Annotated in this window: 112 protein-coding genes and 3 pseudogenes (2 of these 115 running past the window's edge); 58 read left to right on the plus strand and 57 right to left on the minus strand. The window is 65.4% G+C overall.

The genetic code is table 11. The features are described 5' to 3' along the window. Positions 1-19 carry the beginning of a DJ-1/PfpI family protein gene (locus ACFYOW_RS13490; protein ID WP_387287627.1) on the minus strand. 737 nt of this gene lie to the left of the window's left edge, so the window shows 19 of its 756 coding nt (coding positions 1-19); its start codon is at positions 17-19; its stop codon lies beyond the left edge, outside the window. Positions 20-142: 123 nt separating this feature from the next. Between ACFYOW_RS13490 and ACFYOW_RS13495 the strand changes: the two genes are divergently transcribed. Further along, positions 143-1225 (plus strand): PQQ-dependent sugar dehydrogenase, encoded by a 1083-nt coding sequence (locus tag ACFYOW_RS13495; protein WP_387287629.1) that lies wholly within the window; start codon positions 143-145, stop codon positions 1223-1225. A 6-nt stretch (positions 1226-1231) separates the two neighbouring features. Here ACFYOW_RS13495 and ACFYOW_RS13500 read toward each other — a convergent pair whose 3' ends face one another. After that, entirely contained in the window at positions 1232-1921 is a 690-nt protein-coding gene (locus ACFYOW_RS13500; protein WP_387287631.1) for a hemerythrin domain-containing protein, read from the minus strand. A 146-nt stretch (positions 1922-2067) separates the two neighbouring features. On the opposite strand from ACFYOW_RS13500, the gene ACFYOW_RS13505 reads away from it, so the two are divergent. Further along, entirely contained in the window at positions 2068-2718 is a 651-nt protein-coding gene (locus ACFYOW_RS13505) for a TetR/AcrR family transcriptional regulator (protein WP_387287632.1), read from the plus strand. An 11-nt stretch (positions 2719-2729) separates the two neighbouring features. Here ACFYOW_RS13505 and hutI read toward each other — a convergent pair whose 3' ends face one another. The 5 genes from hutI to hutH all read right to left on the minus strand — a co-directional run bounded on the left by hutI (position 2730) and on the right by hutH (position 9867). Next, positions 2730-3899, minus strand: coding sequence for an imidazolonepropionase (gene hutI / locus ACFYOW_RS13510; RefSeq protein WP_387287634.1), 1170 nt, complete (start codon positions 3897-3899; stop codon positions 2730-2732). A 29-nt stretch (positions 3900-3928) separates the two neighbouring features. After that, positions 3929-5248 carry a formimidoylglutamate deiminase gene (locus ACFYOW_RS13515; RefSeq protein ID WP_387287636.1) on the minus strand — a complete coding sequence of 440 codons (1320 nt, stop codon included), beginning with the start codon at positions 5246-5248 and terminating at the stop codon, positions 3929-3931. A 73-nt stretch (positions 5249-5321) separates the two neighbouring features. Continuing rightward, a complete protein-coding gene (locus ACFYOW_RS13520) occupies positions 5322-6521 on the minus strand; it encodes an allantoate amidohydrolase (RefSeq protein WP_387287638.1) in 1200 nt (399 codons plus the stop codon). After that, complete coding sequence (gene hutU, locus ACFYOW_RS13525) at positions 6518-8170, minus strand: urocanate hydratase (protein ID WP_387287640.1); 1653 nt, start codon at positions 8168-8170, stop codon at positions 6518-6520. The genes ACFYOW_RS13520 and hutU overlap by 4 nt, the downstream gene beginning before the upstream one ends. A gap of 140 nt (positions 8171-8310) precedes the next feature. Then, positions 8311-9867 carry a histidine ammonia-lyase gene (gene hutH / locus ACFYOW_RS13530; RefSeq protein ID WP_387287642.1) on the minus strand — a complete coding sequence of 519 codons (1557 nt, stop codon included), beginning with the start codon at positions 9865-9867 and terminating at the stop codon, positions 8311-8313. A gap of 101 nt (positions 9868-9968) precedes the next feature. Between hutH and ACFYOW_RS13535 the strand changes: the two genes are divergently transcribed. Next, positions 9969-10751 (plus strand): IclR family transcriptional regulator, encoded by a 783-nt coding sequence (locus tag ACFYOW_RS13535; RefSeq protein ID WP_387287644.1) that lies wholly within the window; start codon positions 9969-9971, stop codon positions 10749-10751. Between the two features lie 176 nt (positions 10752-10927). Beyond that, the gene (locus ACFYOW_RS13540; protein WP_387287646.1) at positions 10928-12250 is read left to right on the plus strand and encodes a family 1 glycosylhydrolase; all 1323 of its coding nucleotides are present in this window, start codon (positions 10928-10930) and stop codon (positions 12248-12250) included. Between the two features lie 343 nt (positions 12251-12593). On the opposite strand, the gene dmpI is transcribed toward ACFYOW_RS13540, so the two are convergent. The 4 genes from dmpI to ACFYOW_RS13560 all read right to left on the minus strand — a co-directional run bounded on the left by dmpI (position 12594) and on the right by ACFYOW_RS13560 (position 16522). Further along, a complete protein-coding gene (dmpI, locus tag ACFYOW_RS13545) occupies positions 12594-12779 on the minus strand; it encodes a 4-oxalocrotonate tautomerase DmpI (RefSeq protein WP_040689632.1) in 186 nt (61 codons plus the stop codon). A gap of 149 nt (positions 12780-12928) precedes the next feature. Then, on the minus strand, positions 12929-13810 hold the full coding sequence (locus ACFYOW_RS13550; protein WP_387287648.1) for a LysR substrate-binding domain-containing protein: 882 nt from the start codon (positions 13808-13810) through the stop codon (positions 12929-12931). Positions 13811-13927: 117 nt separating this feature from the next. Beyond that, positions 13928-14632: a hypothetical protein gene (locus ACFYOW_RS13555; protein WP_387287650.1), complete on the minus strand. Its 705-nt coding sequence runs from the start codon at positions 14630-14632 to the stop codon at positions 13928-13930. Between the two features lie 360 nt (positions 14633-14992). Beyond that, positions 14993-16522: a phytoene desaturase family protein gene (locus tag ACFYOW_RS13560; protein ID WP_387287652.1), complete on the minus strand. Its 1530-nt coding sequence runs from the start codon at positions 16520-16522 to the stop codon at positions 14993-14995. A 172-nt stretch (positions 16523-16694) separates the two neighbouring features. On the opposite strand from ACFYOW_RS13560, the gene ACFYOW_RS13565 reads away from it, so the two are divergent. Then, on the plus strand, positions 16695-18245 hold the full coding sequence (locus ACFYOW_RS13565) for an amino acid permease (RefSeq protein WP_387287654.1): 1551 nt from the start codon (positions 16695-16697) through the stop codon (positions 18243-18245). 43 nt (positions 18246-18288) lie between these two features. Beyond that, the gene (locus ACFYOW_RS13570; protein ID WP_387287656.1) at positions 18289-20673 is read left to right on the plus strand and encodes a response regulator; all 2385 of its coding nucleotides are present in this window, start codon (positions 18289-18291) and stop codon (positions 20671-20673) included. Positions 20674-20683: 10 nt separating this feature from the next. On the opposite strand, the gene ACFYOW_RS13575 is transcribed toward ACFYOW_RS13570, so the two are convergent. Both ACFYOW_RS13575 and ACFYOW_RS13580 read right to left on the minus strand, forming a co-directional pair. Further along, the gene (locus ACFYOW_RS13575; protein WP_387287658.1) at positions 20684-21298 is read right to left on the minus strand and encodes a dihydrofolate reductase family protein; all 615 of its coding nucleotides are present in this window, start codon (positions 21296-21298) and stop codon (positions 20684-20686) included. An 83-nt stretch (positions 21299-21381) separates the two neighbouring features. Continuing rightward, a pseudogene (locus ACFYOW_RS13580) lies at positions 21382-22578 on the minus strand (PucR family transcriptional regulator); the annotation flags it as partial. Between the two features lie 143 nt (positions 22579-22721). Between ACFYOW_RS13580 and pruA the strand changes: the two are divergent. The 10 genes from pruA to ACFYOW_RS13630 all read left to right on the plus strand — a co-directional run bounded on the left by pruA (position 22722) and on the right by ACFYOW_RS13630 (position 35121). Further along, complete coding sequence (gene pruA, locus ACFYOW_RS13585) at positions 22722-24368, plus strand: L-glutamate gamma-semialdehyde dehydrogenase (protein ID WP_387287660.1); 1647 nt, start codon at positions 22722-22724, stop codon at positions 24366-24368. Beyond that, positions 24368-25327: a proline dehydrogenase family protein gene (locus tag ACFYOW_RS13590; RefSeq protein WP_387287661.1), complete on the plus strand. Its 960-nt coding sequence runs from the start codon at positions 24368-24370 to the stop codon at positions 25325-25327. The genes pruA and ACFYOW_RS13590 overlap by 1 nt, the downstream gene beginning before the upstream one ends. A gap of 165 nt (positions 25328-25492) precedes the next feature. Then, the gene (locus tag ACFYOW_RS13595; RefSeq protein ID WP_387287663.1) at positions 25493-26926 is read left to right on the plus strand and encodes an amino acid permease; all 1434 of its coding nucleotides are present in this window, start codon (positions 25493-25495) and stop codon (positions 26924-26926) included. A 197-nt stretch (positions 26927-27123) separates the two neighbouring features. Continuing rightward, on the plus strand, positions 27124-27924 hold the full coding sequence (locus ACFYOW_RS13600; protein ID WP_387287665.1) for an NAD-dependent epimerase/dehydratase family protein: 801 nt from the start codon (positions 27124-27126) through the stop codon (positions 27922-27924). A 131-nt stretch (positions 27925-28055) separates the two neighbouring features. Then, positions 28056-29432, plus strand: coding sequence for a sugar porter family MFS transporter (locus ACFYOW_RS13605; RefSeq protein ID WP_387287667.1), 1377 nt, complete (start codon positions 28056-28058; stop codon positions 29430-29432). Next, complete coding sequence (locus tag ACFYOW_RS13610; protein ID WP_387287669.1) at positions 29429-30433, plus strand: lactonase family protein; 1005 nt, start codon at positions 29429-29431, stop codon at positions 30431-30433. Before ACFYOW_RS13605 ends, ACFYOW_RS13610 begins: the two co-directional genes overlap by 4 nt. Positions 30434-30557: 124 nt before the next feature. Continuing rightward, positions 30558-31448, plus strand: coding sequence for a LysR family transcriptional regulator (locus ACFYOW_RS13615; RefSeq protein ID WP_387287671.1), 891 nt, complete (start codon positions 30558-30560; stop codon positions 31446-31448). A 10-nt stretch (positions 31449-31458) separates the two neighbouring features. Beyond that, a complete protein-coding gene (kdgD, locus tag ACFYOW_RS13620; protein ID WP_387287673.1) occupies positions 31459-32373 on the plus strand; it encodes a 5-dehydro-4-deoxyglucarate dehydratase in 915 nt (304 codons plus the stop codon). Positions 32374-32399: 26 nt separating this feature from the next. Next, entirely contained in the window at positions 32400-33842 is a 1443-nt protein-coding gene (locus ACFYOW_RS13625) for an aldehyde dehydrogenase (NADP(+)) (RefSeq protein ID WP_387287675.1), read from the plus strand. Position 33843: 1 nt separating this feature from the next. After that, positions 33844-35121, plus strand: a complete 1278-nt coding sequence (locus ACFYOW_RS13630) for a glucarate dehydratase family protein (protein WP_387287677.1) — start codon at positions 33844-33846, stop codon at positions 35119-35121. Here ACFYOW_RS13630 and ACFYOW_RS13635 read toward each other — a convergent pair. Both ACFYOW_RS13635 and ACFYOW_RS13640 read right to left on the minus strand, forming a co-directional pair. Further along, the gene (locus tag ACFYOW_RS13635; protein ID WP_387287679.1) at positions 35107-35775 is read right to left on the minus strand and encodes a cyclase family protein; all 669 of its coding nucleotides are present in this window, start codon (positions 35773-35775) and stop codon (positions 35107-35109) included. The genes ACFYOW_RS13630 and ACFYOW_RS13635 overlap by 15 nt on opposite strands. A 21-nt stretch (positions 35776-35796) precedes the next feature. Continuing rightward, positions 35797-36354: a TetR/AcrR family transcriptional regulator gene (locus tag ACFYOW_RS13640; protein WP_387287681.1), complete on the minus strand. Its 558-nt coding sequence runs from the start codon at positions 36352-36354 to the stop codon at positions 35797-35799. Between the two features lie 91 nt (positions 36355-36445). Between ACFYOW_RS13640 and ACFYOW_RS13645 the strand changes: the two genes are divergently transcribed. The 5 genes and pseudogenes from ACFYOW_RS13645 (at position 36446) to ACFYOW_RS13665 (ending at position 39669) form a co-directional block, all read left to right on the plus strand. Next, a complete protein-coding gene (locus tag ACFYOW_RS13645) occupies positions 36446-38041 on the plus strand; it encodes a GMC oxidoreductase (protein ID WP_387287682.1) in 1596 nt (531 codons plus the stop codon). Between the two features lie 166 nt (positions 38042-38207). Continuing rightward, a pseudogene (locus ACFYOW_RS13650) lies at positions 38208-38357 on the plus strand (MFS transporter); the annotation flags it as partial. 220 nt (positions 38358-38577) lie between these two features. Then, positions 38578-38982, plus strand: a complete 405-nt coding sequence (locus ACFYOW_RS13655) for a spore-associated protein A (protein ID WP_387287684.1) — start codon at positions 38578-38580, stop codon at positions 38980-38982. 118 nt (positions 38983-39100) lie between these two features. Then, positions 39101-39331 (plus strand): annotated as a pseudogene (locus ACFYOW_RS13660) (type II toxin-antitoxin system RelE/ParE family toxin); the annotation flags it as partial. Next, positions 39328-39669: a helix-turn-helix domain-containing protein gene (locus ACFYOW_RS13665; RefSeq protein ID WP_387287686.1), complete on the plus strand. Its 342-nt coding sequence runs from the start codon at positions 39328-39330 to the stop codon at positions 39667-39669. The pseudogene ACFYOW_RS13660 and the gene ACFYOW_RS13665, both read left to right, overlap by 4 nt. Before the next feature lie 26 nt (positions 39670-39695). Here ACFYOW_RS13665 and ACFYOW_RS13670 read toward each other — a convergent pair whose 3' ends face one another. Continuing rightward, a complete protein-coding gene (locus tag ACFYOW_RS13670; RefSeq protein ID WP_387287687.1) occupies positions 39696-40700 on the minus strand; it encodes a LacI family DNA-binding transcriptional regulator in 1005 nt (334 codons plus the stop codon). Positions 40701-40865: 165 nt separating this feature from the next. Between ACFYOW_RS13670 and ACFYOW_RS13675 the strand changes: the two genes are divergently transcribed. From ACFYOW_RS13675 to ACFYOW_RS13710, 8 genes are all read left to right on the plus strand, one after another. Beyond that, the gene (locus ACFYOW_RS13675; RefSeq protein WP_387287689.1) at positions 40866-41861 is read left to right on the plus strand and encodes a substrate-binding domain-containing protein; all 996 of its coding nucleotides are present in this window, start codon (positions 40866-40868) and stop codon (positions 41859-41861) included. Further along, positions 41858-42826, plus strand: a complete 969-nt coding sequence (locus ACFYOW_RS13680) for an ABC transporter permease (RefSeq protein WP_387287691.1) — start codon at positions 41858-41860, stop codon at positions 42824-42826. The genes ACFYOW_RS13675 and ACFYOW_RS13680 overlap by 4 nt, the downstream gene beginning before the upstream one ends. Before the next feature lie 8 nt (positions 42827-42834). Next, the gene (locus ACFYOW_RS13685; protein ID WP_387287692.1) at positions 42835-43605 is read left to right on the plus strand and encodes an ATP-binding cassette domain-containing protein; all 771 of its coding nucleotides are present in this window, start codon (positions 42835-42837) and stop codon (positions 43603-43605) included. Next, entirely contained in the window at positions 43602-44546 is a 945-nt protein-coding gene (locus ACFYOW_RS13690; RefSeq protein WP_387287694.1) for a ribokinase, read from the plus strand. Before ACFYOW_RS13685 ends, ACFYOW_RS13690 begins: the two co-directional genes overlap by 4 nt. Before the next feature lie 25 nt (positions 44547-44571). Continuing rightward, positions 44572-44961, plus strand: coding sequence for a D-ribose pyranase (gene rbsD / locus ACFYOW_RS13695; protein ID WP_387287696.1), 390 nt, complete (start codon positions 44572-44574; stop codon positions 44959-44961). A 188-nt stretch (positions 44962-45149) separates the two neighbouring features. Then, a complete protein-coding gene (locus ACFYOW_RS13700) occupies positions 45150-46538 on the plus strand; it encodes an amidase (RefSeq protein WP_387287698.1) in 1389 nt (462 codons plus the stop codon). A 60-nt stretch (positions 46539-46598) separates the two neighbouring features. Further along, positions 46599-47168: a DJ-1/PfpI family protein gene (locus tag ACFYOW_RS13705; RefSeq protein WP_040689570.1), complete on the plus strand. Its 570-nt coding sequence runs from the start codon at positions 46599-46601 to the stop codon at positions 47166-47168. Between the two features lie 64 nt (positions 47169-47232). Further along, positions 47233-47685, plus strand: coding sequence for an SRPBCC family protein (locus tag ACFYOW_RS13710; protein WP_387287700.1), 453 nt, complete (start codon positions 47233-47235; stop codon positions 47683-47685). A 14-nt stretch (positions 47686-47699) separates the two neighbouring features. Here ACFYOW_RS13710 and ACFYOW_RS13715 read toward each other — a convergent pair whose 3' ends face one another. Continuing rightward, a complete protein-coding gene (locus ACFYOW_RS13715) occupies positions 47700-48620 on the minus strand; it encodes an EamA family transporter (protein ID WP_387287702.1) in 921 nt (306 codons plus the stop codon). A gap of 239 nt (positions 48621-48859) precedes the next feature. On the opposite strand from ACFYOW_RS13715, the gene ACFYOW_RS13720 reads away from it, so the two are divergent. After that, the gene (locus ACFYOW_RS13720; protein WP_387288805.1) at positions 48860-49363 is read left to right on the plus strand and encodes an Lrp/AsnC family transcriptional regulator; all 504 of its coding nucleotides are present in this window, start codon (positions 48860-48862) and stop codon (positions 49361-49363) included. Between the two features lie 27 nt (positions 49364-49390). Here ACFYOW_RS13720 and ald read toward each other — a convergent pair whose 3' ends face one another. Together ald and ACFYOW_RS13730 are read right to left on the minus strand one after the other, a co-directional pair. Next, on the minus strand, positions 49391-50497 hold the full coding sequence (ald, locus tag ACFYOW_RS13725; RefSeq protein ID WP_387287703.1) for an alanine dehydrogenase: 1107 nt from the start codon (positions 50495-50497) through the stop codon (positions 49391-49393). Between the two features lie 186 nt (positions 50498-50683). Beyond that, positions 50684-51202 (minus strand): PadR family transcriptional regulator, encoded by a 519-nt coding sequence (locus ACFYOW_RS13730; protein ID WP_387287705.1) that lies wholly within the window; start codon positions 51200-51202, stop codon positions 50684-50686. 90 nt (positions 51203-51292) lie between these two features. Here ACFYOW_RS13730 and ACFYOW_RS13735 point away from each other — a divergent pair, with 90 nt between their 5' ends. Further along, positions 51293-51853 (plus strand): hypothetical protein, encoded by a 561-nt coding sequence (locus tag ACFYOW_RS13735; RefSeq protein WP_387287707.1) that lies wholly within the window; start codon positions 51293-51295, stop codon positions 51851-51853. 16 nt (positions 51854-51869) lie between these two features. Continuing rightward, complete coding sequence (locus ACFYOW_RS13740) at positions 51870-53171, plus strand: carotenoid oxygenase family protein (RefSeq protein ID WP_387287709.1); 1302 nt, start codon at positions 51870-51872, stop codon at positions 53169-53171. Positions 53172-53173: 2 nt separating this feature from the next. On the opposite strand, the gene ACFYOW_RS13745 is transcribed toward ACFYOW_RS13740, so the two are convergent. Both ACFYOW_RS13745 and ACFYOW_RS13750 read right to left on the minus strand, forming a co-directional pair. Next, on the minus strand, positions 53174-54151 hold the full coding sequence (locus tag ACFYOW_RS13745) for a zinc-binding alcohol dehydrogenase family protein (protein WP_387287711.1): 978 nt from the start codon (positions 54149-54151) through the stop codon (positions 53174-53176). Positions 54152-54206: 55 nt separating this feature from the next. Next, positions 54207-54947, minus strand: coding sequence for a PP2C family protein-serine/threonine phosphatase (locus ACFYOW_RS13750; RefSeq protein ID WP_387287713.1), 741 nt, complete (start codon positions 54945-54947; stop codon positions 54207-54209). A gap of 168 nt (positions 54948-55115) precedes the next feature. Here ACFYOW_RS13750 and ACFYOW_RS13755 point away from each other — a divergent pair, with 168 nt between their 5' ends. Together ACFYOW_RS13755 and ACFYOW_RS13760 are read left to right on the plus strand one after the other, a co-directional pair. After that, positions 55116-55940 (plus strand): class I SAM-dependent methyltransferase, encoded by an 825-nt coding sequence (locus ACFYOW_RS13755; RefSeq protein ID WP_387287715.1) that lies wholly within the window; start codon positions 55116-55118, stop codon positions 55938-55940. An 81-nt stretch (positions 55941-56021) separates the two neighbouring features. Next, the gene (locus ACFYOW_RS13760; RefSeq protein WP_062987240.1) at positions 56022-56213 is read left to right on the plus strand and encodes a hypothetical protein; all 192 of its coding nucleotides are present in this window, start codon (positions 56022-56024) and stop codon (positions 56211-56213) included. Between the two features lie 24 nt (positions 56214-56237). On the opposite strand, the gene ACFYOW_RS13765 is transcribed toward ACFYOW_RS13760, so the two are convergent. After that, the gene (locus ACFYOW_RS13765) at positions 56238-56636 is read right to left on the minus strand and encodes a hypothetical protein (RefSeq protein WP_387287717.1); all 399 of its coding nucleotides are present in this window, start codon (positions 56634-56636) and stop codon (positions 56238-56240) included. Positions 56637-56812: 176 nt separating this feature from the next. Between ACFYOW_RS13765 and ACFYOW_RS13770 the strand changes: the two genes are divergently transcribed. Continuing rightward, positions 56813-57664, plus strand: coding sequence for an alpha/beta fold hydrolase (locus ACFYOW_RS13770; RefSeq protein ID WP_387287718.1), 852 nt, complete (start codon positions 56813-56815; stop codon positions 57662-57664). Between the two features lie 2 nt (positions 57665-57666). On the opposite strand, the gene ACFYOW_RS13775 is transcribed toward ACFYOW_RS13770, so the two are convergent. Next, complete coding sequence (locus tag ACFYOW_RS13775) at positions 57667-58887, minus strand: FAD-dependent monooxygenase (RefSeq protein WP_387287720.1); 1221 nt, start codon at positions 58885-58887, stop codon at positions 57667-57669. A gap of 95 nt (positions 58888-58982) precedes the next feature. On the opposite strand from ACFYOW_RS13775, the gene ACFYOW_RS13780 reads away from it, so the two are divergent. Further along, positions 58983-59750, plus strand: coding sequence for a TetR family transcriptional regulator (locus ACFYOW_RS13780; RefSeq protein WP_387287722.1), 768 nt, complete (start codon positions 58983-58985; stop codon positions 59748-59750). A 138-nt stretch (positions 59751-59888) separates the two neighbouring features. On the opposite strand, the gene ACFYOW_RS13785 is transcribed toward ACFYOW_RS13780, so the two are convergent. Further along, positions 59889-60704 (minus strand): class I SAM-dependent methyltransferase, encoded by an 816-nt coding sequence (locus ACFYOW_RS13785; protein ID WP_387287724.1) that lies wholly within the window; start codon positions 60702-60704, stop codon positions 59889-59891. Between the two features lie 121 nt (positions 60705-60825). Between ACFYOW_RS13785 and ACFYOW_RS13790 the strand changes: the two genes are divergently transcribed. Beyond that, positions 60826-61467, plus strand: coding sequence for a TetR/AcrR family transcriptional regulator (locus ACFYOW_RS13790; protein ID WP_387287726.1), 642 nt, complete (start codon positions 60826-60828; stop codon positions 61465-61467). Between the two features lie 11 nt (positions 61468-61478). Here the strand turns inward: ACFYOW_RS13790 and ACFYOW_RS13795 are convergent, their stop codons facing one another. Continuing rightward, positions 61479-61715, minus strand: a complete 237-nt coding sequence (locus ACFYOW_RS13795; protein ID WP_387287728.1) for a hypothetical protein — start codon at positions 61713-61715, stop codon at positions 61479-61481. Positions 61716-61876: 161 nt separating this feature from the next. Between ACFYOW_RS13795 and ACFYOW_RS13800 the strand changes: the two genes are divergently transcribed. Next, on the plus strand, positions 61877-62821 hold the full coding sequence (locus ACFYOW_RS13800; protein ID WP_387287729.1) for a hypothetical protein: 945 nt from the start codon (positions 61877-61879) through the stop codon (positions 62819-62821). A gap of 63 nt (positions 62822-62884) precedes the next feature. On the opposite strand, the gene ACFYOW_RS13805 is transcribed toward ACFYOW_RS13800, so the two are convergent. The 6 genes from ACFYOW_RS13805 to ACFYOW_RS13830 form a co-directional block, all read right to left on the minus strand. Then, positions 62885-64102 (minus strand): cytochrome P450, encoded by a 1218-nt coding sequence (locus ACFYOW_RS13805; RefSeq protein WP_387287731.1) that lies wholly within the window; start codon positions 64100-64102, stop codon positions 62885-62887. Between the two features lie 13 nt (positions 64103-64115). Further along, a complete protein-coding gene (locus ACFYOW_RS13810; RefSeq protein ID WP_387287733.1) occupies positions 64116-65174 on the minus strand; it encodes a cytochrome P450 in 1059 nt (352 codons plus the stop codon). Positions 65175-65367: 193 nt separating this feature from the next. Continuing rightward, a complete protein-coding gene (locus ACFYOW_RS13815) occupies positions 65368-65973 on the minus strand; it encodes an ATP/GTP-binding protein (RefSeq protein WP_040689533.1) in 606 nt (201 codons plus the stop codon). Continuing rightward, positions 65948-66298, minus strand: coding sequence for a DUF742 domain-containing protein (locus ACFYOW_RS13820; protein ID WP_063037917.1), 351 nt, complete (start codon positions 66296-66298; stop codon positions 65948-65950). Before ACFYOW_RS13820 ends, ACFYOW_RS13815 begins: the two co-directional genes overlap by 26 nt. After that, a complete protein-coding gene (locus ACFYOW_RS13825; RefSeq protein ID WP_062987265.1) occupies positions 66295-66723 on the minus strand; it encodes a roadblock/LC7 domain-containing protein in 429 nt (142 codons plus the stop codon). The genes ACFYOW_RS13820 and ACFYOW_RS13825 overlap by 4 nt, the downstream gene beginning before the upstream one ends. After that, a complete protein-coding gene (locus ACFYOW_RS13830; RefSeq protein WP_387287735.1) occupies positions 66723-68153 on the minus strand; it encodes an ATP-binding protein in 1431 nt (476 codons plus the stop codon). Before ACFYOW_RS13830 ends, ACFYOW_RS13825 begins: the two co-directional genes overlap by 1 nt. A 355-nt stretch (positions 68154-68508) precedes the next feature. Here ACFYOW_RS13830 and ACFYOW_RS13835 point away from each other — a divergent pair, with 355 nt between their 5' ends. Both ACFYOW_RS13835 and ACFYOW_RS13840 read left to right on the plus strand, forming a co-directional pair. Then, positions 68509-68940, plus strand: a complete 432-nt coding sequence (locus ACFYOW_RS13835) for an SRPBCC family protein (protein ID WP_040689525.1) — start codon at positions 68509-68511, stop codon at positions 68938-68940. A gap of 11 nt (positions 68941-68951) precedes the next feature. Then, the gene (locus ACFYOW_RS13840; protein WP_387287737.1) at positions 68952-69734 is read left to right on the plus strand and encodes an alpha/beta fold hydrolase; all 783 of its coding nucleotides are present in this window, start codon (positions 68952-68954) and stop codon (positions 69732-69734) included. 41 nt (positions 69735-69775) lie between these two features. Here the strand turns inward: ACFYOW_RS13840 and ACFYOW_RS13845 are convergent, their stop codons facing one another. Beyond that, a complete protein-coding gene (locus ACFYOW_RS13845) occupies positions 69776-71311 on the minus strand; it encodes a DHA2 family efflux MFS transporter permease subunit (protein WP_387287739.1) in 1536 nt (511 codons plus the stop codon). Between the two features lie 98 nt (positions 71312-71409). Here ACFYOW_RS13845 and ACFYOW_RS13850 point away from each other — a divergent pair, with 98 nt between their 5' ends. Next, complete coding sequence (locus ACFYOW_RS13850; protein WP_387287741.1) at positions 71410-72582, plus strand: cytochrome P450; 1173 nt, start codon at positions 71410-71412, stop codon at positions 72580-72582. Between the two features lie 120 nt (positions 72583-72702). On the opposite strand, the gene ACFYOW_RS13855 is transcribed toward ACFYOW_RS13850, so the two are convergent. The 18 genes from ACFYOW_RS13855 to uraD form a co-directional block, all read right to left on the minus strand. After that, positions 72703-73305, minus strand: coding sequence for a TIGR03086 family metal-binding protein (locus tag ACFYOW_RS13855; RefSeq protein WP_387287743.1), 603 nt, complete (start codon positions 73303-73305; stop codon positions 72703-72705). 67 nt (positions 73306-73372) lie between these two features. Next, positions 73373-74299 carry a DMT family transporter gene (locus ACFYOW_RS13860; protein ID WP_387287745.1) on the minus strand — a complete coding sequence of 309 codons (927 nt, stop codon included), beginning with the start codon at positions 74297-74299 and terminating at the stop codon, positions 73373-73375. A gap of 109 nt (positions 74300-74408) precedes the next feature. After that, positions 74409-75575, minus strand: coding sequence for an allantoicase (gene alc, locus ACFYOW_RS13865; RefSeq protein ID WP_387287747.1), 1167 nt, complete (start codon positions 75573-75575; stop codon positions 74409-74411). After that, on the minus strand, positions 75572-76951 hold the full coding sequence (allB, locus tag ACFYOW_RS13870) for an allantoinase AllB (RefSeq protein WP_387287749.1): 1380 nt from the start codon (positions 76949-76951) through the stop codon (positions 75572-75574). Before allB ends, alc begins: the two co-directional genes overlap by 4 nt. Positions 76952-76970: 19 nt before the next feature. Then, positions 76971-78449: a glycerate kinase gene (locus tag ACFYOW_RS13875; RefSeq protein ID WP_387287750.1), complete on the minus strand. Its 1479-nt coding sequence runs from the start codon at positions 78447-78449 to the stop codon at positions 76971-76973. A 6-nt stretch (positions 78450-78455) separates the two neighbouring features. After that, positions 78456-80231 carry a glyoxylate carboligase gene (gcl, locus tag ACFYOW_RS13880; RefSeq protein WP_387287752.1) on the minus strand — a complete coding sequence of 592 codons (1776 nt, stop codon included), beginning with the start codon at positions 80229-80231 and terminating at the stop codon, positions 78456-78458. 2 nt (positions 80232-80233) lie between these two features. Next, on the minus strand, positions 80234-81160 hold the full coding sequence (locus tag ACFYOW_RS13885) for an NAD(P)-dependent oxidoreductase (RefSeq protein ID WP_387287753.1): 927 nt from the start codon (positions 81158-81160) through the stop codon (positions 80234-80236). Next, entirely contained in the window at positions 81157-81960 is an 804-nt protein-coding gene (locus ACFYOW_RS13890) for a hydroxypyruvate isomerase family protein (protein WP_387287754.1), read from the minus strand. The genes ACFYOW_RS13885 and ACFYOW_RS13890 overlap by 4 nt, the downstream gene beginning before the upstream one ends. Then, entirely contained in the window at positions 81957-82337 is a 381-nt protein-coding gene (locus ACFYOW_RS13895; RefSeq protein ID WP_387287755.1) for a gamma-glutamylcyclotransferase, read from the minus strand. Before ACFYOW_RS13895 ends, ACFYOW_RS13890 begins: the two co-directional genes overlap by 4 nt. A 187-nt stretch (positions 82338-82524) precedes the next feature. Beyond that, positions 82525-83592, minus strand: coding sequence for an XdhC family protein (locus ACFYOW_RS13900; protein WP_387287757.1), 1068 nt, complete (start codon positions 83590-83592; stop codon positions 82525-82527). 4 nt (positions 83593-83596) lie between these two features. Next, positions 83597-85039, minus strand: coding sequence for an NCS2 family permease (locus ACFYOW_RS13905; RefSeq protein ID WP_387287758.1), 1443 nt, complete (start codon positions 85037-85039; stop codon positions 83597-83599). A gap of 131 nt (positions 85040-85170) precedes the next feature. Next, positions 85171-87507, minus strand: a complete 2337-nt coding sequence (locus ACFYOW_RS13910) for a xanthine dehydrogenase family protein molybdopterin-binding subunit (RefSeq protein ID WP_387287760.1) — start codon at positions 87505-87507, stop codon at positions 85171-85173. Continuing rightward, positions 87504-88856 carry an 8-oxoguanine deaminase gene (locus ACFYOW_RS13915; protein ID WP_387287762.1) on the minus strand — a complete coding sequence of 451 codons (1353 nt, stop codon included), beginning with the start codon at positions 88854-88856 and terminating at the stop codon, positions 87504-87506. The genes ACFYOW_RS13910 and ACFYOW_RS13915 overlap by 4 nt, the downstream gene beginning before the upstream one ends. Positions 88857-88951: 95 nt before the next feature. After that, positions 88952-89422 carry a (2Fe-2S)-binding protein gene (locus ACFYOW_RS13920; RefSeq protein WP_387287764.1) on the minus strand — a complete coding sequence of 157 codons (471 nt, stop codon included), beginning with the start codon at positions 89420-89422 and terminating at the stop codon, positions 88952-88954. Further along, the gene (locus tag ACFYOW_RS13925) at positions 89422-90297 is read right to left on the minus strand and encodes an FAD binding domain-containing protein (protein WP_387287766.1); all 876 of its coding nucleotides are present in this window, start codon (positions 90295-90297) and stop codon (positions 89422-89424) included. The genes ACFYOW_RS13920 and ACFYOW_RS13925 overlap by 1 nt, the downstream gene beginning before the upstream one ends. A gap of 2 nt (positions 90298-90299) precedes the next feature. Further along, complete coding sequence (gene pucL, locus ACFYOW_RS13930; RefSeq protein WP_387287767.1) at positions 90300-91175, minus strand: factor-independent urate hydroxylase; 876 nt, start codon at positions 91173-91175, stop codon at positions 90300-90302. 3 nt (positions 91176-91178) lie between these two features. Further along, entirely contained in the window at positions 91179-91478 is a 300-nt protein-coding gene (uraH, locus tag ACFYOW_RS13935; protein ID WP_387287769.1) for a hydroxyisourate hydrolase, read from the minus strand. Continuing rightward, positions 91475-91987 (minus strand): 2-oxo-4-hydroxy-4-carboxy-5-ureidoimidazoline decarboxylase, encoded by a 513-nt coding sequence (gene uraD / locus ACFYOW_RS13940; RefSeq protein WP_387287771.1) that lies wholly within the window; start codon positions 91985-91987, stop codon positions 91475-91477. The genes uraH and uraD overlap by 4 nt, the downstream gene beginning before the upstream one ends. A gap of 194 nt (positions 91988-92181) precedes the next feature. Between uraD and ACFYOW_RS13945 the strand changes: the two genes are divergently transcribed. The 8 genes from ACFYOW_RS13945 to ACFYOW_RS13980 all read left to right on the plus strand — a co-directional run bounded on the left by ACFYOW_RS13945 (position 92182) and on the right by ACFYOW_RS13980 (position 100700). Then, positions 92182-93651 carry a PucR family transcriptional regulator gene (locus tag ACFYOW_RS13945; RefSeq protein WP_387287773.1) on the plus strand — a complete coding sequence of 490 codons (1470 nt, stop codon included), beginning with the start codon at positions 92182-92184 and terminating at the stop codon, positions 93649-93651. Between the two features lie 8 nt (positions 93652-93659). Further along, positions 93660-94484, plus strand: a complete 825-nt coding sequence (locus ACFYOW_RS13950; RefSeq protein WP_387287775.1) for an alpha/beta fold hydrolase — start codon at positions 93660-93662, stop codon at positions 94482-94484. A 153-nt stretch (positions 94485-94637) separates the two neighbouring features. Further along, complete coding sequence (locus ACFYOW_RS13955) at positions 94638-95243, plus strand: hypothetical protein (protein WP_387287776.1); 606 nt, start codon at positions 94638-94640, stop codon at positions 95241-95243. Positions 95244-95392: 149 nt separating this feature from the next. Next, positions 95393-96091 carry a helix-turn-helix transcriptional regulator gene (locus tag ACFYOW_RS13960; RefSeq protein ID WP_387287778.1) on the plus strand — a complete coding sequence of 233 codons (699 nt, stop codon included), beginning with the start codon at positions 95393-95395 and terminating at the stop codon, positions 96089-96091. A 97-nt stretch (positions 96092-96188) separates the two neighbouring features. Beyond that, on the plus strand, positions 96189-96566 hold the full coding sequence (locus ACFYOW_RS13965; RefSeq protein ID WP_387287780.1) for a VOC family protein: 378 nt from the start codon (positions 96189-96191) through the stop codon (positions 96564-96566). 225 nt (positions 96567-96791) lie between these two features. Then, on the plus strand, positions 96792-98420 hold the full coding sequence (locus tag ACFYOW_RS13970; protein WP_387287782.1) for an NTF2-like N-terminal transpeptidase domain-containing protein: 1629 nt from the start codon (positions 96792-96794) through the stop codon (positions 98418-98420). A 70-nt stretch (positions 98421-98490) separates the two neighbouring features. Beyond that, on the plus strand, positions 98491-99207 hold the full coding sequence (locus tag ACFYOW_RS13975; RefSeq protein ID WP_063037967.1) for a response regulator transcription factor: 717 nt from the start codon (positions 98491-98493) through the stop codon (positions 99205-99207). Further along, on the plus strand, positions 99204-100700 hold the full coding sequence (locus ACFYOW_RS13980) for a sensor histidine kinase (RefSeq protein WP_387287784.1): 1497 nt from the start codon (positions 99204-99206) through the stop codon (positions 100698-100700). Before ACFYOW_RS13975 ends, ACFYOW_RS13980 begins: the two co-directional genes overlap by 4 nt. Before the next feature lies 1 nt (position 100701). Here the strand turns inward: ACFYOW_RS13980 and cqsA are convergent, their stop codons facing one another. Continuing rightward, positions 100702-101934 carry an alpha-hydroxyketone-type quorum-sensing autoinducer synthase gene (gene cqsA, locus ACFYOW_RS13985; protein ID WP_387287786.1) on the minus strand — a complete coding sequence of 411 codons (1233 nt, stop codon included), beginning with the start codon at positions 101932-101934 and terminating at the stop codon, positions 100702-100704. Positions 101935-102120: 186 nt separating this feature from the next. Here cqsA and ACFYOW_RS13990 point away from each other — a divergent pair, with 186 nt between their 5' ends. From ACFYOW_RS13990 to ACFYOW_RS14000, 3 genes are all read left to right on the plus strand, one after another. Next, entirely contained in the window at positions 102121-103302 is a 1182-nt protein-coding gene (locus ACFYOW_RS13990) for an RNA-guided endonuclease InsQ/TnpB family protein (RefSeq protein ID WP_387287787.1), read from the plus strand. A gap of 94 nt (positions 103303-103396) precedes the next feature. Further along, positions 103397-104053 carry a response regulator transcription factor gene (locus ACFYOW_RS13995; RefSeq protein ID WP_387287789.1) on the plus strand — a complete coding sequence of 219 codons (657 nt, stop codon included), beginning with the start codon at positions 103397-103399 and terminating at the stop codon, positions 104051-104053. Further along, a complete protein-coding gene (locus tag ACFYOW_RS14000; RefSeq protein ID WP_387287791.1) occupies positions 104050-105234 on the plus strand; it encodes a sensor histidine kinase in 1185 nt (394 codons plus the stop codon). The genes ACFYOW_RS13995 and ACFYOW_RS14000 overlap by 4 nt, the downstream gene beginning before the upstream one ends. A gap of 17 nt (positions 105235-105251) precedes the next feature. Here ACFYOW_RS14000 and ACFYOW_RS14005 read toward each other — a convergent pair whose 3' ends face one another. Both ACFYOW_RS14005 and ACFYOW_RS14010 read right to left on the minus strand, forming a co-directional pair. After that, positions 105252-105644: a hemophore-related protein gene (locus ACFYOW_RS14005; protein ID WP_051182880.1), complete on the minus strand. Its 393-nt coding sequence runs from the start codon at positions 105642-105644 to the stop codon at positions 105252-105254. A 90-nt stretch (positions 105645-105734) separates the two neighbouring features. Next, positions 105735-106370, minus strand: a complete 636-nt coding sequence (locus tag ACFYOW_RS14010; RefSeq protein ID WP_387287793.1) for a class I SAM-dependent methyltransferase — start codon at positions 106368-106370, stop codon at positions 105735-105737. A 60-nt stretch (positions 106371-106430) separates the two neighbouring features. On the opposite strand from ACFYOW_RS14010, the gene ACFYOW_RS14015 reads away from it, so the two are divergent. From ACFYOW_RS14015 to ACFYOW_RS14025, 3 genes are all read left to right on the plus strand, one after another. Continuing rightward, positions 106431-106931 (plus strand): GNAT family N-acetyltransferase, encoded by a 501-nt coding sequence (locus ACFYOW_RS14015; RefSeq protein ID WP_387287795.1) that lies wholly within the window; start codon positions 106431-106433, stop codon positions 106929-106931. A gap of 146 nt (positions 106932-107077) precedes the next feature. After that, on the plus strand, positions 107078-107665 hold the full coding sequence (locus ACFYOW_RS14020) for a GNAT family N-acetyltransferase (RefSeq protein WP_387287797.1): 588 nt from the start codon (positions 107078-107080) through the stop codon (positions 107663-107665). Between the two features lie 151 nt (positions 107666-107816). After that, a complete protein-coding gene (locus tag ACFYOW_RS14025) occupies positions 107817-108239 on the plus strand; it encodes an NUDIX domain-containing protein (protein ID WP_387287799.1) in 423 nt (140 codons plus the stop codon). A 13-nt stretch (positions 108240-108252) separates the two neighbouring features. Here the strand turns inward: ACFYOW_RS14025 and ACFYOW_RS14030 are convergent, their stop codons facing one another. Both ACFYOW_RS14030 and ACFYOW_RS14035 read right to left on the minus strand, forming a co-directional pair. Further along, positions 108253-108492: a hypothetical protein gene (locus tag ACFYOW_RS14030; protein WP_387287801.1), complete on the minus strand. Its 240-nt coding sequence runs from the start codon at positions 108490-108492 to the stop codon at positions 108253-108255. Positions 108493-108497: 5 nt separating this feature from the next. Further along, positions 108498-108809, minus strand: a complete 312-nt coding sequence (locus ACFYOW_RS14035) for a hypothetical protein (RefSeq protein ID WP_387287803.1) — start codon at positions 108807-108809, stop codon at positions 108498-108500. Between the two features lie 362 nt (positions 108810-109171). Here ACFYOW_RS14035 and ACFYOW_RS14040 point away from each other — a divergent pair, with 362 nt between their 5' ends. Both ACFYOW_RS14040 and ACFYOW_RS14045 read left to right on the plus strand, forming a co-directional pair. Then, positions 109172-110425, plus strand: coding sequence for a hypothetical protein (locus ACFYOW_RS14040; protein ID WP_387287805.1), 1254 nt, complete (start codon positions 109172-109174; stop codon positions 110423-110425). After that, positions 110422-111009, plus strand: a complete 588-nt coding sequence (locus ACFYOW_RS14045; protein ID WP_387287807.1) for a GNAT family N-acetyltransferase — start codon at positions 110422-110424, stop codon at positions 111007-111009. Before ACFYOW_RS14040 ends, ACFYOW_RS14045 begins: the two co-directional genes overlap by 4 nt. Positions 111010-111098: 89 nt before the next feature. On the opposite strand, the gene ACFYOW_RS14050 is transcribed toward ACFYOW_RS14045, so the two are convergent. Continuing rightward, positions 111099-112616: a serine hydrolase domain-containing protein gene (locus ACFYOW_RS14050; RefSeq protein WP_387287809.1), complete on the minus strand. Its 1518-nt coding sequence runs from the start codon at positions 112614-112616 to the stop codon at positions 111099-111101. A 74-nt stretch (positions 112617-112690) separates the two neighbouring features. Continuing rightward, entirely contained in the window at positions 112691-113488 is a 798-nt protein-coding gene (locus tag ACFYOW_RS14055) for a helix-turn-helix domain-containing protein (RefSeq protein WP_387287811.1), read from the minus strand. A gap of 194 nt (positions 113489-113682) precedes the next feature. Between ACFYOW_RS14055 and ACFYOW_RS14060 the strand changes: the two genes are divergently transcribed. Next, on the plus strand, positions 113683-113834 hold the 5' portion of the coding sequence (locus ACFYOW_RS14060; RefSeq protein ID WP_387287813.1) for a hypothetical protein. Its footprint extends 112 nt past the window's final position; 152 of the gene's 264 nt are visible here — the first part of the coding sequence; it begins with the start codon at positions 113683-113685; its stop codon lies off the right edge, out of view.

Genomic DNA, 113834 nt, shown 5'->3' on the forward strand with positions numbered 1-113834 from the left:
CGACGATGGCGATCTGCATTGATCTTCCCTCCCGTGGATCCCGCCCTCGACAGTAGCCGTGACGTCACGGCGTATGGCAGACCAGCATGTAAGCAGGCACGATCGAGACAGCACCGCCGAACGATCAGTCGGAGGGATACGCATGCGGAAATTCATCGGATTCGCGATCGCCGTGCTGATGATCGGCGCGGTGGCCGGATGCGGCAGCGATTCCGGCGCCGGGCCGGACATTGTCACGAGCACCGCGCCCAGCACGCCGTCGGGTGTGCCGGATCTGGCCGCGGGGGAGGAAATCGTGCACGGCATCAATGTGCCGTGGGGACTGGCCTTCCTGCCCGAAGGCGGGGCCCTGGTCGCGGAGCGGGATACCGGCCGAATCATGCGGGTGGTGTCTGGCCGCGAGCCCGAGCAGGTGTACCAGGTTCCGAATGTGGTCGCGCGCGGCGAGGGCGGTCTGCTCGGACTTGCCGTCGCTGCGGATTATGCCGAAACACGGTATGTCTATGCGTATTTCACCGCTGCCGAGGACAATCGGATCGTGCGATTCCGGCTCGATGGGCAGCCAGAGGTCATCTTCGCCGCTATTGCCAAGGCCGGGAACCACAATGGCGGCCGGATCGCGTTCGGGCCCGACGGCATGCTGTATGTCGGAACCGGAGATGCGGGGCAGGGCGCCAGCTCTCAGGATCCGGCGAGCCCCAATGGCAAGATCCTGCGGCTGACACCCGATGGCGCTGCGGCACCGGGCAATCCGACGTCCGGTTCGCCGGTTTACAGCCTGGGGCATCGCAATGTACAAGGTCTGGCTTGGGATCGGGCAGGCAGATTCTTCGCCGCGGAGTTCGGCCAGAACGCCTTCGACGAGATCAATCTGATCGAGCCGGGTCGCAACTACGGCTGGCCCATCGTCGAAGGCAAAGGCGGCACCGATCGGGGATTCACCGACCCCGAAGTCATTTGGAAACCTTCGGAGGCATCGCCGTCCGGCATTGCCATCTCCGGCGACACCCTCTATGTCGCGGCGCTGCGCGGCGAGCGATTGTGGACGGTTCCACTGCACGACGGCACACTGGGCACACCGCAGGCCCAAGTGCCCGACCTGGGCCGCCTGCGCACGGTGGCAATTGCCCCGGACGGTGCACTGTGGCTGACCACCTCCAACACGGACGGCCGCGGTGACGTCCGTGCCGGTGACGATCGGATCATCCGCTTCCCCGCGCGCTGAGTTCCCTTACTTGACAACCTTTCCGACTGAGCGCAGATCGCGGCGCAGCAGAGCGGTCTCCCTGGCGTAGCCACGGCGGCCGAATACTCGATACAGCAGCCGGACCGGAGCCGGGATATGTCCGGCGAATTCCGACCACTCGCGCTCATCGGCCTCCTCGGCGATATGACCGAGGAATGCCAGGGCCCGCCCCTTCGAAAACGACGCCATACCGCGCTTGCCGAGTTCGGCCCACTCCGACTCGGTCAAGGTCTCGGCCACCATCGGCAGTACCGAATCTTCCTCGAGGCGAAGATGTTCGGTGAGCGCCTCATGTAGTCTACGTAGCCCCTCGACCAGCAGATCCGCCGTTTCCGCACCGCCCTGATGTTCCCACTCGGACAATTCGGAATCGACGCGGCGCATGAGCGCATCGACCTCTTCGTGCTGGGTCCGCATAAGATCGATCAGCGTCGAATCCAACTCCGCCCAACGCAGTTTCGGCCAAACCAGCTCGTCCTCATTGCTGTGATGATGATGCAGGGCGGCGAGCATCTCGCGCGCATGTGCGCTCACCCGCGCTACCTGTTCGGCATCCATGGGCGAGGTCGCCTCGACAATGTCTGCCAGCAAACGGAATTCGCGTCGGAACACCCGGTGCACCAGCACCATGTCGTGGGTATCACAACCCGGCGGCTCGGTCGCCCGGCGGCTCATAACACCTGCTCCAGCGCAGACACAAGATCCCCGATAGTCATTTAGTTCCTCCCGATACTAAATGCACTCCTGTGCAATAAGTGCAACTTAGTATAGTTTTGGCCGAGGTAACACTGTCAAGATGTCACGCGGAGGACACGCAGCGAATGACCGAGCACCGCGCCCGGGTCAGCGAGACCACCCAGGTCGAGGAAACCGCCCAGCTCACTTCGGGCCGCGTCGCCCAGCGCCGACGCACCCGCAAAGCCATCGTCGACGCCTCCATGACACTGCTGAACCGCGGCATCGAACCCTCGGTCAACGACATCGCCGCCGCTGCGGACGTGTCCAGACGCACCGTCTACCTGCATTTCCCCACTCTCGACCAGTTGATGCTCGACGCCACCATCGGCCTGCTCAGCGCGAATACCGACGAGGCGCTGACGAATATCCATTCCGCGGACCCGCGCGTGCGTATCGCCGAACTGGTGCGAGCGATGGGCGCGGAGATCACCGAGCTGCTGCCGATGGGACGGCGGTTGGTGAAGCTCACCGTCGACCCGCCCACGGAGGACGCACCACGACGTGGGCATCGCCGGGTGCGTTGGATCGAATGGGCGCTCGAACCATTGCGTGACCGCATGTCCCAGCGGCAGTTCGACGATCTCGTGTCGAGTATCGCGCTCGTGGTGGGTTGGGAGGCCTTCATCGTACTGATCGATGTGCGCGGGCTCGAGCCCGATGCGGCCGTCGAGGTATGTGCCGGCACCGCAACGACTCTCGTGGATGCCGCGCTACGCTCGCTCGAAAACTCATAGGCCGCACCGGGTCATCCCGCGGCACCCGGCCATTCAGCCATTGGTATGCGTTGGCCCGAACGCCAGACGGCCAGCGTCAGAGGGACGCCCGGACGGTAGGCAATATGGGTGACCGAGGGAGCGTCGAGCACCTGAAGATCGGCTCGGGCGCCCACCTCGATGACTCCGACATCGTTGCGGCGCAATGCTTTCGCGCCCGCAGCGGTGGCCGCGTACACCGCTTCGGCGATCGAGAGGCCCATCTGGAGTACGGCCGTAGTGACGCAATAGGCCATCGATGTGGTGTAGGAACTGCCCGGATTGGCATTGGTGGCCAGGGCGACGGTCGCGCCCGCGTCGAGCAGTGCGCGGGCGGGAGCGAGGGGTTGACGGGTGGACAGGTCGCAGGCGGGCAGGACGGTGGCGACGGTGTCCGACGCGGCAAGGGCCTCGATATCGGCGTCGGTGAGGTAGGTGCAGTGATCCACGCTGGCCGCGCCGTGGCGGACGGCCAGTTGCACGCCGGGGCCGGTGCCCAATTGGTTGCCGTGCACGCGTAGACCGAGGCCGCGTGCGGCGGCGGCCCGCAGGACGCGATCGGACTGGTTCTCGTCGAAAGCGCCTGTCTCGCAGAAGACATCGGCCCAGCGCACATGCGGTGCGACCGCGTCGAGCATATCGCCACAGACCAGGTCCACGTAGGTTTCGGCATCGGCACCGGGCGGCACCAGGTGTGCGCCGAGGTAAGTCACCTCGTCGACGATGGCGGCGGCGATGCTGGCCGAGCGTGCCTCGTCGGGCACGCTCAGGCCGTATCCGGTCTTGGTCTCCAGGCACGTCGTCCCCTGGCGGTAGGCCTCGGTGACGTGGCGACGCAGGTTGGCCGAAAGCTGGTCGTCCGAGGCGCTTCTGGTGGCGGCGACAGTCGTTGCGATACCACCGGCACGGTAGGGCTGACCGGCCATTCTGGCCTCGAATTCGGCGGTGCGATCACCGGCGAAGACCAAGTGGGTGTGGCTGTCGACCCAGCCAGGTAGCGCGGCGCGGCCGCCGATATCGACCCGATCATCGGCGGCGGGTGCGGAGCTCGCCGGGCCGATCCAGGCGAAGCGTTCATCGTCGAGCACCACTGCGGCATCGTGCAACGGGCCGTCCGGTGCGTTGGTCGTCAGCTCACCGATTCCTGTGATCAGAGTCGACACGGTGCCCTTTCTGTGGGTGCGGATACTGGTCATTGCGGCGAGCGATCACGGTGGAACAAGGCCCGAATCTCGTCTCGCAGCACAATTTCGGGGTGTTGCACTAGTACATGGCGGCCCTCGGAGACCACCTGCCGCCCGCCGATCAGCACCTCGCGGATATCGGTTGCCGAAGCGGCGAACAGTGCGGCCGCGGGTTCGCTGCCCGCGGTCCGGATCGATTCGAGCTCGACGGTGACCAGATCGGCCGCCGCACCCGCTTCGATGCGACCTGCTTCCGGCCAGCCGATGGATGCGTGATCTGTTGCCGCACCGAACAACTCCGCAATCTCGAATCGTCCGCGCGTGTGAGAGGCGAGACGTTCGTTCAACTCCAGCGCACGCCACTCCTCGAAGCCGTCCACGACCGCGTGACTGTCGGTGCCGAGGCACAGCCGGACTCCGGCGTCGAGAAGTTCGCGGGCGGGACCGATGCCGTCGCCGAGGTCGCGTTCGGTGGTCGGGCAGAAGCATGCCCGCGACCTTGCCTCGGCCAGCATCTGAATATCGGCGGTGCTCATATGAGTGGCATGCACGGCCACCGTATCCGGCCCGAGCAACCCGCTATCCGCCAACAGCGCGGTCGGCGTAAGCCCGTGTGCAGCAAGGCAATCACGATTCTCGGCGGGTTGTTCGGACAGGTGGACGTGCACCGGCCGACCTTCGGCCTGTTGAGCGACCACGGCCAGTGCTTGCGGAGGCACCGCGCGCACCGAATGTGCGGCCACACCGGTGCGCACCAGTTCCGACTCCGGTTTGAACGCGGCCGCGCGCTCGGCCCAGGCAGCCGCATCACCGTCACTGAAGCGACGCTGGTGCTCGTCGGGAGGCTGACCGAATCCGCCACTGAGATAACAGGTATCGAGCAGGGTAAGCCGTATTCCAGCGTCCTGTGCCGCCGCGACCAGGGCCGCACTCATCGCATTCGGATCGGTATAGGCCACACCGCCGGGCGCGTGATGCAGATAGTGGAACTCACCGACGCTGGTGTATCCGGCGAGCACCATCTCCGCGTACACCCCCCGCGCGAGCCGGTAATAGGAGTCGGGATCCAGGCGATCTGCGACCGCGTACATCCGTTCGCGCCACGTCCAGAACGAGCCCCGGCCATGGTGGGTACGTCCACGCAAGGCGCGATGGAAAGCGTGTGAGTGCGCATTCGCGAAACCAGGAACGGTCAAGCCGTGCAACACATTTCCATTCGGCTCGGTTTCCCGTACCACCGAGCGGATTGTCGATCCGGCGACATCGATCGTCACCCGTTCGGCCAATCCGTCCGGTAGCCAGGCATATTCGGCCCAATAGACGCTCATTCGGCCGAACTCCCGCACATCGGAATCCGGTCACGCCGATCCGACACCTGCACCTGTGTCCAGTGGTCAGCGCTCATTTCGCCAAGTCCTCGAGCACACGAGCCAGGCTCGCGGCACCGAAGTCCACATCCGCGGGTTCAGAATATTCCTGCGGCGCATGGCTGATGCCGGTCGGGTTGCGGACATAGAGCATGCCGGAAGGCACGTGCGCCGCCAGAATGCCCGCATCGTGTCCGGCGCCGGTCGGTAGGGCGGGCACGCCGCCGAGTACCGCGTCCATTCGGCCCCGCAACGTCTCGTCGAAAACGACGTCGTCCGAATACGATTCCTCGGACACGGTGACCTCGCAGCCCTCGGCGGCCGCTGCCTCGCGTGCGAATCCGGCGATATCCTCGACCAATGCGGCGGTGCGTCCGTCTCCGGCGACGCGCGCATCCAGCCACAGATCCACCGTCGAGGCAATGACATTCGTGCCGCCCGGTGTGGGTATCAGCTTGCCGACGGTTGCTCTGGCATCGTCGGTGGCCGCGGCTACCCGGCGGGCAGCCGCGATCACGGCGGCCGCGGGCAGCATCGGATCGTGGCGGTCGGGCATGCGGGTCGCGCCCGCGTGGTTGCCCTGTCCGATGAAGGAGAACCGGTAGCGGCCGTGCGCGATGATGCTGCTACCGGTGGCGACCGCGCTGTCCAGGTCGATCAGCCCGCGTCCCTGTTCGACATGCAATTCGACGAAGCAGCCGATACTGGCGAGAGCTTCGGGATCAGCGCCGAAGCGCTCCAGGTCCTGCCCCGCTTTGGCCGCCGCCTCGGCGAAGGTGATCCCGGCGGCGTCCCGCAGTCCGCGAGCACGGTCGGCGTCGATGGCACCGGTGAGCAGTCTGGATCCCAGACACGGCACCCCGAAACGTCCGCCCTCCTCCTCCGCGAACACCAATAGCGCAAGCGGCTTCGCGGGAGTGAAACCCTCGGCGCGCAAGATATCCACCGCGGCGAGTGCGCTCGTCACTCCGAGCGGGCCGTCGAACGCACCGCCGCCGGGCACCGAGTCCAGATGACTCCCAGTGACCACCGCACCGGAACCGGGCCTCCCCCACCACGCCCAGATGTTCCCGTTGCGGTCGGTTGTCACATCCAGACCGCGCCGGGCCGCCTGCTCGATGAACCAGTCACGCAATTCCAGTTCGGCACGGTCGAAGGCGTGTCGGGAGTATCCGCCGTGCTGCGTATCCCGGCCCACATCGGCAATTTCGGCGAGCAGTCCGTTGGCTGTCACTTGTTCTCCTGCATCGGGATTCGCACGCCACGCTCCTCGGCGACCGCGCCGGCCCGCTCGTACCCGGCATCCACATGCCGAATCACGCCCATACCGGGGTCATTGGTGAGCACGCGCTCGATCTTCTGCCCGGCCAGCGCGGTTCCGTCGGCGACACAGACCTGTCCGGCGTGGATGGACCGGCCCATGCCGACGCCACCACCGTGGTGGATCGACACCCAACTGGCGCCCGAAGCGGTGTTGACCAGTGCGTTGAGCAGCGGCCAGTCGGCAATGGCATCGGACCCGTCGGCCATGGCCTCGGTTTCGCGATACGGCGAGGCGACGCTGCCGGAGTCGAGGTGGTCACGGCCGATCACCACCGGAGCCTGCAACTCGCCATTGGCGACCATCTCGTTGAAGCGGAGTCCGGCCAGGTGCCGTTCACCGTAGCCGAGCCAGCAGATGCGGGCCGGAAGTCCTTGGTAGGCGACGCGTTCCCCGGCCATCGTGATCCAGCGGCGCAGGGATTCGTTCTCCGGGAACAGTTCCAGCATGGCGCGATCGGTCGCGGCGATATCCGCCGGATCGCCGGACAGCGCGGCCCAGCGGAATGGCCCCTTGCCCTCGCAGAACAGCGGCCGGATGTAGGCGGGCACGAATCCCGGGAAGTCGAAGGCCCGCTCGCAACCACCGAGTTTCGCCTCGCCGCGCAGTGAATTGCCGTAGTCGAAGACCTCGGCACCGCGATCGAGGAAACCGAGCATCGCATCGACGTGTTCGGCCATGGATTCGCGCGAGCGGTCGGTGAATTCGTCAGGCTTCTTCGCGGCGTAATCGGCCCAGTCTTCGAGTGCGACACCACGCGGCAGGTATGCGAGGGGGTCGTGCGCCGAGGTCTGGTCGGTGACGATGTCGATCTCGACTCCTGCCGCCAACAGCCTCGGCAGCACCTCGCAGGCATTGCCGATCAGACCGACCGACAATGCCTTTCGCTCCTTGCGCGCCTTCGAGACCCGACGCACCGCATCATCGAAATCAGTGGCGATCTCGTCGAGATAGCGGTCGTGCACCCGGCGCTCGGCACGCGCAGGATCGCATTCGACGACCAGGGCGACACCGCCGTTCATGGTGACGGCCAGCGGCTGTGCACCACCCATGCCGCCCAAACCCGCTGTGAGCGTGAGAGTTCCGGCGAGCGTGCCGCCGAAACGCTTATCCGCCACCGCTGCGAAGGTCTCGTAGGTTCCCTGCAGAATGCCCTGGGTGCCGATGTAGATCCACGAACCCGCGGTCATCTGCCCGTACATGGTGAGGCCGAGCGATTCCAGTCTGCGGAACTCGGGCCAGGTCGCCCAGTCCCCCACCAGATTCGAATTGGCGATCAGTACCCGCGGCGCCCATTCATGCGTCCGGAATACGCCGACGGGCTTACCCGACTGGACCAGCAGGGTCTCATCGGCCTCGAGTGTGGTGAGCGTGCGGGTGATCGCATCGAAACTTGCCCAGTTCCGCGCCGCCTTACCGGTACCGCCGTACACGACCAGGTCCTGCGGGCGCTCCGCGACCTCGGGGTCGAGATTGTTCTGCAGCATCCGGAGTGCGCCCTCGGTCTGCCAGTTCTTGGCCGTCAGTTGCGTGCCACGTGCCGCGCGCACTGTCCGTGTCATCGGATTGCCTCCATATCAACGAATTTCCCGTCCGCCCCGCAGGTCGATGCCGCATGGCTACTGGTGATCTCGTATGACCATGTGCGCGAGCCTGATTCGCCGTGCGGGAATCGGATTTCTTCGGGTGTTGTCAAGGGAGCTCACTTTCCTGAGGTGCCGAGGTGGGGTGTGACCGCGCCCAGCAGTTCGCCGGAACGGACCAGTTCCGCCGCGGCGGCGATTTCCGGGGCGAGGTGTCGGTCCGGTCCCGGGCCGTCGACCTCGGTGCGAAGCAGGGCGAGGGCCGCCGCGGTTGCCGGGCCAGGACGCAGCGGGGCCCGTAAGTCCAATGCCCTTGCAGCCGTGAGATATTCGATGGCGAGCACGGTGGCCAGACCGTCGACGGCCCTGCGCAACTTGCGCGCGGCCGACCAGCCCATCGACACATGGTCTTCCTGCATCGCGCTGCTCGGAATCGAATCCACCGAGGCCGGCATCGCGAGGCGCTTGAGCTCGCTGACGATTCCCGCTTGGGTGTACTGCGCGATCATATGGCCGGAATCGACACCCGGATCGGCTGCGAGGAAGGCCGGAAGGCCGTGCGAGCGTGCGACATCCAGCATCCGGTCGGTGCGCCGCTCGGCCATGCTGGCGACATCAGCGACCGGAATGGCCAGGAAGTCCAGGACATACGCCACCGGAGCACCATGGAAGTTGCCGTTGGATTCCAGCCTGCCATCGGCGAGCACGACGGGATTGTCGATCGCCGAGGCCATTTCGCGCTCAGCGACCAGTTCGGCGTGCGCGAGGGTGTCGCGGGCGGCACCGTGCACCTGTGGTGCGCAACGCAACGAATACGCGTCCTGCACCCGGTTGCAGTCCGGACCCCGGTGGCTGGCAACGATTTCCGATCCCGCGAGCGCGGCCGCCATGCGCCGCGCCGAGAGGGCTTGGCCGGGATGCGGGCGCAGCGCCTGCAGATCATCGGCGAAGACCCGGTCGGTGCCGAGCAGTGCCTCGACACTCATGGCGGCGGTGATATCGGCGACGTCGAGCAGTTGGCGCAGGTCATTGATCGCGAGCGCCAGCATGCCGAGCATGCCGTCCGTGCCGTTGGTCAGCGCGAGGCCTTCCTTCTCGGCAAGGGTCACCGGCTTGATTCCCTTGGCGCGCAAGGCTTCCGCCGCTGTAACCACGTCTCCAGCGGGATCCGTGACCTCGCCCTCCCCCATCAGCGCCAACGCGACCGCGGCCAGTGGCGCGAGATCGCCGGAGCAGCCCAGCGATCCGAACTCGTGCACCACCGGCGTAATGCCCGCATTGATCAAGGCAGCCAAGGTGAGTGCCGTCTCCGGTCGCACACCGGTATGCCCAGTGGCCAGCGTGCGCAGCCGCAGCAGCATCATGGCGCGCACTACCTCTGTCTCGACCGCGGCACCTGCGCCTGCCGCGTGCGAGCGGATCAGCGACCGCTGTAGCGCGGCCCGGCTCTCCGGCGGAATGTGCCGGGTGGCCAGTGCACCGAAGCCGGTGGAGACGCCGTAGGTCGGGACCGTGCCCGCCGCCAGCGCGTCGACATGCCGGCGTGCGTCGGTCAGCCGCTTCTCAGCGGCCTCGCTGAATCGAACTTCCGCGCCGTCGCGGGCAACGGCGACGATGCGTTCGACGGTCAGCGGCCCGTCCAGCTCCACGGGCGGTAACTGCGTGGTATCCGGCATAGACCCATTCCACCGCCACCAGGGCGGGTGGAGAATGAGGCTGAACCAGGTTGTGTCTGGTATCCGAGACACTGTGCCCAATCGGCTCGGGAGGAAGTGGTATGGGAGCGAGCAGCGACATTCCGGCGCTGCGGCGCGGCCTGGCCGTGCTGCAGCTGATGGCGACCCGGGCCGGGCCGGTCTCCGCATCCACGATCGCGCGCGCGCTCGACATCCCCCGCTCGACCACCTATCACCTGCTCGCCGAGTTGGAGCAGGCCCGCTTCGTCACCCGGCTGCCCGCCGAACGGCGCTACGGCCTCGGTATCGCCGCCTTCGAACTCGGTTCGGCCTATCTGCGGCACGATCCGCTGGAGCGGGTGGCCGGACCGTTGCTGCGCGAGTTGGCCGGACGGGTCGGGCACAACGCGCACCTCGGGGTCCTGCACGGCAATGAACTGCTGTATCTGATCAAAGAACGCCCGGCACGCCCTGAAACGCTGGTGACCGATGTCGGCGTCCGCCTGCCCGCACAGTTGACCGCATCGGGCCGGGCGATCCTGGCGCATCTGCCCGCTGCCCATGTGCGTGCGCTGTTCCCGTCGTCGGCGGCCTTCGTACGCCGCACCGATCGCGGGCCGACCAGCCTCGCGGCGCTGCGCACCATCTTGGCCGCCGAGCGTCGGCGCGGCTGGGCGAGCGAGGACGGACATGTCACCGCCGGATTCGCCTCGGTCGCCTATCCGGCGTTCGATCACGACCATCGGCCGATCGCGGCGATCAGCGTGACGCTGCGGCACCATTGCGAGCAGATCCCGTGTGCCGCCGATTGGTCCGGTCTCGCCGCCCAGGTGCGGTCCACCGCTGACGATCTCACCCGCCGCATCGGCGGGCGGGTGAGCTGACAGCGCGAATAGATAGCAATCGAGACGAAATTCCAGGTCTTTCGACTGCAATCGCGACACACCGACCAACTGCCCAGGTTTCAGCAATCAGCCAGTTACGATGAAGGATCACCGACCGGGGCAATGCCCCACCGGGTGACGCACGACCAACAGTGCCGGATGGGGACAGGAGCACGATGCGAACACCGATGCGCCGCCGCGCCCTGGTCGGGCTCGCGATCATCGCGAGCGCGCTACTGCTGCAGAGCCTCGCCATGCCGACCGCACAGGCCACCATCGCACCGTTCGGCCGGGAATTCCTATGGGGCGTCGCATCATCGGGCTTCCAATCCGAAGGCCGTGCGCCGGAAAGCAATTGGACCCGCTACATCGAAACCGGCAAGGCCGGCGACGACTACGAGAATTCGGTCGACTTCTACAAACGCTACATCTCCGACATCAACCTCGCCGCGCATCTCGGGGTCCGGGTGTATCGGATCGGCATCGAATGGGCGCGGGTACAGCCACAACCCGATACCTGGGACGAGGCGGCATTCGGCTTCTACGACAATGTGATCGCGCGCATCCTCGCGGCCGGTATGCGGCCGATGCTCACCCTGGACCATTGGGTGTATCCCGACTGGGCCGCCGATCGCGGCGGCTGGCGCAATCCGGGCATGGTCGAGTATTGGCTGGCCAATACGCGAAAGGTGGTGAACCGCTATGCCTCTCGCAATCCGCTGTGGGTCACCTTCAACGAGCCCGCCGCCTACATCGGCACCGAACTGCGCATCGGTGCGATCACGCCGGACGAGGCGCCCGCGATGCTGGACCGAATCGCCCAGGCGCACAACGCGATCTATGACACCATCCATCAGAACCTGCCCGACGCACAGGTCACCAGTAATCTCGGCTATGTCGCAGGCGCCGAGACCGAGGTGAATCAGCCGCTTGTGGACCGGATCGCCGATAAGCTCGATTTCATCGGCGTCGACTACTATTTCGCGCCCCTGCCGGAAACGAACAAAGCGGTCCAGGGTGGTTCGAACGAGGGTCCGGCGATCTGGGAACTCCCGATTCACACCGAAGGCATCTACTACGCCCTGCGCCATTACGCGCAGTTGTTTCCCGACCGCCCACTGTATGTCGTGGAGAACGGCATGCCCACCGAGGACGGCAAACCGCGCGCCGACGGCTACACCCGCTCCGACCACCTCCGCGACACCGTCTACTGGATCCAGCGCGCCAAGGCCGACGGCATGAACGTCGTCGGCTACAACTACTGGAGCCTGACCGACAACTACGAATGGGGCAGCTACACACCACGTTTCGGCCTCTACACCGTCGACGTCCGCACCGATCCCACCCTGACCCGCAATCCCACCGACGCAGTCGACGCCTACCGCGGCATCATCCAATCCGGCGGCGTCCCCACCAGCTACCGACCGACCCGCCCACCGGTCGAATGCGGATTGGTCGACCCACCCGACAGCTGCGACGAAACCGTCGCCGTTCCCTAGCCGCTGGATCAGGGTTCGCCCGAGCCGTGGTCCACGATCCGCGATCAATAACGAGAACTGCGGCGGACTGGACGCCCATGGCCGGTGCCGCCACGGCCAGCAGGACGATACGGATGGCACCGAGCGCATCGGCGAAGACAGCAATAACGGAGACGACGACCACCAACGCCGCCTCGCTCGCAAGGCAGTGACGGATGCGTGCGGTGCGCTGTATCCCCGGTGGTATTACGCGACCGCTGATAGCAACACCAGGACCACCGGCCCGACCGGTAGCCAGCGCTTGTCATGCTTTGATCGGCATGATCGCGACGGTATCGGTCGGGCTTCGGCATCCCGCGGTCGGCTATTTCTTATCGGCGGTCAGCTGTCCGGCCGCGCCCCAACTGTCGGCGGGGGTCTCGTGGATCCACACCTGCACGGTTTCGGCCGGGATCTGGTAAGCGTCGACGAAGGCGTCGGTGATCCGGCGGACCAGGTCCCGCTTGAGTTCGACGGTGCGCGGACCCTGCTGGACGGTGACGATGGGCATGACTGATCTCCTGACTGAAAAGGGTTGGGACAGACCGCATCCGGTGGTTCTTGGCTACTCAGCGGCCTGTTATCAGTTCACCCGAACGAAGATCATCGACCAAGGGCCAGTTCGTTCGCACAGCGATAACGAATGCTTATTGTTCGCGGTCACCTCGCCAGAAGGTCGCGCAATAGCTTCGAGCTCGGCGAATCGGTCCCGGCTCGCAGGGCTACGGCAATCGGCAGGCTCAGGCCGCCGTCTGCGAACGGGCGGAAGGCCACTCGCGGATTGTGCACCTGGTCGGCATTGGCCGCGTAGATCACCGTCCACATCGCGGCAGCGGTGCCGATCGCGGCCAAATTGTCCTGCAGCGTCGTGGCGGTCGGGGCCGGAACCGGCTCGAAACCCGCACGCTGACAAGACATCAGCACCAGATCCACCAGCGCCGGATGATTGCGCCGCTCGGTCATCCGCAGTGGCACCGAGGCCAGATCGGCCAACCGCACCGTCTCGTGCGCGGCCAGCGGATGCCGGGCCGGAAGCACCGCGACGAGCGGGTCGTCCCAGGCGCGCACATACTCCAGCTCTGGAGTGTCGTCGGCTGCGGGCGCACGCACGAAGGCCGCATCCAATCGTCCGTCGGCCACCTGCGCCAACCGCTCGCGCACCGGCAGCGTGACCAACTCGATCCGCATCTGCGGAAGACGCTCGGCAAAGGCATCCAGGATGGCGTCCAGCCGCGCGCCGAGTCCGGTGACCGTGCCGAGCCGGAAGACCTCGGCCCGCGCACCCGCCAGATCGGCCACCGATGCCCGCGCCTGATCGGCCGCGATCAGCACACCGCGCGCCGCGGGCAGAAACCGCTGCCCGGCCTCGGTCAGCCGCACCCGACGCGGCGACCGATCCAGCAACTGCACCTTCAATTCCCGCTCGAGCCGCTGCACCTGCTGACTCACCGCTGGTTGCGCGATATGCAGTCGCTCAGCTGCGCGCCCGAAGTGCAGTTCCTCGGCCACGGTGACGAAATAGCGCAATTGGCGCAGCTCCATGGCGCGGGCTCCTCGAGGTAGCGGTCGTTGTCGATCCATGAAACCAGCAACTTCGGGATCGACAGAAAAAGATCGGCGGGCGCTCGGTGCGAGCGCCCGCCGATCGGTGTGCCGGGTTTACTTCGGTGCCGTGAAGGGCTGGTTGATCGTGGTGAAGTACTGGATCGCGGCGGCGATGGCGACCGGAGCCGTGACGAAGATCTGTCCGGCCAGGGTGCCGAGCGCGCCGACGGCGATGATGCCGCCGATGCAGCCGACCGCGGCGGCGGGGATGAAGGGACCGAACAGGCCGACAATGGTGGCCGCGGCGACGGTCGCGCCCGCGATGCCGCCCAGGACGCAGCCGATGGCGCCGCCGCCGAGGCCGCCGACCAGGGTGCCAATGGTGGCGCCCATGCTGATGGTACTGGTCAGGCGGTTCCAGGCGGCCTGCTCACGGTCGTAGTCGGACTTCCATGGGGCCTTGTCCTCAAACGGCAGCGCCACCGGCTTGTACACGGCGTGGGCCATATCGAACTGCGGAGTCAGCGTCGCGGTGTGATCCTGGATATCCGCCGCGATCGGGAAGACGAAATCGTCCACCCGGAAGGACAATTCGGTGCCCGCGAGGGTCGTACCGTCGACGGCCTTGATCTTGAAGACACCGCCTTCGTCGACAAGCGAACCGGCATCGGTCTTGATGATGGTCGAGGACGGAGTCGCGGTGGCCGTGTAGTTCACGGCGCCGTTGTCGGTTTCGGGCGCGGCATTCACGGTCCCGGCCGTGGCACCGAGCGCCGCGATCACCAGCGCCGAGGTCGCGGCGAATTTCCTCATCAACATGCTTTGGTTCCTAACGGGGTGGACTGCGGAAGCAGACCTATTAAAACCGCTGCACGCAAGCGGTTCGTGACCAAATCGTTAATGTTTGCTCATTGATTGCCATCAATGTCATGCCCGAGTTGATCATGATGTGATTTGCATCACACTGGCCAGATTCATATATCTCGCCGCCATCCAGTAGAAACCTGCGCGGGAAACTCGAATGCCACAATCGAATTCCACCATGGGCAAAACGTAAAATCCTCAGCGAAAACCGTCATGACCCATCAGTGTCGAGCCATCCCGCGCAAGGCAGTAATGCGAAATCTGCATGACGCAATTTTCATTGTGATGCCGCTCACATTGGTGACCCACTCGTGATCAGCGCGTTTCGAGAACTGCCATGGCGGCACTGTGGCCGGGAATGCCGCTGACACCGCCGCCGCGAATCGCGCCCGCACCGCAGATGAAGACGTTGGGCACGTCCGTAGCCACACCCCACCGAGCCGCCGGAGTATCGGGTTCGTCGGAGCAATAAGGAAAGGCCAGGTCCCGGTGGAAGATATGCCCGCCGGGGAGGGCCACCTCACGTTCCAGGTCTACCGGTGACTTGGCCTCGATACACGGTGCACCGTCCTCGTCGAGCGCGAGGCAATCGACAAGCGGTTCGGCGAGCACCGCATCCAGTTGGGCCAGTGCGGCTTTCACGGCCATCGCCTTCGCCGCCTCCGGATCGGACTCGAAAAGCCTTGCCGGAGTGTGTAACCCGAACAGCGTGAGGGTATGCAGATCGGAGCCGGGCGCGAGAATCGAGGGATCGGTCAGGGTGTGACAGTAGATCTCCGACGGCAGGGCCGACGGGATACGTCCGCCGGACGCCTCGCGATATGCCTGCTCCAGTTGCGAATACGATTCGGCGATATGAAATGTCCCGGCGAATGCCTCGCGCGGATCTGCCGAAACGTCGCGCAACCGAGGTAACCGCCGCAGCACCATATTCACTTTCAGTTGGGAGCCTTCGGGTTTCGGCTCCCCGGGTATGCCCAGCAGCTGTGCGAGCTCATGCGGTGCCGCATTGATGAGCACATGCCGCGCGCTGATCACACCGTCCGCATAGCGCACTTCCGCTGTGAAATCGTCGGATTCGACCTCGGTCACGGCACAGCCGGTGATCAACTCGGCACCGGCGGCGCGAACCGCGTCGGCGAGTGCGTCGGTGAGCGCGCCCATACCGCCGATCGGCACATCCCAGTCGCCGGTGCCGCCACCGATCACGTGGTAGAGGAAGCACCGGTTCTGGCGCAGTTCAGGATCGTGCGCATGGGTGAAGGTTCCGATGAGTGCGTCGGTGAGCACGACCCCGCGCACGGTGTCGTCGGCAAAGGTGGACTCGACCGTCTCCCCCAGCGGCCGCTCGAACAGCGCCGACCAGGTGGCGGGATCGTCGACAACCCGCTCGAGCTCCAACCGCGTCGGCAACGGTTGCGTCAGCGTCGGAAAAACCCGCTGCGCGAGCCGCCCGGTCGCGCCGTAGAACTCCTGCCACGCCCGGAAATCCCGGTCCGAACCGGTGAGCCGCACGAAGCTGTCCCGGGTTCTGGCCTCGGAACCGGTATCGATCAGCAGTCCACCGTCCCCGACCGGCGTATACGACGAGATCCGCCGACGCCGCGTCGCGAACCGCAGCCCGAGTTCCTCGACGATCCGCCGCGGCAGCAGGCTCACCAGATACGAATACCGCGACAATCGCGCATCGACGCCCGGGAACACCCGCGCCGAAACCGCGGCCCCGCCGGTGTGCTCCTGCCGCTCCAGCACCAGCACCGAACGCCCGGCTCGCGCCAGGTATGCGGCGGCCACCAGCCCGTTGTGACCACCACCGACCACCACCACGTCATAGGAGGAGCGCATCGGTCGCATCCGTCTTGCCTACCACGGATGCCGCGGATCGAATCTCCGAATGCGCGATTGCCGAGAGATTACGGCCCGGTTTCCATATTTCCCTGCGATTGACCAGCACTCACTTCACACTTAGCTTCTGGCAAACGCTGTATGAGGGCGGCGTTTTCACCCGGGAGCGATCATGACCGAATCCACCACACCATCCGATGACGAACGGCGCCTGGCCGAACTCGGCTACAAACAGGAACTGGCGAGATCCTGGTCCGGATTCTCCAACTTCGCCATCAGCTTCACCATCGTCTCCATCCTGACCGGCGGACTGGCCAGTTATGGCATCGGTCTGGCCAACGGCGGCCCGATCACCATGGCGTGGGGCTGGCCGCTGGTCTCGGTCATGGTGTTGTTCGTGGGCCTGGCGATGGCCGAATTGGCCTCGGCCTACCCGACTTCCGGCGGTCTGTACTGGTGGGCATCCGAGTTGGGCGGCCCGGTCTGGGGCTGGTTCACCGGGTGGTTCAACCTGATCGGCCAGATCGCGGTGACCGCCGCCATCGACTACGGCGCGGCCATCTTCACCACCGCGGTGCTCAATGTGATCGGCATCGATATCGGAACCGACCGCACCGCAATCTTTTTGGTCTTCACCGCGATCCTGATCCTGCACGCCGTACTGAATGCGATCGGCCCGCATCTGTCCGCGGTCATCAACAACATCTCCGCCTGGTGGCATGTCGGCGGTGTGGCGATCTTCGTCGTCGTACTCGGGTTCGGCGCGAGCCACCATCAGAGCGTCGGCTTCGTCTTCACCGAAACCGTCGACAACAGCGCGGTCGGCTTCGGCGGGGTGGCGTTCAGCTTTCTGCTCGGGTTGCTGCACGCGCAGTACACATTCACCGGCTACGACGCATCGGCGCATATGTCGGAGGAGACCCACGATGCCGCGCGCACAGCGGCCAAGGGCATCATCAATACCATTGTCGTCTCGGCCGTCGCCGGTTATCTGCTCATCATGGCGGTGACCTTCGCCATTCCGAATCTCGACGACGCGCTCGATCCGACGAAGAACAGCGGCTACCCGGTGATCTATATCCTGGAAAACTCGCTGAATTCGTTCTGGTCCGGGCTGCTGCTGATCATCGCCGCGATCGCGCAGCTGTTCTGCGGCTATGCCTCGGTCACCTCGGCCTCACGCATGCTGTTCGCCTTCTCCCGAGACGGCGCTGTGCCGGGATCGGCCTACTGGTCGCGCCTATCGGCCCGCAAGGTGCCGGTGCACGCGGTGCTGTTCATCTCGTTCTTCTCGTTCGTGCTGTTGATCCCGTCGATGCTGGTGCCCGCGGAGAACGCGCCGACCGCCTACGCGGCGGCCACCTCCGTCGCCACCATCGGCCTCTACATCGCCTACGGCATCCCGATCCTGTTGCGTCAACTGCACGGCGGCCGATTCCACACCGGCCCTTGGCAACTCGGTCCCTGGTATCGACCTGTCGGCATCATCGCCCTGATCTGGATCGTGCTGATCAGCCTGTTGTTCATCCTGCCGACCGATGATCGCGGCTATCCGTGGAACAGTGAATTCACTTGGAACACCGTCAATTACGCACCGATCACCCTGGTCGGCGTGGTGGGCGCGATCGGTATCTGGTGGCTCGCATCGGCCAGACACTGGTTCACCGGACCCAGGCGAACGGTCGTCGAGACCGGTGAGTCCGAGGCGCCGGTACAGGCCTGACCTGCTCATATCGGTGGCCGCACGGTGGGGATAGAGTCGACGTGTGTCCGTGGAGATCGATTTCCGCGCCGTTTTCGAGTCCGCACCAGGTCTGTACCTGGTACTCGATGCCGACCTGTGCATTGTCGCGGTGACCGACGCATATGCCGCCGCGACGATGACCGAACGACAGGACCTCCTCGGCAAGAATATTTTCACGGCATTTCCGGACAATCCGGACGATTCGTCGGCAGAGGGTGTCCGTAACCTGCGGGTATCGCTGGAACGGGTGCTGCGGGACCGGGTCACCGATGCGATGCCGGTTCAGCGCTACGACATCCGCAAGCCCGACGGCACCTTCGAACCGCGATTCTGGAGTCCGACCAACTCCCCCGTCCTCGGTACCGACGGCGAGCTGCGCTATGTCATCCACCGCGTCGAGGATGTCACCGATTTCGTCCGCCTCGAAGCATCCGACGCGGCGAAACGAGAGGAAACCGCCGCACTGCGGGCTTCGAGCCAGGAAATGGAACAGGAGGTGTTCGCCCGAGTCCGTGAGGTCGCCGAAACCAGCAGGCAGCTCAAGGAGGCCAATGTCGAACTGACTCAGTTGTACGCTCGCGCGAAGGAACTGGACGAACTGAAGAGCCAGTTCGTCGCCAATATCAGCCACGAGCTGCGAACCCCGCTCATGTTGATCTTGGCGCCGACCCAGAAGTTGCTCGACCGGTGCGTGCCCGCCGACCGTGACGAACTCGAGTTGATCCTGCGCAATGCGCGCATACTGCAGCGTCAGATCGACGATCTGCTCGACGCCTCGAAGCTGGAGTCGGGCGCCATACGACCCGAGTACGCCTGGATCGATGTCACCGAGCAGGTGCGGCTCAGCTCGGCCTTCTTCGAGTCCATGGCGGTCGACCGCGGCATCCGCCTGGCCCTCGACGCGCCGCAGCCCGTCCCCGCCGCACTCGATCCCGAACACCTGCAGCGCATTCTGCTGAATCTGCTGTCCAACGCCTTCAAATTCGTCCCCGAAGGCGGCATGATCCGCTGCACCGTACGCCCTGCCGATGACAATGTGGTCATCGAGATCGCCGATAGCGGCCCAGGCATACCGGCATCGCACCGCACCGCGGTCTTAGAGCGGTTCCGTCAGGTCGATGGCGCGGCGACCCGCGAGGTGGGCGGCACGGGTTTGGGCCTCAGCATCGTCCGTGACCTGGTGCGCCTACAGCGCGGTGACATCACTATCACCGACGCACCGGAGGGCGGCGCGATGATCGTGATCGAGCTGCCGCGAGCAGCCCCACCGGGCACCCCGGTCCGCCGCTCGGCCACCGAGCCCATACCGATTCGGGCAGGTAACGCCGCCGACGCGCTGATTGCCGAGCTGACGCCCGAGAGCGGCGAACCCACCACATACTCGGATACCGGATCGGATGAGTCGGAACCGAAACCGTCGGTCATTGTCGTCGAGGACAATGCCGACCTCAACGCCCTGATCCGGGAAGCGCTTTCCGAGTCCTATCGGGTCACTGCCGCCGACAACGGCGGCACGGGACTGCGGCTGGCCCGAGCACACAAGCCGGATCTGATCGTGTGCGACCTCATGATGCCGGGCATGAGCGGCGACGAACTTCTGCACGAGATCCGCACCGACCACGAGCTGCGCAACACCCCGGTACTCATCGTCAGCGCTCGCGCAGACGAGCGGTCGCGGCTGGATCTGCTGCGTGCCGGCGCCAACGACTACCTGCGGAAGCCTTTCGAGGTCGCCGAACTCCGAGCACGGGTGGACAATCTGGTGAACCTCCGGCTTGCCGAGACGCAACTACGGGCCTTGCGGATCATCAACGAACGCGACCGCATCGCTCACGAACTGCACCGCACGGTGATCGATCAACTGTTCGGCATCGGGATGCGATTGAGCGGGATCCGTCACCTGGCCCGGGTGCCGGCCGTCACCACCCGCATCGACGACGCGGTCCAAGAACTCGATGCCGTCATCGATCACATCCGCGACACCGTCGCGGAACTCGCCTCGGAAGTCGAAAACGAGACCCCATTCCGCACGGAGATCATGGAACTCGCCAGCGAGGCCGCCGAGGCACTCGGCGCACAGTCCCAAGTCGGCTTCGCCGGACCGGTCAACGATCTCGATCCCGCTCTCGCATCCGCAGCGCTCGAAGTCGTAGAACGGGTACTGCGCACGATGCGCCAGCGTGCGGTCGCCGAGGACATCCGGGTCAACGTCATCCTCGACGACCGCCAATTTGCCATCATCATGCACGAAATCACTTGGACACCAACCGATCTCGCAATATCGGAGCATGAGCCGGAACCATTGCCGGAAACCCTTGTCGGCTACGGCGCAAACCTGACGGTCACTACGCCCATACCCACCGAAACCGCTTGGTCCCTGACGATCCCGCGCGCCGGCAGGTGCTGACCGACTGGTCTCAATCCTCTTGAGGCAGGAACTGCTTCGCGTACTCGTACCCTTCGGTACCTTCGGCCGCCGCCTTGGCGTACACCAGGTGGACGACACCGGTTTTGAAGGTATTGGACGAAAGCAGTTGCAACGGAAGCGCAGTGTCGGTCTCCTCGAACAATCGCAGGCCCTTGCGCACCGCGATCGGGTGCACCAGCAGGTGCAGTTCGTCCAAGAGCCCGACCTCGAGCAGTTGGCGGACAATCGATACCGATCCGCTGATGCCGATGGGTGCGTCGCCGGGCTCATCCTTCAGCGCCGCGACGGCCTCCGCCAGATCACCTTTCAGCACTTCGGAATTGCGCCACGTGAAGGTGAGATCCTGATGCGTGACCACGATCTTGCGCGCGTCGCCGAGCTTCTTGGCCATCTCGGCATCCACATCGCCCGCGGCCTCCCGCTCCGGCCATGCCCCGGCGAACCCCTCGTAGGTCTTGCGGCCCAGCAGCAGCGTATCGGCCGCGCCGAGCTGGCTGTCGACAGCCGTGGCCATCTCCTCGTTGAAGTACGGGAAGTGCCAATCCTGGGGGTTGTCGACGACGCCGTCGAGTGCGATGAACAGTCCGGCGGTGATTTTCCGCATCGGTATCTCCTTGGTCGGTGGTTGATGCCGTGTCACCAGATCAGACGGACGGAAGCCGGAATAATCATCGCTCGCGTGCTCACCTATTCGGGCGATCGGCGATGCAGGGCGAGTTGGAGTTCGAGCAGCAGGCGATCGGCGGGATCGGTGAGGTCCATCCCGAGGATGTCCTCGACCCGCCGGATCCGGTAGCGCAGGGTATTCGGATGCACCTGCAGCGCCGTCGCGGCATTGCGCACATCGCCGTGTTCACGCAGATAGGTCTCGACGCTCTCGCACAGATTCGCGGAATGCTTGCGGTCGTAGTCCAATAGCTTGCGCAGGCGCGGATCGTGCAGTTCCGGCCGCGTGCCGACGAGATCGAGGATTTCGCCGAGCAGTACCGCGGTGCGCGATTCGGCCAGCGTGGTCACCCGGCCGCGCGGATAGGTCGCGGCCGTGCTGTCGAGGACCCGGTCCACCTCGGAGCGCGCGCCCGCGACATGGGCCAGATCCGGTATGGGACAGGCGATGGCGGCGCGCAATTCGAATTTGGCTTCGAACTGTTCGACCAGTTGACGAGTCCACGCGGTCACCGCATGCGCGGATCGGTACTGCGGCAGCAGCACATACACCCGATCGCCGAGGACGGTGGTCACCGAATCACCGCGAAATGAGCTGGCGCGCAAGCGAAGCATATTGCCGAAGGCGGCGGGCGACTTCACACCGGGAGCGACCGCAAAGCCGACCACCGCGGCCGGACCGGTCAGCGACAGATTCAACGCACTCGCCACGGCGGGCACATCGGCGGTGCCACCACCCGTTCCGAACAGCCGTTGAATCAGCAGCGCCTCGGTGGAGGGCGCGTCCAGACTGCGCGAAATCAGCCGGGCGGCAATGGCCGACGCACCGCGCAGGATCTCCGCGGCATCCGGTTTGAACGGCCGGTCCCCCTGCTGCAGCCAGATCGAGCCGAGCACCCGCGGCGCACTCCCCTCGGCATGCTCGCGAATGCTCACCACCAGGCGGCGCTTGATATCCAGCTCCTCGTGCGCCGGTATGTCGATGACATCGTCGGTACCGCGCAGCCGATCGAACACACCCCACTTGCGCAGGACCTGCAGATAGTCGCGCGGCCCCTCCCGGCCGAGGATCGAAAGCACCCGCAGCTGGTCGGCCGCCTGATCCGAGGCCGAATACGCGAGCACATGCGATTGCGGGTCCTCGATGGACACCATCCCGCCCGCATTCTGGGCGACCATCTGCGCCAATCCGAACAGGTCGAGGTCCGCGGCCACCAACTCACCCTCGCTAGCCACGACCACTGCCCACTTTCATACGACTCGCCAATCCGGTCATCCCATCTTTGTCCGCTTGTCCGATTCTGCGGGCTGTTTTGCCGTGTTGACTTCGGCTCACCGTCATATACCAGCAAGGAGGACTCATGGACGCCATCGTGTCCACGCCACGCCCGGCCAACGAGCCGGTCGGCACCTTCGCACCGGGCAGCGCCGAACGCGCACGACTGCGGGCGAAACTGACCGAACTCGCCGCGACGCCGACCGAGATCCACCATGTCATCGGCGGCGAGCACCGGCGCACTGCGGGTAAGAGCATCGACGTCGTGCAGCCGCACAATCATGCCGCCGTACTCGGCACCCTCACCACCGCCGAGGCCGGCGATGTCGAAGATGCGATCGCCGCCGCCTCCGCCGCCGCACCCGGCTGGCGGGCGCTGTCCTTCGAGGATCGCGCCGCGATCTTCCTGCGCGCCGCGGATCTGCTGTCCGGCCCGTGGCGCGAAACCATCGCCGCCGCAACCATGTTGGGGCAATCCAAGACCGCCTACCAGGCCGAGATCGACGCACCGTGCGAATTGGTCGACTTCTGGCGCTTCAATGTCCATTTCGCCCGGCAGATCCTGGCCGACCAGCCGATCTCGACCCCGGGTGTATGGAACAAGGTCGAATACCGCCCACTCGAGGGCTTCGTCTACGCGATCACCCCGTTCAACTTCACCGCGATCGCGGGCAATCTGCCGACCGCGCCCGCCCTGATGGGCAATACGGTCCTGTGGAAGCCATCGCCCACCCAGGCAGTGGCCGCGTATTGGACGATGAAACTGCTGGAGGCCGCGGGTCTGCCGCCCGGTGTCATCAATATGGTGCACGGCGCGGGCCCGAAGATCTCCGATGTCGCGCTGACCGATCGACGGCTGGCGGGCATTCACTTCACCGGTTCGACCGCGACCTTCCAGCACCTGTGGCGTTCGGTGGCGATGAATATCGCCGACTACAACACCTATCCGCGCCTGGTCGGCGAAACCGGCGGTAAGGATTTCGTGCTGGCGCACAGCTCAGCGGATCCGGATGTACTGACGACCGCACTGATCCGCGGCGCCTTCGACTATCAGGGCCAGAAGTGCTCGGCGGCCTCGCGCGCGTTCGTCCCGAAGTCGGTGTGGGCCAAGATGGGCCGCGATCTCATCGATAAGGTCGGTGCGCTGAGCTACGGCGATGTTACCGATTTCGCGAACTTCGGCGGCGCGGTCATCGACCAGCGTGCCTTCGATCGCAATGCCGATGCCATCGCCCGCGCCAAGGCCACCTCGGGCTTGACCATCGCGGTTGGCGGACATACCGACGACACCGTCGGATACTTCGTCGACCCGACCATCCTGCTCGGCGACGACCCGACCGACGAGGCATTCAGCACCGAATACTTCGGCCCGATTCTCGCGGTCCACGTCTACGACGATTCGGTCGCCGGATCCTTCGAGGCGGCACTCGAACTGGTCGACCGCGGTTCGGCCTATGGCCTGACCGGCGCGATCATCGCCGACGACCGCAATGCCGTGGCGAAGGCCACCGAAAGTCTGCGCTTCACCGCGGGCAACTTCTACATCAACGACAAGCCCACCGGCGCGGTCGTTGGTCAGCAGCCCTTCGGCGGATCCCGCGCGTCGGGAACCAATGACAAGGCCGGCTCGCCGCAGAATCTGTTGCGCTGGACCTCCGCCCGCACCATCAAGGAAACCTTCGTCCCGCCGACCGAGCACACCTATCCGCACCAGGCACCCGAGGAGATCTGATGGCCATTTCCGGTCTGCTTCGCCCAGCCATGCTGGCCGCCTCGCGCTCGCCGCGCATGGAGCGCACCGTCACCCGCATGTCGACCACCAAGAAGCTGGTGGATCGCTTCGTTGCCGGTGAATCCGAGCCGAATGCGGTTGCGGCCGTGGAGAATCTGCTGAGTTCGGGTCGCTATATCACCGTCGACTATCTCGGCGAGGACACCACCGATATCGAGCAGGCCCGCAATACGGTGACGCACTATCTTTCGTTGCTGTCGCTACTCACGTTGCTCCGTGATTCCGGGGCCGTTGGGCCGCTGGAGGTTTCGCTCAAGCTCTCGGCGCTCGGCCAATCTCTGCCCGCGGACGGTCACGCGATCGCTCACGAGCACGCGCACCAGATCTGCACTGCCGCAGCGGATGCGGGCGTGCTGGTCACCATCGACGCCGAGGATCACACGACCACCGATTCGACCCTGTCGATCGTGCGGGAGTTGCGCGCCGACTTCCCGTCGCTCGGTACCGTCCTACAGGCCTATCTGCGGCGCACCGAGGCCGACTGCCGAGACTTTTCCGGTCCCGGCTCGCGAATTCGCCTGTGCAAGGGCGCATATCGAGAACCCGCTTCGGTGGCGTATCAGAGCCGAGCCGAGGTCGACCAGTCCTATCTGGACTGTCTGCGGGTGCTGATGAACGGCGACGGCTATCCGATGGTCGCCACCCACGATCCGGCACTCATCGAGGCCGCCGGGGTTTTCGCCACAGCAACCCGGCGCGGCTCCGATGATTTCGAGTTCCAGATGCTCTACGGCATCCGCGACGCCGAACAGCGCCGACTCGTCCGCGAAGAGCGGCACGTTCGGGTCTATGTGCCCTACGGCGATCAGTGGTACGGCTACTTCATGCGCCGACTCGCCGAACGCCCGGCCAACGTGGCGTTCTTCCTGCGCTCGCTGCGACCGGGCAGCCAGCGCTGATCCTCAGCTCGGCGGCCTTGTCTGTGCAGTCGGACAAGGCCGCCGAAGTTTATTTATCCAACTCGCCGATCACAGCGCGTTTGTGGTCCGATTAGCTGAGTGCTGCTCAGAATGTGATCTGCGTTACTGCACTGTCGGGTAGCGCAGAGGACGAAAGGAAGACCCATGCCCCTCGCGGAGTTGCGCAGCCAAATGTTGCGCCGCAAACCCCTCGAGCAGATCGAGGAGGAGACCGGGCCCGCGGACGAGCAACTGAAGCGGTCACTCGGACTGTGGCAGCTCACGGCGATCGGCGTCGGCGGCATTATCGGCGCGGGCATTTTCGCCCTGGCCGGTTCGGTCGCGCATTCCGTCACGGGCCCGGCGGTGCTCATCTCGTTCCTGATCGCCGGTGTCGCCAGCGCCTGCGCGGCGCTGTGCTACGCGGAATTCGCCGGGATGGTGCCGAAGGCCGGATCCGCCTACACCTACGGCTACGTCTCCCTCGGCGAGATCGCGGGCTGGTTCATCGGCTGGGATCTGCTGCTGGAGTACATCGCGGTGGCGGCGGTGGTCGCGATCGGCGTCTCCGGATACTTCAAATTCCTACTGGGACAAGTCGATATCACACTGCCCGATTGGATGATGGGCGCGCACGGCACCGGCGAGGGACACGTGATCGACGTCTTCGCGGTGCTGTTCTGTCTGGGCACCGCGTGGTTGCTCTCGCGCGGCATCAAGAGCGTCGGTCGCTTCGAGACGGTCGCCGTCGGCATCAAGGTCGCCTTGGTCGTGCTGATCATCGTGCTCGGCGTCTTCCACATCGACAGCTCCAACTACACCCCGTACTTCCCATTCGGCGTGGGCGCGGTGTGGACCGGTGCGGCAACGGTCTTCTTCGCCGTCTTCGGCTACGACGCGATGAGTACCGCCGCCGAGGAATCCGTCGACGGCAAGAAGCATCTGCCCAAGGCCATCATCTACTCGCTGGCCATCGCGATGGTGCTGTACGTGCTGGCAACGCTGGTGCTGACCGGGATGCAGAAGTACACCGAGATCAGCCCGACCAGCGGTTTCTCCACCGCTTTCGAGTCGGTCGGCATGCCTGGCGTCGCGAATATCATCGCGATTGGTGCCATCGTCGGCATTGTCACCGTGGTGCTCACCTTCATGCTCGGCGTGACCCGGGTGTGGTTCGCGATGAGCCGCGACGGGCTGCTGCCGGAGTGGTTCGCCAAGACGCATCCGGAACGCAAGGTGCCGACCCGGGTGACCTGGATCGTCGGCATCGGATCCGCGACGATGGCCGGTCTGCTCGATATCACCGTGGTCGCCGAGCTGACGAATATCGGCATTCTGATGGCCTTCATCGTGGTCTCCGTCGCGGTCATGGTGCTGCGCCGCACCCGACCCGATGAGCCGCGCGCGTTCAAGTTGCCGCTCATGCCGGTGGTGCCGCTGGTCGGCATCGGCTTCTCGATCTACCTGATCTGGTCGCTGCCGTGGGAGACCTGGCTGCGCTTCGCGGTCTGGCTGGTGATCGGCCTCGCGGTGTACTTCGGGTACTCGCGGATGCATTCCAAGCTGGAGCGCGACGGGGACGTCTCGCTGGCGAAGTAGCGCGATCGACCGATGCCGCTACGGCATCGGTCGATACAGAAACGGTGTTGGACAGGCATCAATCCAGCGCCATACCCTTCTGACACGTTCGAGCGGAAGTGACCTACCCCACACTTCTGCTCGCACACAGGAGGATAAATGTGCGAAACCAGCAGTTCTGTCGGCATTTTCGACTATATGAGCGAGACCGATGCCGCATGAATGATCACCGAATTCTCATTACCGGCGCGGGTGGCGGTATCGGCACGCTCATACGGCCCCGCCTACGGCGTCCCGATCGCATTCTGCGGCTATTGGATCTGGCCGAGCTCCCCGCGCCTTTCCCAGGTGAACGGGTCGAGCTCGTCACCGGATCGCTTACGGATCCGGCCACCATGGCAGCGGCCTGCCGGGATGTGGACGCGATCATCCATCTCGGCGGGATCAGCCGAGAAGACAGCTGGGACAACGTGCTCGCCGTCAATATCGATGGCACGCATACGGTTTTGGAGGCGGCACGGCAGGCCGGTGTGTCTCGGGTCGTGCTCGCCTCGAGCAATCATGCCGTGGGATTCCGCGCCGTGGGCGATGAACCGATTCCCGGTGACGCTTCGCCCCGGCCCGATACCTATTACGGTGTCAGCAAAGTGGCCGTCGAGGCGCTCGGCAGTCTTTACCACTCCCGCTTCGGCATGGATGTGATCTGCATTCGGATCGGCTCGTGTTTCGAGCGCCCCCATGATGCGCGCGGGCTGTCGATGTGGTTGTCCCCCGATGATGGTGCGCGACTCTTCGAGGCCTGCCTGGCCGCCGAGCGTCCCGGCTACCGGGTGATCTGGGGCGTCTCCGGCAATACCCGGGCGGTCGTATCTCTAGCCGAGGCCGCGGAACTCGGCTACCACAGCCTGGATGATGCCGAACAGTTCGCCGCCGATATTGCGGCTGTCGCCGATCCCGGCCCGTGGCTTATCGGTGGTCCGTTCGTGGAAACGCCACTCGGCAAACCGAATCCGCTCTGACCGCCACCGAAAACGCATCACCCGATACCCAGACGGAATCGTCTTTCTCCGAACTTCGCACCATCGGCATGTGACGCTGATGGCACTTTGCTCCACCGCGAAAGAAGTGCAGCACAATGCAATTCAAAACAATGACGACAGCGCCGAAATCGGCGCTCGCGTCCAATGTCAAATTTCTCTATTTCTTCGGCGCTCTCGGCGGCATTCTCTTCGGTTACGACCTCGGGGTCATCTCCGGGGTGTTGTTGTTCATCAAGAAGTCCTGGCATCTGTCCTCGGTGACGCAAGGTGTGATCGGTGGCTGCCTGGCCGCCGGGGCGGTGATCGGCGCGGCCATTGCCGGACGGATCACCGATCGGCTGGGACGGCGGCGAACCATCATGCTGGCGGCCGCGGTCTTCGCGGTCGGCGCGCTGGGCTGTGCGCTCGCGCCCAATGTGACGACGCTGGTGGTTGCCCGTTTCATTACCGGTATCGCGGTGGGGTGTTCGTCGGCGACGGTACCCACCTATCTGTCCGAACTCGCCCCGACCAGGGCACGCGGCGCATTGTCGACGTTGAATCAGCTGATGATCGTCTCGGGCATCCTGATCGCCTACATCGTGGACTGGGCACTGTCCGGCAGCGGTAACTGGCGCATGATGTTCGCGGTTGCGGCGATTCCCGCTGCGGCGCTGTTGGCAGGTATGTCGGTGCTGCCGGAGACGCCGCGGTGGCTGGTCCATGCCGGGCGCGAGGAGGAAGCGCGGGCAGTGCTGGCGGGTACCCATCGCGCCGATGAGATCGAATCCGAGATCAGCAGCATTCGCTCGGTCATTCGATTGGATGAGCAGCAGAAGGGGCGGCTGCGGGATCTGTTGGCACCGTGGGCACGGCCCGCTTTGGTGGTGGCGCTTATTCTGGCTGTCGGACAACAGTTCTCGGGTGTCAATGCCGTGAATGTGTACGCGCCGACCATGTTCAAGGATCTCGGCTTCGGAAATTCGACATCGCTGCTGGCGTCCATTGTGCTCGGGGCGATCAAGGTGGCATTCACGGCCTGGGTGATCTTCGTCGTGGACCGTTGGGGCCGAAAGCCTTTGCTGCTGCTCGGCAATGTGTGTATGGCCTCGTCCCTGTTCCTGCTCGGCGCCATCGTGCTCGGCGTGCACAATCACACTATTACCGGCCTCACGACGCTGATTCTGCTCAATGTCTATCTCGCGGGTTACGAATTGGGTTGGGGCGCGGTGGTGTGGGTGATGATGGCGGAGATCTTCCCGCTGCGGGTGCGCGGTGTCGGCATGGGTGTCGGCAGTGTCGTGCTGTGGAGTTCGACCTTCGCCATCACCTTCCTGTTCCCGGTGATGAACGATCATCTCGGACTGGGCTATTCGGCCTGGATCTTCGCCGCGGTCAGCATGGTGATGTTCATGCTGGTGCAGCGGTTCGTGCCGGAGACCAATGGTCGCAGTCTGGAGCAGATCGAGTTGGAGCTACGTGCCCGGGTCAGCGGTAAATCCGCATGAGCGTGGTCTATGTCTCGAATGCCGACAGTCGCGAAATCTCGGTGCTGCGACTCGACGACGACGGTGCGCTGACGCTCGTCGAGTCGCAGACGGTGGACGGCACGGTGATGCCCTTGGCGATAAGTCCGGACCACCGGTACCTCTACGCATCGCTGCGCTCGGCCCCGTTCACGGTGGCGGTATTCGCCAGAGATCCGGCAACGGGGCGGTTGGCACCACTGTCGACCGCGCCGTTGCCGGACAATATGGCCTATCTCGCGACGGATCGAAGCGGGCGTTATCTGCTGAGCGCGTCGTATTCGGGTGACAAGATCGCCGTCAATCCGATCGCATCCGATGGCGGCGTCGGACCGCCGATCGCGGTGGAATCGACACCACCGCACGCGCATTCGATACTCACCGATCCGTCGAACGGCTTTCTGTTCGCGGCAGCGCTCGGCGGTGATGTGATTCTGCAGTACCGCTTCGATGCCGAAACCGGTCGGCTCACACCGAATGAGCCGCCCCAGGTCGCGACAGCACCTGGGGCTGGTCCACGTCACCTCGTGTTCCATCCGTCCGGCGCGTTCGCCTTCGTGACGAATGAGCTGGATGGCACCGTGAACAGTTACCGCTTCGAATCCTCCACGGGCACACTGACTCCCATCGCGTCGGCATCGGTGCGGCCGCCGGAATCCGGTGGGCCACCCTGGACTTCGGAGCTGCGCAGCACACCCGACGGCCGCTATCTGTATGTGGCCGAACGGACTTCGAGCACGATCACCGGATTCCGTATCGACCATGCAACCGGGCTGCTCGATCCGGTCGGACACACCCCCACCGAGACCCAGCCGCGCGGATTCGCCATCGATCCGAGCGGGCGGTTCCTCGTGGTCGCGGGGCAGAAATCTGCTGCCGTCACCAGCTACGCCATCGATCCCGCGTCCGGCTCGCTCACCCCACGACAGCGGCTCGAGGTCGGCCGCGATCCCAACTGGGTCGAGATCGTCGCCCTCCAATAAATACCTTCAAGGTATCGGTTGATGCCGAATTGGCGTTGGACGAGTATCAGTAGCGAGTCATAGCCTGCGGAGAGCGCAATCTGCGGGCGAGGCGGAGTGCACGCCACAACGCAGGAGGAGAACGATGTCGATGCTGTCGCTGGAGCAGGTCCGCGGCTTCGTCACGGTGGCCGATGAGGGCAATTTCCGACGGGCGGCCGAACGTCTGCGGATGACGCAGCCGCCGCTGAGCCGCCAGATCCAGAAGCTCGAACGCGATATCGGCGTGGAACTGTTCGACCGCAGCCAGCGGCAAGTCCAACTGACCCCGGCCGGAGAGGTCTTCCTGACCGAGGCGCGCCGTCTGCTGGCGCTGGCCGGCGCCGCGCCGGGCACCGCCCGCTTGGTCGCTGCCGGCGGGGCGGGCACGGTGCGGATCGGGTTCACCGCGGCGTCGGGTTTCGGGTTCCTCGGGCGGTTCCTCAATCACATCGAGGCCGGACTCGACCAGGTCGAGATCGTGCTGCGCGAGATGGTGAGTTCCGACCAGTTCGAGAACCTGCGCAGCGGCAGCCTCGATCTGGCGCTGGCCCGCCCGCCGTTCGACCGCACCGAATTCGATTCGCGGCTGGTGCATTCCGAAGGCTTGATTCTGGCGGTTCCGGAACAGCACAAGCTGGCCGGGGACGGTCCGATCGCGATCGAGGAACTGGGCGGCGAAACCCTGCTGGTGTATGCGCCGGGCCCGGCTCGCTACTTCGCCGATCTGGTCTCCGGCATCCTCGCCGCCGTGCCATACACCGCCACCCATGAACTCACCCAGGTGCACACCATGCTCGCGCTGGTGGCCGCCGGACGCGGCCTGGCCCTGGTACCGGAAACCGCCACCCACTTGCATCCCGACGGCGTGCGGTTCCGTCCGCTCATCGGCGTCGAGGATCCCGTTGTCCTGCACGCGATCTGGCGACGTGACTGCGCCAATCCGGCGCTGCACCGAGTCATCGAACTGCTCGATTCGCTGCCGCCCGCTCCTTGAAAGGATCCATATGTCCCATCTGTCCGCCGACGAGTTGGGCCCGGCACTGGGCCGCGGGTTACTGTCCTTCCCCGTCACGCATTTCGATGCCGAGTTGGTCTTCGACGAGGCTGCCTACCGCAAACACATTGCCTGGCTGTCCCAGTACGAGGTGGCGGGTCTGTTCGCCGCGGGTGGTACAGGTGAGGGTTTCTCGCTGACGCCGCCCGAAATCGATCAGGTGGTGCGCGCCGCGGTCGCCGAGACCGGTGGCCGGATCCCGGTTGTCGCACCGGCGACCGCGGGCACCGCCGCGGCGATCGAACAGGCCCGTTCCGCCGAAGCCGCTGGAGCCGAAGGCATTCTGCTCATGCCGCCGTATCTCACCGAGGCCGGACCGGACGGGCTGGTCGAACATGTCGCGGCCATCTGCGCCGCCACCTCGCTCGGTGTCATCTTCTACAGCCGCGCCAACGCGACATGCAATGACGTGACCTTGGCCAGGATGGCCGAACGCTGCCCGAATCTGGTCGGGTTCAAGGACGGTGTCGGCAATATCGAGACGATGACGCGCATCTATGCCCGGCTCGGCGACCGGCTCACCTATATCGGCGGGCTGCCGACGGCGGAGACCTTCGCCCTGCCCTATTCCGAAATGGGTGTCACCACATACTCTTCCGCGATCTTCAACTTCGTGCCGGAGTTCGCGCTCGACTTCTACCGCGCCGTGCGGGCCCGTGACCGCGACGAGGTCTACCGGCGGTTGCGCGACTTCGTCATCCCCTATCTGGATATTCGTGACCGCGCTCCCGGTTATGCGGTGTCGATCGTCAAGGCCGGACTGACCGCCATCGGTCACCCGGCCGGCCCGGTGCGGCCGCCGCTGACCGATCTAACCGCGCCCGAGCTCGCCGAACTGACCGCGCTGGTCGCCACGATCGCATGAACAGACACAACCTTCGGGAGGATTTGATGGACACCGACCTCGACGAACTAGAGCGGATCATCGTCGCCGCGACCGACGCCGCAGGCCGCCTCGCCGACACCACACCCACCGAACGCGCACAGTGGCTCACCCGTATCGCCGACGCCCTCGATGCCGCCGCCGATGAACTCGTACCGCTCGCCGCGGCCGAGACCCATCTGCCCGAAACACCGCGCCTGCGTGGCGAATTGACCCGCACCACCTTTCAGTTGCGACTGTTCGCCGAAGTGCTCGCCGATGGCGAATTCCTCGCCGCCACCGTGGATCACGCCGATCCGAGCTGGCCGATGGGACCGCGACCCGATATCCGGCGCAGCCTCGTACCGATCGGCCCGACACTCGTTTTCGCCGCGAGCAACTTCCCGTTCGCGTTCAGCGTCGCGGGCGGCGATACCGCCTCGGCACTGGCCGCGGGCTGTCCCGTTGTCCTCAAAGCACATCCGGGCCACCCACGGCTGTCCGAACGGACCGGCGCGATCGTGCGTGAAGCGCTGACCGCGGCCGGGGCACCGGAAGGTACCTTCGCGGTCATCCACGGCGTCGATGCGGGCACCACCGCTCTGCGCCATCCGGATATCGCCGCCGCATCGTTCACCGGTTCCCTGGCGGGTGGCCGGGCGCTGTTCGATATCGCATCGTCACGACCGCGTCCGATCCCGTTCTACGGCGAGCTCGGCAGCGTCAATCCGGTAGTGGTACTGCCCGGCGCGATTCGCGCGCGCGGACAACAGATAGTCGAGGGGTTTGTCGGATCGTTCACCCTCGGTGCCGGGCAGTTCTGCACCAAACCCGGTGTGCTGCTGCTGCCTTCGGAGCACGGACTCACCAATGCGCTGACCACCGCGGTCGCGGCCGTGCCACGACGGCCGCTACTCAACGAGCACATCGCCAACGGCTTCCGATCGCGCGTCACCACCCTGCGCGAAAATTCCGCAGTCACCGCCCTTTCGGCATCAAACGATCTGCTCACACCGACCTTGCTGAGCGTGCGCGCCACCGATTTCCTGTCAGGCGGTGCGGCCCTGCAGGCGGAATGCTTCGGCCCGGCGGCGCTCGTCGTCGAATATGCGAATCCCATTGAGTTGGAACAGGTTCTGCACCAGATCGAGCCCGGACTCACCGCCACGATCGTTGCGGAAAACTCTGAGATCGACGATGTGCGCCCCCTCCTGCCCGCCCTCACCGCACTCGCGGGCCGACTGCTGTGGAACGACTGGCCCACCGGTGTCACTGTCAGCTGGGCCCAACAGCACGGCGGCCCGTATCCGGCCACCACTGCCCCGACCACCACCTCGGTAGGCACCGCCGCCATCGCCCGCTTCCTGCGGCCGATCGCCTGGCAGGGCTTCCCGGATCAACTGCTCCCACCCGCCCTGCGCGAGGCCAACCCCTGGCGGCTGCCGCGCCGCGTCGACGGAAAGCGAGACTGAGATGTCCCCCGTTATCACCGACGTTCGACTGACCCCGATCCTCATCGCCGACGCTCCACTGCTCAATGTCGGTGGCGTGCACCAGCCGTATACGCCGCGCCTGATCATCGAGATCGAAACCGACAGCGGCGCTTGCGGTCTCGGCGAAACCTATGGCGACCGTGTCTACCTCGATCGCGCGGCCGACCTGGCCCCACAGCTGATCGGCATGCCCGTCGCCGCGGTCAACGCCATCCGCCTGCTCGGCGCGAATACCACCGGGGAGGTGCTGATCGACAACCCGATCGCGGGCGGACTGCGCGGCACACTCACCACCGACAAGGTCCGACTCAGCGTGATATCGGCCTTCGAATCCGCCGCACTCGACGCCCACGGTCGCGAACTCGGCCTGCCGGTGCACGCCTTGCTCGGCGGCAAGGTACGCGACCGGGTCGACTATTCCGGCTATCTGTTCTACAAGTGGGCCGACCATCCGTTCCCCGACGCACCGACCGACGACTGGGGCGAGGTCATCGATCCCGACGGCGTCGTCCGTTTGGCCGAGAAGTTCGCCGCCCATGGCGGATTCCGCTCGTTCAAACTCAAGGGCGGCGTATTCCCGCCCGAGGAGGAAATCGCCGCGATCGAGGCATTGGCCAAGGCATTTCCAGATCATCCGCTGCGGCTGGATCCCAACGGCGGTTGGTCGCTGAGCAGCGCAACGACTGTCGCCGAACAACTTTCAGGTGTCGTCGAATACCTGGAAGACCCGACCGCCCGCCGCGAGGATATGGCCGAAGTGCATCGCCGCACCGGGATGCCGCTGGCCACCAACATGATCGTCACCTCGATCGAGGAGGTCCGTCCCGCTTTCGATCTCGATGCCGTCCAGATCGTGCTGTCCGACCATCACTTCTGGGGCGGGCTGTTCGCCACCCGCGACCTGGCCGCCGTCTGCCACGCCTACGGCAAAGGCGTCTCGATGCACTCCAACACCCACCTCGGGATCAGCCTCGCGGCAATGACGCACGTCGCCGCAACAGTCCCCGAGTTGACCTATGCCTGCGACACCCATTACCCATGGCAGCCCGAGGATGTGATCGCCGAACCCATCGTCTTCGAAGAGGGCGCCGTCACCGTCCCCGATGCACCCGGCCTCGGCATACAACTCGATACGGACGCGCTCGAGCGCCTCTATCGTCGCTGGAAAGCCTTGCCGCAGTGGCACAATCGCGATGACATTGCGGGCATGCGCCTGGTCGATCCCGCGTACCAGCCGCCGACCTCACCCAAATACTGAGAGATCGGTCCAGGCGACCGCGCGTAGCGGAAGCGAGCCCATCCCACGCACCGGCGCCGGGAGTGCGACCAGCCTGGCACCGGTGTCGGGGACTGCGTCCAGGTTCGTCAGCTGCTCGATGATCGGGATTCCCGCCCCGAGCAGCGTGTGGTGGCACGGTCGCGTCGGCAGGGACGTGTCATCGACGTCGAGCGAGTCGATGCCCACCAGTGCCACATTGGCGGCGACCAGCGCATCGGCGACCTCACCCACCAAGTACGGATGACCGGGGCCTCGATACTCCGACGATCCCCATCGCGCCGACCATTCGGTGTGCACGAGCACCGCCTTGCCCCACAGCCGTGCCGGGTCGCCGAGCACATCCGGCCCGACGACGCGGACTCCCGCCGCGCGGATCATTACGATCGGCACGTTGAACAGCCGTTCCAGCGGCAACTCGGCGATATCGGCGCCATCGGCATGGAAGTGGAAGGGCGCGGTGATATACGTCCCCGTATTGCCGACGGTATCCACGCGCGCGATTTCGTAGGTCATATCGATCAGCGCCGACCGGTCACGTGCAATGTGTGTGGTGACTCGCGGTTCAGGCAGGCCGGGATAGGTGAGCATGCCGTCCGAGATCGGATGAGACAGCTCGACTATCGCCTTGCTCATGTTAGAGACCGTACCCGCAGATCACGCGCGCAGCCCACGCTCCAATATCGCCCACGCCTGCCGGGATGTGGCTTGTCTGGATTTCGGGTCCGTTTTGGCCAGCACGGTCGCCAGCATCGCCACCGCTAATACGACGTCCATTGCCGTGACATCGGCGCGAATATCACCACGTTGACGCGGGTCGTCGAGTTTCTGAGCGATGAGGCCGAGTAGCCGCCATGCTGCGCCGAGCAACTGCTCGTCCTCGGTATTCGACGGATAGATCATGGCGATGAAGGCCGCAGACGCAGTCAGCTGATCGACGATGAGGGCCAGCACGTCCCCGACCGTGGTCGCCGGGTCGGCGGCAAGCACTTCCAACTCGACGATATTCTCCTCGAATACCGCCAGCGCCATGCTCTCCCTGGTCGGAAAATGCCGGTACAGCACACCCTGTCCGACACCTGCCGCGCGCGCGATCAAACTCAGCGGGGCGTCGAATCCGTTCTCCGCGAATACAGTTCGGGCCGCCCGAATAAGAGCCGCCCGGTTTCCAGCCGCTGCTTTGGGTCCCGGGTTCGGTCGGCGCGAGGCTGTCATCCACCCAACGCTACCGCTTGACTCGACCGACAGTCTCCAGCAAACTGTCGAGCATCCGGACAACACAGTCCGGATGTGAGTGAGGACGTGCATGTCGGTGATCACCCGCCGGACCCTGTTGACCGCCACCGCGGCGGCCGGCGTCGCCATACTGGGCTCACGAACCACCAGCCCGACGCACGGCATCGCCGCACGGGTCAACAGCGTCCCGCTCACCCGCGAGGAACGCCGGGTCGTGGTCGTCGGATCCGGATTCGGCGGCGGGGTGACCGCGCTGCGCTTGGCCCAGGCCGGCGTCCCGGTACTGCTGCTCGAACGCGGGATGCGCTGGCCGACCGGGCCGAATGCGGAGACCTTTCCGCGCGCCTCGGCGCTCGACAAGCGGGTGCTCTGGTACCGGTCCAGCCCGACATTATTCGGTGCACCACTGGTATTCGAACCGTATACCGGCCTGGTCGAGGCGGTACCCGGAACGAATATGACCGCCCTGTGCGCCGCGGGCCTCGGCGGCGGCTCGCTGATCTACCAGGGCATGTCGCTACAGCCGACGCAGCCGGTATTCGATGCGAATCTGCCCGAAGAACTCGACTGGGCGACCATGGATCGGGTGCACTACCCGAGGGTGGCGCGCATGCTCGGCCTCGCGGTGGCGCCCGACGAGTTGATCGCGGACCGGAACTACACGGCCGCACGCGTATTCGGGGATCATGTGCGCCAGGCCGGACTGCCGCTGTCGAAGATCCCGATGCCCATCGACTGGAACTACGCGCTCGCCGAGCTGCGCGGTGAAATGAAACCGTCGTACACCAACGGCGACGGCGCGATGGGCGTGAACAACGGCGGTAAGCATTCGGTCGATGTCACCTACATCGCCGCGGCCGAGGCGACCGGACGGGTAGAGGTGCAGACGCTGCACCAGGTCACCGATGTCGAACGCGGCCCCGACGGCCGCTGGGTCGTGTACGTCGAGCGGCTCGACACCTCCGGCACTGTCCTGGAAAACAAGATCATCACGGCCAATGCCCTGGTGCTGTCGGCGGGCAGCCTGAACACCACCAAACTGCTGGTGCGGGCGGGGGCGAAGGGGAAGATTCCGGACCTGCCCGATGGGCTGGGTCAGCAGTGGGGCACCAATGCCGACCGGATCTACGTCTGGACCGATCCCATCGCCAATTTCGGTGCGGCACAGGGCGGTCCGGTGGTCTACGGAAGTAAGAACTGGGACGATCCGCGGGCCGCGTTCACCGTCATCCAGGCCTCCATACCGCCGATGCAGATGGACTCGAAGAGCACCATGCTGGTCGGATACGGCGTCAGCGCGGACCGCGGCCGGTTCGTCTACGATTCGGCGACCGACGACGCGATCCTGCAGTGGCCGAAGAACGGCGACGCGAGCATCCAGAACAATCACATCGATCCGACCGTGCGCCGAATCGCCGGTCCGACAAGCATTTTGGTGGACACCAACGCGCTGTTCCCATCCACCTGGCATGCCCTCGGCGGCGCGAGCATGGGATCGGTCTGCGATCTCGACGGCCGGGTCCTGGGTCAGCGCGGCCTCTACGTGGTGGACGGCGCGCTCCTGCCGGGTAATGCCGCGGCCTGCAATCCGTCGATGACGATCGCCGCCGTCGCGGAGCGAGCCCTCGACCACCTGGTCACACAGGACATCGGCACCGCGATCTGAGGACTACGGGCGGGCCAAGAGCTCGATATCGATAGTCAACTGCTCGGCCTTGAAGACCCGAGCTTGCAACTCTAGTCCACGCCTGGCTGGCGTGGACTCGGCCGCATCGTCGGCAGCGTGACTCACTGCCCAGCCCGCGACAGCGCGTGCGGCGATGTTGCGGCGGGAGTTGCGGGTCGAGGCACCGCTGGTAGATCGCCGCGCCACCGCACGGCCGCAGGTGCTGCTGTCGAATGCCGCCTCGGTCGTCGTCGGCATCGCCATGTACTCCCAGTCGCTGGTCATGCCGCAACTGCTGCAACTGCCTACCGCCACCATGGTGTGACATACCGATCCGCAAAGCCCGATCGAGACAGGATCTCCACCCGCCGCGACCGGCTTCTGGTTCCCAGATCTGGGAGCCCGCAAATACCCAGTCATCAACCGCCGCCGTAGGTTCGGCGTGGCCGCAGCGATGGTGCCCGAGTTTGGGTGCCGAGCGTGCGGGGTAACTAGCCGAACGCTAGATGTCACATGAAAGACGAAAGGGTTCGACCTTGATCAACATCAAGAAGCCGATCGCCGTCTGTGCGGCCGCCATCGGGATCACTGCCGGGTTGGCAGTATTCCTCCCGGCCACTGCGTCCGCGGCAACATACGACGGCCAGTGTGGTGAAGGCTTCAAGGTGATCGACTCGCACGAGTTGAAGGGCGGCACAGTCTTTCTCACCTATAACGGCAGGACCAACTGTGTGGTCACCGTGCGAGACAAGCCGGGCGACCCGATCTCGATGGGCGCCGCCGTACGGCAGTCGAAGGACCACTCCCAGGTGGTCATAAACGACGACCGCGTCTTCTCCGACTACGCGTACGCGAAGGTCGAAGCCGAAGGCAAGTGCATCGACTGGGGCGGCCGCATCAAGGACGACCTCTGGGAAGAGTTCGGAGTGCACTGCGGATAACCGAACCTCGTTCACACCGACGGCCTTGCGGCCGTCGATGTGAACGGGAAAGTCCCCTCCAAACTATCGGATGTCTGGGCCAGCCTGAACGGCTGCTTGCTTCGCTCGATATCTCGGCGATGGAGTTCGCGAGCTGCGCCCGACGTTGGACGGTGCCGCGATTCGCATCACCTACTGGCTGGCACCGGGACGGCGCGCAATCCTACTGACAGTGTTCCGCAAAACGAAGATGCGCGAAGACGCCGAGGTTAAACGTGCGAAGCTCGCGCAGCAGACCTGCCAGGCCGAACACGAACCCGCCCACGAAGAATTCGTCCGCATGATCGAGAAGGGGGAACTGGACCGATGAGTCACGCACGCTGGAAGACCCTCCGGGAACGCAAACTCGCCGAGGGCGACTCCGAACCCGACGACGTCACCGATGCACGCCGCGAAATCCGGCTCTCCATGGCGCTGGCCCAAGCCGTCTACGACCGCCGGACCGAACTCGGACTTACCCAGGCCGACCTCGCTGAACGTGCTGGCCTCACCCAGGCCAAAATCTCGCGGATCGAAGGCTCTGACACCGTGCCGACCCTCCCTCTACTCGCCAAACTCGCCGACGCTCTCGATGCCACACTGAACATCGCTCTCGACGCCGACGACACCCGAGTGAACTTCACCAGCCACCACACTGACGCAGCCTGAAAAGGATCCAGCCGCCACAGGTGTATTCAGAACTCGTCGGGACAGCCGCACGAACCTCGGGTGTGAAGTACCGCTTCGAGATTCACCAATCCCGGCCGGGGCGTGTGGTCATCGAGCTGCTGCAGCAGAAGATCAATCGCGGTCTCGCCCATGAGACGGGTGGGCTGGACCATCGTGGTCAACCCCGGGCGGGTGTAGCGGGAGTATTCGATTCCGTCGAAGGCGACCACCGCGAGGTCGTCGGGTACGCGCAGACCGGCATCGTAGGCGGCGCGGAGCATACCCATTGCCTGCAGGTCGCTGGTTACGAAAATCGCTGTGGGGCGGGGCGAGTCGGCCATCAGATCGGCTAGTGCGCGGTAGCCAGAAGCTCCGCCGAAATCCGTTCGCACGATGCGTCCTTCAGCGAGTCCAGCGGCGGCCAGCGCATTTCGATAGCCCTGCACGCGGTCCTCGGCGGTGGATACATGCGGGCCGCTCAGGCAGGCGATTTCGCGGTGGCCGTGTTCGATGAGATGGGCGACGGCATGCTCCGCGCCCGCCACCGAATCGCACATGACGTGCGCGCAACGCGCCGGATCGATGACGCGGTCCAGTGCCACCAGCACCATGCCCGCCTCCTCGCAGGCGTCGGCGATGCCGGTCTCCCAGGACGACGAAATCGCAAGCAGCCCTTCGACTCTGCGATCGATGAAGGTGCGTACATAGGCGCGTTCGCGTTCCGGGTCACCGGCGGCATTGCCGACGAACAGCGGGTACCCGCGCGCGAAGGCGGCCGCCTCGATCACCGCGGACAGTTCGGCGAAGAACGGGTTCGCGCCGTCCGGAATCACCATGCCCAGTGCATGTCCGCGGTTCATGCGCAGGCTGCGCGCGGACATATTGGGCCGGTAGCCGAGTTCGGCGATGGCGGCCTCGATGCGGGCCTTGGTCGCGGGCGCGACCTGCCGCGGACCGCCATTGAGCACATAGCTCACCAGCGCCGGTGACGTGCCGGCCAGCCGCGCCACGTCGGCTCGTGTGACTACCATCCGAAATCTCTCCTTGCTCCGACCGTCCATCCAAGCACTCCGCACAAGTACTTGACAGCCGGTGACTCGGGTCACACACTACTCATCAACTCGCGTTGATCAACACGAGTTGATACCTGAGATGGATAGGTCGAACTCACGATGAATGCTCGATTCAGGCGTGCAATGGCGCCGCTTGTCCTCATCGGCGCGCTTGCCGCCGCTGCTTGCGGTCGCGGCGGACAGGACGGGAGCGACGGCGACTTCAAGATCGCGATCGTCACCCGGAACTTCACCAACCCCTACTGGGCTGCGTTGCGCGACGGCGCCCTCGCGGAGGGACAGAAGCTCGGGGTGAAGGTCACGGTGCAGGCCGGGCAGTCCGAGACGGACGCCGACGGTGAGAACGCCCAGATCTCCACCCTGGCCGCACAGGGTTACGACTGCTTCGGGGTGGTGCCGGTCAACGCCACGAATGTGATCACCCCGCTGACGCCGGTGGCGCGCAAGAACATTCCGATCCTCGATCTCGACACCCAGATCGACGCGAAGGCATCCGCGCAGGCCGGGGTGTCGTATGCGAGTTTCATCGGTTCGGACAATCTCGATGCGGGCCGGATCGCCGGGCAGAAGATGCTCGAGGCGCTCGGCGGCACCGGCAAGGTCGCCATCCTGCAGGGCATCGCGGGCGAGCAGAACGGCATCAACCGTGATCAGGGCTTCGCCGATGCGGTCACGGGCAAGCTGGAGATCGTCCAGAAGGCGCCCGCCGACTACGAACAGGACAAGGGCCTGCAGGTCACCGAGGCGATCCTGAAGGCGCATCCGGATATCACCGGCATCTTCGCCGCCAACGACACCATGGGCCTCGGCGCGGCGCAGGCGATCAAGAACGCGGGCCGGACCGGTCAGATCAAGGTGATCTCCGTCGACGGCATCCAGGCCGCCCTCGACGCCGTCAAGGCGGGCACCTTGACCGGCACGGTGACCCAATACCCATATGCCGAAGGACAACTCGCGGTGCAGAGCTGCCTGGCCGAGCACCAGGGCAAGAAGTTGCCCGAGCGCGTGGTCTCCCCCATCGCCTTCATCGGCAAGGACAATGTCGACCAGCAGATCGCGGCGTTCCCGCGTCCGATCGTCGCCTTCGACAACCCGGTTGAAGGGCTGCTGAACAGGTGACCGCAGAGGCAACCGAAGAACTCCGCGCGCGTGAGGGGCGCACGGAGATCCTCGCCAAGGTCGCCGAATTCGCGGCACCGCTCGCGCTGGTCGTGTTGTGGGTGGCGTTCTTCATCGCCACCCCGAACTTCCTGACGGCGGACAACATCGGCGATCTGCTGGTCGCCTCGACCATCCTCACCGTGCTGGCGCTCGGTCAGCAGTTCGCGATCACCGTCGGCGGCATCGATCTGTCGGTCGGCGCCAACTTGCCATGGGCGGCAGCCGTTCTCGGCTATCTGGCCAGTCACGGCTACCCGATGGCGGTCGCCATCGGGGCCGCGATCCTGAGTGGACTGGCGGTCGGCGTCATCAACGGTGTGCTGGTCGGCCGACTGCATATGACCGATTTCGTCGTCACGCTCGGCATGCTGAGCGTGCTCAACGGCATCACCCTGCTGCTGACGCACGGCAATACCGAGGCCGTGAGTTCCCGCTTCCTGCAACGGCTCGCACTCGACGGCATCGGACCGGTGCGCTGGTTCTGGCTGCTGGCAGTGCTCGCCGCACTGGTCGTGGCGGGCATCATCTTCCGCAGCCGGATCGGCACCCATCTGCTCGCCACCGGCGGACGACTCGAGGCCGCGCGCGACACCGGTATCTCGGTGAACCGCATCCGGCTGTTCGCCTACGCCATGTCCGGATTGCTGTGCGGCATTGCCGGTGTCATGCTGGTCGCCCGCAATGGCGGCGCGGACCCGTCGCTGCAGACCACCTATCTGCTGAGCTCGATCGCGGCGGTGGTGCTCGGCGGTTCGTCGCTGTCCGGCGGCAAGGCGTCGGTGCTCGGCACCGTCTGCGGTGCGGTGCTGTTCACCTCGCTGATCAACGGGTTCACCATTCTCGGCATCTCGCAGTACTACCAGCCGGTTGCCGTCGGCGCGGTGCTGCTGCTGGCCGCCGGAATCGCCCGCTTCCGAAAGTAGGCCCAGACATGACGATTCCATTGCTGGAGGCGCGCGAACTCACCAAGTCCTTCGACTCGGTACGCGCGCTGGCCGGGGTCTCGCTGACGATCCCCGAGGGCGAGGTCACCGCGCTGGTCGGCGATAACGGTGCGGGGAAGTCGACATTGGTGCGCTGCCTGACCGGCGTGCAGACCCCCGATACCGGTCAGATCCTGTTCAAAGGCGAACCGGTGCGCCTGCGCTCGCCGGAGGACGCGCGCAAGATGGGCATCGAGACCGTGTATCAGGATCTCGCCCTCATCGACGATCTGGCCGTGTGGCAGAACTTGTTTCTCAACCGCGAGTTGGTATATCCGCTCGGCATCGTCAACCGCAGGGCGATGATCGCCCGCAGCGGTGAGATCCTGCGCGATCTGGATGTCGATGTGCCATCGGTGCGCACCACCGTGCGCCGGATGAGCGGCGGTCAACGTCAGAGCATCGCCATCGCCCGTGCGGTGGCCTGGGGCAAATCCATGGTGATCATGGACGAGCCGACCGCCGCACTCGGCGTGCGGGAGACCGCAGCGGTCGAGAAGTTGGTGCGCGGCCTGCGCGAGCGCGGGATCACCGTATTGATCATCAGCCATGATCTGGCACAGGTCATGCGGATCTGTGACAACGTGGTGGTGCTGCGGCGCGGCAGATCCGTTGCGGCACATCGGATCGACGAGGTGGACGGTGACCGGCTGGTCGCCCTGATCACCGGTGCCGCGCCCGGCAATCTGGAGGTCACCGCGAACGGAGCCGAGTCGTGACGGTTGTCGTCCTCGGCTCGGTCAACCAGGACATCGTCTGTGAGGTGGAGCAGCTGCCACGGCCCGGCGAAACCGTGCTGGCACTGCGCTCGCGAACCAACCTGGGCGGCAAGGGTTCCAATCAGGCCGTCGCGGCGGCACGAGCGGGCGGCCGGGTCGAATTCATCGGCAGAATCGGTCGTGATGCCGATCCCGGACTGCGGAAATCGTTGCGCGAGTATGGTGTCGAGCTCACCGCATTGCGTGAGGTGCGGGACGCGCGGACCGGCACGGCCTATATCACCGTCGCCGACGGCGAGAACCAGATCGTGGTCGATCCGGGCGCCAACTTCCGCTGGGAACCCGAACCCGAACTCGACACCATGGCCGAGGCCGATTTGCTGCGGTCGGCGGAAGTCGTTGTCGCACAGTTGGAAGTGCCGCCGAACGTGGTCGAATGGGCCGCGCGGCGGGCGCGCCGGTTCGTCCTCAATGCCGCGCCGGCGACGGCGCTGCCGGATGAGCTGCTGCGCCGCTGCCACCCGCTGATCGTCAATGAATCCGAACTGTCGGCACTGACCGGGGCCACCGCGCGGACACCCCAACAGGCATTCCACCTGGCGCGTTCACTGTGCCTGCGCGGGGTGGAATCCGTCGTCGCCACCTTGGGCGCCGCCGGGTCGGTCTGGGCGCACCGCTGCGATGTGCCTGCACCGGTTGCGGGTGGATATCAGGCTGCGCCACAGGTGAATTCGGTGGATTCCACCGGCGCGGGCGATGCCTTCGTCGGTGCGCTGGCCACCGCGCTCGCCGATGGCATGCCGCTGGGCGGCGCCGTGGCCTACGCCACCGCGGCCGGTGCGCTTGCCGTCCAGACGGCGGGAACCCACGCCTCCTACCCCACCGGGGACCAGATCGTCACGGCGCTCGCGGCCATCCCCGTGGCCCAGCCACTTGTCTGACCCCTCTTCGAGAAGGAACCGAACCTTGCGCACCAGCGGACTCATTCACGCCGGTTTGCTCGCCGCGCTCACGGCGCTGCGCCATACCGACCTCTTCGCCGTCAGCGACTCCGGCCTGCCGACACCCGTCGGCGTCCCCGTCATCGACCTTGGCATCAGCTACGGATTCCCCCGGTTCGAGCCGATCCTCGACCTGATCCTCGACGAGGTCACCATCGAAGCCGCCTGGGGCAGCCGCGAGGTCGCGGACCAGAATCCGGAGGCCGCGGCCTTGCTCAGCGGCCGCCTGAACGCGGAGTTGATCGACCACGACGACTTCAAACAACGCATCGGGGCCTGCCGGTTCGTGGTGCGCACCGGTGAGGCCCGCCCGTATGCCAATGTGTTGCTGCGGGCGGGGGTGCCCTGGCTGTAGCGTTCAGAAATATTGTTACTTGCAACATTGAACCCAGCGCAGGTGCGGCCCGTATCGATTGCGGAATGGTCAGTTGACTATCTACTGTCGGGTGCTCGGATCAATGACTGATTCCACAGGTCACGCCAGCTCGGCGACTGTTCGCAGCTTGCATCGACACGACGTGTGGGTCGGAGGGAGCGGTAGAGATGGATCTTCGCGAGGTTGTGTCCGCGGGTGTGTGGGAGCAGCGACAGCTGCTGGATCAAGGGGTGCTGACGGCCAGTGAACTGATCGAGGCGACCCTCGACGGGATCGATCAGGCGGGCGAGCTCAATGCCTTCACCAGCGTCCTGCACGAGCAAGCCGTAGCCGAAGCGATCGAACGCGATCAGCTGGACGTCGCGGCGCGCGGACCGCTGCACGGCGTCCCGATCGCGGTGAAGGACGAAATCGACGTTGCGGGCGTCGCGACCACCTTCGGCACCCGCGCCAACCTCACCCCTGCGGTCGCCGATGCCGAGGTGGTGCGGCGGCTCCGGGCGGCGGGTGCGGTCATCGTCGGCAAGACCACCATGCCGGAGTTCGGGCAGTGGCCCTACACCGAATCCACCACCTACGGGCTGACCCGCAATCCTTGGGACAGGACCCGCTCGGCCGGCGGCTCCAGCGGTGGTTCGGCCGCGGCGGTCGCGGCGGGGCTGGTGCCCGCCGCGCTCGGCGGTGACGGCGGCGGCTCGATCCGGATTCCTGCCGCCTGCTGTGGACTCTTCGGCCTGAAATCCCAGCGCGGACGGGTGCCGACCGCACCGAACGAACATCTGTGGTGGGCATTGGGCGTCATCGGCCCGCTCACCCGAAGCGTGCTGGATTCGGCGATCGTCTACGACGTCATCCGTGGCGCCACACCGGCCGACCGTTTCCACGCCCCCGATCCGGAGCTGTCGTTCGAGGAAGCTGCCCGGCGCACACCGACCAGCCTGCGAATCGGCTACTCCACGAAATCACAGACGGTGCTCGCGAAGGCGGTTCCCGAACATGTGCGCGCGGTGCACGACACCGCCGAACTCCTCGCCCAACTGGGACATACGGTCACCGAGATCAATCCGGACTATCCCGATTTCACCTCCGCCTTCTATCCGCAGTTCTACGGGGGCGTGCACGCCGAGATCCCGCTCGTCGATCATCCGGAACGGCTCGAACGCCGCACTCGCCAAAACCTGATGCTCGGTTGCTGGGCTCGCAGGCCGGTCGTCGAATGGGCGATACGCCGCGGTGAAGCCTTGGCGCGCAAGGCCGATCGCATTTTCGACAAGTGCGATCTGCTGCTGACCCCCACCATCGCGCACCGTCCGCCGCGGGTCGGCGTCCTCGACAATGCGAACCCCGTCCGCGCACAACTCGCCTCGGTCCCCATGGTCGCCTTCACCGGATTCTGGAATGTGACCGGGCATCCGGCCGCCTCCCTTCCCGTGGGCATGGCGAGTGATGGGCTACCGCTGGCGGTCCAACTGGTCGGACCGGCGAATGGTGAGACCACCATCCTGTCCGTTGCCGCCCAACTCGAACAGATCCGCCCGCACCCCCGTCTCGCATAACTCGAAAGCCCCTGCCTCCGCTGCCATTGTCGATAAAATTCGCACCGGAGGTGATGTGCCGTGACAAGTGTATTGCTGATCACCGGAGACGCGGCCGAAGACCTGGAGGTCATGTACCCCTACCAGCGGCTGCTCGAGGAGGGGTACGAGGTCCAAGTGGCCGCCCCCACCGCCAAAAAGCTGCAGTTCGTAGTGCACGACTTCGTCGACGGTTTCGATACCTATACCGAGAAACCCGGACACACCTGGCCCGCCGATATCGCGCTGGCCGATGTCGATCCGAGTCGGTACGCGGCGTTGGTACTGCCCGGCGGACGAGCGCCGGAGTATCTGCGCGGCGATGCGGAGTGCCGCAGGGTCGTCAAACATTTCGTCGACGAGGACAAACCGATCGCGGCGCTGTGCCATGGTCCGCTGATTCTGCTTGCCGTCGGCGCGCTGAACGGTCGCTCGTCGAGCGCCTATCCGGCGTTGGCACCGGATCTGAATGCTGTTGGCGCACAATGGGAAGACAGTCCGGCCCATGTCGACGGCAATATCGTGACCGGTCGCGCGTGGCCGGACCATCCGCAGTGGATGCGTGCGTTCTTGGAGGTGTTGCGCGCCAAAGCGCCCGCCCCGGGTCAGTAGGCCTTGGCGTCCCGCCGCACACTGCACTACTATCGCGTGTAGTAGACGAGTGGGAGGGGCATTCATGGAAACCATGACAATCGAGCGCGTCATTGCGGCGCCGATCGACGATGTCTTCGACTGGCTGACCGACGCGAGCAACTACACCAAGGCACGAATTGTGCTGCGCGAGCGCCTGATCCAGCAGGGCGAGACGGCACCGTACGGGCTTGGTGCCGTCCGAATCCTGACCTGGGGCATCGGCTGGTTCCGCGAACGCATCACCGGCTACCACGCACCGCACGAATTCAGCTACCTCGTCGAGCGCAGCGTTCCGGCTTCTCGCCACGAGGGCGGCCGGCTGATCTTCACCGAGGTCGACGGCGGCACGCGAGTCAGTTGGACCACCACCGCCGAAGCGCGCCTGCCCTTCGCCGCCGCGTGGTTCACCCGCGTGCTCGCCAAACCGGTGATCATCTACTCCTTCGGCCAGGTGCTCGACGCCGCCGAATCCGCACTGGCCCAAGCGAATCGGTAGGCGTCGAGCCCCTGTCAGCGGTCGCGCGCGCCGAGTGTCAGGAATGCGAGCCCGAGTGCCAGCACCGCCAACCCGCACCACGACACGATCGGCAACCGCTCACCGACCACGACCACACCGAGCACCGCGGCCACGGCGGGTTCGGCGAGCGTCAATGTCGTCGCCACCTGCGCGGACGTATGCCGAAGACCGTAACCGAACAGGCGGTAGGCGACGAAGGTGGTGAACACCGCGAGATGCAGCGCCACCGCGACGCCGCGACCGGTGTGCAGCCAGGATGTGTTGGTGCACAACACAACCGGCAGCACCAGCAATCCGCCGATGCCGAACATCGTGCCCATCACCGCATTCGACGAATGGCCGTGCGCGATGAGCCTGCCGCCGATCAGCGAATAGACGGCGTAGGTGAGTCCACCGAATGCGGCGAGCGCGATGCCGAACAAGTCGACCGGTGCGGTCCCACCTGTCATTTCGGGTCCGAGCACGAGGACGGCACAGCCGAGGACCGCCGCCGCGGTGGCACCGGCCCACCGCCGGTTCGGGTTCCCCTGCCCGGCAACCCAGGCCAACAGCCCGGCGAAAACCGGCGCACTACCGAGGGCGATCACGGTGGCGACGGCCACGCCCGTCCGCGCCACGGCCGGATAGAAGGTCACCGGATACCCCGCCACTGCCAACGCCCCGACGACAACCAACCACCACTCGCTGCGCGTGCACCGCAACCGCGTGCCGGTGGACAAGAACAACAACAGCCCACCGAACACCAACCCGGCGCATCCGATCGCCGCCGCCGGCGCACCCGCGGGAGCCAATGAACTGGTGGTTCCGGTGGTCCCCCACAGCACCGCCGCGGTCAGGATGGGAACCGGACCACTGAACGCCCGGACACCCGAATGTTCAACCGCAACAAAAGATTTGATATCAGGCAAGGCCATGCACTTCCGTCATCGAATTCGACAGGGATTCGAAACGGGCGCACGACATCACACCGAGACTGCCCTCTGGAACAGCCCGGTCCGCGAATCAGGAATTCAGCAGGTGCGCCCGATCAGGCGCACGGCGGCGGCGTAACAGCATGCCAATAGATATCCACGCGACGATCCTAGCGCAATGACCGGCCCTGGATCGAATGATCTTCGATAGAGTTGGCCTGGTGAGGAAGATTGATTCACCGATCGGGCCTGCGGTCGGTGCAGTGCGAACCGCGCCTCGTCCGGCGGTGCAGTTGGACGATATCGACCGGATACTGCTCGATCAGCTCGCACGCGACGGGCGTATGACCAACAGTGCGCTCGCCGATGTCGCGGGGATCGCGCCGTCGACATGCCTGGGGCGGGTGCGGTCGCTGGTGGAGCGCGGCGTGATTCGCGGATTCCATGCCGATATCGATCCGGCGGCGCTCGGCCGGAATCTACAGGCCATGATCGCGGTTCGGGTGCATGCCAACGCACGTCCGCACCTCGCCGAGTTCGGGGAGCAATTGGCCGTACTCGACGAAGTGCTGAACGTGTACTTCATCGCGGGCGCCGACGACTATCTGATCCATGTCGCGACGGCCGACAGCGAGGGACTACGGGTCTTCGTACTGGAACATCTGAGCGCACATCCCGCGGTCGCCTCCACCGAGACAATCCTCATCTTCGAGCACGTGCGCCCGCGAACCAGCCCGATGACTTAGCTCGCCCACCCCGCCCGGCTGCCATCCCTAGGCGGCCAGCCTCTCGGCGTCGTAATCATGCGCCGCCGCAACGGATTCGGACAGCAGGTGGCCGCGGTGTGTGCTCAGACCGGCGGCCAGGCCCGGATCCGCAGCGGCCGCCTCGCGCCAGCCGCGCTCGGCGAGCGAGATCGCGTACGGCAGTGTGGCATTGGTGAGCGCGACGGTCGAGGTGTACGGCACCGCACCGGGCATATTGGCGACGCAGTAGAACACAGAATCGTGCACCTGATAGGTCGGCTCGGCATGGGTGGTCGGTCGCGAATCCGCGAAGCAACCGCCCTGATCGATGGCGATATCGACCAGCACCGAACCCGGCTTCATCTGTGCGACAAGGTCATTGGACACCAGCGTCGGCGCCTTCGCACCGGGCACCAGCACCGCACCGATCACCAGATCCGCCTCCCGGACCAGACTCTCCACCTCGAAGGTATTGGAGATGATGGTCCGCACCTGACCGCGATACTGCTCGTCCAGCGCACGCAGTCGCGCGATATTCAGATCCAGCACGGTCACGTCGGCGCGCATGCCGACCGCGACGGCGATCGCATTGCTCCCCGAGACACCACCGCCAAGCACGACCACGTTCGCTGGACGCGCCCCCGGCACACCGCCCATCAGCACGCCGCGACCGCCGCCGCTGCGCATCAGGTGGTACGCACCGGCCTGCGGCGCGAGCCGGCCCGCGACCTCGCTCATCGGCGCGAGCAGCGGCAGTGAGCCGTCCCTACCAGTGACGGTCTCGTAGGCGATCGAGGTGATTCCTGAGTCGAGCAGTGCGTCGGTGCACTCCTTGGAGGCCGCCAGATGCAGGTAGGTGAACAGCAGCTGCCCCTCGCGCATGCGCGAATACTCCTCGGCCACCGGCTCTTTCACCTTGAGCACCATTTCCGCGGCGCCCCAGACCTCATCGGCGGTGTCCAGCACCCGCGTCCCGACGGCCGCGTACGCCATATCCTCGAATGCCGACCCCTGACCGGCACCGGCTTCGATGTATACCTCGTGTCCGCGCGAAACCAGCTCGTGCGCACCGGCGGGTGTGCACGCGACCCGGTATTCGTGGTTTTTGACCTCGCGGGGAATTCCGATCTTCATCAACACTCCTGTACGTCGATCCGGCGGATTGGCGACATGTGATCCGTTCGATCACCTCAGTGCGAGTATGAAGATCATTCAAGATCAGGTCTATATTGGTGAAGATAGTTCTCTATCCAATGAGCAGGGCATCCGGATATTCATATTCGAGGATCGGCCGGAGTCCCGATTCGAAACATATTCGGCCTAGCGCTGCGGGATCTGACCGATGGCCCACTCGGCCCACTCCTGGCTCATCGCATGGAACCGCTTGCCCCACTCCATCGCGATGCGGCCGTAGACGGACAGGTCGTCATCGTCCCAGTCGATCGACGCCTCGAGTGCGGCCAGTTCGGCCCCGGCCTTCTTGGATCCGGTTTCGATATCGGACAGGTAGTCGCGGGCATACGGCCGCGAGACCGCGCCGAGAAAGAAGACGCGCAGCAGCATTTCGTTGCGCGCCACACGTTTCGGCTTGGTCGTAGTGAGCCACTCCCGCAGATCCGCCAGGCCCGCGTCGGTAATCGTGTATTCCTTGCGCCCGCGCGGCCCCTCATCCGATACCGCGATCGAGCCCGCATCGGCGAGCTTGGTGAGTTCGGTATAGATCTGACTCTGAGTGGCGGGCCAGACATTGGCCAGCGACACCTTGAATCGTTGCAGCAGGTCGTAGCCACTGGCCGGACGATCGGCCAGCAGTCCGAGCAGGGCATACCGGAGACTCATGCCATCAGCCTACATTCCACTATTGACATGTCGAAAGCTGAGCCTCTAACTTAGACATGTCAAAACTGGAATATCGAGGAGTTCTCGGACATGTCCTATCTGCGCGCTTTCGCCCCATGGATCGTCTTCGCGGTAGTCCCGTCGCAGTACTGGCAGTGGGCCGCGCTCGCCGCCCTCGGCGTCTCGGTACTCGGTATCGCCCAGCAGGTCCGAGCCGGTCAGCGACCGGAAGCCATGGCCATCGATATCGGCTCGATCGTCTTCTTCGCAGCGCTGACCGTCGTCGCCTTCGCCGATCCGGACAGCGCCCTGCACCCCTACACTCCGGCGCTCTCCTCCGGCGTGCTCGCCGTGGTAGCGGGCTTATCGCTGGCGGTGCGCGTGCCGTTCACGCTGCCGATCGCCAAACAGACCACACCGCAGGAACTTTGGGATCATCCGGTCTTCATCCGCACGGCGTATGTCATCACCTCGGTGTGGACCGCGAGTTTCGTCATCGGCTGCCTCGCACTGACCGCGCTCGCGCACTCCGCCTCGAGTGTGCGCACCATCGTGCAGGTCCTCGCCTTCGTCCTTCCGGTGCTCTTCACGATCCGCTACGTCGCCTACATCCGGGCGAAGGCGAACTCGCTCAATCCTTCCGCATCCTGAACAGATCGGCCCCATCATGTCCACCTCGGTTCCGCATCTCACCGGCAACTACGCACCCGTCACCGAAGAGCTCACCGCCTACGAATTACCCGTCACCGGAACGATTCCCGCCGAATTGACCGGCTGGTACCTGCGCAACGGCCCGAATCCGCATGCCGCGGCCTCCGCACACTGGTTCCTCGGCGACGGCATGGTGCACGGCGTCCGGCTCGAACAGGGCCGCGCGGTCTCCTACCGCAACCGGTGGGTCCGCACCTCAACCTTCACCGACGACGCTCAGGTTCGCGATGCCGATGGCAACCTCGATCTCACCGCGGGGCTCGCCAATACACATGTCATCCGGCACGCCGGACGCACCCTGGCACTCGTCGAATCGTCCTATCCGTACGAATTGACCTGCGAGCTGGATACGGTCGGGCCCTACGACTTCGACGGCAAGCTGCGCACCGCCATGACCGCACATCCCAAGACCTGCCCGACAACCGGCGAACTGCATTTCTTCGGCTACGCCTTTACCGCGCCCTATCTGACCTATCACCGCGCGGACGCCGCAGGCAATCTAGTGGTCAGCCGCCCGATCGAGGTGCCCGCCGCGACCATGCACCACGACTTCAACCTCACCGCCACCCATGTCGTATTCATGGATCTGCCAGTGGTTTTCGATCTCGAGACCGCGAAATCCGTTGGCGGCATGCCGTTCCGGTGGCGCGACGATTACCAGGCCCGGCTCGGGGTGCTGCGACGTGACGATCCGTACGGCGCGATCCGGTGGTTCCCGATCGATCCGTGCTACGTCTTCCACACCCTCAATGCCCATGATGAGCCCGGCCGGATCGTGCTGCATGTGATCCGCTATCCCAATCTGTGGCGGCAGGATGCGCACCTTCCGGAGCACGCCTCGCTCTGGCGCTGGACCATCGATCTGGCCACCGGCACCGTCGCCGAACAACAGCTCGACGATCGCGACGCCGAATTCCCGCGCATCGACGACCGGCTCGCGGGTCTGGATTCCCGCTTCGGCCACGCCACCGTCGCCGGGGACAGCGGCGCATTACTGCGCTACGACCTGCACACCGGCACCAGCACGGCACACGAATTCGGTCCGGGCCGCATTCCGGCCGAGGCCGCCTTCGCACCCGGGGACGACCGCCCCGGCGGCGACGGCTATCTCATGACCTACGTCTACAACGCCGACACCGACCGGAGCGATCTCGTCATCGTCGACGCGTCCGAGTTGGCCGCGCCACCGGTCGCGACCATCCATCTACCCGCCCGCGTGCCCTACGGATTCCACGGAAACTGGCTGGCCGACAAATGATTTCAGCCGTTGACCGCAAGCACCAGCTTGCCGGTCGAGGCGCGACTGGCCATCAATCGGTGCGCCTCCGCGACCTCGGACAGCGGGAACTCCGCAGTGATCGGCAACTCCACCTGACCCGTGGTGACCAACCGGAAGGCCCGATCGGCAATCTCGCGCAATACCTGCGGCGCATCGGCGGTGAGACCGAGGATCGAGAATCCGGAGATCGACAGCCCCCTCGGATAGAGCTCGGGCTGGCCGATCTGCCAGCCCGGCTCACCACTGGCATTGCCATAGGAGATCAGCCGGCCGAACAGCGCCAGCGATTCGAGACCGCGCCGCAAGGTCTGCCCGCCTACCGGGTCGAGCACGATATCGACACCGCGTCCGCCGGTCGCCGCCCTGACATCGTTCTCGAAGGTCTCGGCGAGGAAGGCGTCGTCATAACCGAGTTTGCGCGCGTATTCCGCCTTGGCCTCGCTGGAGACCACGCCGTACACCGCGCCGGCCCCCGCCAGCTTGGCCACCTGCCCCACCACCGTGCCCACCCCGCCCGCCGCGGCCTGCACCAGCACGGTCTCCCCCGGCTGCAGCTTGCCGACGGTGTCGATCAGCGCGTAAGCGGTCGGCAGCACCGTGGGAAGCGTTGCGGCCGTTCGCAAATCGACACCATCGGGCACCGCGAAGACCGTCGCGGCAGTCACCACGGCGACCTCGGCGTAAGCGCCGCCATCGGTGATCGCCGCCACCGACTGGCCGACCGTGAACCCGTCGACATCGGCGCCGATCGAACGCACCCGACCCGAAAGTTCGAGTCCCGGCACGAACGGCAGATCCCGAACCCGATACCCCACCGAACGCGCCTGCAGGTCGGCGAAGTTCACCCCGACATATTCGACATCGATCGCGATCTCACCTGGACCCGGCTCCGGAGCATCGAGCTCCACCTCCTGCAACACCTCGGGTCCGCCCAGTTCACTGATCTGAATCGCCCGCATAACCCCACACTCCACTCGACAAACACCGACGAGCTAGTTTTAGCAGGAAATGGGGTCAGCGGCAGTCCACGACGAGTGCCGTCGCATTATCAGTGCTACCGGCCTGTAATGCGTTGTCCACCAAGGTTTCCGCGGTGTCGGCCGCGGTTTGCCCCGCGACGAGTATCGACTTGATCTCGATCATATCGAGCCGCTTGTGCACGCCGTCGGTGCTCAACAGCAGTCGGCCCCGGCTCGATCCGGTGGCGGCGCGACCGATGACATCCGGACTCGCGGTGCGGGTGGAGGTGGTGACGAGGTGGTCCATGCGATTCGCCGGGCGAACCCCCCTGGCGCGCATGAACTCCGCCACGGTGTGGTCAGTCGTGATCTGGTGCAGCACCCGGCCGTTCCAGCGGTAGGCGCGACAGTCCCCGACCCAGGCGATATCGCAGGGCCCGTCGGGCTGATCGGCGGCGGGCAGCACCGCGATCACGAGCACGCTGTCGGCCTGCTCTTCCGGGAATTCACGCAGCAACTCCTGCTGAGCCGCGACCACGCCGGCCAAGGCACCGTTGCCCGCACCGATCCGCGCGGCGACCGAGGCCGCGGTCCGCGCCGCCCTGGCCGCGGGCAGGTTGTCGCCGACCCCGTCGGCGACAACGAATGCGGTACGCCCGGCGGTGGGGTCGGTGTAGGTGGCGAAGGCGTCGGCATTGAGTGAGCGCCGGCCACGGGTGCTCACCACACCGGGCGTGATACCGCCGAGCTTTGCCGGATCCGGGCGGACGATGGCGATCGAAGCGGTTGTCTGCAAGGTCTGACCTCCTTGGGCTGGACCTGCCCCAACACTGCCGATCCGCACAACTCTGTAACTCCAGTGAACCTCGGTTTTCCGTGTACCGTGCCAAAATTACGTGAGAGAATCCTTTGAATCGTCGGCGGACCCGCCGTGGGCATCCGACTGCCGAAATACGATGGCTCGGTGGACAGCGTCGACGGCCCCGATCAATTGCTGGCGAACCGCGGCAACTGGGATGCCCGTGCCCCGATTCACGCGGCCAGCGAGTTCTATCGCGATCGCGATTCGTCGTATTGGTTCGCGCCCTTCGAATGGGATGTCCTCGGCGACGTGCGCGACCGAGATGTGCTGCATCTGCAGTGCCATCTCGGTACCGAGACAATCGAATTCGCCAAGCGCGGGGCAACGGCGGTCGGTCTCGACTTCTCCTCCGCCTCCATGAGGCACGCCCGAGAACTCGCCGCCGATGCCGTCGAGTACGTATGCGCCGATGTCTACGATGCGCCGAATGCGCTGGGGCACAGGCAATTCGACATCGTCTACACCGGCAAGGGTGCCCTCTGCTATCTGCCCGACCTGCCGCGCTGGGCGGCGGTGCTCGCCGAACTGCTGCGCCCGGGCGGCCTCGTATACATCGTCGAATTCCACCCGCTGCTGCACTCCCTCGGACCGACGCCACCGGCCGGCGTCGATCCGGATTCACTTGTCCTGCACGATGATTACCTCGAGGGACGTGGTGCGCAGCGCCGCGACAGCGACCACACCTACACCGACGGCCCGGCACTGACCAGCAACACGACGGTATACGAATGGCGCCACGGGCTCGGCGAAGTGATCAATGCCCTGATCGGCGCTGGGCTGCGCATTACCGATCTCACCGAAACCGAGATGTTGCCGTGGCCGCGCTGGTCCCGCATGGTCCGCACCGACAACGGCTGGTTCCGGCTCCCGCCGACGGACCCCATCCTCCCGCTGCTGTACGGATTGGCGGCAACCAAACCGGCCTAGCCGCAGCATATCCCGCAGCTTTGCTACGCGATAGCCACTGCACTCTTTACACTGCGACGATCCACATCGAGGGAGCGTCGAGTGTCCACTACCGTTCAGGTCTTGTTCGTTGTCGTCGCCGTGCTCGTCGGCATCATCGTCGCGGTGATATCCGGAATTCTCTCCAAGGTCAGCGGTTCGCCCGCGGGCATCGTGATCCGTGACGGCGGCGTCGCCTTCGCGGGTACGGCCGGTCTGACCCTGCTACTACTCAAGGCCATCGGAGTGCTTTGAGCGCCCGCGGCCGAACAGCCTGAATCAGTTGCCGAAGACGACGCAGGCGAAGCCGACATGTACGCCGGTGCCGACCCGGACGTCGACCGTTCCGATAGGTGTGACGTCCGGGGCCTGCACGGCGCTGAGCCTGTGCGGGCCGGTGGTCTTCGGGATCCAGGTCAGCAGGGCGATGCCGCCCAGCGGTCGGACCACCCCGAACAGGACGCCGTTGTCGTAGAAGGAGACCAGTTCGGCGGCATTGCTGACATAGGCCTCGGCGGTGGCCGGGCAGTCGGTGCCGTAGTTGGTCGCCATGCCGTAATTCGAATCCGGCATCACCCCCACCCTGGTCACCGCGGCATTCGCCGTCGGCGCGGTGCAGGCCAGTGCGGCGATCGTGGTGCCGAGCACGGTCGCGGTCGTGATCGTTCGGTAGCTCATGATTCGGTCCTCGTAGTGCGGTGCCGAGTTGCCAAGCGGAGATCATAGATACTCGCCCGGGCGCTACATCACGAATCGCCCAGCGTTGCGCAATTATGTACCCGGCGGTTCGTTTTGCGGGTCGATATGAGCGGTCATACACGGCCCGAGATAGAACGTGTTCTAACGTGTCGGGTATGGACGTGACATACGAAGGCACGAAACGGGAGCTCGCCACCGATCAGGGCGTGCTGCGCTATCACGAGGCGGGCGACGGGCCACCGCTGCTACTGCTGCACGGCTCCGGGATCGGCGTGAACGGGTGGCGTAACTATCGCGGGAATCTCGAGGTCTTCGCCGAGCACTTCCACTGCTACATCCTCGAATTCCCCGGATTCGGCGTGAGCGACCCGGTGGACGGACACCCCGTGCTGACCGCGGGCGCGGCGGTGCTGCGATTCTTGGACGGGCTCGGCATCGAATCCGCTGCCATGGTCGGCAATTCGATGGGTGGTGTGGTCGCGGCGAATCTGGCGATCCAGCATCCGCAGCGGGTGCGCAAGCTGGTCACCATCGGCGGAATCGGTCCGAATATCTTCAGTTCCAGTCCGAGCGAGGGAATTCGGCTGCTGCAGGAATTCGCCGACAAACCCGATCGGGACAAGCTGCTGCGCTGGTTGCGTGCCATGGTCTACGACCCCGCGGTGATCACCGATGAGATCATCGAGGAACGCTGGGCGGCCGCGCAGCATCCGGATACCCAGCAGACCGCCGCCATGATGTACGGCTCGGCCGCGTGGGCCATGCAGCAGAAATTCCTGGCGAATTCGAATACGCCGCCCTATTGGTCGATGCTGCACAAAGTGCAATGCCCGACCCTGCTCACCTGGGGTCTGGACGACCGGGTCAGCCCGCCCGATATGGCGCTGGTGCCGATGCGCCAGATTCCCAATGCGGAACTGCACGTGTTCCCGAAGAGCGGGCACTGGGTCATGATCGAGGCCAAGGCGGCCTTCGAACGCGCCACCCTGGAATTCCTGCGCCGCTGAGTTCAAGCCTGGCGCGCCGGACGGCATGTCTTGGCAGTGACCGGAATCTCCGGATATTCCGGCAGGGATTCGTTCGTCTTCGGCGCCACGATGCGTTCCATACCTGCCATGGACTCCAGCACAGGGAGCCGCGTGAGGGTATTCCGAATTGCCATGCCCGAGCGGGTTTTCGGCACCATCAGCCGCAGGTTCGGTCCGATTTGCTGTTTGCGGTCGACCAGTGCGCGGTGGCTCTGCTCGTAGCGGCGCAAACCGATGCGGTAATCGCCGTTCGCGGCGGCGAGTGCACCCGCGAGCCGGTAGGCGCCGACGAGGGCGAGTTCGGCACCGGCTCCGGATGCCGGTGAGGCGCAATCGGCGGCGTCACCGACGAGGGCGATGCGGCCGGTCGACCAGGAATCCATGTGGACTTGGCCGAGGGAGTCGAAATACAAGTCCGGATCGGCGAGTGTACCTTCGAGCAGTTGTGCCACGTGCCATGCGGATTCGGTGCCGAACCGTTCGGTCAGCAGCGCGCGGGCCGCGGCGGTATCCCGCGGATCGAGGTCAACGAGTGGGCTGCGGAATATGAAGTAGGCCTTGGCCTGTGCGTGATTGCCGGAACGGTAGATGCCTGCCATCGCGCCCGGGGTGTTGTAGACGCTGACCCAGCGGTCGGGCCCGAGCGCCGCATCCGCGTTGCCGAAGGCGAAGTAGTGGTCCAGGTGGCGGACGAAATTCGATTCCGGACCGAAGGCCAGGCGCCGCACGGTGGAGTGCAGTCCGTCCGCGCCGATGACCAGGTCGAACCGCTGTCGCGGAGCGCGTTCGAAGGTGACGGTGACGCCGTCGTCATCCTCGTCCAGGGCCTGGATCGAATCGCCGAACAGGTATTCCACGTCGCGGTTGCTGTCGTGCAGGATCCGGACGAGATCGCCGCGCATGATCTCCACCTCGGCGCTGGCGTACTTGTCCTTGATCTTCTGCATATCCACCTGGGCGATGGAGTCGCCGGTGGTGTTCACGAACCGCATTCCGGCGACATCGGCGGCCGCCGACCGGATCTGCGACATGATGCCCATGCGCTCGGCGACCTCGATCGCCTGATCCCGCACGTCCACCCCTTGGCCGCCGACTCGCACGCCGGCCGCCCGCTCGACGATTGTCGGCTGGAAGCCGTGCCGCACAAGCCAATACGCCAGGGTCTGTCCGGCGATGCTCGCACCGGAGATCAGAATCCGCATTGCCCACTCCTTGTCTCGAAATCATCTGACCGTTGGTCAGTAAGACCACCGTACGGCGCTGACCAACGGTCAGTCAAGCGGTAGGATCGGTCACCATGGCCGATGATTCGCGTGCCCGCATCCTGCAGACCGCGCTCGACCTGTTCGCCGAGCGCGGATACCACACGGTTTCCGTGCGCGAGATCGCCGAACGGGTCGGGCTGACGAAAACCGCTGTGCTCTACCATTTCCCGAGCAAGAGCGATATCGTCGCCGCACTCGTGGAGCCGCTGCTGGTCGACAGCGAAACGGTGCTCGAGTCGGCGGCACGCGGGCGGGACGCGCAAGCGCGCCGCTGGACAGTGGTGGCCGGGTTGCTCGAGGTGTGGCTTTCGCACGGTCAGCTACTGCGGATGCAAATGCAGGACCAGGCATTATCCGCCGACGAGGCGACCTTCGCGCGATTGCGCACCATCGCACTGTCGGCCCAGGACCTGATCGCCGGGCCCCGCGCCGATTTCACCACCCGAGTGCGTGCCGCGCAGGTCTATGCGGCATTGAGCGATCCTGTGGTCATCTTCGCCGACCGGCCCGCCGACGAACTCCGCGAGGCCATTCTCGATGGTGCCCGGCGGTTACTCGGCACCGCTGCCGATCCACAGCCTTCGGCCGCCCGAAACGACCCCGCCCATATCCCGGCTGCCAAGGTCCCCACCACCCGCCCGAACCGCCGCGGCCGCCCCGGAGCAATGACCTCGGAAATGATCGAATCCGCCCGCCACATGCGAGATTCCGGCCGCCCCATCGACGAGATCGCCGCCGAATTCGACATCTCACGCGCGACGTTGTATCGGCACTTGAGCAAGCAGGCCAGCGAATTATGAGATTATTTTCGAGACGCGTTAGTGTTTCCCACTGTCCAGGTGACGACCGCTGATCCGATCGCTGCCGCGGCGGGCTTGCGGGACGATTCACTGGGTGCGCAGCATTGCGCCCTACGGCGGAAACGCCCGACTACCCGGTCATGATCGGGTGGCTCGGGCGATCACCTGGATGGCCCGCAGGCTGCCGTCAGCCAGGCCGCGGGTCAGGTTCTCGGCCTTCTCGGCGAAGTTCGGGACGAAGGCGTGCAGCCCAACGGGATTGGGGGGCGAGGCCAGTACCGTCCGCATGGTCGCGGCTGCGTGTTCGGTGAGGTCGTTCCACTGCTCGATCACGAAACCCGCTGTCTCGATCGCCTCACGCAACGCATCGGGAGTCACCAGATGGCTCTGTTCCGGTTGCTCGGCCCACGGCAAAGGGTAGTCGGGGTCGCCGCCCGAACCTGCGGTGATATCCCAAATCGCGAGCAGGCCGCCCGCGACCAGGACCCGGCGGGCTTCTCGGTAGAGCAAGTCCTTGTCGGCGACGTTCATCTGCACGTGCTGACTGAACGCGACATCGAAACTGCCGTCGGCGAATGGTAGCGCGGCGACGTCGGCTCGGTGCACCGCAATCCGATCCTCCAGTCCGACAAGCTCATTGAGCCACTCGGCCGTATCGCAATAGTCTGCGGTCAGGTCGACAGCGGTCACCGGGCAACCGCATCGGTCCGCGATGAAACGGGCGGTACCGCCGATCCCGCTACCAGCGTCGAGCACTCGGCTGTGCTGCGTCAGGCCGGTCAGCTCCGCCAGTTGATACGTGGCAATGCGACCCATGGTGTGAAAGTCCTCGACCAGCGCGAGATCTGCGAGTCGCAGACTGCCGAGATCCCTGCCTGCGGCAGTGAGGGCACGTTCGATGCCGAGGCGAGAGACGCCGGTCGCGTACGGGATTTCGATCGAAATATCGTTCATTTCAGCACTTTTCGGTATGCGACAAGGAAGCGGCCAGGAAAGTAACCACTGGTCACATAATCGAGTATGCAGCCACATGTGACCATCGTCAACATCTCGGCGGATATGCGATCCTGTCGGCATGAGCAAGCCCTACCACCACGGCGCGTTGCGCTCGGCTCTCATCGAGGCGGGTGTGGCATTGGCACGCGACGGCGGACCCGACCGCGTGATCCTGCGTGAAGTTGCCCGCACGGCCGGGGTTTCGCATTCGGCCGCCTACCGCCATTTCACCGATCGTGAGGCACTGCTCGGCGAGGTGGCCGGCCATGCCCGCGGCGAGCTCGCCGCCGAGATGAGCCGCCGCATCGCCCGCACCCGGGACCCACGCCGACAGCTGCAAGCCGTCGGTACCGCGTACATCGATTTCGCGCTGAACCAACCCGGACTGTTTCGCACCGCATTCGGTGTACACGCCGTCACCGCCGAATCCGAACCGCACACCGACGGCGCGAACCCCTACGAAATCCTCGGCCGCGTGCTCGACCAGGCGCAGTCGGCCGGACTACTGGCCCCCGAACGCAGGCCCGGCGCAGAGATTGCCGCCTGGTCGACCGTCCACGGCCTGGCCTGCCTGCTGATCGACGGCCCGCTGCCCACCGATCCGGCCGCCATCGAGTTCGCGGTCGGGCGCGTGCACGAACTCATCGACCGGGGCCTGCTCGATCAGCGGCCGGACACCTACCTGGACGAAGACATCGACCAAATCGGGTCTCCGCGTTGAGGTCCGGAGCCCTAGTGCGCGACAACCAGGCGTTCGGGCAGGACTCCCGTCTCGGCCCAAGTTACCGCGATCTTGCGGGCGACCGCGCCGAACAGAATGGTTCTGGCCTGTCCGCTTCCGGGTTCGAGCGTCTTTGTGGCCTTGTTCAGGATGATGAGCTGCTCGAGCCCTCCGGCACCATTGCTGTACCCGTAGCGAACCTGCTCGGCTGTTTCGTCCAGCTTCCGAACCTCGGCATATATCGCCATAATCCACCCCGATCGCCATAGATCAATCTTGCGCAGGATAGCTGAACCGGTCTGTGCGTCCGAGCGACCTCGGTGCGCGAATCGCCGTCCGGAGCAACCGAATCGCCGCCAATTACGTATAAGCGACATAAAGCCCGGACAACACGACTAGTCTGCGGCGCATGGCAGTTGCGTGGCCGGATGAAATCGATGATGTCCTGCATGGTGATCTCACCGTCGGATTGGCCTATATCACTCCGGCCGGTGGGGCGGTGGTGACGGCGGTATCGCCGATCGGGATGCGGGATCGGGAGTTGGGGACGGTCGGGTTCACGACCTCGCTCGGCTTCGGCCGCAAGCTGGAGCGGATCAAACGCGAGCCGAAGGTCGCGCTCGCATATCACGCGCGTGAGCACGGACTCGGCGACCAGAACAATCGGAGCTTCGTACTGGTACAGGGCGTCGCCACCTTCGACGCCAAGCCCGACCCCGACACCCTCGACCGCGTCGGCGAGCAGGCGACGCCCTATCTCGGCGCACCACGGCGCGGCCTCTTCTGGGATCGCTGGCTCAGCGCGTATTACACCGATCGGGTGCTGGTGACGGTCGCGGTCACCCGGATCATTTCCTGGCCGAACCCGGATGCGACCGGCGAACCGGAGGTATTCGGCGAACCGCTGCCGGCCACCGTGGATTCCCAGAAGCCGCCCGCCAAAGGCACCGGTCCCCGGGTGGACAGCGCCAAGGCCGCTGCGCGCGCCACGAAGCTACCGCACTGTCTGCTCGCCTATCGCCAGTCCGACGGCTATCCGGCGGTGGTCCCCGCGCAGGTCACCGGCTCGAGCGAGGCGGGGGTAAACCTCACTGTCCCAGCGGAAATCGCCCAGGGCGGCCGCCGCGCGGGTCTGCTCGCCCACACCTACCGCCCACAGCTCGTCGGCCTCGAATGCCGCCAGCACACCGGCTGGATCGAAATCGACGGCACCGATGCGACCTACGCACCCCACACCGAGTCCGGTTTCATCGCACCGCCGAACAAGACACTGCTGTTGCTGGCCAACGGGTTGATGGCCCGCCGCGGACTGGCCCAAGCCCGAAAACAGGGCCGCATCGACGCCTTGAGCTGACCCCGGAAAGACACGAACCCCCTTCCGATCGAAATCGGAAGGGGGCCCGGCTTTTCAGGTGGACTAATCCAGCGTAACCGGCAGCCTGGCATGCCCATTCGAGATGAAACTGACCACCGTCCCCAACTCGGACGGGTCCGCCGCCAACCGCATATTCGGAAAGCGCGCGAAGATCGCGGGCAACGACACCAGCGCCTCGAGCCGAGCCAACGGCGCCCCCAGGCAATGGTGCACCCCGTAGCCGAAAGCCAAGTGGTCTTTACTGTCTCGGGCCAGATCGAATTGATCGGCGGTGTCACCGTGAACTTTCGGATCACGGTTCGCGGCCGCGTACGAGGCGAGAATCGGCTCGCCCTTGGCGATATGCACCCCGTCGATCTCGATATCGTCGACCGCGAACCGCAGCGGCAGATGCGCGACCGGCGCCTCGAACCGCAACGCCTCCTCGACCAGATCGGCCCACGTCGCCCGCTCCGCGACCAGTGCGGCGCGCTGCTCCGGATTGGTCAGCAGCGCGAAGATCGCCTGGTCGAGCAGATTGACCGTGGTCTCGTGCCCGGCGCTGATGACAAGCAGCAGCGTATCGATCAATTCCTGCTCGGTGAGCTGGGACCCGTCGTCCTCATCGCGGTGTGAGATAAGCAGACTGGTCATATCGTCGCCGGGATGGTCGCGCCGATACGCCACCAATTCACCGAGGATCCGATACATCTCCATGTAGTTCGCCTGCGACTCCTCCGGACCGAGCGAGGTGTCGAAAATACCGTCGACGCATTTGCGCAAGCCCGGATTGAGTTCCTCGGGCACACCCATCAATTCGGAGATGACCTGAATCGGCAGCGGATACGCGAAACCCTCACGCAGATCGACCGATTCGCGCGCGGGCGTCTTCGCGAGCTCGGCGAGCAGTTCCTCGGTGATCCGCTCGATCTGCCCGCGCATCGCCTCGGTGCGCCGATGGGTGAATGCGGGCGCGACCAACTTGCGCAGCCGCTTGTGGTCCGCACCGTAGGCGGTGAACATATTGTTCACCGCGACCCACAGGAAAAGCGGCCAGTCCTGAGGAATCTCGCCGTTGATGAACGCGGGCCAGTGCTGGCTCGCATCCTTGGATACCCGCGCGTCGACGAGCAGCTTCTTGAGCAGCCCGGCATCGGTTACCGACCAGGCCCGCACACCGCCGGGCAATTCCACCAGTGCCACCGGCCCACGCTCGCGCAGGCGTGCGGATTCGCCCTGGATATCGGTTCCCGTGAGATCCAGGGTAATAGGTTGTTGCACTACAGAAATCTCCTTACAGCATGGCAAGCGGAGAGGATTTGGGAAAGGCGACCGGGAGGGATACCAGGGCCCGATGGAACGGACCCGGCCGCCAGGCGAGTTGTTCGGGCTCTGCCCCCAAACGCATTTCGGGAAGTGCGTCGAGCAGCTGGTCGATGGCGTCCTGGACAATGAGATAGGCGACCGACCGCGCCGGGCAGGAATGTGGGCCCACACTCCATGCCAGATGCGAACGGTTGGGCCCGAATTCGCTCACCCCGACGGCGGGATCGTTATTACATCCCGACATGCTGATGACGACCGGTTGGTGAGCGGGCAGCCAGACGCCGTCGATGAGGATCGGCTGTCTCGGATAGGAGACACAGTAGTTCGCCATCGGCGGGTCGGTGAACAACACTTCGTCGAGTGCGTCACGGGTGGAAAGACTTCCGCCGTGCACGCTGCCCGCGAACCGGTCGTCGGTCATCATCAGCAGCAGTGTGTTGGTGATCAGGTTCTGCTGCGGTTCGATGCCCGCGCCGTAGACGGTGACGAGCTGGTGGATCATCTCCTCGTCCGACAGCACGGCCGGATGCGCGATCAGCCGCGAGGTGATGTCGTCGCCCGGAACGCTGCGCTTCAGCGTGACGAGTTCGAACAGCGCGTCGGTGAGCATCGCATTGCCCTTGTCGGCGTTCACACCTTCGAAGATGGCCGCCATCCCGGTGGCAACCTGCTGACCGATCTCCGCCGGACAGCCGAGCATCTCGTTCAGCACCTGGAAGGTGAGCGGAAATGCGTACTGGCTGATCAGATCGGCCGCACCGTCACCGCAGAAGGCATTGATCAGTGGAATGGCGGCATCTTCGACGACGGCATGCAGTGCGTGCAGATCGACTTCGGCCAGGCTTGCCGCATTCGCCTGTCGATAGCGCAAATGCTCGTTTCCCGCACTGCGCAAGGCATTCGGCCGCCATTCCAGCATCGGCAGGACCGGGCATTCACCGGGAATCTTTTGCTGCCAGATGCGCGGATCCGCCGGAAAGTGGTCGGGATCGTTGAGGATTCGTACGGCGGTGTGATAGCCGATCACCAAAGTCGCTGGTACACCGGGCGATAGGTCAACCGGTACCAGAGATCCGAACTGGCGGCGCATGTCACGGTACGCGCGGTGCGGATCTGCTGCGAACTCCTCTGAGTAGAGCGGTACGCGCGGGCCGTCGGTATCGATCGGCGACCCCAACGCGACAGGGCCGGGCTTTGTTGAATCAGTGTGCAATGCGTGGTTACTTCCGAGACTCCTGGCGATGGAATAGGAACTCGACGAGCGTGATCAGCGATCGCAGACAAGTGCTGCGCTGCCGCGCGTCGAGCGAGGTCAACGGAGTATCCGGAGCGAGATCCAGTGCGTCCCGGATCTCTTCGAGCGGATAGCGCTTGGCGCCTTCGAACTGGTTGACCGCGACCGAATACTGCACCCCGCGCTCCTCGAGCACGGACAGCACCTCGTCGGCCTTCTCGATGCGCCGGGTGTCCACCAGGACCAGGGCGCCGAGCGCACCGCGCGCCAACTCCTCCCACAGCGGGACGAAACGCCGCTGTCCCGGCGTCCCGAAAAGATAGAGCGCGAGTGTGGGATTCAGCGTGATACGGCCGAAATCCATCGCTACGGTCGTCTGCGATTTGCCGGGTAGCCCGGCCATATCGTCGACGCCGACACTGGCCTCGGTGATCGTCTCCTCCGTGCGCAGCGGCCGGATCTCCGAAACGCTGTTCACGAATGTCGTTTTGCCGACACCGAAATTGCCTGCCACCAAGAGCTTTACCGACCGGGTCACGGTCTCCGGCACATAGTCGACAGTGCGCTCAGGCCGGGAGAGCGCGGAGCCCATTGAGTACCTCCTCGAGCAGGGTGATCTCCGGCATGACTTCGGCCGGGGTCGGGGTGGCCAGATGTTCGCTGTCCAGCAGATCGGCGACGACGATCTTCACCACGGACGGCGGCAGGTCGAGATAGGCGGCGATCTCGGCAATGGACAGGGCACTGCGACGGCTGCACAGGTTCAGCACCTGGCGCGCATCGGGTGTCGCACCAGGTGCCGGATCTTTGGCGGCGACGACCAGGGTGACCAGGTCCAACTCACGACTGGGACGGATTCGCCCCCCGGTGCGCACGTAGGCCCGGACCAAGTCGGGGTCTCGCCGGGACCTCGTCATGACGTCAAGCCGCCCTCAACCCTCCCGCGCGGCTGGGCGCCTAACTCGTGCCCGACCCGCCCGGCGAGTTCGTTCATGCGGTGCGCGACCAGCCCGATATCGGTCTCGGGCGTTGTCGAAACACCGAGCAGTGCACCCTCGCCCGCCGCGGTGATGAGGATCATGCCCTGGTCGTATTCGGTCATGTTCTGGCGCACACCATTGTCGAGGCCACCACAGAATTCGCCGAGCGCCTTACCTAGTGAGCGCAGACCCGAGGCGGCCGCGGCGAAACGCTCGGCATCATCCTTGTTGACACCGTCGGAGTGCGCGATCCGCAGTCCGTCGTCGGACAGCAGCACCGCGAACCGGACGCCGGGAACGTTGCTGAGATCCTCGAGTAGCCAACCCAGCCGATTGCTGCTGTCGGTCACCGGTGTGCTCATCAGGATGACATCCCTTCGCTGTTATCGGAGGCAGCAGCCTCACGGCCGCTCTTGGAACCCATCTGCCAGGCGGAGGCGATTTCGGGACGAGCCTGTCCCGCTTCGGATTCGGTGCCGGTCTGCGCGGGCACCGAAGACACCGCCCGACGGCGTCGCTTGGGTAGGCCGCCACTGGTGATCTCGTGCACAGCGAACTCCTCGTTCTCGGCGGGTTGTTCGCCCACCCCGGCCAAGACCGGAACCGGGGATAATTCGAAGGGCTTATCCTCGGCGACAGCGGTCGGCACGGGTTCCGGGGCCGGGGTGACGGCGGGAACGGCCGGTTCGGCGTTGGCCACCGCGGTGACGAGCAGCGCCTCGGGGATGTAGACCATCGCCCGCATACCGCCGTAGACGTTCGGGCCATCGATGTAGACGGTGAATCCGTAGCGTCGGGCCAGTGCCGCGATGCCTGGGAAACCGACGCGCGGGGACGGGCCGAGTTGGTGGATGTCGATCGGGCGCTCGTTGGCGAGCACCTGCCTGGCTTCCTCCATCTGCTCCGCGTTCATCCGCACACCGGCATCGTCGATGATGACGGTGACGCCGTGGTGGCCCTCCTGGAAGGTCACATCCACATAAGACGTCGGCGGGGAGTAGCGCAGCGCGTTGTCGAGCAGCGTGGCCAGGGTGTGCACGAGCGGTTCCACCGCGCGGCTGATGACGATGCGGTCGAGCTGGTTGGCCCGTACCCGCAGGTAGTCACGCACACGCCCGATCGCGCCGCCGACCACATCGGTGAGCGACTGCGCGGGCCAGCGCCGACCCGGCAGACCACCACAGACGATCACATACGACTGGGCCTGCCGCAGCATCTGCTGCACGGTGTGGTCGATGCGGGTGAGGGTGGCGTAGACCTCGTCGTCGCGGTGCTCGCGCAGCGCGGAGCTCACCACCTGACTGACATCCGCGCCGAGGCTGACCACGGAGGTGCCGAAGGAACGCACCGCCGCACTGGTCGCGGCCCGCGAGGCGGATTCGATCTCGGCCCGAGTGCCCTCCTCGGTCGCCTTGATCGCCTGCTGCGCCTTTTCCTCGGCCTCACGCGCGGCCTGCTCGTGCGCCTCCGACTGCACCATGCGCAGGTCGTCGGCGTACCGCTCGGAAATCCATTGCAGGCACTGGGTGAACCGGGAGGTCTCCTGACCCGTCGGCACCTCGATGGCCGAAACCGGTGCCTCGAAGCGGCGCACCGCCTCGGTCATCGCCGGCAGTGTCTGGCCGGCGAAGTGCTCGAGGGTTTCCTCCTGCGCCCGATTCGCTCTATTGAGGGTGTCGGCGCGGATCTTCTGTTGTTTCGCGTATTGCGCTACATACAACGCCGCCGCCACGGCAATAATGAGAGCGGGGGCGAGGATCCATGAAAGCACCACGGCGATATCTTGATTCATCAGCTCTCTCGTCGTTGCGACAGCCGGTGTCACTGCGCGTTGTCTCGCCTTCCTCGCGACGCCGACCAGGATCAACATTCGTCGAATGCGGCCACATCGACACTGGCACCAACCCCAGAGTGCCCGCACGGCAAGCGATTCGAAGAATCACCAACCGGGCGGATCGAGCCGATAAGTAGCTCGGCACCCGACGACCCGCCCACAGTAGCAGCATCGCCGGGAAGTCTCTCTCGATCCGAGGACCACATTCCGATTCCTCGAACCGCCAGTGCCCCCATTGCATTTCGCGTACCGCCCGATCGGTATGACCGAATGCCATGAATAGCGAACCGCGGGTACCGGATACTATGCGCGAATGGCAAAGCTGAAGGTGTCCGTCGACGTGCCGATTCCCCCGCAGGAGGCCTGGTCGCATACCTCCAACCTCACCGAACTCGACAAATGGCTCCTCATGCACGAGGCGTGGCGCAACGAGGTGCCCGCCGAACTGACCGTCGGCACCCAACTGGTCGGTGTCGCATCGGTCAAGGGATTGCGCAATCGGGTCACCTGGACGGTCAAGGCCGCTGAACCGCCGCGGCGCCTGGCCTTGAGCGGCACGGGCAAGGGCGGCACCAAATTCAAGCTCGAACTGCTCGTCGCCGCGAAGGGTGCGGGCTCGGAGGTGACTGTCGACATCGATCTGGGCGGTGCGCCGCTGTTCGGTCCGATCGGTTCCGGTGTCGCGCGGGCGCTGAAGGGCGATATCGAGCGCTCGTTGGAGCGTTTCGTCGCGCTCTACAGCTGAGGAGTCCGAACGTGCCGCATGCCGAGGCCGCGGACGGCACCCGGATCGCGTATCAGACCGGCGGTGACGGTCCGCCGCTGCTGCTGCTCACCGGGCAGGCCAATAATCACCACTGGTGGGATGGAGTCCGCGCCGACTTCGAGACCGGGTATCGCACCGTCTCACTGGACTATCGCGGGACCGGTGACAGCGATAAGCCGGATATCCCGTACAGCACCCTCGGATTCGCCGAGGACGCCATTGCGGTGCTCGACGATCTCGGCATCGAGAAGACCGCGGTGTACGGCACGTCCATGGGTGGCCGGGTCGCGCAATGGCTGGCCGCGCGGTTTCCGGATCGGGTGCATGCGCTGGTGCTCGGCTGCACGTCACCGGGTGGTCGCCACGCTGTCGAGCGCGACGCCGAGGTACGGAAGTCGCTGGCCCAGCCCGATCCGGCGGCGGCACGGCAGGCGCTGCTGGAACTGATGTACACCCCGGGGTATCTGGCGAGCACGTCCGGGCCGTTCAACACCCTCGGCGATCCGAGCATGCCCGCATACGCGAAGCGCAGACATCTCTACGCGAGCAACAGACACGACGCATGGGATGTGCTCGCGGATATCGCGGTTCCGACGCTGATCGTGCACGGCAGCGAGGACCGGTTCAATCCCGCGGCGAACGCACCGTTGCTCGTGGAACGGATTCCCGGTGCGCGGCTGGCGTGGATCCCGGGGGCTCGGCACGCCTATTTCGACGAATTCCGAAGCACCGCAAGCCCACTCGTCATGGAATTTCTGGACGCCCGTCGGTAGCCCGAGTTCGCCTGGTGCACAGACGAACTCGGACCCTTCGGCTAATGCACCAGGGCTGGCGCGTCGGCGACCGCGGGCGTCTGCGGCTTGGTGCGCGGCAGGAATGCCGCTGGTACCAAGGTCAGCACCATGAGCACCAGCGCCACGATGTAGGTGTGGCTGAATGCCGTCGCGGCCTGGCTCAATCCGGTCTCGACCGCACCGGGCGGCAGCTGCGCCGCGATCGAGGGATCGTAGTTCGACGCGATCGCGGGCTTGGCGAATGGATGCTGGTTCAGCAGACTGCTGAGCACCACCGACATCGTCGCGGTGCCGATGGAGCCTGCGGACTGGTTGATGATGTTCATCAGCGTCGTACCGCGCGCGACCTGCTGGTGGGTCAGCGTCTGGATCGCCGCGGTCATGGTCGGCATCATGGTGCAGCCCATGCCGAGGCCCATCACGAACAGCGCGCCCAACATGAACGGATACGACGTATCGGACTTCAGCTGCACGAAGAACACCGTGCCGAGTGAGATCAGCGAGATACCGGTCAACACGATCTTGCCCGGACCGATCTTGTCGACGAGCCGGCCCGCGATCGGCATCGTCAACATCGCACCCAGGCCCTGCGGCACCATCAGCAGACCAGCCGCCATGGCTGTTTCGCCGCGCACCTGCTGCAAATAGGTCGGCAGCAGCAGGCCCGCTCCGAAGAAGGCGGTCGCGAACAGCACCATGGTCAGCACCGCGAAGGTCAGCGATCGGTTGCGGAACAGATGCAAATCGATCAGCGGATGTTCGGTGCGCAGCGCGTGGAAGACGAACAGCACGATGAGCACCAGACCGATGGCGGCGGGTATGAGCACCTTGGCCGCCATGACCGTGCCCTCGCCCGGAATCGAGGAGACGCCGAACAGGAACAGCGCCAGACCTGGCGAGGCCAGCAGCATGCCGAGGAAGTCGAAGGATTCCGACGGCTCCGGATTGTCCGCGGGGAACACGACGAAGGCGAGAACGAGCGCGATCACCCCGACCGGAGCATTGATCAGGAAGATCCACTTCCAGCCGTAACTGTCGATCAGCCAACCGCCCAGGATCGGGCCGCAGATCGGGCCGAGCAGCATCGGCACCCCGAGCACCGCCATCACCCGCCCGACGCGTTGCGGACCGGCCGCGTGGGTCATGATCGTCATGCCGAGCGGCATCAGCATGCCGCCGCCGAGACCCTGGACAACGCGGAAGGCGATCAGCGTTTCCATGCTCCAGGCCTGGCTGCACAGCACCGATCCGAGCACGAACAGCGTCAGCGCGAGCATGTACAGCCGTTTCGTGCCGAACCGGTCCGCCGCCCAACCGGTCAGCGGGATGACGCTGGCCAGCGCGAGGGTGTAACCGGTCATCGACCAGGCCGCGATCGCGGTGGTGGTGTGGAACTCGTTCTGGAATTTCGGGATCGCGACGGTTACGACGGTGATGTCCAGGATCGACATGATCGCGCCGAGCACGACCACCCCTGCCACCTTGAAGACCGCGATGTCTAGCTTGTCGGTCGCGGGGTCCGCTGCGACCGACGTGGTATCCGGAGGATGTGTCACCGCTTAAGCCTCGCACCTCGCCGACCAAATGACCAGCAAATTCTGCGACCTTCGACACACCTCGGGTCTGCGGATATCTCGCCCCGGATGATGGCGGCGTGACATTGCAGATCTTCGATGCCGAGTTCGCCGCGAATCCATGGCCTACGCTGCGGCGATTGCGCGAGGACGGTGGGGTGCATCGGGTCCGGACACCGGATGGCCCACCCGCCTGGTTGGTAACCCGGTTCGCCGATGTCCGGGCCGGACTGCTCGACAATCGGCTCTCCACCCAGCCGCGCTATGCCGGGGAGACGGACTATCGCGGGTTCGTGGTGCCGTCCCCCTTGGATCTCGGATTCCTGGAGAGCGAACCCGAGGACCATGCTCGGCTGCGACGGGCCGTCACCGCCGAGTTGTCGCCGCGACGGCTCGCCGAATGGGCGCGTACGGCACCGGAATTGGTGTCGGCCTGTCTGTCGGAGGTGGACAGCGGCGGCACGATCGATCTCATCGAGCGGTTCGCCGTTGTCCTGCCCGCGGCCGTGCTCGGCGAATTGCTCGGGTTGGCGGCACCGGAGCGCGAGGCGCTATTGCATTGGGCGCGTTCGACATTGCTGCCGAGCGCCACTCCCCCGCGTGCCCGCGACACGCTCACCACCATGCGCGCCATCGTCATCGCGACGATCGAGGGGGCGCGGGGCGACAATGTGCTCGGACGGCTGGTGTGTTCGAGTGACCAGACCGGTGCACCGAGTGCGCACGAGCTGGCCTCGATGATCTTCTATCTGCTGTTCGTCTGGTACGAAGTGCTCGTCGACCTGATCGCCGGATCCACGTTGGCACTGCTCACCCATCCGGATCAGCTGGCGGTGCTGCGCGCCATGGCCGATACCCGACCGGCGGTGGACGAACTGCTGCGCTACCTGTCGCCGCAGGTGGTTTCGGGGCCCAGATTCGCAACCACCGAACTCGATATCGCGGGGCACACCATCCGTTCCGGTGACACCGTGCTGCTCTGTCTGGCATCGGCCAACCATGATTCGGAGATCTTCGACAATCCGGCCGAACTCGACCTCGCACGCACGAATAATCCACACTTGGGTCTCGGGCACGGCGGCCATGCATGCCTCGGCACCGCGTTGGTCCGGACCATCGCCGGGGCCGTGCTGGAGACCTTGATGCTGGACGGCCGAACTCCGACGCTCGTCTGCGATCCACGAGAAATTCGGTGGCGCTCCGGTTTTCGGCATCGCGGACCGCTCGAGTTGCCTGTCGTATTGGCGCGGTAGCTTTGCGGTGCTTCTCGGTGCCGGGATCCGACTTCCTGCGCGCCGATCCGAGTGCCAACTGTCGTGCCGCGCACACCGGCCGCCCCGGAACCCTTCAAGGCGGACACCGATTGGGACAGTTCAGTTCTGCGACCCCTGTGACTTCCAGGAAGGATCGCGGCCGAACCAGCCCGCGAGGCGGTCGTATGCGGGAGCGTCGGCGGGCACGGGCACCTCGAGGTCGAAAGCCTTGTCCGGGCCGCGGAATTCCGGGCGCAGCATCTTGTGTGACCAGGCCAGTCCGTACTCGGCGACTTCCGGGTCGAAGTCGGTGGGCTGGTCGGTTGCGCGAGCAAGATCCCAGGTGTGCATGGCCAATTCGGTGATCTGCTGGTCGGCTCGGCTGCGCAGCGGCGCTTGTGCGCCGCCGGGTACCGGAACCGGGCGTTCGAGGTCGGCATGATGCCAGATGTCCAGGACGGGTGCGGCGGCCGCGCGGTACTCCGCCGCCCAGTTCGGACTCAGCTCGGCGGGCGGCGCCGCCCAATCGGCCATCTCGCCACGCGCCGAATCCAGGAAATTCCGCAGGCTCTGCCCGATGACATGTCGCACGAGCGCCTGCACGTCCCAGCCGGCACAGGGTGTCGGCAGGGTCGCCTGTTCCGGCCGAATCGCCGCGATGACCTCGCCCATCTGGGTCAATGCGCGGTCCAGCAGGTCCACGGTGGGATCAACGGTATCCACGCCTGTCGATTCTGCCCCGCGTCCGCCGCACACATCGCCGAACGCGCAACTCGGCCGACTACCGCGATCAGCGCGGAGCAGGCTCGACAGTTTCCGGATCGACGGATGGGATGACGCGCGGCCGGGACCGCGTGACTGCCACACCGGCCAGGCACAGGACACCGCCGACGATGGTCAGCGCGCCGGGCACCTCGTCCAGTGCGGCCCACGACATCAACACGACGAGCGCCGGGACCGCGTAGGTTGTCACGCCCATTTTCCCGGCCGTCGTGCGGGCTAGTGCGTAGGCCCATGTGGTGAAAGCCAAAGCTGTTGGGAAGACGCCCAGGTACACCAGACTCAGCGTGGACGACAGCGGCGCGTCGGCCGCCTCGGTGACCAGTTGCCAGGAGAACGGCAGACACGTGACGGTTCCGATGACCGAGCCGAAGGTGACCACCTGCAATGCGGATGCGCTCGCCAGCGCCGGTTTCTGCGCGATGGTCGATGCCGCCCAGACGATGGCCGCGAGCAGACACAGCACGACACCGAGCACCGCCGCGCCGCCGCCATCGGAGGTCGACAGTCCGACAACCACGGTCCCGGCGAACGACACGACCAGCCCGACCATCAGCCGGGCCGGAAACCCTTCCCGCAGGACCAATCCGCCGAGCACCGCGATCAGCACCGGACCGATGCCGACGACCATCGCCGCGGTCCCGGCGTCGACATTGCGCTCACCCCAGTTCAACGCCACCATGTAGACGCCGAACCACAGCACCCCGGAGATGACGATGCCCGGCCACGCGGCCCGCGGCGGCAGGCCCTCACCACGGATGACCAGCACCGTCACCAGCGTGATCGATGCGGCGAGCAATCGCCCGAGTGCCAGCGCACCCGGCGAAAAGTCGTGTCCCGCACTGCGGATGAAGACGAAGGCCGAAGCCCACAAGACCACCGTCACGGCGGCGGCGACAATGGCTTGCCGCTCGACCGACCCATCCGTACGCATCATGGGCCGAACGTAGATCAGTCGGTCGACAAGTGCCAGCGGTTTTCGGACGCGGACCGAGCCGGTCGGCCGGACCATCGGTGGGGGCTCCGATCGCCCGGCCGACCAGCGACTACAACGCGAGCAGCGCGTCGATCACGGCCGGCGGCACCGCGTCGGGGCTCGCGAAGGGCCGTTCCGCGAGCAACTTCCGTGCTTCGTCGCCGGATAACCCGCCATCGGCGGTGAGCACCTGCAGCGCGTGCGTTTCGGGCAGGGCTCCGAGCCAAGCGACAGTGTTGCCGACCAAGGTCTCCGGATCGATCTCGCCGTGGACCCGCAACCGAGCCACGCCGCCGTCGGGGTACACATCGAGCCGGACATGGGTGACCGGCGCACCGGCCTCGATCCGGAAGAAGTGACGGGCATCCGGCTGCAGCCGCGTGCGCGGCAGCAATTCGGTCCATGTCGACGGATCATCCGGGTCCGCACCGGAATCGGCATCGGCACCGCGCAGCACCGCCCAACCCGGCGCATTGCCGACATAATTCGAGGTGTCGATTTCCACGCGTCGAATCGCCCCGCGCGCACCCAGCCGCACCGTGACGTGATCATTGCCCGCATCGCGGCGACGCGCACCCTCCCAGCCTTCGTCCATCTGCCGCGACCGGCCGGGTAGCAGGATATTGGTCGGCGCGGAGAAGAACATGTCGGAGCAGTCGACTACATCGCCGCCGTGTTCCAGAGCGGCGAGATCGACTGTGCCACTGAGGAAACGGGGATCCGGCAGTGGAGTCCCGTGGACGCGGAAGCGGGCCACGCCACCGTCCGGGTAGATCGAGAGCCGGATGTGGGTAAAGCGGCGCTCGTCGGTGACTTCGAAGAAGTTGTCGGTATCGCCCGCGATATTCGACTTCGCGACCAGTGTCACCCATTCGGCCTGCTGGAGTTCGGCAGACGACGGCTGGCCCTCCATACTCGTCGCCTCGACCGAGGCGAAGGGCGGATAATTGCCGATGAACCAGGAGGTGTCGACGACGACACCGTGCACCCGCCCCGGCACACCCAGCCGGACAACCGCATAGTCATTGCCGGTTTCGCGACGTCGCCGCGTTTCCCAGCCGTCGTAGGTCTTGCCCTTGTGGCCGAAGTCCTCGGTGCTGAAAACCGCACGGCCGGGCCGGATCAGATTCTCCCGCTCGGCGAACAACTCGTCATTGGCGTAGACCACACTGCCCGCGAGCGCACGGGAGGCGAGATCGGGCAGCCGGGTGAAGGCGGGGGCGGATTGATCGGTCATACTTCTCCTCGAGCCAGGAGCCGCCCCTGCGGCTCGTTGTCGATATCGATTCGGTTGCCGCGCAACCAGGTACCGCGGACCGCGCCCGCGAGCGGGCGGGCCGCGTACGGTGTGACGGCGTTCTTGTGGTGCAGGCGATGCACGTCGACGACGAAGGCGTCATCGGGTGCGAAGACACAGAAGTCCGCGTCGTAGCCGACCTCGATGGCGCCCTTGCGCCGCAGGCCCGCGTGTTCGGCGGGCGCGCGGCTCATCCATCGAGAGACATCCACCAGGCTGAAACCACGCAGTCGCGCTTCGGTCCAGACAGCCGAAAGTCCGAGCTGCAGTGAGGAAATACCACCCCAGGCGCGGGCGAAGTCGCCGGTATCGAAGCACTTCAGGTCGGCGGTCGAGGGCGAGTGGTCCGAGACCACCATATCGATGGTGCTATCGCGCAACCCTTCCCAGAGCAACTCGCGATTGCCGCTCTCACGGATCGGCGGGCAGCATTTGAATTGCGTTGCACCGTCCGGAATTTCCTCCGCAGCGAACGACAGATAGTGCGGACACGTCTCGGCGGTGATCCGGACGCCGTCGCGGCGGGCCGAGGCGATCATCGGCAGCGCATCCGAACTCGACACGTGCAGAATGTGCACGCGACAGCCGGTCCACCTGGCCAGTTCGATCACCTGGGCGACGGCCAGGTTCTCCGCACCGCGCGGGCGCGAACGCAGGAAGCCGGAGTACTTGTCCCCCTGCGGAATCGGTGCGTGTTCGATGGCGTGCGCGTCCTCGGCGTGCACGATGAGCAGACCGTCGAACAAGCGGATCTCCCGCATGGCCAGTTCCAGCTGAATGGCGTCCAGTGCCGGGAATTCGTCGACACCGGAGTGCAGCAGAAAGCATTTGAAGCCGAATACACCTGCGTCTTGCAGCTGCCGCAGATCCGCCAGATTTCCGGGGATCGCTCCGCCCCAGAATCCGACGTCCACATGCACGCGGTCCTGCGCGGTCTTGCGCTTCACTTCGAGTGCCGCGAGATCACAGGTCGGCGGAATGCTGTTGAGCGGCATATCGATAATGGTGGTGACACCGCCCGCCGCGGCCGCCTTCGTCGCACTCGGGAAGCCCTCCCATTCGGTGCGGCCGGGATCGTTGACGTGCACGTGCGCGTCCACAACGCCGGGCAGCAGCACCTCGTCGGCGGCCAGTTCGACGACCGTTTTCGCGGTCAGGATGGAATCCAGCGGCTCGATCGCCACGATCCGGCCGTCGCGCACGCCGACCGAGCCACCGGTCTCCCCCGCCGTCGCGATGATCCGCTCCGCACGGATCACCAGGTCCAGGTGTGCCGGGACCGGTGAGATCGTCTGGATCTCGGAGTTCTTCCGCATCACACAACTCCATCGGAAATCATCGGAATCTACCGTCGAATGTCCTTGCGCCGCCGCTGCTTCGGGTGGCGGCAGCAACGATGTCATCGGCCAGGTCCGCGACGCTTCGCATCGGAGAGGCCGCCCCGCCCGCGTGGCCTGCAGCCCCTTGGTTCGTGGCGGCCTCCGGCGACTGGTGGTTGGCAGATGGCCGCTCCGCCGTGACCGCCCCAACGGCGTTGTTTGCAGGCACCTGCCCCGTGGCGGCCTCCGGCAGCTGGTGCCCGACAGATGCCCGCTCCGCCGTGACCGCCCCGACGACGTGGCCAGCCGACACATGATCCGCAGCGGCCTCCGGCGACTGGTGCTCCGCAGACGGCTGCTCCGCCGTGGGATCCAACGGCAGGTATTCCGCGGCGAGCCGCGCACCCAGCTGCTCGAGCAGCAACTCACCTTCCGCGAAGCAACGCGCGATATCGGGTTCGATATCGGCCAGGGAGTATGCGGCCGAGAACCCCGCCTCATGCAATCGCTTGGTGGGCAGCGTATTCCGGCCACAGACAGCGATGACCGGCACGCCCGCCAACCCAGCGGCAGTGGCGACACCGGCCGGCGCCTTGCCGTACAGGGTCTGCTCGTCGAGCATGCCCTCCCCGGTCACCACCAGATCCGCATTAGCCACCTGTTCCGCGAAACCGACCAGCTCCAAAACCAATTCGATCCCGGGATGCAGCCGAGCACCGAGCACCGCGACGGCTGCGAACCCGACCCCGCCCGCCGCACCGGCACCCGCACGATCGCGCACATCGTTCCCGGTGGCGACCGCGACACAGTCCGCCCAATGAGTGAGCGCCGCATCGAGCACTTCCACTTGGTCACCATCGGCACCCTTTTGCGGACCATAGATGGCGGCCGCACCGCACGGACCGGTGAGCGGATTATCGACATCGCACGCGACGGTGATCTCGACCCCGTCCAGCCGTTCCCGCACCGGCGCAAGGTCGATCGTGTGCAGCCGCGCCAATGCCGCACCGCCGTCACCGATTTCGGCCCCGTCGACACTGAGCAGTCGCGCACCGAGGGCAGCGAGCAGCCCGGCACCGCCATCGGTACCCGCACTGCCCCCGATGCCGAGCACCACCCGACGGCAACCCGCATCGATCGCCGCGGCGATGACCTCGCCGGTACCCCGGCTGGTGGCCGTCATCGGTGCGAACTTCCCACCCGGTAGCCGTACGAGCCCGGATACGTCCGCCAGTTCCACGACGGCGATATCGTCGCGGCGGGCATACGCCGTGCACACCGGTTCGCCGGTGGGTCCGGACGCGGTCACCAGGACCGCCTCGAAACCCGCGGCCGAAGCGGCGGCGACGGTGCCGTCCCCGCCGTCCGCGATCGGCACCACCGAAATCTCGGCACCGGGCCGGACGCGGTGGATACCGGCGCGGACAGCGGCACCGACCTGCGCGGCGGTCAACGACCCCTTGAACTTGTCGGACGCGATCAGGACTCGAGTCATGGCGGCTCAGTCCAGCTGCGCGGTCGCGGTCGGGACGTCGGCCGCGGACTGCGCGAGTTCCTCGAATTCGACGATATTGTCGATCTCGAGTCCCATCGACACATTCGTCACCCGTTCGAGGATGACCTCGACGATCACCGGCACCCGGAATTCGGTCACCAGCTTCTTCGCCTCATCGAGCGCCGAACCGATCCACGCGGGATCGAATACTCGAATCGCCTTGCAGCCCAAGCCTTCGGCGACCTTGACGTGGTCGACGCCGTAGCCGGCGAGCTCCGGACTGTTGATATTGTCGAAGGCGAGCTGCACGTAGTAATCCATGTCGAACGCGCGCTGCGCCTGACGGATCAGGCCCAGATACGAATTGTTCACCACGACATGGATGTACGGGATATTGAACTGCGCGCCGACCGCCAATTCCTCGATGAGAAACTGGAAGTCGTAATCACCCGAGAGTGCGACCACGGTGGCATCGGGATCGGCCGTCGCGACACCGATTGCCGCGGGCACGGTCCAGCCCAGCGGGCCGGCCTGGCCCGCATTGATCCAGTGCCGCGGCCGGTAGACGTGCAGCAACTGCGCCGCCTGGATCTGTGAAAGACCGATGGTGCTGACATAGCGCACCTCGGGTCCGAATGCCTTGTTCATCTCCTCGTAGACGCGCTGCGGCTTGATCGGCATATCGTCGAAGTGCGTCTTACGCAGCCCGACCTGTTTCCGGTTACGGCACTGCTCGGCCCACACACTGCGATTCGGCAGCTGTCCGGCCGCGTCGAGTTCGCGCGCGACCTCGACGAAGACGCGCAGCGCGGCGCCCGCGTCGGAGGTGATGCCGTAATCCGGTGCGAACACCCGACCGATCTGGGTCGGCTCGATATCGACATGTACGAAGGTGCGGTCCTTGGTGTAGGTGTCCACACCTCCGGTATGCCGGTTGGCCCAGCGGTTTCCGATGCCGAGCACGAAATCGGATTCGAGCAGGGTGGCATTGCCGTACCGGTGCGAGGTCTGCAGTCCGACCATGCCCGCGTGCAGCGCGTGATCGTCGGGAATCGTGCCCCAGCCCATCAGCGTCGGCACCACCGGCACACCGGTGAGTTCGGCGAATTCGACCAGCAGCGCCGCGGCATCGGCATTCACGATGCCGCCACCCGCGACGATCAGCGGCCGCTGCGCCGCATTCAACATCTCGATGGCCTTGACCGCCTGCGCCCGCGTCGCAGCCGGGCGGTGTACCTCGAGCGGCTCGTAAGTCTCGATGTCGAACTCGATTTCGGCGAGCTGCACATCGATAGGCAGGTCGATCAGGACCGGGCCCGGCCGGCCCTCGCGCATCAGCCGGAAGGCCTTCTGGAAGGTCCCGGGTACCTGTGCGGGCTCGAGTACCGTCACCGCCCACTTGCTCACCGGTGCGGCGATCGAAGCTATATCGACGGCCTGGAAGTCCTCCTTGTACAGCTTGGCTACCGGAGCCTGACCGGTGATGCACAGGATCGGAATCGAATCCGCGCTCGCGGAATACAGACCGGTGATCATATCCGTGCCCGCGGGCCCCGAGGTGCCGATGCAGACGCCGATATTGCCCGCCGCCGCCCTGGTGTACCCCTCGGCCATATGCGAGGCGGCCTCGACGTGGCGGGCCAGCACGTGCTTGATACCGCCATGTGCCCGCATCGCGCTGTAGAAGGGGTTGATCGCGGCACCCGGCAAGCCGAATGCCTGTGTCGCCCCTTCTTTTTCGAGAATCAGAACCGCGGCATCCACGGTGCGTATGCGTGCCATGGTCAGTGCTCCCGACCCGACAGCGCCTCGGTCACCTTCAGCAGACCCGAGTGATCCAGTGAACCGTGACCCATCGCACGCGCGGCCGCGATCAGCTGCGCGGTCAGCGCACCCATCGGGATCGACACCTCGGCGTCGCGGGCGGTCTGCAGGATGATGCCCATATCCTTGTGGTGCAGGTCAATTCGGAAGCCGGGCTCGAAGTCGCGCCTCAGCATGGATGCGCGCTTGAGTTCGAGGATCTTGCTGCCCGCGAGCCCGCCTGCCAGCACATCGAGGCCCTTCTCGGCGTCCGCGCCCAGGTTCTCCATCAGCAGGATCGCCTCGGCCACCAGGGCATAGGTGCCGCCGACGACGAGTTGATTGGCGGCCTTGACCACCTGACCGGCACCGTTCGGTCCGACCAGTGCGAAGGTCTTGCCGACCGCCTGGAAAATCGGTGTGGCCGTGGCGAAGTCGGCCTCGTTACCGCCGACCATGATCGACAGCGCGGCATTGATCGCGCCCGGCTCGCCGCCGGAGACCGGGGCGTCGAGCACCCGCAGGCCCTTCTCGATGCCCCGCTCCGCGGTCGAGCGCGCGGTCTTGGGTGTGATGGTGGAGAAGTCGATGTACAGCGTGCCCGGCGCCGCATGCACCAGCACATCGGCGAAAACCGCCTCGACGTGCTCGTCCTGCGGCAGCATCGTGATGACGATGTCCTTGTCCCGCACCGCTTCCGCGACACCGGAGGCGGCCGAACCACCCGCGGCCTTCAGCTTCTCCAGACCGGTGGGGCCGATGTCGTAACCGGTCACCTCGTGCCCGGCGGCGACGAGGTGACCCGCCATCGGGCTGCCCATGATCCCCAGGCCGATAAACCCGATCCTGAGCCCACCCGTCGCCCGGCCGCCCACCCTCACGGAATCGCTACGCGATGCTGCAGTCATTTCATCCACTTCCAATCCAGCTCGGGGTCTTTGTATTCGAGGCCGATCCAGCCGTCGTAGCCGCTCTCGGCCAGGGTTTCCAAGAGCGCGGCGAAGTCGAGTTCACCGGTGCCGGGACGCCCGCGGCCCGGACTGTCGGCGATCTGGACGTGGCCGAGATGCGCCGCGTGCGTGCGGATCACCGAGTGCAGGCCCTCACCCATGCGGGCCAGGTGGTACAGGTCGCAGAGGAACCGCACGTTGGGTTCACCGGTTTGCTCGATGACCTGCACGGCGTGCGCGGCGCTCACGATCGGATAGTTCGGCGACTCGAAGGAATTCAGTGCCTCCAGCAGGACGGCGGCGCCGATGGCACCGGCCGCCTGTGCGGCAAGACTCAGGTTCTCCAGCGCGAGTTCGTCCTGCTTGTCCGGACTCTCGCCCTCGACACGGTTGCCGTAGAGGGCATTCAGCGCGCGGCAGCCGGTCTCCTCGGCGATACCGACGGCGACATCGATATTGTCACGGAACCGGGTGACCTCACTCGGAACCGAGACCAGACCGCGCCCGCCCGCCGGAATCAGGTCGATGAAGTTCAGGCCGACCAATTCCACACCGGCATCGCGGATCGCGCGCACGAACGCATCGACCTCCTTGTCGCCCGGCGTCGGATCCTCGCCGAACGGCCACCAGAATTCGACCGCGTCGAATCCGGCCTGCTTTGCCGCGGCGGGGCGTTCCAGCAGCGGGAGATCGGTGAACAGGATCGAGCAATTGACATCGAATTTCGGGAAGGCGAAGCCCCCGGCCTGCTTACTCATTCAGCTCCTTGACGGTATTTCTTCCAGCTGCCGACGGCGGTGATATCGATCAGCTCCGGATATGAGGTCGGCGCGCGGCGCAGCAGCATCGATAGGACTGAACGACCGTCTTCGAGTTCGATCGCGCCCAGTTCGAGTTCGGGTGGTTCAGCAGGCAGCAGCCGCTGTCGCAGCACTTCCATGGGGATATCGAAGAGTTCACCGGAGATCGAATCGCCGCCGTCGGCGACGGGATCCAGCCCCGGGAACCTATCGCCGACCGAATAGAAACGGTAGCGCGGCGCGGTTTTCGCTTCGCCGGCGAAAGGCGCGCCGTCGAGCAGATGATTGAGCGGTTCGCCGCGCATGGCGGAACCGTTCAGAAATATCAACGGCATTCGGTGAATCCTTTGTTCGCAATTTCGTCAATTATGTGGGCCGACCACACTGTCGGAATAGCGGCGATTAGCCCGAAGCAGATCGGATATCCCGAAGTCGATTTCGTAGGATGCTCCAGCCGCAGACGCGTGCCGAAACCGCGCGCCCCGCGTACCGGGTGTACGGATGCACGGCGGGGTGCGCGGCTCACCAGACCGGGATCAGGTCCCGGTGGATCGGTCCGCCGGTGGCGGTCAGCGGTTGGGCCGAGCCACCGCGGCGCACCGCGACGATCTCGGCGGCGATGGATACCGCCGTCTCCTCAGCGGTCCGCGCGCCGAGATCCAGCCCGATCGGTGAATGCAATTGGGCCAGTTCGGATTCCGTCACGCCAGCGGCGCGCAGCCCGGCCATGCGGTCCTCGTGGGTGCGACGGGAACCCATCGCGCCCACATAGGCCACCGGCAGGCGCAGCGCCACCTCGAGTAGCGGGATATCGAATTTGGCGTCATGGGTGAGTACACACAGCACGGTGCGCGAATCGACCTGTGTGCGTGCGAGATAGCGGTCCGGCCACTGCACGACGATCTCGTCGGCATCCGGAAAACGCGCACGCGTGGCGAATACCGGGCGAGCATCGCAGACGGTGACGTGGTATCCGAGGAAGCGGCCGATCCTGGTGACGGCGGCCGCGAAATCTATTGCGCCGAAGACGATCATGCGCGGCGGTGGTACATACGATTCCACGAAGACCGTGACTTCACGAGCACCACAGCCGATCTCGCGCACGCCGGTCGCGCCGGTATCGAGCATTGCCCTGGCCTCGGCCACGACCACCTCGTCGAAGGCGGCACCTACGGTCCACCAGGACCCGATCGCCATGACCGCACCTGTCTTCAGATCCCGCACCAGCGCGACCGCCTCGTCGGTGCGCAGGACCGCCTCGATGGCGACCCGCTCGACCGCGGTGATCCGCTGGACGAATACCTCGAGCTTGCCGCCGCAGGTCAGCCCGACCGCGAAGGCGTCGTCATCGCTGTATCCGAAGGTTTCGCGCACCGGCTGCCCGGTGCGCAGGACCTCACGGCAGAGTTCGTACACCGCGCCCTCGACACAGCCACCGGAGATGCTTCCGATGACAATGCCGTCGGCGTCGACCGCCAGCGCGGCACCGGGCGGCCGAGGGGCACTTCCGGTGACGCCGATGACGGTGGCCACGGCGTAATCCTTCTCCGCCGCATGCCATTTCCGCAGTTCTGCCGCGAGGTCGCGCATGGTGTTATCCGCCCAGGAGTAGTTCGATGGCCGAGATGCCGAAGTAGCCGGCGAAGACGAGGCTCACCACCCCGATCAGCCAATGGATTTCACGGAATTTGCCGCGCGCCAGCTTGATCACCACGTACGCGATCAGACCCGCGCCGACACCGTTGGTGATGGAGTAGGTGAACGGCATCAGCACGATCGTCAGGAAGGCGGGCACCGCCACCTCCAGATCGTTCCAATCGATCTTGCGGGCCTGGGTCATCATCAGCGCACCGACGATCACCAGCGCCGGCGCGGCGGCCTGGATCGGCACCACGGCCGCGAGCGGGGTGAAAAATACGGCGAGGCAGAACAATCCACCGGTCACCAGGCTGGTCAGTCCGGTGCGGGCGCCCTCACCGACACCCGTCGCGGATTCGACGTACACGGTATTTCCGGCGCCGCCGCTGACACCACCGATGACCTGCGAGATACCGTCGATGGTCAGCACCTTGCCGATACCGGGCATAGTGCCCTTCTCATCGAGCAGTCCGGCCTCGTCACAGACGCCGAAAACCGTTCCCATGGCGTCGAAGAACCCGGTCAGCACCAGGGTGAACAGCACGACCCCCGCGACCAGCCCACCCGCCTCGGCGAAACCGCCGAAGAGGTCGATATTCAGCGCCAGCCCGAAATCGGGTGCGGCGAAGAATCCCTTCGGCTTCTCCGGCACCACCGGCCCCCAGGCCTGCGGGTCGATCTTCGCCAGCGCGTTGACGGCAATGGCGAGCACGGTCGAGATGGCGATGCTGATCAGAATCGCACCGGGCACCTTGCGGATGAACAGTGCCAGCATCACCAGCAGTCCGACCGCGAAAATCACTACGGGCCAACCGGATAGGTGACCACCGGCGCCGAGGGTGACCGGCGGACCGGTCTGCGCGCCGTGTCCGACCACGCCGGCCGAGACCAGTCCGATCATCGCGATGAACATGCCGATCCCGACGCCGATCGCATTCTTGAGACCGAGCGGGATGGCATTGATGATCATGGTCCGCAGGCCGGTCGCGGCCAGGATCACGATGATCACGCCCATCAGGACGACCAGACCCATGGTCTGCGGCCAGGTCATATGCGGCGCCGCCTGGAAGGCGACCACCGGAACCACACCGAGTCCGGCGGCGAGCGCCAACGGCACATTGCCCGCCACGCCCATCAGGATGGTGCTGAGTCCCGCGGAAAACGCGGTGGCCGTGGTGAGTTGAGCGATGCTCAGCTTGTCACCGTTGACATCCGCGACGCCGCCGAGAATCAGCGGCACCAACAGGATGACGTAGGCCATGGCGACGAAAGTGGTAATGCCGCCACGGATTTCGCGGGAAACGGTGGTTCGGCGTTCGCTCAGCCGGAAGAACCGGTCGAGCGCAGACCTACCTGCTACCGGCTCTGGTGTGCTGGGCTTGGTCTGAATCTGGGTCATTGGCGTGCCCTCCTCGGGGCGTAGCCGACCTACGGTCCGGCGGCCGTCCTTTGGACTGGGCCGGACCGCACGGTTCGGGTACTGCTGTTGTGGAGTCTCTCCGGTCCACTGGAACCGGCTGCCCCTGTTGATCAACTGCTCCGGATGATGTCTTCCGGTCGCACCGGCACTCGGTTGATGTGCACGTTTCCACCCCGTGATCGGCAGGCGTCACGGATCGCCGCGGCGATCGCGGGTGTCGAAGAGAGCGTGGGCGGCTCTCCGGCGCCGCGCAGCCCGTAGGGGGCGTGCGGATCGGCGTTTTCGAGAATCTCCAGCCGCTGTGACGGCGTATCGAGAATCGTCGGGATCAGGTAGTCGGTGAAGGACGGGTTGCGCACCTTACCGCCTTCGACCTGGATTTCCTCCATGACCGCCAGGCCCAGCCCCTGTACGGAGCCGCCGTGGATCTGCCCTTCCAGGGACAGGCGGTTCATGATCTTGCCCACGTCCTGGACCGCGTCCAGGGAGACGACCTTGACCAGGCCGAGGTCTGTGTCCACGTCCACCACCGCGCGGTGTACGCAGAGAGCCAGCTGGGTGTGGCTATTCCCCTGTCCCGTAACGGGATCCATACCGGTGGTCGGCCGGTGGTGGTACTCGCGGGTCTCTTCGATAACCCCCTCATCCAGGACATCGACGATCGCCGCGAGCACCTCCCCCGTGCGCGAAACCACCTTGCCGCCGACCAGACGCAGTCCCGACATGGCACCGAACTTGGCCTGGGCCAGGGCGAGTACGCGCTGGCGCACGGCTTCACAAGCCGCCTTCACCGCACCACCGGTCATATAGGTCTGCCGGGAGGCGGACGACGAACCCGAGTCGCCGACCTGGTTGTCGGCCGGGTGAATGGTGACCCGTTCGATACCGAGTTCGGTCCGCGCGATCTGCGCCTCGACCGTCACCAGTCCCTGACCGACCTCGGCGGCCGCCGTGTGCACCAACGCAACCGGTTCTCCCGCAATGACTTCCAGCCGCACCCGAGCGGTCGAGTAGTCGTCGAAGGCCTCGGAGAAGCAGATGTTCTTGATGCCGACGCCGTAACCGACACCACGCACCACGCCCTCGCCGTGGGTCGTCTGCGATGCGCCGCCGGGCAGGTTGCGGATATCCGAGGCGTCCAGCTCCGGGGGCATCGGCATATCCCGCAGCTGTCCGAGCATTTCGGCCATCGGCGTCGGCGCGTGCAGCACCTGACCAGTCGCCAGCTTGGAACCCTGCGACACCGCATTGATCTGGCGCACGTGCACCGGATCCAGATCCAGCGCCTCGGCGACCTTGTCCATCATCGACTCGTGTGCGAAACAGGCCTGTACCGCGCCGAATCCGCGCATCGCACCGCACGGTGGGTTATTGGTGTAGATGCCGTAGGCGTCGATCTCGATATGCGGAATCTCGTACGGCCCCACCGCGAGCGAGGACGCGTTACCGGTGACGTTCAACGTCGCAGAGGTGTACGCGCCACCGTCGAGAACGATGAGAACCTTTGCGTAGGTGAGCTTTCCGGCATCATCGGCACCGTACTCGTAGAGCATCTTCGCCGGGTGCCGGTGCACATGCCCGAAGAACGACTCCTCGCGGTTGTACATCATCTTGACGGGCTTGCCGGTGTGCATCGCCAGCATGCCCGCGTGGATCTGCATGGACAGGTCCTCGCGGCCACCGAAGGCTCCGCCGACACCGGCCATCGTCATGCGGATCTGGTCGTCGGCCAGGCCGAGGCAAGGCCCGATCTGGGACAGATCATTGTGCATCCACTGCGTGGCGACGTAGAAGTCGAGCCCGCCGTCCTCGGCCGGAATCACCAGGCCGGATTCGGGGCCGAGGAATGCCTGGTCCTGAATGCCGACCTCGAATTCCTCGGTGATCACCACGGTGGCCAGCGCGCGGCCCACGGTGATATCGCCGACGCGCACCGGCTGATGCCGGGCGATACCGCCGCGCTCCTGCACCGCGAGCCGTTTCGGCGCCGAGAGCACCGCCATCGGGTCGGTAATGGGTTCCAGTACCTCCCAATCGATTTCGATGGCATCGAGGGCACGCCGGGCGATCTCGGGGTGGTCGGCGGCGACCAGGGCGATGGGCTCACCGTGGTGGCGCACCTCGCCGATGGCCAGGACCGGCTGATCCCAGGTGTGGTCGAGGCCGTACATCTTACGGCCGGGCACATCCTCATGGGTGAGTACGGCGTGCACACCGGTCATGGCCAGTGCGGGCGCGATATCGATACCGCGGATGATCGCGCGCGGATGCGGGCTGCGCAGGGTCGCACCCCAGAGCATGCCATCCATCCAGAGATCGGAGGCGTAGGCGAACTCGCCCTTGACCTTCAACGTGCCGTCGGGGCGCAGCGGGCTCTCCCCGATGCCGCCCTTACCGGGTGCGGCAACCTCTTGGGGGAAGCGGGTGGTCCGTGGGACAGTCATCATGCCTCCTGGCGCATCAACCGTTTGCGGGCCGCAACACCGGCGCGGCCGACGACATCCTGTGCGACGGTGCGCAATTCGTCGTTCTCCACGACGGTGCGCCCGCCGACGAGCAGCCGGGCCAGTGGCGGTGTCGGTCCGAAAACCAAGGAGCAGACCGGATCCTCGATCGCCGAGCGGAAACCGTCGACCCGCCAGATGGCGAGGTCGGCGAGTTTGCCGGGTTCGATACTGCCGATCTCGTTGTGGCGTCCGAGATTACGGGCACCTCCGAGGGTGCCGATCTCGAGCGCTTGGCGCGCGGTGAATGCAGTCGGACCGTTGACCGCGCGCTGGAACAGCATGGCCTGACGCATTTCGCCCGCCATGGAAGTCAACTCACTCGACGCCGCGCCGTCCACGCCGAGACCGACCCGCGCACCGGCGGCCACCAGATCGCTGACGCGGGCTATACCCGCACCGAGTCGGGCGTTGGAGCTGGGGCAATGTGCCGAGCCGCTGCCGGTTTCGGCGAAACGCCGGATATCGGCGTCGTGCAGGTGCACCGCGTGCGCGAACCAGACATCCTCGCCGAGCCAGCCGAGCTTTTCCATGTATTCGACCGGGGTGCAGCCCATCTGCTCGATGCAGTGCTCTTCCTCGTCGAGCGTTTCGGCGAGATGGGTATGCAGCCGAACACCTTTGGCACGGGCCAGCGTCGCGGAATCGATCATCAGACCCTCGCTCACCGAGAACGGCGAGCAAGGAGCGACCGCGACCCGCAGCATCGAATCGAACGACGGATCGTGATACTTGTCGATGACTTCGGCAGTGTGGGTGAGGATTTCGTCTCGACTCTCCACCACTTCATCCGGCGGCAGGCCGCCGTCCTTCTGTCCCCGGTCCATGGAACCGCGGCACGGGTGGAAGCGCAGGCCGATCTCGCTCGCCGCGCGCACCTCGGCCTCGAACAGGTCGCCGCGCCCCTTCGGGAAGATGTAGTGGTGGTCGCTGCTGGTGGTGCAGCCGGTCAACGCCAGCCAGCCCAGACCGGCAGCGGCCGCACCGTAGACGACGTCGGCGTCCATGCGCGCCCAGGTGCGGTAGAGACCGGTCAGCCATTCGAACAGGGTGGAATCCTGGAACAGGCCCTGGCTCGCCCACTGGTAGAGGTGGTGGTGGGTATTGACCAGGCCCGGGGTCACCAAACAGCCTGTGCCGTCGATTTTTTCGGCACCTGGAACGATCGGTGCCGGTCCCGCGCCGAGGGCTTGGATGCGGCCATCGGAGATGACTACATATCCGGACGCGATCTCGTCACCGACGACCGGCGCGATATAGGCGTTCTCGATGACAGTCTGTCCACCCGTCACCCGGCCTCCGCCCCGCACCGAATCGCTTCGCGATGCTGTACGCCCACCCGTCACCCGACCGCCACCCCTCATGGAATCGCTGCGCGATGCTTTCCTCATTTGCCCGCCTTACGTGCCGCGGCCAGTCGCACCGCGTCGAGGATCTTCTCGTATCCCGTACAGCGGCAGAGGTTTCCGGCGAGCGCCTCGCGGATCTCCACATCGGAGGGATCGGGATTGCGTTCGATGAGATCGTGCGCCTGCACGATGAGACCCGGTGTGCAGAAGCCGCATTGGACCGCACCGGCCTCGACGAACGCCTCCTGCATCGGATCGAGTTTCGCGCCGTTGGCCAGCCCCTCGACGGTGCGCACCGAGCGATCCTGTACCTGGCCCGCGGCCACGAGACAGGAACACACCGGCGTGCCATCTAAATAGACTGTGCACGAACCGCATTCGCCTTGCTCACAAGCATTCTTGGAGCCGGGCAGGCCCATGCGCTCGCGCAGCATATAGAGGAGGCTCTCGCCCTCCCACACATCGTCGACGGTCTCATGCGAGCCGTTCACGTCGAAGGTCACACGCATCAGGCTGCCCTCCTTCTTTCTGCTAGGTAGTCCGTCCAGGCCCAGGACAGGGTGCGGCGAGCCAGCACCGTGAGGGCATGTCTGCGGTATTCCGCGGTGCCGCGGACGTCATCGATCGGCTTGGCGGCGGCCGAGACCAGCGCACCGAATTCGCGGACGACATCGAAGGGCAATGGGGCCGGGTCATCCCAGTCCAGCGCATCGGCGAGGAATTGCTCGGCCGGTGTCGCGCGCAGCGGTGTCGGTCCGGCGGATCCGATGCCCGTGCCGACCGTGCGGGTGTCGGGGTGCAATGCGATCGAGAACGCGCAGACCGCGATCACCATGGCATTGCGGGTGCCGACCTTGGAGAAGTACTGCGGTCCGGTGGCCGGCTCGATCCGGATGGCGCGGATCAGCTCGTCGGGCTCGAGGGCGTTCTTCTTCACCCACACGTAGAAGTCATCGATCGGGATCAGGCGGGTGCCGCGCGCGGCCGACTCCACCTCGATCACCGCATTGCCCGCCAGCAACGCGGGGTGGGCGTCACCGGCCGGGGACGCACCGCCGAGATTGCCGCCGACCGTGCCGCGATTGCGGATCTGCGGCGAACCGACCGTGCGCGAGGCCTGCGCCAGACCGGGCAACTGGTGGTTGAGCCGGTTGATGACGCGCACATACGGGACGCCCGCACCGATCCGGATCCGGCCGTCGAGCTCGGTCGAGTAATCGAACAGGTCGCGACAGCGGTTGAGATCGAGCAGTGCCGCCGGACGGCCGTGGTCGAAGTTCATCTCGACCATGACATCGGTGCCGCCCTGGATGGGTTTGGCCTCCGGATTTGCGGCCTTCAGCTCGAGCGCCTCGGCCCAGGTATCGGGTCGTAGGAAATCCATCGTCACTCCCACGCCGGTCCGGGCGCGGGGGCGTCCTCGGTGAGTACGGTGCCCTCGATCAGGCCGTAAGGACGGTCGGCGGCGAAGAACACCTCGTTGTCGTTCTCCAGTCCGAAGCCCGACAGATCCACGACGAAGTGATGCTTATTGGGCAGCGACAGCCGAACCTCGCAGACCTCCGGGACCGCGCCGATCACCCGGTCGCCCATGGCGTAGAGGGTCTGCTGCAGCGAGTAGCTGTAGGTATCGGCGAATGCCTCGAGCAGCGCACCGCGGACCTCGCGGTAGGCCTTGTCCCAGTCGCCCGGTTCGCTCGCGAAACGCCACTCCGCGTTGACCTCGGTGGCCAGTACGCGGTCGTAGGCTTCCTGCAGCGTCGTGTACTTGTCCTTGATGTAGCCGTGGAATTCCGAGCCGGTGGAGTTGAGCACCACCAGACCCGTCAAACCTGATACCACCCAGGCGTTTTCGCCGTCGTAGTGCACCCGCGAGGTGCGGGTCTCCTGGCCGGAGCGGACGAACGAATACTGCTTGTCACCGGGGCCGACCACGATGCGCTCCCAGGCGTACTCCTCCAGGGAGACCCGCGCGTGGTGGATGGGCGGCTGGGAATCGACGAAATGCCGTGCCAGCAAAAGACCGAATGCTTCCGGCGAGGTGATGCCGTATTCCTTGGCGAAGGCGAATACGGTGTTCTTCTGGGTGTCGGTCGGCAGGACTGTCGCGTTGTCACCGGTCAGGTGGACCTCGTCCATGTCGCCGGATAACGCGACACCGACGTTCAGATCCCGGATCTCGTGGACGCCACCGGTTTTCGTCACCCGGACGACCCGGTTTTCCGCTTTGCCGTATCTATTCGGCCCGAGCTTGATCGACATGGTTCAGCTACCTCGGTAGGTCGAGTAGGAATAGGGACCGAGCAGCAGCGGCACGTGGTAGTGCTCGGCTGGGTCGGTGACGCGGAAGTCGATGGTCACCGACGGGTAGAACGGACTGAGCTCACCGGTTTCGAAAATCAGCCGGTGGATGCCGATTTCGGGCGCGGGCAGATCCTTGATGCGCCCGTCGTGGTCGGTGCGGCGCTCGGCGAGCACGGTGCCGTCGGCCCTTTCCAGCCGCACCGGCAGCCCTGCCGCCGGGCGACCGGATGCCGCGTCGAGCACATGGGTGGACAGACTCACCTGTCCTCCAACAACTTTCGGATCCGCAGCCGGGTGATATCGGCGAGTTCGCGCTGGGTTGCGATGCGCTCGCCCTCGGCGGTATTCGCCAGGCGCCTGCGCAGTTCGGCGCGGATCTGCTCGGCCGAGCGGCCGGCGGCGCGGATCAGGAAGACATGTCCGAACCGCTGCTCGTAGGCCAGGTTGCCGGCGGCGATGTCATCGAGTGTCTGCTGATCGACGCTCGCCGTGCCGGACTGCTCACCGGCGGACCATTCGGCCTCGCGCTCGTGCGTGCCCGCCTTGGCGCGATCACCGATGCGGGGATGCGCGGACAGCGCCTCCTCGATATCGGGCCAACTCAGCTCCCGTACCCCGGCGACCGCGGCGGCCATCAGACTCGTGCTGTCCACGTAGGGCCGGTGCGCCGCCACCTTCTGCGCCCAGACGTGTGAGGCGCAGCAGGTCAGCAGTTCCGCCGCGGCCTGGTCCGGAGGCAGCGAGTTGAGCCATCCGATCTCACCGGACATTCGATCTCCCATCGAGCTTGTTCTGGTGCTGGGAGTAAGTACACCCGCCGTTCATCTGCGCTGCCAGGACCCAGAAATCCGAAGTGTGCGCCAGTTCACACGGCCTCGTTTGTGTGAATATCCAAAGCGTCGCCGGGAGGGCGCGAGCTGGGCTGTTAGCCTCGGCAAGTGTGCGACTTAGATCACTTCTGACCATGAACCTCGGTCTCGAGCTCGTCACCGGCGAGGAAGAGCTCGACCGTTTCGTGCGCTGGGTAGTGACCACGGACATGCTCGATCCGAGTCGCTATCTCTCCGGCGGCGAGCTGGTCCTGACCGGGCTGCAATGGCGGCTTTCGCCGGAGGACAGCGAGACCTTCGTGCGCGCGCTGGCCCAGGCCGGAGTCGCCGGACTCGCCGCCGGTGACGCCCGCTATGGCGGCGCTCCGCCCGACGTCGTCGAGGCCTGTCAACGGCATCGGATACCACTGTTCCGTGTCCGTGAGGATGTCGCATTCGCCCAGGTCACCGAGACATTGACCCGCAATCTGTCCACCGGGCGCGCCGCGGACCTGACCGCCATACTCGACCGCCACCGCCAGCTCGTCTCGGGTACCGGGCTGGGCTCGGTGCTCGAGCTGATCGAACGCGATCTCGGGATGCGTTGCTGGGTCGTCGCATCCACCGGACGCGTGGTGGCCGGACCCGCCGCACCGCCACCGGTCGAGGCCACGGCAGCATTCCTGAACGCTCGCCGTCTCCCCCACGTGCTGGTCCAGGACAAGGCGCGCTACTCGCTGTTCGCCGTCGACGAGCACAGCACCTCCCGCGCCGCCGACTGGTTCCTGGTCTTCGAAGGCGACTTCAAAGACTGGCCGGAGGAACGTCGCGCCCTGACCGGCGAGCTCGCCGCGGTCGTATCGCTCGAACGCGCCCGGCTCGACGACCGCCAGAGCGCCGAGGGCCGCCTCGCCCAGGAACTCATCGAACTGATCGTCTCCGATGCCAAACCCGCCGAAATCATTTCCCGCCTGGAACTGACCGGCCTCGGTCCCGCCGAAACCTATATCGCAGTCGCGGCCGGCGCAGATGCCTTGCGCCCCGGCGAATTACGCGTCCTGCTGCGCGAAATCCTCTACGGCAAAAGGCCTGCCGCAGGTGTGGTCGACGGTGAAGCCATCGCCCTCATCCCTGCGGACGGCTCCGTCATCAGCGAAATCTACCGCGCCGTAACCGCTTTGGAGCCCGGACTACAGGGTGCTCACCTCTCGATCGGTGTCAGCGGCATCGTCGACGGCGAAGGCCTGCGCGGCGCGGTAGAGGAAGCCCGCTACGCCCGCCGTCTGGCGGCCGACCGCCCCACCCCCACCACCGTCGTCGGCCACGACGAACTCGCCACCCATATGCTCCTGCTGGCCAGCGTCCCCGACGAAGTCCGCCGAATGTTCCGCCTGCGCCTGCTCGACCCGTTGAGCAGCTACGATCAGGAAAACCGGGCCGACTTGGTGCACACCCTGGAAACCTTCCTCGAGGTGTCCGGCTCGTGGACCAAATGCGCTGAGCTACTTCACGTTCACGTGAATACCTTGCGCTACCGTATCCAACGCATCGAGGAACTGACCGGCCGCGACCTGTCCCGCCTCGAAGACCGCGTCGACTTCTTCCTCGCCCTCGCCCTCCGTTGAAGGAACCCATGGACAGCACGGATCTATACATCCCGACTCGGCTCGGAACCCTGCACGTCGTCACAACCGGGCACGGCGATCCGCTCGTGATGTGGCCGAGCCTGCTCATGGATGCCGGGCTCTGGGACGCTCAGATCGCTCACTTCGCCGAGAATTATCTGACCATTGCGGTGGACCCGCCCGGCCACGGAAAATCCAGTCCACTCACCCGCGGCTTCACTTTCGACGACTGCGCGGGCTCTGTGGTCGACATCCTCGACCACCTCGAACTCTCGCGGACCCACTTCATCGGGAACTCCTGGGGCGCCATGATCGGCGGCACCTTGGCCGCCGAATATCCAGATCGCGTCCGATCCGCCATCTTGATGAACGGCACGGCCTCGCCGGCGCCGAGCGCTCAGAAATTGCAGTACAGGGCGCTGCTGGTCATCGTCGGTATCCTGCGCGGCATCCGCCCGCCGCTCACACGTTCGGTAGTGAGCGCCTTCCTCGGGCCGACCACCGAAGCCACCCGCCCCGATGTCGTGCGCCGGGTCCTCGATACCGCACGTCGCAATGATCCGAAATCGGTGGCTCATGCCGTCCGATCCGTGGTGATCGAGCGCCCGGACCAACGCGACCGCTTCGCCGCGATCACCTGTCCCACGCTGGTCGTCGGCGGCCGCGAGGATCGCACCTTTCCGGTGCCCGAACTGGAGACCATGGCCCGGTCCATTCCCGGCGCCGAGCTGGCGGTCATCGAGGATGCCGCGCACCTCGCGGCCGCCGAGGTTCCCGAGGTCGTCAATCAGTTGGTCGAAACCTTCTTGGCGAACTGCGCCGAAGCGCGCTGACTCGTGCCGGTCTTGCGTACGGCCGCGCCGCAGCGAACGATTAGCTGTGCGGTGGCCGTGTTCGCGGGCCGTGCGGTCCGAGCACCCTCGGTGGACCGCGACGCGTCAGCCTCGCTATAGAGCGGAGTGATCCCTCCGCACTAGGAGGACTCGATGTTCATCCAAGTTATTCAAGGAAAGGTTTCCGACGCCGATCGGCTACGTCGGTGTATGGATCGGTGGAACGAGGAATTGCAGCCGGGAGCCGTCGGCTATCTCGGGACGACCAGCGGGTTGTGCAATGACGGAACGTTCATCGCATTGGCGAGGTTCGAATCCGAAGAAGCGGCGCGGCGAAATAGCAATCGTCCGGAGCAGGGCGCATGGTGGGCCGAGACCGAGCAGTGCTTCGACGGACCGGTGCAGTTCATGGATTGCCCCGAGGTGACGCAGTGGCTGGGCGGTGGCTCGGATCAGGCCGGGTTCGTCCAGGTCATGGAGGGCCATACCCGCAATCCGCGCCGCATGCGCGAACTGCTCGCCGAAGGCACCGAGCGCATCCACGAACTGCGCCCCGAAATTCTCGGCGGCACCTTGGCGACCTATGGCAGCGACGGTTACGTCGAGGCCGTCTACTTCACCTCCGAGGCCGAGGCCCGCGCCCACGAAAAGCTGGAGATTCCAGACGATCTGCGCACCCTGTTCGAGGAGGAAGGCGAACTGATGGGCGAAGTCGAATACTTCGACCTGCACGAACCGATGCTGGTCTCCCGCCGCTGACCCGAGCCGTCGCGTATCCAGTGAAACCCGCGCGCAGGCGACTGCGCGAGGCGCTCACTGGCTATGTGACACCCTCGACTGATACCCGCATTCCGCCAAGACAATTCGGGTGGGCGTTCGATGTCGGTGGTCGGCGCTAGCGTGGCGGCGTGAACCGTACGGATCGGCTATATGCGATCGTCGAGGAGTTGCGGGCGGTGGCGCCGCGGATGCGGACCGCGCGGGAGTTGGCGCAACGTTATGAGGTGAGCGTTCGGACGATCGAACGCGATATCGCGGCACTGCAGCAGGCGAGTATTCCGATCTACGCGGATGTCGGCAGGCGCGGTGGGTATGCGTTGGAGAAGAGCATGTCGCTGCCGCCGCTCAACTTCACCGCGGCGGAAGCGGTCGCACTCGCCGTGGCTTTGGCGCGCAGCGAGGCGACGCCCTTCGACCAGGCGGGGCGCAGCGCGTTGCGCAAGATTCTCGGGGTGATGTCGGAACGCAATGCGGCCGCCGCGCGCGACCTCGCCGCGCGGGTTCGGTTGCTGGATCCGGTGGATGCGCCGCCCGTCCAGGCCATTCCGTCGGTCATCGGGCAGTCGATCGAAGCGGGGCGGGTGCTGCGGATCAGCTATTCGGATCGCTTCGGCGCGGCCAGCGACCGGGAGGTCGAGCCGACGGCATTCCTCAACGGATCGCGCGGCTGGTATCTCATCGCGTGGTGCCGGTTGCGTGCGGAGTCGCGTTGCTTCCGGCTGGACCGCATCCGCGCGGTGACCATGACAGATACGCCGACGTCGCCGCGCCCGCTCCCCCCTTCCGATATTCCGAAGGACCTCGAACTCCGAACCGTCGCGCTGTGAGACGAAATCGGCGGGAAACACCGACAGGGGGTTGTCGCCGCGCCGGGGGATCGTGATCGGGCAAGACACCGATACCCGATCGCGAGGAGACGACACGGTGAGCACTCCCCCTTTCAACACGGTTGCCTGGTTCCAGGTCGGCAGCGATAAGCCGCAGGAGGTCGAGAAGTTCTACGGCGACCTGTTCGGCTGGAGCTTCGCCTCCGACCCGAACGCCGACAGCTACGACCTGGTCAGCTACCCGGCGAGCGAGGCGCCCAGCGGCGGCATCTCGCGCACCCCCGATGCCTCGGCCAATCACGCGACCTTCTTCGTCCTCGTCCAGGATGTGGCGGCCACGGTCGCCGCCGCCGAAAAGCTGGGCGGAAAGGTGTCGGTCCCGCCGATCACCGGCAAGGACGGACTCGTCTTCGCACACATCCTCGACACCTCCGGAAACGACTTCGGCATCTTCAGTCCACCGCCGCAGTCGTGAACCGACGGGGACCCCGGCCATCGGCCGGGGTCCCCCGGGTCGGCTCGAACTTTGTTGCGGGGAGCCAACATAAGGCCATATCTCGAGTCCATCGCAATTCGGCAGCTATCCGATTTATCGAATGGATAGCCGCCGAAGGCGCGGGCTAGCCTCGAAGTCCTTGCGCTGCGCTATCAGATGCTGACGACCATCAATCGCGGTTGAACTCGAGAATCGAGGATCCCGATGAGCAATTCCCCGGGCGTCGGACCGCACATGAGCAGCACACGCTGGTCGGCGGCACTCGGCGCAGTGATTCTCGCGGTGGCACTCGGCGGGTGCGCCTGTTCGTTCGGCCAGTATTCGGATGACGCGAGAGTGGCGGTCGAAAAGTTCACCGAGCTGCTGAACAAGCGGGATGCGGATAACGCCGCGAAATTGACCACCCAACCGAGCAATGCCGCCACATCGCTGCGACAGGTGTTCGAGGGATTGGGCCCTGGTGCTCCGGACTTCCGTTTGTCGCAATTCATCGCATTGGATTCCAAGGAGGGCATCTTCGCCCTGCAGGGCGCGTGGGCATTCGGACGCGATCGAAACTGGACATACGACGCGCAGGGCACGATCCGAAAGTTGGCGACCGGCTGGCGAATCTCCTGGGACCCCACTATCGCCTTGCCGCAACTGGACAACACCCGCAAGGTCAACCTGGTAAAGGCCTACCCGACGCCGCCGCCCGTGGTGAAGGACGGTCTCGGACAACCGTTGATGACCGAGCAGGTCATCGCTGTGGTCCGGCTCGATCCCGACCGCATCACCGATCCGGTTGCCACCACCGACGCGCTGGCGAAGGCCATCGCACCGGTCGCCCCACTCATCACCGGGGAGTCCTTACGCGCGCAGCTCGCCGCCGCCAAAGGTCAACCGGTCGTCGCGGTGAATCTACGGCAGGACGACTTCGCGGTTCTCGAACCTGACATCACGCCGATTCCCGGGGTGGTGGCACAGCCGCAGCCACGGCTGATCTCGGCCGACCGGCGCATCCAATCCCCCATGCTCGACGCACTGCGCACGGTGTGGCAGGACAACCGGGATCGGACCGCGGGCTGGGCGGTGCAGCTATCGGGACCCGACGGGCTTCCGATCGCAAACATCGCCGGACAGCAGGGCACACCGGCGCCGGATGTATCCGCGACCCTGGATCCGTACTGGCAGCGCGCCGCCCAGGATGCGGTCAACTACCTCGGGAATCCGGCGGCCGTCGTCGCGATCCGTCCCGCGACCGGAGCCATTGTCGCCGCCGCCGAGAACAACGCGGCCAGCACGAACGAACCGGTGGCCTTCGCCGGACTCGCTCCGATCGGCGGCACTTCCGAACTACTGCGGACGGCCGCGGCCACCATCGCGCACAAACCGCCGCAGAACGTATCCCTCGACGAGATCACCGAGGCCGCCCGCATGCTGGGTCTCGGCGTCGATTTCGAGCTGACGGGTCTGGACAAGGTGAGTTCGCGAATCCCGGGCCCGGGTACCGCGGACGCGCGACGCGGCGGCCGGGCGAGCGAAATCCAGGCCAGCCCCTATGGCATGGCGATCCTCACCGCCGCCATCGCCAATGGACGCATCACGCCACCCATGCTCGAAATCGGCCGCCCGGCAACGACTTCCGCCGAATCGAGTCCGCTGCCGGCCGCAGTGGTCGACCAACTCCGGAGCCTGATCGGCGGTGGCGGATATGTCACCACGGCAGGCGGGCAGGGCTGGCTGCTCGCCAATACCGGCGAGTTGGTCTTCGCACTCCATGTCGAGGATCCGGACAGCAGCACCACCCTGCGGAACGCGGCCGAACGCATCTTCCATCCGGATCTCGGATAGGTCCAGGGCTCACAGCCAACACCCAGCTTGTCCTGAGCTGCGACTTTGCTCGGCCCGTCACGCTAGTGGAATGAGCAGAGCAGAGCCGGAAGCACGCATTCTCGTCATCGATGATGAGCCGATGATTGTCGAGCTCCTTGCGGTGAGTCTGCGATTTCAGGGGTTCGAGGTGGTCACCGCGATCAGCGGGACGGACGGGCTGGACAAAGTACGCCGGTTCCGGCCGGACGCGCTGATCGTGGACGTGATGATGCCGGGCATGGACGGGTTCGGGCTGTTGCGGCGGCTGCGCGCGGACGGGATCGATGCGCCGGTGCTGTTCTTGTCGGCGCGCGATGAAGTCGACGACAAACTCACCGGACTGACCCTCGGCGCGGACGACTACGTCACCAAACCTTTCAGCCTCGAGGAGGTGATCGCCCGGCTGCGGGCCATCCTGCGGCGGTCGGGCAGGGATGCCGTCGCGGACCTGTCATCCCGCATCGCGGTGGGCGATATCGAACTCGACGAGGACAGTCACGAAGTCTGGAAAGCCGGTGTGCCGGTGGCATTGTCGCCCACCGAGTTCACGCTGCTGCGGTATTTCATGGTGAATTCGGGCAAGGTGCTCAGCAAGGCGAAGATCCTGGATCACGTGTGGCGCTACGACTTCGGCGGTGACGCGGGTGTGGTCGAGTCGTATGTGTCGTATCTGCGGCGCAAGGTCGATACCACCGAACCGAAGCTCATCCACACGCTGCGCAGCGTCGGCTATGTGCTGCGCGCACCGCAGCCGAGTCGGATATGAGACTGCGCGAATCACTCGCCGGGCGGGTGTCGGCCATCCCGCTGCGGGTGGGACTTGTTGTCGCCCTTGTCTTCCTGGCCGCCATGGTGCTGCTCTCCACTGGTTTCGCGGTGACCTCCGCCCTGAGTCGATCACTGACCGCGCGCGCCGACGAGCAGCTCTACGACGCCGCTCGCTCATGGGCCGAACCACGCGAGATGAAACAGGTCGTCACGAATGACGGTGCGACGGTGTGGGTTCCGGCCGACCTGCCGCAGGCGCCGGCACCTCGGCTGTTCACCGATCAACCCCGCCGCTTCTACGAGTTGCACAAAGGCCCTGAGGGACAGACCTATCCGGGCACCTCGGTCACGGTCGCCGGCATCGGCACCACGCCGGATATCGACGGAAACACGGCATCGGTCCCCACCACCGTCGGCTCGACCGACGGATCCGAGGTGCAGTGGCGCGCCCTCACCACCAGCAACCAGTACGGCTCGACGACCATCGCGCTGCCGCTCACCGATAACCAGGAGACGGTATCGCGCTTGATCTACTTCGAACTCGGCACCGGCGCGGCCGCATTGATCGCGCTCGGTGTGGTCGGGTACTTCGTCGTGCGGCGCAGCCTGCGGCCGCTGCGCAATGTCGAGAAGACCGCGGCGGCGATCGCGGGCGGTGATCTGCACCGGCGCGTTCCGGTGCGTGGAGTCGATACCGAGGTCGACCGGTTGGCTCGGTCGTTGAATGCGATGCTCGCGCAGATCCAGCACGGCGTCGCAGCCACCGAGGCCTCCGAGGAAGACGCCCGGCGCTCGGAACGCCGGATGCGCCAGTTCATCGCCGACGCCAGCCACGAATTGCGCACCCCGCTCACCACGATTCGCGGTTTCGCCGAGCTCTACCGCCAAGGCGCGAGCACCGATGCGTCCATGGTGGTGGGCCGCATCGAGGCCGAGGCCGAGCGCATGGGCCTGCTGGTCGAGGACCTGCTCATGCTCGCGCGGCTGGATGCCAAACGCCCACTCGACCGCCGCCAAGTCGATCTGCTGACGCTCGCCGGCGATGCGGTGCACAATGCGCAGGCCATGGCGGCGCGGCAGCAACCTCGACGCCCGATCACGCTGGAGGTCCGTCCCGGCGTCGGCACCATGGACGTGACCGGTGACGAAGCGCGACTGCGGCAAGTGCTGGCCAACCTGCTCGGCAACGCCCTGGCCCACACTCCGGCCACCGCCGCGATCACCGTGCGGCTCACCCCGTCCGCGGATGACGTGCGCATGGATGTCGTCGACGCCGGCCCCGGCCTGGCGCCGGAGGCCGCCGCCCGCGTCTTCGAACGGTTCTATCGCACCGACGATTCGCGCACCCGGGCCAGTGGCGGAACGGGTTTGGGGCTATCGATCGTGCAGGCCCTTGTGGTGGCGCACGGTGGTCGGGTGAGCGTGGACAGCGAGCCGGGCAACGGCGCGACCTTCACGGTGCTCCTGCCGCGTGCGACGGCCCTCGGGTAGGTCACTGGGTCGGCACGAGTTGCGCTGGAGTCGGTGCGGGCCTCGGCCTTTCGTAACGCATCGGCGCCATCGCGCCGAAGTGGTTGCGGACCTCGGTGCACACCTGGATGAGTCGATCCACCTGCATATCGGTGAGCCCCGCATGCAGAGAGAAGCGGATGCGCGCGCGGTCGGGCGCGGTAGCAGGCCAGCACAGGACCGAACCGAAAATGCCACGGGTCTCAAGGAAGTCGCGGATCGCGATGGTGCGCTCATCCGAACCGGTCTGCAGCGCGACGATATGGCTGGCCGAACCCTCCAGATCGAATTCCAACGCCATCAGCGCACGGCGCACGACCGCGGAGATCTCGCGCAGCCGGACCCGGCGCCACTCGTCGATGCGAATCACTTCGAGCGTCGCGGCCAGACCGGCGATATCGTGCGGCAGCAGTGTCGCGGAGAAGACCGCGGGATCGGATTCCATCTTGAAGTAGTCGACGAAATCGATATTGTTCGCGGCGACGAACCCGGCGCGTCCCGCGAAAGCCGTTGCGAGGCTGGCGATCCGGAATGGCACCCGGTCGGTGAGGCCGAGCGCGACCACCATGCCCGCACCGTAGGGCCCGTCGGTGCCGAGCGAATGCGATTCGTCGACCACCAGCACACTGCCGGTTTCGTCGGCGACATCGCAGATCTGGGTCAGTGGACAGCGACTCCCGTTGCTGCTGTATATCGAATCCACCGCGATGATGCCCGGGCCGTGCTTGCGGATCTCGTCGCGCAGATGGCCCGGAAAATTGTGCCGGAACGAATATACCGGTGCACCAGCGGTTTTCGCGCCGTGCCACAGCGACATATGCGCAATATGATCGATATAGACCGGCGTATGCGAGTCGGCGATCGACTGCAGCAACCCGGCATTCGCATCCCAGCCCGACTGACACAGAATTCCGGCCGCCGCCCGCATATGTTCGGCAAGCGTCGTTTCCAGCGCGATCTGCGGATGGTCGGGACCGTGTACGAAGACGCCCGACGGGGGTGCTCCCCCGCTCGCGTACTGCAAAGCCGCGCACATCGCGCCGACGATATGCGGCTCGTGCGCAAGCGCGAGATAGTCATTGCTGGTCAGCACGACGTCGCCCGGCCTAGGCTTACGGCCGTGCAGAATATGCCGTCCGCCCCATGCGATCGCGACCCGTTCCCTGTGGAATCGGTTGACGCGAAAGAATATGCGGTCGGCAACCGACATTGTCATCTGAACTCCTTTCACTGCTATCAGCTACCTGGATGTTCGTTAGTGCACAGTCGCTTACAGCGGAGGTGAATGCGAGCGTGGCCGGGGCGCCGAGAACCGAGTGTTCCCTGGACCGGACACTAGCGCTGCTCGATGTACTGGCGCAGAATCGTAATCGGTGCGCCGCCATGATGTTATCGTGAAAGTGTGCAGCTTCGATACAGCTACCGCCTCTACCCGACATCGGGTCAGCAGACGAAGTTGGCGAAGGCATTCGGGTGCGCTCGTGTCGTCTTCAACGATGCGCTTTTATCACGGCGGCATGCATACGCGGAGGGATTGACGCTCTCGGACTCGGACCTGTCGAAGCGGCTCACCGAGGCGAAGAAGACACCGCAGCGAGGGTGGCTCGGTGAGGTGTCATCGGTGGTATTGCAGCAGGCGCTGGCCGACCTGAACACCGCCTACCGCAACTTCTTCGCCTCGATCACGGGCAAACGGAAGGGAGCGAGGATAGCGCCGCCCCGGTACCGGTCCCGGAAAGATAACCGGCAGTCGATCCGGTTCACCCGCAACGCCCGGTTCCAGGTCCTCGACAATGGCAAGCTGCGACTGCCAAAGATCGGTGACATCGAGCTTCGCTGGTCGAGGGGCCTGCCGTCGGAACCATCATCGGTCACCGTCACCAAGGATGCGGCAGGCCGGTATTTCGCGTCGTTCGTGGTGTTGGTCGCCGACGAGTCACTGCCCGAGCTGGACACTGAGGTCGGTATCGACTTGGGGCTCACCACCTTCGCGGTGTTATCGGACGGGAAGGTGATCGAATCCCCGAAGTTTCTGCGCCGAGCCGAACGCAAGCTCCGCAAGGCCCAGCAGGATCTGTCGAAGAAGCAGAAGGGCAGCCGTAACCGCGCGAAGGCCAGAGTCCGGTTAGCGAAAACTCACGCACGGGTAGCCGATACCCGGCGAGATTGGGCGCACAAACAGTCCACGGCGATCATCGGCGACAACCAAGCCGTATACGTCGAGGACCTGTGCGTTCGAGGTCTCGCTCGCACGCGGCTCGCCAAGAGCGTGCATGACGCGGGTTGGGGCATGTTCATCCGCATGCTGGCAGAGAAAGCAGCCAGGCACGGCCGCACTTTCGCCAAGGTGGACCGTTTCTTTCCGTCCAGCCAGTTGTGTTCGGTATGTGGCCGGATCGACGGCAAGAAACCGCTGTCGGTCCGGACGTGGCGGTGTCCATGCGGCGCGGTGCACGACCGGGACATGAACGCGGCAACCAACATCCTCGCGGTTGGGCCGACCGAGAGGTTAAACGCCTGTGAAGGCCAGGTAGGACCAGCCCCCGGGCTGGCACCGGCCGTTGAAGCAGGTCGTTCGTCGTAAATCACTCTTCGCCACATGTGCCGAAATCGGCGGCTCGCCCCGGAGTCTGTCGCACTAACAGCGCCCTAACAGCGACAACAGGCACGATGGTCGGGTGCGGGTACTGGTGGTCGAAGACGAGCAGTTGCTGGCCGACGCGATAGCCGATGGGCTGCGGCGGCATGCGATGGCGGTCGATGTGGTTTACGACGGCGCGGATGCGCTGGAGCGGGTCGGCGTGAACGACTATGACGTGATCGTGTTGGATCGCGATCTACCGACGGTATCCGGGGATATCGTCTGCACCTCGCTCACCGAGGCAGGCAGCGACGCCAGGATTCTGATGCTGACGGCCGCCGCGGCGGTCGCCGAGCGAGTCGCGGGGCTCGGTCTCGGCGCCGACGACTACCTGACCAAACCGTTCGCATTCGCCGAATTGGTGGCCCGCATTCAGGCGCTGGGCCGGCGCGCACGGCCCGCGACCCCGCTGGTGCTGGAGCGGGCCGGGATTCGGCTCGACCCGCATCGACTGACCGTCACCCGCGATGGCGAGCCGGTTTCGTTGTCGCGCAAGGAGTTCGCGGTACTGGCCGAATTATTGCGTGCCGACGGCGGAGTGGTGTCGGCGGAGCAGTTATTGGAGAAGGCATGGGACGAGAACATCGATCCGTTCACGGGGGTGGTGCGCTACACGATCATGATGGTGCGCCGGAAATTGGGCGACCCACCGGTGATCGAGACCGAAGCGGGCGTGGGGTACCGCATCCGATGAGGGGCCGCACCATTCGGCTCCGACTCACCCTGCTGTACGCGGGCGCGTTCTTCATCGCCGGGGCGATTCTGGTTGCGCTTATGTACTTCTACCTCGATCGGTCCCTGGATCGGCGACACGGGATGGGTGCCCAGATCCTCGTGCGCGAGTACCTGGCCAAGCGGAACCGCCCGATCGTCACCGAGGAGTTGTACACGGCGCTGACCGCGCAGGCCGCCAAGGAGCGCCGCGACACCTTGGAGGCGATGCTCGTCTGGTCGCTGGTCTCACTTGGTGCGATCGGGATCGTCGCGGGCGGACTGGGTTGGCTGCTGGCCGGGCGGGCTTTGCATCCGCTGCAGCAGATCACCGCGACCGCGCGCCGGGTGGCCGATCGCAGCCTGCACGAGCGGATCGCGCTGACCGGACCCGACGACGAAATCAAGGATCTGGCAGACACTTTCGACGCCATGCTGGAACGGTTGGATCGCGCCTTCGACGGTCAGCGGCGCTTCGTCGCCAATGCCTCACATGAACTGCGCACACCGTTGACCATCAATCGCACGTTGATCGAAGTGGCGCTGGACGATCCCGACGCACCCGAATCCACGCGTCGGCTCGGGGCAACGCTTTTGGAGGTCAACAATCGGCACGAGCGGCTGATCGACGGATTGCTGGTGCTCGCGAGCAGTGAGCAGCGGCTCATCGAGCGCAGTCGGGTCGATCTGGCCGAGGTGGTCCGTCGGGTGGTCACTGTCGCGGGTGATGCCGCCGACCGGGCCGGTATCGAGATCCGCACCGATATCGAGGCGGCTCCGGTCTCCGGTGATCCGGTATTGCTGGAACGTCTGGCACAGAACCTGATGGACAACGCGATTCGCTACAACGTCAGCGAAAAAGGTTGGGTCTCGATCAGATCGGTGAGCACCGGGGGCAATGCCGAGCTGGTTGTCGAGAATACCGGCCCAGTCGTGCCTGCCTTCGAGGTCGACGGACTCTTCGAACCGTTCCGCAGACTGGCCTCCGGCGAACGAGTCGCCGAATCGGCGCATGCACCGAACAGCCGGGGCGCGGGGCTGGGTCTGTCGATCGTGCGATCGGTCGCGCACGCACACGGTGGTGAGGTCCGGGCGACCGCGCGGCCCGAAGGCGGACTCACTGTCACGGTCACCATCGAGAACCGAACGGGCGACGCCGGATAGCGCCGCCCGCGTTCGACTCAGTAGTTGTGGCAGGTGTTCGCGATCTGGCGCAGCTTGTCGATCTTCTGCTGGCCCTCGGGCGAATTGCGCTTCTCCTCGATCTTGGTCCGCGCATTCGGGTGGTTATCGATCCACTGCTGGGCGCGCTGCTTGCGCTGCTCGACCGGCAGCCCGAGGAATTCCTGCAGCTTCGCCTTGCGATCGGGATGACTGTCCAGGCGTTCGGCGAGCTTGGGCGCCTCGGCGTGAATGGCCGCATCCACCTGTGCGAAGCTGCATGTCGTCTCGATCAGTCCGCCGCCGATGCCCGGTTGCGCCGATGCGGTTCCAGGAACCAGTAGCGCCCCCGCCGCGAGCAGACCGCCGAGTGCAACAGCGGTTCGCACGAATCCGGTACGGGTGTATGTCATGACGAATGACCCTTTCCATTGGCGATCGGATCACGGCAGGCAGTGCCGCGACCCGATGCACAGTCCACCAGGCAGGGTGTTTGCACAGCGCTAGGAACGGCGCACGCGGGCAATCCAGGCTGCCTCATCGACAATGCTGCCCGGGGTGAGGCCGAGTTCTTGTGCCTCGACGACGGCCTCGCTGACGCGTCCGCGATACCGTGCGGGCTTCAGTTCTTCCAAATCCCAGCCCGCGCCGAACGGGTCGGAGATCGCGGAGCGGCTGATGCGCGGGCCGAAGCCGGGTTCGGCATCCGAGAGCGCGAGGATGTGGAGGTACCCGCCGGGCTTCAGGACCCGGTGCAGGCTGCGCAGATAATCGGTCGGATCGCCGTTGTCGTGGGCGAAGACATGGAACAGCGCACTGTCGAGAATGGTGTCGTAGCGCGGCTCCTCCCCCAGATTCAGCGCATCGGCCACCTCGAACCGCGCGGCCACACCGTGCTCGCGCGCATTGGCCCTGGCATATCCGATCGCACTCGGCGCGAGATCCACCCCGAGCACGTCATGGCCGAGCTCGGTCAGCCGAATGGTGTGCTCACCGGCACCGCACCCCACATCGAGCACCGCGCCCCGAACCCACCCCTGCTCGATCAGCTCGAGCACCGCGGGCTGCGGCTCCCCAATCACCCACGGAGCGGACCCGTTGTCATAGACGGCATTCCAGAATTCAGGCGGTCGATTCATATCTCCAGCCTTCAACCTCAACCAGGGTTCATGTCAACCCAACGGGGCTACATTGCGTTGATGACCGATTCTCCACACCTGCGCCCCGCCCGCCCCGAGGACGCCGAATCCATCGCGACCATCTGGTACGAAGGCTGGCGCGACGCCCACCTCGGCAATGTCCCCGACGAACTCGTCGCCGTCCGCCCTCAGGAATCGTTCGGCACGCGCGCCGCGGAGCGCATCGGCGACACCGTTATCGCGATCGTCGCCGACCAGGTAGCCGGTTTCGTCATGACCCTCGATGACGAAGTCGACCAGGTCTACCTATCCCGGCACCACCGCGGCACCGGAGTCGCCGCGTCCCTGCTCGGTGCCGCCGAGCAGCGAATTCATGCTGGCGGGCATTCCCGCGCCTGGTTGGCCGTGGTTGCGGGCAACACCCGCGCCCGCGCTTTCTACGCCCGGAACGGATGGGTCGATGAGGGGCTGTTCAGCCACCGAGCACCTGGACCGGATGGCCCCGTGTCGGTTCCTGCCCACCGCTACGTCAAGCAACTCGGTTTCTCGCCGAAGAACTAGGCGTGGCGAGCTGTGGCTCACCAGATAAGTCCGGACGCATCGGGCTCCGGCGTGCAGGAGTAGCTGTCGGCTTCCGTGAGCTGGCCGTCCCTTGGTGCCGACGTTATTGCGTTGCCGCACATCGGATCGGCTGCCAACATCTCAGAATGAACGCCGAGCATCCAGCCGCGCTCGCGCCCGGAATTGCGCCGCCTCAGCAGATCCACCTAGGTGACCTGCTGCTGCGCAGTTGGCTGCCCGAGGACCTGATGCCACGGTTCGACGCGATCACCGCCTCCTTCGACCACCTCCATCCATGGATGGACTGGCTGGCCGAACCCATGACACTCGAACAGCACCGTGCCTTCGGCGACGCGATGGCGGCGAGTTGGCCGAGCCCCGACGGAAGCTGCAACTACGGCATCTTCGACGTCGACGGGATCCTCCTCGGTGCGATCGGAATCCACGACCGCGTCGGCCCGCGCACACTGGAAATCGGCTACTGGTGCCACGTCGCCCATACCGGCCGAGGAATAATCACCCGCGCCGCCGCCGCGCTGACTCGAATCGCATTAGCCCTACCTGGCATCGACCACGTCGAAATCCACTGCGACGAAGCCAATATCCGCAGCGCCGCAGTCCCCCGCCGACTCGGATACCGGCTCGACCGGATCGCACCACGCGAGGTGCGCGCCCCCGCGGAGTCGGGCCGCGGGATGTTCTGGATCAAAGACGGCCAAGGCCAGCATGTGTGAGCGTCTCATGACACGTTTCCGCGCGAAGACCGACAGGAGTTGCCTCGATGGCGGACCGCCATCTGATCGACGTGCACGTGCTGCTCACTGATGGCGATCGACTGCTGCTGACCAACGCCGCGGCAATGACGCTTTCGCCAGCCGCTGGCATTTGCCGTCCGGCAAGCTCGATGCCGGTGAGCCGATCACCGCAGCCGCTGCCCGGGAAGCCTTCGAAGAGGTGGGGGTCACGATCGATCCCGCGGACCTGCGTGTGGTGCACGTTGTGCATGTGGCCGGGTCCGGGCCCGAACCTCGACTGGGCGTGTTCCTGTATGCGAGCCGGTGGCGTGGTGAGCCGGTCAACCGCGAGCCGCAGAAATGCGCTGCCGTGCAATGGTTTTCGATAGGCCAGCTCCCTGACGACATTATCGAGTATCCGGCTGTCGGCATCCGCGCCTACATCGATGGCAAGTCGGCATCGTTCAGCGAGCAAGGCTGGGCCCTGCCAGTGTCCAGCCGCCAGTCGCGCGGACTGAACAGGGCTGAGGGAGACCAGTCTGTCGCCAACGTATCCCGGCGGCACCGCGTGTAACTGAAACGCTCGATCAGGTATCTGTGTCGTGATCGTTGACCGACTCACTCCTGAACGCGTCGCTCTCGTCCAAGTCGGCGTCCAGGAGCCAGCCGTCTTCGCCGACTCGACACAGCCAGCCATCGGCTGCGCGCTCGTAGATCGGCATGCTGTCGATGGGGGCGAGGTCGAGCTTGAAATGGGTTTCTTCGTGAAAGGCGGCGAGCAATGCGCGCACAGACGGAGCGATCTCGCCCTGAGGGATCTCGGACATCTGCCCTATGCCTCCAATGAGTTCGGCAGGGCCTTCGAATTCATGAGCGCCGCCCAGTAGTCGTCTCGAAGCGCGTCCCACAGATCACTGTGCTTGGGCAGCAACTCCCGAGCAGCAGCCAAATCGGGATACGGATCGAACATGACCGTCCCGGGTTGCGCATCCGTCAGCGGGGCGCGCGACGGCAAGCAGTACGCGGCGAATGACTCCGAAGTGAGCTGCACGCGCAACACCCGCGCGGAGCATCCGACGAGTTGCCACACGGCAAGCTTGCGACCGTCCCGAGTTTGCGTGGTGCGCAACCGATCTCGTCGCATCACACCGCTCCACGATTCGCAGGTGCCGTCGGCTCGATACCTCGGCGCTCCGTTCGCCTGGAGTGTCCGGCCCACTCGCGCACGGCATCCGCGAACCGCTCGACCACATCTGCCGTAGCACCGCTGTACCCGACTGGCGGCCCCACAATCGGATACCGCTGCGGCAGTTCCGAATTCGTCACGATCCCTCCCCTTGACTGCGGTCGACACACCCGAGATCTCGAATGCTCATAAAGCGTCGCCGACCAGCCACTTCGATCCCAGCCACGAAACCGCACGCAAGTAATACGCTTCTGATACCGAGCGTTGTGGACGCGAAAACAGGGGTGGCCATGATCGTCAGCAGGTGGACAGGTGTGGAGGTGAGAGCCCTTCGCATGGCGGCGCTGCGGCTTACGCAGGACGAATTCGCCGCGCAGGTCGGCTACGAGCCGCCGACGATCAGAAAGTGGGAGAAGGCGACAGTATCCCGCCCGGTACGAGGGAAGTCAGCCCAGGACCTGGACTCCGAACTTGCCCGTCTAAATGATCAACAGGCGCAACGGTTCCGGGCGGCGGTTGCCGACGATAGCCTGACGATGGGGCTCATTACACGGGAAGTCGAGGGCGACGAAGTGAAGCGCCGGGAGTTCGGAGTACTGCTCGGGACCACGATTGCACTTCCTGCCGTGAAGTCCGCCCCGTCCCCAAGTCGGATCGGAATTGCCGACGCGCACCGACTCGCGGCGAACGTCGAGGACATTGCCCAGCGCGAGCAGATCGTGGGTGGCACCGCACTGCTGCAGACAGCCGTGGACGAACTCGAACGGGCGAAGGCCGTCCTGGAGACATGTGCCTTCGAAGAACAAGCAGGCAAGGCTTTCATGCGCGCGGCGGGCGAGCTCGCGACAATCGCCGGTTGGTTGGCGTACGACTCCGAGATGCACCCGCTTGCGCGCCGCTGTTATGCCGACGCGTTCGCATTGGCAAACCAAGCTGGCGACGAAGAACTAACCGTCCACGTATGTTTGAACGCCGCACATCAGGCGACCACCCTTTCACGCTCCGGCCAAGCGAACCCGCACCGCGCGCTCGGGCTGATCGAACGTGCGCGGGATCTGAGCCGTGGTCACCCACCAGGCCGCGTCCATGCATTGATGGCCATCCGTGAAGCCCAGGCATACGGCGTCCTCGGTGACCGCACCGGATTCGGCAAGGCCGTTGCTACTGCTTGGCGTGAACTGGATTACGCGTTCGAGCACGAGCCGTCTGGGGAATGCCCCCGGTGGCTCCGGTTCGTCACGACCACCGAGATCCGATGCCACGAAGCCCGCGGTATCGGAGACCTCGGCGAGTTGGCAAAGGCGGCAACCCTATCGGCTGGACTAGCGCTGGAGCAGGCAGGTGCCCGCAACGCCGCGAACTATCGAGCAGGCTGGGCGGCGGCCTTGGCGAATGCGGGAGATATCGAAGGTGCTGCCGATCAAGGACTTTCGGTCATCACCGACCTCGAGCGAGAGATCTCCTCCACCCGCACCCTCAAACTCCTTGCGCCAGTCCGTGATGCGGTGGAGGGATATTCCGACGAATTCCGACAACGATTCGACGATCTGGCGAGAAGGGTCACCACCGCATGAATCCAGACCAGAAGACGACACCCCTGGAGTTCCAGCATCTTTCGGCCGAACAGGCCCGCGAGCGACGCACCGAGATCGAGGACATATTCCGCGGTTCTTACGTTCATGCGATCGAAGCTGGCGAGAAGTTCGAGGCGCCCGAGGCATTCATGCACCGCTTCGACGCGTATACCGACCCCAGTCGCCCCGCCGGGTTCGAGCTAGTAATCGCGGAGCTCGACGGGCGCGCATGTGGCCAGGCGTGGGGCTGGCCGCTACACATGAACACCGCATGGTGGGGTGGTCTCCAACTGGACGAGGGCCACCCAGCCGATTTCACCTCCGAGAATGGTTCCCGCACATTCGCACTCAGCGAAATCATGGTGCGGTCCGAACTCACCGGCCGAGGCATCGCCCATGCCCTCCACGACGAACTCCTCGGCCACCGAGCAGAACAACGCGCGACACTGCTCGTCCGCCCCGAAAACACCCGCGCCTACACCACCTACCGCAATTGGGGCTGGTGTCGGGTAGGCACCCTTACACCGAGCTGGCCCGACGCACCAACATTCGACGTGCTTATCCGCGATCTGACCCCTGGCTGAGCGGAAATGCCCCGCATGAATCACTTCCGTCGACAGACGCGTCCGATCAAGCAATCGGCAGGCTGAATGCCCGATGAGCGATAGCCCGGCTAGGGGCAGGCCGGCGATCGCTGTCCATCGGCGACGATCTGCATACACACCCAGCCATCGTCCAGCCGCCACGCGTTGTCTATGGGGACGAGTGGGATGAGCATGGGGACGTTGCCATTCGAGGTGGTGGTGCTGGTGGTGGCGATCAGGCGGTTGCGGCCTATGTCGGTGGTTTTGTCGACTGTCACCTCGAGAGCGGAATGGGTGTAGGCCCGGGCCAGTTTCGTGACCAGATCCGGGTCTTTGTCGTCACCCTCAATCCGTAAGTTCTTGGCGGAGGCGGGGATCGACGGGTTCAAGGCCTGCGCGAGTTCGGCGGTGAGGTCGGCTGGAGCGGGAATCGGCGGTTGAGCGGTTGGCAGGTTGTCGAGGCCTGAAATGGTGCCGGGATAGAGCCGGGCCACCATGTCGGTCCAGATGTCGGTCGCGTCGATGATGAGCAGGGAGCGGTAGGCGGGTGTGTACTGGTTCACGGCGACAGCGACGCTGACATTGCGTTCAGGGAGATACATCGTCATCGAGGTGTAGCCGAGGACCGCGCCGGAGTGGCCGATCCAAGAGCCGTCACTCATCAGGCCGAGGCCGTAATTGTCGGTGAAAGTTGTTCGTGCCGTATAGGTTCGAGGTTCGAGGAATCGCCCCTCACCGAGTGCGGCGGCGTAGGTGGCGAGGTCGGGCACCGAGGCCACCAGCGAGCCCGCGGCTTCCCACAGGGTTGGTGGTGTGCGTGCTGTGACGTCGGTGCGGACGTCTTTGTCATAGGCGTAGCCGCGGCTGCCGGGTGTGGGCAAATCGGCGTCGGAGGGGTATCCGGTGTCGTGCAGCCCGTAGTCGCCTGCGAGGTCGTTGACGACGTCCCGCACCGGGCGACCTGTCACCTTTTCCAGGATCAGGCCGAGGAGGAGGTACTCGGAATTCGAGTACACGCTACGGGAATTGGGTGGTGCTGCCTTGTCAGGGTTGTCCCTGATGATGCGCAGGTCGTCGCCAATGGACCACACGCGATCCGGTGTCGCGGTGAGTAATTGGGGTTGAAACTCGGGACTCGCGGCGAAATCGTAGACGCCACCTCGCATACCGAGCAGGTCGCGCACGGTGATGATGTCGCCATTGGGGATAGCGTCGATGTACTTCCGGAGGGGGTCGTCGAGTGAGAGTTTCTGTGCATCAGCGAGGCGGAGTACGGCGGTCGCGACGAATGTCTTGGTGATGCTGCCGACTCGGTAGTGGTCGCGCACTTCGGCTCGACGGCCGGTGGCGGTGTCCGCCACCCCGTACGCCTGGCTGTAGGTGCCGTGTTCAGGGTCGATGATCGATACCGCTGCGCCCGGAATCAGCCCGGCGTCGATATGGGATTTCATGATCTGGTCGATCTGGCCGGCCAGGTCGGCGGGAAACGCCTGTGCCCGGTCGGAATCGGTGGTACCGCAGCCAGTGGTGAGCAACACGGCGACCACGGGTAATGCGAGCACCGCCCGGATTCGTCGCGATAGGACGTGGTGATGCGACCCAGACATTGTGAAATCCCCTCCCCGCCGGGTCAGTTCCGGCGCCCGTTGCCGAGGTTAGCAGCGGTGATCGCGGAGTGGCGTCATTCGAGTTCGCGTCCGGCCAGCCAAAGTTGTTCGAAATGCCCGATCGCGCCTCGAACGAATGCCGGTTCGTCGATACGGAATCCACTCAGCTGCTGAGTGGTTCCCGTGGTGAAGGCAAGAAAGGCGACGGCGTCGTCGAAGATGGCGAAGTTGACCGCATCGGCCGCCAGCGGCCAGTCGATCACTCGGATGCGGTAGTTCGGATGCTCAGCTGCGGCCTTTGCCAATTGTTGGGCCCACGCCATCATCTCTTCGTTGGGTGTGGCGATGACCCGGCGGACGGAGCGTCGGCCAGGTGCCTCCGACCACGCGACGATCGCGTTGAAGTATGCGGCAGCCGCCCGGCTGGTCTTCTCATCGGTGAAACTGAGGAAGTAGGCAGCTGGCCGTAGTCTGATGTAGCTCGTCATGATTCGGTAGCGCGCCCGGTGGACTTCGGCGAGCATCGCAGTGTAGAACTCGCTGTCGGATACCGGCGTCAACGTCGCATCTGCGTGTGCCGCGTGACCGCTAAAGCTGGCACTGTCGACGCTGCGTGATCGGTCGGCTCGCATCCAACGCTGCTTCCACTCCGAGCTATCGCCGCCGCAAGCTTCGACGAATGCCTGTGTCTGCTCCCAGGAAGGGAGCCGGTGGCCGTTGAGTATCGCGGAGACGGTGGCGTTACTCGCGTTGATCGCAGCCGCGAGCACTCGATATTTCGGACCGCCCGCGGCGCGGTGTAATTCCCTCAGCGACAGGGCGAAGCTTTCGGTAGGCCGGTCCGGATCGAGCGGACGGCGAGCAGACGGCATCGGTGAACCCCCTGATGGAAGATACCGGTTCATTATCCGTCGTTGTCCGTGTAGATCCGGATTTTTCCGTCCGGGCTCGATCGCATCCGAAGCCGCAGCGTCCTGATCCGGTGTCCATCTCTTCTGCCGATGTCGCGGCTATACCTGACATTACGGCTGTGCGCGGGTACGGCGTGTTCGAAGGATGTGACGTAATGCCCAGTGAAACAACAAGATTCGGCAACCAGGAGCTGACCGTTCGACGGCTTGCTCACCCGGCGCTGTCCACGCAGCAGTGTGCCGCGCTACAGACACTCGCGGCCATTGTCGCGTTGGCAGACGCATGTGCGACAACGTGGTTGCTCGC

Origin of the sequence: Nocardia sp. NPDC006982 (assembly GCF_042869435.1) — a bacterium.
GTDB lineage: Bacteria > Actinomycetota > Actinomycetes > Mycobacteriales > Mycobacteriaceae > Nocardia.

Bases quoted from the DNA above. Each gene is read 5' to 3' on its own strand.
- ACFYOW_RS13495 (WP_387287629.1), top strand. From the start codon at position 143: ATGCGGAAATTCATCGGATTCGCGATCGCCGTGCTGATGATCGGCGCG.
- ACFYOW_RS13500 (WP_387287631.1), bottom strand. From the start codon at position 1,921: ATGAGCCGCCGGGCGACCGAGCCGCCGGGTTGTGATACCCACGACATG.
- ACFYOW_RS13505 (WP_387287632.1), top strand. From the start codon at position 2,068: ATGACCGAGCACCGCGCCCGGGTCAGCGAGACCACCCAGGTCGAGGAA.
- ACFYOW_RS13515 (WP_387287636.1), bottom strand. From the start codon at position 5,248: ATGAGCGTCTATTGGGCCGAATATGCCTGGCTACCGGACGGATTGGCC.
- hutU (WP_387287640.1), bottom strand. From the start codon at position 8,170: ATGACACGGACAGTGCGCGCGGCACGTGGCACGCAACTGACGGCCAAG.
- hutH (WP_387287642.1), bottom strand. From the start codon at position 9,867: ATGCCGGATACCACGCAGTTACCGCCCGTGGAGCTGGACGGGCCGCTG.
- ACFYOW_RS13535 (WP_387287644.1), top strand. From the start codon at position 9,969: ATGGGAGCGAGCAGCGACATTCCGGCGCTGCGGCGCGGCCTGGCCGTG.
- ACFYOW_RS13540 (WP_387287646.1), top strand. From the start codon at position 10,928: ATGCGAACACCGATGCGCCGCCGCGCCCTGGTCGGGCTCGCGATCATC.
- dmpI (WP_040689632.1), bottom strand. From the start codon at position 12,779: ATGCCCATCGTCACCGTCCAGCAGGGTCCGCGCACCGTCGAACTCAAG.
- ACFYOW_RS13550 (WP_387287648.1), bottom strand. From the start codon at position 13,810: ATGGAGCTGCGCCAATTGCGCTATTTCGTCACCGTGGCCGAGGAACTG.
- ACFYOW_RS13555 (WP_387287650.1), bottom strand. From the start codon at position 14,632: ATGTTGATGAGGAAATTCGCCGCGACCTCGGCGCTGGTGATCGCGGCG.
- ACFYOW_RS13560 (WP_387287652.1), bottom strand. From the start codon at position 16,522: ATGCGCTCCTCCTATGACGTGGTGGTGGTCGGTGGTGGTCACAACGGG.
- ACFYOW_RS13565 (WP_387287654.1), top strand. From the start codon at position 16,695: ATGACCGAATCCACCACACCATCCGATGACGAACGGCGCCTGGCCGAA.
- ACFYOW_RS13575 (WP_387287658.1), bottom strand. From the start codon at position 21,298: ATGCGGAAAATCACCGCCGGACTGTTCATCGCACTCGACGGCGTCGTC.
- pruA (WP_387287660.1), top strand. From the start codon at position 22,722: ATGGACGCCATCGTGTCCACGCCACGCCCGGCCAACGAGCCGGTCGGC.
- ACFYOW_RS13590 (WP_387287661.1), top strand. From the start codon at position 24,368: ATGGCCATTTCCGGTCTGCTTCGCCCAGCCATGCTGGCCGCCTCGCGC.
- ACFYOW_RS13595 (WP_387287663.1), top strand. From the start codon at position 25,493: ATGCCCCTCGCGGAGTTGCGCAGCCAAATGTTGCGCCGCAAACCCCTC.
- ACFYOW_RS13600 (WP_387287665.1), top strand. From the start codon at position 27,124: ATGAATGATCACCGAATTCTCATTACCGGCGCGGGTGGCGGTATCGGC.
- ACFYOW_RS13605 (WP_387287667.1), top strand. From the start codon at position 28,056: ATGACGACAGCGCCGAAATCGGCGCTCGCGTCCAATGTCAAATTTCTC.
- ACFYOW_RS13610 (WP_387287669.1), top strand. From the start codon at position 29,429: ATGAGCGTGGTCTATGTCTCGAATGCCGACAGTCGCGAAATCTCGGTG.
- ACFYOW_RS13615 (WP_387287671.1), top strand. From the start codon at position 30,558: ATGTCGATGCTGTCGCTGGAGCAGGTCCGCGGCTTCGTCACGGTGGCC.
- kdgD (WP_387287673.1), top strand. From the start codon at position 31,459: ATGTCCCATCTGTCCGCCGACGAGTTGGGCCCGGCACTGGGCCGCGGG.
- ACFYOW_RS13625 (WP_387287675.1), top strand. From the start codon at position 32,400: ATGGACACCGACCTCGACGAACTAGAGCGGATCATCGTCGCCGCGACC.
- ACFYOW_RS13630 (WP_387287677.1), top strand. From the start codon at position 33,844: ATGTCCCCCGTTATCACCGACGTTCGACTGACCCCGATCCTCATCGCC.
- ACFYOW_RS13635 (WP_387287679.1), bottom strand. From the start codon at position 35,775: ATGAGCAAGGCGATAGTCGAGCTGTCTCATCCGATCTCGGACGGCATG.
- ACFYOW_RS13640 (WP_387287681.1), bottom strand. From the start codon at position 36,354: ATGACAGCCTCGCGCCGACCGAACCCGGGACCCAAAGCAGCGGCTGGA.
- ACFYOW_RS13645 (WP_387287682.1), top strand. From the start codon at position 36,446: ATGTCGGTGATCACCCGCCGGACCCTGTTGACCGCCACCGCGGCGGCC.
- ACFYOW_RS13665 (WP_387287686.1), top strand. From the start codon at position 39,328: ATGAGTCACGCACGCTGGAAGACCCTCCGGGAACGCAAACTCGCCGAG.
- ACFYOW_RS13670 (WP_387287687.1), bottom strand. From the start codon at position 40,700: ATGGTAGTCACACGAGCCGACGTGGCGCGGCTGGCCGGCACGTCACCG.
- ACFYOW_RS13675 (WP_387287689.1), top strand. From the start codon at position 40,866: ATGGCGCCGCTTGTCCTCATCGGCGCGCTTGCCGCCGCTGCTTGCGGT.
- ACFYOW_RS13685 (WP_387287692.1), top strand. From the start codon at position 42,835: ATGACGATTCCATTGCTGGAGGCGCGCGAACTCACCAAGTCCTTCGAC.
- ACFYOW_RS13700 (WP_387287698.1), top strand. From the start codon at position 45,150: ATGGATCTTCGCGAGGTTGTGTCCGCGGGTGTGTGGGAGCAGCGACAG.
- ACFYOW_RS13710 (WP_387287700.1), top strand. From the start codon at position 47,233: ATGGAAACCATGACAATCGAGCGCGTCATTGCGGCGCCGATCGACGAT.
- ACFYOW_RS13715 (WP_387287702.1), bottom strand. From the start codon at position 48,620: ATGGCCTTGCCTGATATCAAATCTTTTGTTGCGGTTGAACATTCGGGT.
- ald (WP_387287703.1), bottom strand. From the start codon at position 50,497: ATGAAGATCGGAATTCCCCGCGAGGTCAAAAACCACGAATACCGGGTC.
- ACFYOW_RS13730 (WP_387287705.1), bottom strand. From the start codon at position 51,202: ATGAGTCTCCGGTATGCCCTGCTCGGACTGCTGGCCGATCGTCCGGCC.
- ACFYOW_RS13735 (WP_387287707.1), top strand. From the start codon at position 51,293: ATGTCCTATCTGCGCGCTTTCGCCCCATGGATCGTCTTCGCGGTAGTC.
- ACFYOW_RS13740 (WP_387287709.1), top strand. From the start codon at position 51,870: ATGTCCACCTCGGTTCCGCATCTCACCGGCAACTACGCACCCGTCACC.
- ACFYOW_RS13745 (WP_387287711.1), bottom strand. From the start codon at position 54,151: ATGCGGGCGATTCAGATCAGTGAACTGGGCGGACCCGAGGTGTTGCAG.
- ACFYOW_RS13765 (WP_387287717.1), bottom strand. From the start codon at position 56,636: ATGAGCTACCGAACGATCACGACCGCGACCGTGCTCGGCACCACGATC.
- ACFYOW_RS13770 (WP_387287718.1), top strand. From the start codon at position 56,813: ATGGACGTGACATACGAAGGCACGAAACGGGAGCTCGCCACCGATCAG.
- ACFYOW_RS13775 (WP_387287720.1), bottom strand. From the start codon at position 58,887: ATGCGGATTCTGATCTCCGGTGCGAGCATCGCCGGACAGACCCTGGCG.
- ACFYOW_RS13780 (WP_387287722.1), top strand. From the start codon at position 58,983: ATGGCCGATGATTCGCGTGCCCGCATCCTGCAGACCGCGCTCGACCTG.
- ACFYOW_RS13785 (WP_387287724.1), bottom strand. From the start codon at position 60,704: ATGAACGATATTTCGATCGAAATCCCGTACGCGACCGGCGTCTCTCGC.
- ACFYOW_RS13790 (WP_387287726.1), top strand. From the start codon at position 60,826: ATGAGCAAGCCCTACCACCACGGCGCGTTGCGCTCGGCTCTCATCGAG.
- ACFYOW_RS13795 (WP_387287728.1), bottom strand. From the start codon at position 61,715: ATGGCGATATATGCCGAGGTTCGGAAGCTGGACGAAACAGCCGAGCAG.
- ACFYOW_RS13800 (WP_387287729.1), top strand. From the start codon at position 61,877: ATGGCAGTTGCGTGGCCGGATGAAATCGATGATGTCCTGCATGGTGAT.
- ACFYOW_RS13815 (WP_040689533.1), bottom strand. From the start codon at position 65,973: ATGGGCTCCGCGCTCTCCCGGCCTGAGCGCACTGTCGACTATGTGCCG.
- ACFYOW_RS13820 (WP_063037917.1), bottom strand. From the start codon at position 66,298: ATGACGAGGTCCCGGCGAGACCCCGACTTGGTCCGGGCCTACGTGCGC.
- ACFYOW_RS13825 (WP_062987265.1), bottom strand. From the start codon at position 66,723: ATGAGCACACCGGTGACCGACAGCAGCAATCGGCTGGGTTGGCTACTC.
- ACFYOW_RS13830 (WP_387287735.1), bottom strand. From the start codon at position 68,153: ATGAATCAAGATATCGCCGTGGTGCTTTCATGGATCCTCGCCCCCGCT.
- ACFYOW_RS13835 (WP_040689525.1), top strand. From the start codon at position 68,509: ATGGCAAAGCTGAAGGTGTCCGTCGACGTGCCGATTCCCCCGCAGGAG.
- ACFYOW_RS13860 (WP_387287745.1), bottom strand. From the start codon at position 74,299: ATGATGCGTACGGATGGGTCGGTCGAGCGGCAAGCCATTGTCGCCGCC.
- alc (WP_387287747.1), bottom strand. From the start codon at position 75,575: ATGACCGATCAATCCGCCCCCGCCTTCACCCGGCTGCCCGATCTCGCC.
- allB (WP_387287749.1), bottom strand. From the start codon at position 76,951: ATGCGGAAGAACTCCGAGATCCAGACGATCTCACCGGTCCCGGCACAC.
- ACFYOW_RS13875 (WP_387287750.1), bottom strand. From the start codon at position 78,449: ATGACTCGAGTCCTGATCGCGTCCGACAAGTTCAAGGGGTCGTTGACC.
- gcl (WP_387287752.1), bottom strand. From the start codon at position 80,231: ATGGCACGCATACGCACCGTGGATGCCGCGGTTCTGATTCTCGAAAAA.
- ACFYOW_RS13885 (WP_387287753.1), bottom strand. From the start codon at position 81,160: ATGACTGCAGCATCGCGTAGCGATTCCGTGAGGGTGGGCGGCCGGGCG.
- ACFYOW_RS13890 (WP_387287754.1), bottom strand. From the start codon at position 81,960: ATGAGTAAGCAGGCCGGGGGCTTCGCCTTCCCGAAATTCGATGTCAAT.
- ACFYOW_RS13895 (WP_387287755.1), bottom strand. From the start codon at position 82,337: ATGCCGTTGATATTTCTGAACGGTTCCGCCATGCGCGGCGAACCGCTC.
- ACFYOW_RS13900 (WP_387287757.1), bottom strand. From the start codon at position 83,592: ATGCGCGACCTCGCGGCAGAACTGCGGAAATGGCATGCGGCGGAGAAG.
- ACFYOW_RS13905 (WP_387287758.1), bottom strand. From the start codon at position 85,039: ATGACCCAGATTCAGACCAAGCCCAGCACACCAGAGCCGGTAGCAGGT.
- ACFYOW_RS13910 (WP_387287760.1), bottom strand. From the start codon at position 87,507: ATGATGACTGTCCCACGGACCACCCGCTTCCCCCAAGAGGTTGCCGCA.
- ACFYOW_RS13920 (WP_387287764.1), bottom strand. From the start codon at position 89,422: ATGCGTGTGACCTTCGACGTGAACGGCTCGCATGAGACCGTCGACGAT.
- ACFYOW_RS13925 (WP_387287766.1), bottom strand. From the start codon at position 90,297: ATGGATTTCCTACGACCCGATACCTGGGCCGAGGCGCTCGAGCTGAAG.
- pucL (WP_387287767.1), bottom strand. From the start codon at position 91,175: ATGTCGATCAAGCTCGGGCCGAATAGATACGGCAAAGCGGAAAACCGG.
- uraD (WP_387287771.1), bottom strand. From the start codon at position 91,987: ATGTCCGGTGAGATCGGATGGCTCAACTCGCTGCCTCCGGACCAGGCC.
- ACFYOW_RS13945 (WP_387287773.1), top strand. From the start codon at position 92,182: ATGAACCTCGGTCTCGAGCTCGTCACCGGCGAGGAAGAGCTCGACCGT.
- ACFYOW_RS13950 (WP_387287775.1), top strand. From the start codon at position 93,660: ATGGACAGCACGGATCTATACATCCCGACTCGGCTCGGAACCCTGCAC.
- ACFYOW_RS13955 (WP_387287776.1), top strand. From the start codon at position 94,638: ATGTTCATCCAAGTTATTCAAGGAAAGGTTTCCGACGCCGATCGGCTA.
- ACFYOW_RS13970 (WP_387287782.1), top strand. From the start codon at position 96,792: ATGAGCAATTCCCCGGGCGTCGGACCGCACATGAGCAGCACACGCTGG.
- ACFYOW_RS13975 (WP_063037967.1), top strand. From the start codon at position 98,491: ATGAGCAGAGCAGAGCCGGAAGCACGCATTCTCGTCATCGATGATGAG.
- ACFYOW_RS13980 (WP_387287784.1), top strand. From the start codon at position 99,204: ATGAGACTGCGCGAATCACTCGCCGGGCGGGTGTCGGCCATCCCGCTG.
- cqsA (WP_387287786.1), bottom strand. From the start codon at position 101,934: ATGACAATGTCGGTTGCCGACCGCATATTCTTTCGCGTCAACCGATTC.
- ACFYOW_RS14000 (WP_387287791.1), top strand. From the start codon at position 104,050: ATGAGGGGCCGCACCATTCGGCTCCGACTCACCCTGCTGTACGCGGGC.
- ACFYOW_RS14005 (WP_051182880.1), bottom strand. From the start codon at position 105,644: ATGACATACACCCGTACCGGATTCGTGCGAACCGCTGTTGCACTCGGC.
- ACFYOW_RS14010 (WP_387287793.1), bottom strand. From the start codon at position 106,370: ATGAATCGACCGCCTGAATTCTGGAATGCCGTCTATGACAACGGGTCC.
- ACFYOW_RS14015 (WP_387287795.1), top strand. From the start codon at position 106,431: ATGACCGATTCTCCACACCTGCGCCCCGCCCGCCCCGAGGACGCCGAA.
- ACFYOW_RS14020 (WP_387287797.1), top strand. From the start codon at position 107,078: ATGAACGCCGAGCATCCAGCCGCGCTCGCGCCCGGAATTGCGCCGCCT.
- ACFYOW_RS14030 (WP_387287801.1), bottom strand. From the start codon at position 108,492: ATGTCCGAGATCCCTCAGGGCGAGATCGCTCCGTCTGTGCGCGCATTG.
- ACFYOW_RS14035 (WP_387287803.1), bottom strand. From the start codon at position 108,809: ATGCGACGAGATCGGTTGCGCACCACGCAAACTCGGGACGGTCGCAAG.
- ACFYOW_RS14045 (WP_387287807.1), top strand. From the start codon at position 110,422: ATGAATCCAGACCAGAAGACGACACCCCTGGAGTTCCAGCATCTTTCG.
- ACFYOW_RS14050 (WP_387287809.1), bottom strand. From the start codon at position 112,616: ATGTCTGGGTCGCATCACCACGTCCTATCGCGACGAATCCGGGCGGTG.
- ACFYOW_RS14055 (WP_387287811.1), bottom strand. From the start codon at position 113,488: ATGCCGTCTGCTCGCCGTCCGCTCGATCCGGACCGGCCTACCGAAAGC.